This window comes from Actinoalloteichus sp. GBA129-24, from assembly GCF_001941645.1.
Lineage (GTDB): Bacteria > Actinomycetota > Actinomycetes > Mycobacteriales > Pseudonocardiaceae > Actinoalloteichus_A > Actinoalloteichus_A fjordicus.
Window position 1 is genome coordinate 1,721,829 of record NZ_CP016077.1, and the last position, 115,343, is coordinate 1,837,171.

The 115,343-nt window shown below is 70.1% G+C and carries 88 protein-coding genes, 3 tRNA genes and 1 pseudogene (1 of these 92 only partly in view); 63 read left to right on the forward strand and 29 right to left on the reverse strand.

Annotation, left to right across the window (positions count from 1 at the left end):
• A protein-coding gene (locus UA75_RS07885) for a cold-shock protein (RefSeq protein ID WP_075739692.1) crosses the window boundary here: on the reverse strand, window positions 1–200 show its 5' portion. It extends 4 nt beyond the left edge of the window; only the first 200 of its 204 coding nucleotides appear in the window; its start codon is at window positions 198–200; its stop codon lies beyond the left edge, outside the window.
• Between the two features lie 697 nt (window positions 201–897).
• On the opposite strand from UA75_RS07885, the gene UA75_RS35070 reads away from it, so the two are divergent.
• Both UA75_RS35070 and UA75_RS35075 read left to right on the forward strand, forming a co-directional pair.
• Window positions 898–1,056, forward strand: a complete 159-nt coding sequence (locus UA75_RS35070; protein WP_318533295.1) for a hypothetical protein — start codon at window positions 898–900, stop codon at window positions 1,054–1,056.
• A gap of 287 nt (window positions 1,057–1,343) precedes the next feature.
• Complete coding sequence (locus UA75_RS35075; protein WP_318533296.1) at window positions 1,344–1,814, forward strand: fatty acid desaturase family protein; 471 nt, start codon at window positions 1,344–1,346, stop codon at window positions 1,812–1,814.
• Between the two features lie 152 nt (window positions 1,815–1,966).
• Here UA75_RS35075 and UA75_RS07895 read toward each other — a convergent pair whose 3' ends face one another.
• Together UA75_RS07895 and UA75_RS07900 are read right to left on the reverse strand one after the other, a co-directional pair.
• Window positions 1,967–2,302 (reverse strand): MerR family transcriptional regulator, encoded by a 336-nt coding sequence (locus UA75_RS07895; RefSeq protein ID WP_075739693.1) that lies wholly within the window; start codon window positions 2,300–2,302, stop codon window positions 1,967–1,969.
• Between the two features lie 2,913 nt (window positions 2,303–5,215).
• Window positions 5,216–5,288 (reverse strand) — tRNA-Arg (locus UA75_RS07900).
• Window positions 5,289–5,669: 381 nt separating this feature from the next.
• On the opposite strand from UA75_RS07900, the gene UA75_RS07905 reads away from it, so the two are divergent.
• From UA75_RS07905 to UA75_RS07935, 7 genes are all read left to right on the forward strand, one after another.
• Complete coding sequence (locus UA75_RS07905) at window positions 5,670–7,706, forward strand: cytochrome c oxidase assembly protein (protein ID WP_075739694.1); 2,037 nt, start codon at window positions 5,670–5,672, stop codon at window positions 7,704–7,706.
• 179 nt (window positions 7,707–7,885) lie between these two features.
• Window positions 7,886–8,311, forward strand: a complete 426-nt coding sequence (ssb, locus tag UA75_RS07910) for a single-stranded DNA-binding protein (protein ID WP_075739695.1) — start codon at window positions 7,886–7,888, stop codon at window positions 8,309–8,311.
• A 205-nt stretch (window positions 8,312–8,516) separates the two neighbouring features.
• Entirely contained in the window at window positions 8,517–10,193 is a 1,677-nt protein-coding gene (gene ettA / locus UA75_RS07915) for an energy-dependent translational throttle protein EttA (protein ID WP_075739696.1), read from the forward strand.
• A gap of 49 nt (window positions 10,194–10,242) precedes the next feature.
• Window positions 10,243–15,561 carry a hypothetical protein gene (locus tag UA75_RS07920; protein WP_157442188.1) on the forward strand — a complete coding sequence of 1,773 codons (5,319 nt, stop codon included), beginning with the start codon at window positions 10,243–10,245 and terminating at the stop codon, window positions 15,559–15,561.
• A 291-nt stretch (window positions 15,562–15,852) separates the two neighbouring features.
• On the forward strand, window positions 15,853–20,838 hold the full coding sequence (locus UA75_RS07925; RefSeq protein WP_075739698.1) for an NAD-glutamate dehydrogenase: 4,986 nt from the start codon (window positions 15,853–15,855) through the stop codon (window positions 20,836–20,838).
• 121 nt (window positions 20,839–20,959) lie between these two features.
• Window positions 20,960–21,376, forward strand: a complete 417-nt coding sequence (locus UA75_RS07930) for an acyl-CoA thioesterase (protein ID WP_083683957.1) — start codon at window positions 20,960–20,962, stop codon at window positions 21,374–21,376.
• The gene (locus tag UA75_RS07935; RefSeq protein WP_075739699.1) at window positions 21,369–22,022 is read left to right on the forward strand and encodes a hypothetical protein; all 654 of its coding nucleotides are present in this window, start codon (window positions 21,369–21,371) and stop codon (window positions 22,020–22,022) included. Before UA75_RS07930 ends, UA75_RS07935 begins: the two co-directional genes overlap by 8 nt.
• Before the next feature lie 138 nt (window positions 22,023–22,160).
• Here the strand turns inward: UA75_RS07935 and UA75_RS07940 are convergent, their stop codons facing one another.
• From UA75_RS07940 to UA75_RS07975, 8 genes are all read right to left on the reverse strand, one after another.
• On the reverse strand, window positions 22,161–23,756 hold the full coding sequence (locus UA75_RS07940) for a glycoside hydrolase family 13 protein (RefSeq protein WP_075739700.1): 1,596 nt from the start codon (window positions 23,754–23,756) through the stop codon (window positions 22,161–22,163).
• Window positions 23,757–23,948: 192 nt separating this feature from the next.
• Window positions 23,949–24,350: a globin gene (locus UA75_RS07945; protein ID WP_404799966.1), complete on the reverse strand. Its 402-nt coding sequence runs from the start codon at window positions 24,348–24,350 to the stop codon at window positions 23,949–23,951.
• 39 nt (window positions 24,351–24,389) lie between these two features.
• The gene (locus UA75_RS07950; protein ID WP_083683014.1) at window positions 24,390–25,352 is read right to left on the reverse strand and encodes a mechanosensitive ion channel family protein; all 963 of its coding nucleotides are present in this window, start codon (window positions 25,350–25,352) and stop codon (window positions 24,390–24,392) included.
• A gap of 126 nt (window positions 25,353–25,478) precedes the next feature.
• Window positions 25,479–26,258, reverse strand: coding sequence for an ESX secretion-associated protein EspG (locus tag UA75_RS07955; protein WP_075739702.1), 780 nt, complete (start codon window positions 26,256–26,258; stop codon window positions 25,479–25,481).
• Window positions 26,259–26,376: 118 nt separating this feature from the next.
• The gene (locus UA75_RS33740) at window positions 26,377–27,720 is read right to left on the reverse strand and encodes a hypothetical protein (protein ID WP_075739703.1); all 1,344 of its coding nucleotides are present in this window, start codon (window positions 27,718–27,720) and stop codon (window positions 26,377–26,379) included.
• 1 nt (window position 27,721) lies between these two features.
• Complete coding sequence (locus UA75_RS07965; protein ID WP_075739704.1) at window positions 27,722–28,357, reverse strand: DUF3558 domain-containing protein; 636 nt, start codon at window positions 28,355–28,357, stop codon at window positions 27,722–27,724.
• Complete coding sequence (locus tag UA75_RS07970) at window positions 28,354–28,725, reverse strand: hypothetical protein (protein ID WP_075739705.1); 372 nt, start codon at window positions 28,723–28,725, stop codon at window positions 28,354–28,356. Before UA75_RS07970 ends, UA75_RS07965 begins: the two co-directional genes overlap by 4 nt.
• Window positions 28,726–29,018: 293 nt before the next feature.
• Window positions 29,019–31,139, reverse strand: coding sequence for a prolyl oligopeptidase family serine peptidase (locus UA75_RS07975; RefSeq protein ID WP_075739706.1), 2,121 nt, complete (start codon window positions 31,137–31,139; stop codon window positions 29,019–29,021).
• A 213-nt stretch (window positions 31,140–31,352) separates the two neighbouring features.
• On the opposite strand from UA75_RS07975, the gene UA75_RS07980 reads away from it, so the two are divergent.
• Window positions 31,353–32,024, forward strand: coding sequence for an HNH endonuclease (locus UA75_RS07980; protein ID WP_083683018.1), 672 nt, complete (start codon window positions 31,353–31,355; stop codon window positions 32,022–32,024).
• 28 nt (window positions 32,025–32,052) lie between these two features.
• Here the strand turns inward: UA75_RS07980 and UA75_RS34390 are convergent, their stop codons facing one another.
• On the reverse strand, window positions 32,053–32,457 hold the full coding sequence (locus UA75_RS34390; protein WP_232237671.1) for a hypothetical protein: 405 nt from the start codon (window positions 32,455–32,457) through the stop codon (window positions 32,053–32,055).
• A 696-nt stretch (window positions 32,458–33,153) separates the two neighbouring features.
• Between UA75_RS34390 and UA75_RS07990 the strand changes: the two genes are divergently transcribed.
• Window positions 33,154–33,435, forward strand: a complete 282-nt coding sequence (locus UA75_RS07990) for a hypothetical protein (RefSeq protein WP_075739709.1) — start codon at window positions 33,154–33,156, stop codon at window positions 33,433–33,435.
• The gene (locus UA75_RS07995; RefSeq protein ID WP_075743542.1) at window positions 33,422–33,916 is read left to right on the forward strand and encodes a DUF5130 family protein; all 495 of its coding nucleotides are present in this window, start codon (window positions 33,422–33,424) and stop codon (window positions 33,914–33,916) included. Before UA75_RS07990 ends, UA75_RS07995 begins: the two co-directional genes overlap by 14 nt.
• A 111-nt stretch (window positions 33,917–34,027) precedes the next feature.
• On the opposite strand, the gene pepN is transcribed toward UA75_RS07995, so the two are convergent.
• On the reverse strand, window positions 34,028–36,586 hold the full coding sequence (gene pepN / locus UA75_RS08000) for an aminopeptidase N (RefSeq protein WP_075739710.1): 2,559 nt from the start codon (window positions 36,584–36,586) through the stop codon (window positions 34,028–34,030).
• 178 nt (window positions 36,587–36,764) lie between these two features.
• Between pepN and UA75_RS08005 the strand changes: the two genes are divergently transcribed.
• Together UA75_RS08005 and UA75_RS08010 are read left to right on the forward strand one after the other, a co-directional pair.
• Window positions 36,765–37,394, forward strand: a complete 630-nt coding sequence (locus tag UA75_RS08005) for a DsbA family protein (protein WP_075739711.1) — start codon at window positions 36,765–36,767, stop codon at window positions 37,392–37,394.
• 169 nt (window positions 37,395–37,563) lie between these two features.
• Window positions 37,564–38,994: an aldehyde dehydrogenase family protein gene (locus tag UA75_RS08010; RefSeq protein ID WP_075739712.1), complete on the forward strand. Its 1,431-nt coding sequence runs from the start codon at window positions 37,564–37,566 to the stop codon at window positions 38,992–38,994.
• Window positions 38,995–39,012: 18 nt separating this feature from the next.
• On the opposite strand, the gene UA75_RS08015 is transcribed toward UA75_RS08010, so the two are convergent.
• The 3 genes from UA75_RS08015 to UA75_RS08025 all read right to left on the reverse strand — a co-directional run bounded on the left by UA75_RS08015 (window position 39,013) and on the right by UA75_RS08025 (window position 41,905).
• Window positions 39,013–40,044: a hypothetical protein gene (locus UA75_RS08015; RefSeq protein ID WP_157434056.1), complete on the reverse strand. Its 1,032-nt coding sequence runs from the start codon at window positions 40,042–40,044 to the stop codon at window positions 39,013–39,015.
• A 182-nt stretch (window positions 40,045–40,226) separates the two neighbouring features.
• Entirely contained in the window at window positions 40,227–41,051 is an 825-nt protein-coding gene (locus UA75_RS08020; RefSeq protein WP_075739714.1) for an MBL fold metallo-hydrolase, read from the reverse strand.
• A gap of 98 nt (window positions 41,052–41,149) precedes the next feature.
• Window positions 41,150–41,905, reverse strand: a complete 756-nt coding sequence (locus UA75_RS08025) for a 2-phosphosulfolactate phosphatase (protein ID WP_075743543.1) — start codon at window positions 41,903–41,905, stop codon at window positions 41,150–41,152.
• Between the two features lie 111 nt (window positions 41,906–42,016).
• Here UA75_RS08025 and UA75_RS08030 point away from each other — a divergent pair, with 111 nt between their 5' ends.
• Genes UA75_RS08030 through UA75_RS08040 form a run of 3 tightly spaced genes read left to right on the forward strand, consistent with a single transcriptional unit; the run spans window position 42,017 to window position 43,669 of the window.
• Window positions 42,017–42,490: a ribose-5-phosphate isomerase gene (locus tag UA75_RS08030; protein WP_075739715.1), complete on the forward strand. Its 474-nt coding sequence runs from the start codon at window positions 42,017–42,019 to the stop codon at window positions 42,488–42,490.
• A gap of 4 nt (window positions 42,491–42,494) precedes the next feature.
• Entirely contained in the window at window positions 42,495–42,860 is a 366-nt protein-coding gene (locus tag UA75_RS08035) for a hypothetical protein (protein WP_075739716.1), read from the forward strand.
• Window positions 42,860–43,669 carry an Fpg/Nei family DNA glycosylase gene (locus UA75_RS08040; RefSeq protein WP_075743544.1) on the forward strand — a complete coding sequence of 270 codons (810 nt, stop codon included), beginning with the start codon at window positions 42,860–42,862 and terminating at the stop codon, window positions 43,667–43,669. Before UA75_RS08035 ends, UA75_RS08040 begins: the two co-directional genes overlap by 1 nt.
• Window positions 43,670–44,163: 494 nt before the next feature.
• On the opposite strand, the gene UA75_RS08045 is transcribed toward UA75_RS08040, so the two are convergent.
• Together UA75_RS08045 and UA75_RS08050 are read right to left on the reverse strand one after the other, a co-directional pair.
• Window positions 44,164–44,928, reverse strand: coding sequence for a hypothetical protein (locus UA75_RS08045; protein ID WP_075739717.1), 765 nt, complete (start codon window positions 44,926–44,928; stop codon window positions 44,164–44,166).
• Between the two features lie 269 nt (window positions 44,929–45,197).
• Entirely contained in the window at window positions 45,198–46,418 is a 1,221-nt protein-coding gene (locus UA75_RS08050) for a GNAT family N-acetyltransferase (RefSeq protein WP_075739718.1), read from the reverse strand.
• A 268-nt stretch (window positions 46,419–46,686) separates the two neighbouring features.
• Here UA75_RS08050 and modA point away from each other — a divergent pair, with 268 nt between their 5' ends.
• The 3 genes from modA to UA75_RS08065 all read left to right on the forward strand — a co-directional run bounded on the left by modA (window position 46,687) and on the right by UA75_RS08065 (window position 49,378).
• The gene (gene modA / locus UA75_RS08055; protein ID WP_232237672.1) at window positions 46,687–47,496 is read left to right on the forward strand and encodes a molybdate ABC transporter substrate-binding protein; all 810 of its coding nucleotides are present in this window, start codon (window positions 46,687–46,689) and stop codon (window positions 47,494–47,496) included.
• A gap of 68 nt (window positions 47,497–47,564) precedes the next feature.
• Entirely contained in the window at window positions 47,565–48,329 is a 765-nt protein-coding gene (locus UA75_RS08060) for an ABC transporter permease (protein WP_198042964.1), read from the forward strand.
• Complete coding sequence (locus UA75_RS08065; RefSeq protein ID WP_075743545.1) at window positions 48,326–49,378, forward strand: ABC transporter ATP-binding protein; 1,053 nt, start codon at window positions 48,326–48,328, stop codon at window positions 49,376–49,378. The genes UA75_RS08060 and UA75_RS08065 overlap by 4 nt, the downstream gene beginning before the upstream one ends.
• A 242-nt stretch (window positions 49,379–49,620) precedes the next feature.
• Here the strand turns inward: UA75_RS08065 and UA75_RS08070 are convergent, their stop codons facing one another.
• The 3 genes from UA75_RS08070 to UA75_RS08080 form a co-directional block, all read right to left on the reverse strand.
• Window positions 49,621–50,001 carry a hypothetical protein gene (locus UA75_RS08070; RefSeq protein WP_075739721.1) on the reverse strand — a complete coding sequence of 127 codons (381 nt, stop codon included), beginning with the start codon at window positions 49,999–50,001 and terminating at the stop codon, window positions 49,621–49,623.
• Between the two features lie 225 nt (window positions 50,002–50,226).
• Window positions 50,227–52,626 (reverse strand): phosphoketolase, encoded by a 2,400-nt coding sequence (locus UA75_RS08075; protein ID WP_075739722.1) that lies wholly within the window; start codon window positions 52,624–52,626, stop codon window positions 50,227–50,229.
• Between the two features lie 460 nt (window positions 52,627–53,086).
• The gene (locus UA75_RS08080; protein WP_075739723.1) at window positions 53,087–53,269 is read right to left on the reverse strand and encodes a hypothetical protein; all 183 of its coding nucleotides are present in this window, start codon (window positions 53,267–53,269) and stop codon (window positions 53,087–53,089) included.
• Window positions 53,270–53,271: 2 nt separating this feature from the next.
• Here UA75_RS08080 and UA75_RS08085 point away from each other — a divergent pair, with 2 nt between their 5' ends.
• Complete coding sequence (locus tag UA75_RS08085) at window positions 53,272–54,069, forward strand: N-acetylmuramoyl-L-alanine amidase (RefSeq protein ID WP_075739724.1); 798 nt, start codon at window positions 53,272–53,274, stop codon at window positions 54,067–54,069.
• A gap of 474 nt (window positions 54,070–54,543) precedes the next feature.
• Here the strand turns inward: UA75_RS08085 and UA75_RS08090 are convergent, their stop codons facing one another.
• Window positions 54,544–55,167 carry a TetR/AcrR family transcriptional regulator gene (locus UA75_RS08090; RefSeq protein ID WP_075743546.1) on the reverse strand — a complete coding sequence of 208 codons (624 nt, stop codon included), beginning with the start codon at window positions 55,165–55,167 and terminating at the stop codon, window positions 54,544–54,546.
• 47 nt (window positions 55,168–55,214) lie between these two features.
• On the opposite strand from UA75_RS08090, the gene UA75_RS08095 reads away from it, so the two are divergent.
• The 3 genes and pseudogenes from UA75_RS08095 to UA75_RS08105 form a co-directional block, all read left to right on the forward strand.
• On the forward strand, window positions 55,215–56,219 hold the full coding sequence (locus UA75_RS08095; protein WP_075739725.1) for a hypothetical protein: 1,005 nt from the start codon (window positions 55,215–55,217) through the stop codon (window positions 56,217–56,219).
• Window positions 56,216–57,025, forward strand: a complete 810-nt coding sequence (locus UA75_RS08100; protein WP_157434057.1) for a hypothetical protein — start codon at window positions 56,216–56,218, stop codon at window positions 57,023–57,025. Before UA75_RS08095 ends, UA75_RS08100 begins: the two co-directional genes overlap by 4 nt.
• A gap of 870 nt (window positions 57,026–57,895) precedes the next feature.
• Window positions 57,896–58,315 (forward strand): annotated as a pseudogene (locus tag UA75_RS08105) (tyrosine-type recombinase/integrase); the annotation flags it as partial.
• On the opposite strand, the gene UA75_RS08110 reads toward UA75_RS08105, so the two are convergent.
• Window positions 58,287–58,357 (reverse strand) — tRNA-Gly (locus tag UA75_RS08110). The pseudogene UA75_RS08105 and the gene UA75_RS08110 overlap by 29 nt on opposite strands.
• A gap of 135 nt (window positions 58,358–58,492) precedes the next feature.
• Between UA75_RS08110 and UA75_RS08115 the strand changes: the two genes are divergently transcribed.
• From UA75_RS08115 to UA75_RS08145, 7 genes are all read left to right on the forward strand, one after another.
• Window positions 58,493–58,569 (forward strand) — tRNA-Pro (locus UA75_RS08115).
• Between the two features lie 427 nt (window positions 58,570–58,996).
• A complete protein-coding gene (tig, locus tag UA75_RS08120) occupies window positions 58,997–60,430 on the forward strand; it encodes a trigger factor (RefSeq protein ID WP_075739727.1) in 1,434 nt (477 codons plus the stop codon).
• A gap of 188 nt (window positions 60,431–60,618) precedes the next feature.
• Window positions 60,619–61,218 carry an ATP-dependent Clp protease proteolytic subunit gene (locus tag UA75_RS08125; RefSeq protein WP_075739728.1) on the forward strand — a complete coding sequence of 200 codons (600 nt, stop codon included), beginning with the start codon at window positions 60,619–60,621 and terminating at the stop codon, window positions 61,216–61,218.
• Between the two features lie 46 nt (window positions 61,219–61,264).
• On the forward strand, window positions 61,265–61,891 hold the full coding sequence (locus UA75_RS08130) for an ATP-dependent Clp protease proteolytic subunit (protein ID WP_075739729.1): 627 nt from the start codon (window positions 61,265–61,267) through the stop codon (window positions 61,889–61,891).
• Between the two features lie 157 nt (window positions 61,892–62,048).
• On the forward strand, window positions 62,049–63,329 hold the full coding sequence (gene clpX / locus UA75_RS08135; protein ID WP_075739730.1) for an ATP-dependent Clp protease ATP-binding subunit ClpX: 1,281 nt from the start codon (window positions 62,049–62,051) through the stop codon (window positions 63,327–63,329).
• 369 nt (window positions 63,330–63,698) lie between these two features.
• On the forward strand, window positions 63,699–64,985 hold the full coding sequence (locus UA75_RS08140; RefSeq protein WP_232251223.1) for an acyl-CoA thioesterase/bile acid-CoA:amino acid N-acyltransferase family protein: 1,287 nt from the start codon (window positions 63,699–63,701) through the stop codon (window positions 64,983–64,985).
• 378 nt (window positions 64,986–65,363) lie between these two features.
• Complete coding sequence (locus UA75_RS08145; RefSeq protein WP_075743547.1) at window positions 65,364–65,969, forward strand: RBBP9/YdeN family alpha/beta hydrolase; 606 nt, start codon at window positions 65,364–65,366, stop codon at window positions 65,967–65,969.
• Window positions 65,970–66,093: 124 nt separating this feature from the next.
• Here the strand turns inward: UA75_RS08145 and UA75_RS08150 are convergent, their stop codons facing one another.
• Together UA75_RS08150 and fdhD are read right to left on the reverse strand one after the other, a co-directional pair.
• The gene (locus UA75_RS08150; protein ID WP_075739732.1) at window positions 66,094–67,002 is read right to left on the reverse strand and encodes an alpha/beta hydrolase; all 909 of its coding nucleotides are present in this window, start codon (window positions 67,000–67,002) and stop codon (window positions 66,094–66,096) included.
• 112 nt (window positions 67,003–67,114) lie between these two features.
• Window positions 67,115–67,993: a formate dehydrogenase accessory sulfurtransferase FdhD gene (gene fdhD / locus UA75_RS08155; RefSeq protein WP_075739733.1), complete on the reverse strand. Its 879-nt coding sequence runs from the start codon at window positions 67,991–67,993 to the stop codon at window positions 67,115–67,117.
• A gap of 421 nt (window positions 67,994–68,414) precedes the next feature.
• On the opposite strand from fdhD, the gene UA75_RS08160 reads away from it, so the two are divergent.
• Window positions 68,415–69,836, forward strand: coding sequence for an OFA family MFS transporter (locus UA75_RS08160; protein WP_075739734.1), 1,422 nt, complete (start codon window positions 68,415–68,417; stop codon window positions 69,834–69,836).
• Window positions 69,833–69,979 (forward strand): MFS transporter small subunit, encoded by a 147-nt coding sequence (locus tag UA75_RS33750; RefSeq protein ID WP_198043200.1) that lies wholly within the window; start codon window positions 69,833–69,835, stop codon window positions 69,977–69,979. Before UA75_RS08160 ends, UA75_RS33750 begins: the two co-directional genes overlap by 4 nt.
• 68 nt (window positions 69,980–70,047) lie before the next feature.
• Here UA75_RS33750 and UA75_RS08165 read toward each other — a convergent pair whose 3' ends face one another.
• Both UA75_RS08165 and UA75_RS08170 read right to left on the reverse strand, forming a co-directional pair.
• A complete protein-coding gene (locus UA75_RS08165; RefSeq protein ID WP_075739735.1) occupies window positions 70,048–72,363 on the reverse strand; it encodes an FdhF/YdeP family oxidoreductase in 2,316 nt (771 codons plus the stop codon).
• Between the two features lie 183 nt (window positions 72,364–72,546).
• On the reverse strand, window positions 72,547–73,551 hold the full coding sequence (locus tag UA75_RS08170; protein ID WP_157434059.1) for a hypothetical protein: 1,005 nt from the start codon (window positions 73,549–73,551) through the stop codon (window positions 72,547–72,549).
• A 198-nt stretch (window positions 73,552–73,749) separates the two neighbouring features.
• On the opposite strand from UA75_RS08170, the gene UA75_RS08175 reads away from it, so the two are divergent.
• From UA75_RS08175 to idi, 9 genes are all read left to right on the forward strand, one after another.
• Entirely contained in the window at window positions 73,750–76,398 is a 2,649-nt protein-coding gene (locus tag UA75_RS08175; RefSeq protein WP_075739737.1) for a valine--tRNA ligase, read from the forward strand.
• Window positions 76,395–77,762, forward strand: a complete 1,368-nt coding sequence (gene folC, locus UA75_RS08180; RefSeq protein ID WP_075739738.1) for a bifunctional tetrahydrofolate synthase/dihydrofolate synthase — start codon at window positions 76,395–76,397, stop codon at window positions 77,760–77,762. Before UA75_RS08175 ends, folC begins: the two co-directional genes overlap by 4 nt.
• The gene (locus tag UA75_RS08185; protein ID WP_083683021.1) at window positions 77,759–78,247 is read left to right on the forward strand and encodes a DUF4233 domain-containing protein; all 489 of its coding nucleotides are present in this window, start codon (window positions 77,759–77,761) and stop codon (window positions 78,245–78,247) included. The genes folC and UA75_RS08185 overlap by 4 nt, the downstream gene beginning before the upstream one ends.
• Window positions 78,248–78,359: 112 nt before the next feature.
• Window positions 78,360–78,770: a nucleoside-diphosphate kinase gene (gene ndk, locus UA75_RS08190; protein WP_075739739.1), complete on the forward strand. Its 411-nt coding sequence runs from the start codon at window positions 78,360–78,362 to the stop codon at window positions 78,768–78,770.
• Between the two features lie 218 nt (window positions 78,771–78,988).
• Window positions 78,989–79,915 carry an ABC transporter ATP-binding protein gene (locus UA75_RS08195; RefSeq protein WP_075743549.1) on the forward strand — a complete coding sequence of 309 codons (927 nt, stop codon included), beginning with the start codon at window positions 78,989–78,991 and terminating at the stop codon, window positions 79,913–79,915.
• A 2-nt stretch (window positions 79,916–79,917) separates the two neighbouring features.
• Window positions 79,918–80,754, forward strand: coding sequence for an ABC transporter permease (locus UA75_RS08200; RefSeq protein ID WP_075739740.1), 837 nt, complete (start codon window positions 79,918–79,920; stop codon window positions 80,752–80,754).
• 2 nt (window positions 80,755–80,756) lie between these two features.
• On the forward strand, window positions 80,757–81,611 hold the full coding sequence (locus UA75_RS08205) for an ABC transporter permease (RefSeq protein ID WP_075739741.1): 855 nt from the start codon (window positions 80,757–80,759) through the stop codon (window positions 81,609–81,611).
• Window positions 81,612–81,814: 203 nt separating this feature from the next.
• Window positions 81,815–83,782, forward strand: a complete 1,968-nt coding sequence (locus tag UA75_RS08210) for a TIGR03960 family B12-binding radical SAM protein (RefSeq protein ID WP_075739742.1) — start codon at window positions 81,815–81,817, stop codon at window positions 83,780–83,782.
• A gap of 190 nt (window positions 83,783–83,972) precedes the next feature.
• Entirely contained in the window at window positions 83,973–84,542 is a 570-nt protein-coding gene (idi, locus tag UA75_RS08215) for an isopentenyl-diphosphate Delta-isomerase (protein WP_075739743.1), read from the forward strand.
• 219 nt (window positions 84,543–84,761) lie between these two features.
• Here idi and UA75_RS08220 read toward each other — a convergent pair whose 3' ends face one another.
• Complete coding sequence (locus UA75_RS08220; RefSeq protein WP_075739744.1) at window positions 84,762–86,201, reverse strand: S8 family peptidase; 1,440 nt, start codon at window positions 86,199–86,201, stop codon at window positions 84,762–84,764.
• Window positions 86,202–86,463: 262 nt separating this feature from the next.
• Here UA75_RS08220 and UA75_RS34395 point away from each other — a divergent pair, with 262 nt between their 5' ends.
• The 11 genes from UA75_RS34395 to UA75_RS08280 all read left to right on the forward strand — a co-directional run bounded on the left by UA75_RS34395 (window position 86,464) and on the right by UA75_RS08280 (window position 102,771).
• The gene (locus UA75_RS34395; protein WP_261340763.1) at window positions 86,464–87,600 is read left to right on the forward strand and encodes a TIGR03936 family radical SAM-associated protein; all 1,137 of its coding nucleotides are present in this window, start codon (window positions 86,464–86,466) and stop codon (window positions 87,598–87,600) included.
• A gap of 200 nt (window positions 87,601–87,800) precedes the next feature.
• Window positions 87,801–90,656: a translation initiation factor IF-2 N-terminal domain-containing protein gene (locus UA75_RS08235; protein WP_075739745.1), complete on the forward strand. Its 2,856-nt coding sequence runs from the start codon at window positions 87,801–87,803 to the stop codon at window positions 90,654–90,656.
• A 748-nt stretch (window positions 90,657–91,404) separates the two neighbouring features.
• Window positions 91,405–92,073 carry a hypothetical protein gene (locus UA75_RS08240; RefSeq protein ID WP_075739746.1) on the forward strand — a complete coding sequence of 223 codons (669 nt, stop codon included), beginning with the start codon at window positions 91,405–91,407 and terminating at the stop codon, window positions 92,071–92,073.
• Window positions 92,070–93,398, forward strand: coding sequence for an ABC transporter substrate-binding protein (locus UA75_RS08245; protein WP_075739747.1), 1,329 nt, complete (start codon window positions 92,070–92,072; stop codon window positions 93,396–93,398). The genes UA75_RS08240 and UA75_RS08245 overlap by 4 nt, the downstream gene beginning before the upstream one ends.
• Before the next feature lie 3 nt (window positions 93,399–93,401).
• A complete protein-coding gene (locus tag UA75_RS08250; protein WP_157434061.1) occupies window positions 93,402–95,846 on the forward strand; it encodes an ABC transporter permease subunit in 2,445 nt (814 codons plus the stop codon).
• Window positions 95,833–97,242 carry a hypothetical protein gene (locus UA75_RS08255; RefSeq protein ID WP_075739749.1) on the forward strand — a complete coding sequence of 470 codons (1,410 nt, stop codon included), beginning with the start codon at window positions 95,833–95,835 and terminating at the stop codon, window positions 97,240–97,242. Before UA75_RS08250 ends, UA75_RS08255 begins: the two co-directional genes overlap by 14 nt.
• 143 nt (window positions 97,243–97,385) lie before the next feature.
• Window positions 97,386–97,697 carry a 50S ribosomal protein L21 gene (gene rplU, locus UA75_RS08260; RefSeq protein ID WP_075739750.1) on the forward strand — a complete coding sequence of 104 codons (312 nt, stop codon included), beginning with the start codon at window positions 97,386–97,388 and terminating at the stop codon, window positions 97,695–97,697.
• 14 nt (window positions 97,698–97,711) lie between these two features.
• Window positions 97,712–97,969 (forward strand): 50S ribosomal protein L27, encoded by a 258-nt coding sequence (gene rpmA, locus UA75_RS08265; protein WP_075739751.1) that lies wholly within the window; start codon window positions 97,712–97,714, stop codon window positions 97,967–97,969.
• A 129-nt stretch (window positions 97,970–98,098) separates the two neighbouring features.
• A complete protein-coding gene (gene obgE, locus UA75_RS08270) occupies window positions 98,099–99,541 on the forward strand; it encodes a GTPase ObgE (protein ID WP_075739752.1) in 1,443 nt (480 codons plus the stop codon).
• On the forward strand, window positions 99,538–100,668 hold the full coding sequence (proB, locus tag UA75_RS08275) for a glutamate 5-kinase (RefSeq protein WP_198042965.1): 1,131 nt from the start codon (window positions 99,538–99,540) through the stop codon (window positions 100,666–100,668). Before obgE ends, proB begins: the two co-directional genes overlap by 4 nt.
• Window positions 100,669–101,052: 384 nt before the next feature.
• Complete coding sequence (locus tag UA75_RS08280) at window positions 101,053–102,771, forward strand: hypothetical protein (protein WP_075739753.1); 1,719 nt, start codon at window positions 101,053–101,055, stop codon at window positions 102,769–102,771.
• A gap of 165 nt (window positions 102,772–102,936) precedes the next feature.
• On the opposite strand, the gene UA75_RS08285 is transcribed toward UA75_RS08280, so the two are convergent.
• On the reverse strand, window positions 102,937–105,048 hold the full coding sequence (locus tag UA75_RS08285; protein WP_075743551.1) for a RecQ family ATP-dependent DNA helicase: 2,112 nt from the start codon (window positions 105,046–105,048) through the stop codon (window positions 102,937–102,939).
• A 93-nt stretch (window positions 105,049–105,141) separates the two neighbouring features.
• Between UA75_RS08285 and UA75_RS08290 the strand changes: the two genes are divergently transcribed.
• From UA75_RS08290 to UA75_RS08335, 10 genes are all read left to right on the forward strand, one after another.
• Window positions 105,142–106,581, forward strand: a complete 1,440-nt coding sequence (locus tag UA75_RS08290) for a glutamate-5-semialdehyde dehydrogenase (RefSeq protein WP_232237675.1) — start codon at window positions 105,142–105,144, stop codon at window positions 106,579–106,581.
• A 162-nt stretch (window positions 106,582–106,743) separates the two neighbouring features.
• Window positions 106,744–107,898, forward strand: coding sequence for a cytochrome P450 (locus tag UA75_RS08295; RefSeq protein ID WP_198042966.1), 1,155 nt, complete (start codon window positions 106,744–106,746; stop codon window positions 107,896–107,898).
• A 13-nt stretch (window positions 107,899–107,911) separates the two neighbouring features.
• Window positions 107,912–108,136, forward strand: coding sequence for a ferredoxin (locus UA75_RS08300; protein ID WP_075739754.1), 225 nt, complete (start codon window positions 107,912–107,914; stop codon window positions 108,134–108,136).
• 49 nt (window positions 108,137–108,185) lie between these two features.
• On the forward strand, window positions 108,186–108,809 hold the full coding sequence (gene nadD, locus UA75_RS08305; protein WP_257787503.1) for a nicotinate-nucleotide adenylyltransferase: 624 nt from the start codon (window positions 108,186–108,188) through the stop codon (window positions 108,807–108,809).
• 131 nt (window positions 108,810–108,940) lie between these two features.
• A complete protein-coding gene (gene rsfS / locus UA75_RS08310) occupies window positions 108,941–109,372 on the forward strand; it encodes a ribosome silencing factor (protein WP_075739755.1) in 432 nt (143 codons plus the stop codon).
• Window positions 109,369–109,983, forward strand: coding sequence for a histidine phosphatase family protein (locus tag UA75_RS08315; protein WP_075739756.1), 615 nt, complete (start codon window positions 109,369–109,371; stop codon window positions 109,981–109,983). Before rsfS ends, UA75_RS08315 begins: the two co-directional genes overlap by 4 nt.
• 5 nt (window positions 109,984–109,988) lie before the next feature.
• Window positions 109,989–110,816 (forward strand): diglucosylglycerate octanoyltransferase, encoded by an 828-nt coding sequence (gene octT, locus UA75_RS08320; protein WP_083683960.1) that lies wholly within the window; start codon window positions 109,989–109,991, stop codon window positions 110,814–110,816.
• A 3-nt stretch (window positions 110,817–110,819) separates the two neighbouring features.
• Entirely contained in the window at window positions 110,820–111,680 is an 861-nt protein-coding gene (locus UA75_RS08325; protein WP_075739758.1) for a DegV family protein, read from the forward strand.
• Between the two features lie 145 nt (window positions 111,681–111,825).
• A complete protein-coding gene (locus tag UA75_RS08330) occupies window positions 111,826–112,800 on the forward strand; it encodes a ComEA family DNA-binding protein (protein WP_083683023.1) in 975 nt (324 codons plus the stop codon).
• Entirely contained in the window at window positions 112,797–115,166 is a 2,370-nt protein-coding gene (locus tag UA75_RS08335) for a ComEC/Rec2 family competence protein (protein WP_075739759.1), read from the forward strand. Before UA75_RS08330 ends, UA75_RS08335 begins: the two co-directional genes overlap by 4 nt.
• Window positions 115,167–115,343 lie beyond the last annotated feature (177 nt).

Sequence of the window (115,343 nt, forward strand, 5' to 3'; positions counted from 1 at the left end):
AGGACCGACACCGCCGTGGCCTGCGGGCCGCGGTTGCCCTGGCCGACGTCGAACTGCACGCGGGCGTTCTCGTCGAGGCTGCGGAAACCGCTGCCGGTGATTTCTGAGTAGTGGACGAACACGTCGCTGCCGCCGTCGTCGGGGGCGATGAATCCGAAGCCCTTCTCGGAATTGAACCACTTCACAGTGCCTTGAGACATATACGTTTCCTTGTCGCGTCGAACATTGCGGCACAGCCTCGTGCGAGGCGGCCGGACTGCGAGCGTGAAACCAAGGAAAGCCTGAAAGGGCACCGAGGCGACGCTCGCCAAAAACCTCTGCGGCGTCGGGAACAACGAGCACAAAAATCTTCAACCACATGCAGTGGAGCACATGGGCGGGCGGGCCGTCAAGCGAGGTCCGCCCGCCCCGTGCTCGCGGTGGCCCGCCGATGCGCGTACCGTCAGAACCTGCCTGCTCGCGCCGTGCTTGTCGACCCTGGGTCACGAGGAGCCTTGACGACGCTGTCCGACCTGCGACCAAGCCTCTGCCCGACGACGGCGCACCGACCTGCTCGACGCTGCCGTCCGGTGCTCATGCGTCACCGCTGGCCGTGTTCACCTGCCCGGCCCCTTCCCAAGGAGTTTCTTTTGTCGCGCACACCCGTACGTTCCCGCAGCACCCGTGCCCCGGTCTCGCCGGTGCTGTTCAGCCACCCCGTCTCGCACGCCGCCGGACACACGCTCTCCGACGCCGATCAGCGCCGTACCCGTGGCGTTCGGTTTTCCTCCTCTGCCGCCGGAGCGCCTGCGACGCGGCGCCGGTGAACGACAGCGCGCAGGGTTCCTATCGCCATCTGCTCGCCGAGGTCCGCGAGGGTCGGGGCTGCTGCGCTGCCGCCACGGCTACTACGCAGCGGTGATCATCGCGAACATGGCGGTGTTCGCCGGAGCGTGGGTCGGGTTCGCGTTCCTGAGCGACACGTGGTGGCAGTTGCTGATCGCGGTCCTCCTAGCCGTGGTGTTCGCGCAACTGGCGTTCGTCGGCCACGATGCCGGGCACAAGCAGATTTCCTGACCAGGCGTCCCAACGACGCGGTCGGTGTCGTGCACGGCGGGCTGGTCGGGATGAGCTACCAGTAGTGGATCGACGGGCACAACCGTCACCACGCCAACCCGAACCATGAGGAACCCCCGACCTCGACATCCCAGCACTGGCCTTCACCAGCCGGCAAGCCCGCATGAACAGGGCTTTCGCCGCTGGATGGCCAAAAGCCAAGCGTTCCTCTTCCTCCCCTGCTCACCCTCGAAAAACTTAACCTGCACGTCTCCGGAATTCGGGCGGTGTGGCGCGGTGAGACGAAGATGCGCCGCCTGGAAGGCGCACTGCTGACCGCGCACGTCGCGAGTTACCTCACCGCAGTGTTTCTCGTGTTCTCACCCGGTCTCGCGGTCACATTCGTCGCGGTGCACCAAGCCCTCTGGGGTATCTACATGGGCTGTTCGTTCGCGCCGAACCACAAGGGAATGCCCACGATGACTGGGCAGCCGGTCGACTTCCTGCACCGGCAAGTGCTGACCGCACGCAAGGTCTGCGGCGGGAAGGCCATCGACTTCGTGCTCGGCGGGCTCAATTACCAGATCGAGCACCATCTCTTCCCGAACATGCCCCGCCCGCACCTGCGCCGCGCTCAGCCGATTGTGGACCGATTCTGCCGCCGCCACGAGATCCCTTACGCCGAAACCGGACTGCTGCACTCGTACCGGCAGGTCCTCGGCCACCTCCATCAGCTCGGCGCACCACTGCGTGCCGCAGACCATGCTCGCGGTCTCTGACCGGAAACCGGAAACGTTCAACGCGCGGAAGCCAGAGTCGGCGGACGTCCGGTCCGCGGTCTCGGAACTGGTGGGTTCACGCCGGCGAGATCAGACAAACTTTCCCTCAAGCTGTTATGGGTGTACCGCCGGAGGGCGGCACACCCACGGTGTCAGTCGGCGCGCTGGGGACTGGAATTTTGCTGCTGGGCTTCGTGCAGCTGATCTTCGAGGGACACGATCCGGCACGCCGCGTCGACGGCGGTGCCCTGGTCGACCAGTTCCCGCGCCCGTGCGGCGATACGCAACTGGCGGCGGGAGTAACGCCGGTGCCCGCCAGCGGAGCGTTGCGGCTGGATCAGACCGGCTTCGTCGAGGCTGCGCAAAAAGTTCTGACTTGCGCCGAGCATGTCTGCGGCGCGGCCCATGGTGTAGGCGGGGTAGTCCTCGTCGTCGAATTTGTCCGCCCCGCCATCCGGCACGGCCGGGTCGTGTTGGTCAGGGATCATTCCACCTCCACATCACAAGGGACCCCGGGTGCCGTACAGGCACCCGGGGTCCCAGGGGTTTGGGTTTCATCATTGCCAACCGGCATCCACGCCGGACTGTTGTACCCGCATCCAGCCGAAAAGCGAACTGTGCGGGGATCGCTGAATCGTAACCGAGAACCACCTTCCAATCCGATGGGACTGCGGTACCCGCGCGGCGCTACTGCACAGCCGCAGCGGGCGATCCAATGATGTGCCCTGTCCCTTCTTTTCTGTGTTTCTCTCTTACTCGGTACCGCTGCGGTCATCACCGGCCGGAACCCCTTACCAAGATCGGTCCCAGCACGCCTGATGTCGCTGGGGAATGCGGGGCTGGCCCGTGCGCTGCCTGGCCCGCATCCGCCCGTCTTCTTTACTGCATACTGCGAACTGACATCACTGCACGCGGACACTCGTGCTCATCCGCGTCTGCTGCACCAGGGCCGCCACTGCTTCGTCTTCACTACCCGGCCCCGGGGCCGCCACCAGCCGGAACCCCTTCCGTGATCGGCTCCGTCCCGCATGGCGGTCTCGCTTGTCCTTTCGCGGGCAGTTACGTCATCTCCCGCGCCATCTGACGCTGTCTCTCCCTGAACAAGGGGAACAGTACACCCTGCGGCAGTTGAATGTCTACCCCTGGCGACATAGATTTACTGGACGGCAGGTGAGGGAATGTCTGATCCAGCGCGCCGCAGGTCAGCGGCCATACCTCGCCTGGTGACCGGATTGAGCAGATGTCCGGCCTGCTCCGGGCCAGCCGACATCCGGACGACGAGAGGAACGCGTGAGCATGTGCGCGCCGATACCGCTCGAGACCTGGGTGACCGGACCGGTCCGCGCCACCATCGCGGCGATGAGAGTCGATCCCTGGGGATCAGCCGTGCTTGACACCACCAGGACGAGATACGCGCCGAACTCGCCGCGGCAGGCTCGGCACCAGGCCGCCCCACCCTCACCTCTACCTGCACGTGCTCGGCCGCGCCATGGACTACGTCGGCACGAACGTCCCCGGCGACACTCTGCCCCTCGCCCGCGTGCACGACACCGGGACGGACTAGTTCACCATCCGCATCGCTGCCGCGTGCCAGCTCGCCATCAGTGAAGGTCTCGCCGCCTGAACAGCGGTTCCTGCGCTGGGCCGACGACGACCCGGGTGCAGTTCATCGATTCCGCGCTCGATACACCGGTCGGGAACCGTAGCGGAACGCGCGGCACTGCCGGAGCTGGCGGCGCGGATCGCCAGGCTGATCATCCAGCATTGGGGCGACTGATGGGCCGGAACCCGTGGGAGACCGGCTGCACGACCCAGCCAGTCACATTGTCAACATTCGGAATCTGGCAGGTAACCCTGGACACGGTCACTCGATGGAGCGGGGAAGTGTGGAGCCAGCCGGCAAATGTGGCGTACGCGGTCAGTGCGATGCCACATTGCTTGCCGAGGCGGCAGGTTGACGATCGGCGGGTGGCGGGATCTCTCGTCCGAGGCCGCAGATGATCGCGTCGAAGAGCGGAGTCGGTTCACGAGGAAACGGCGATGTGCCGGGCGTTCCGTTCGGCTGTGCCTGCTGAGACTCCATTACTCATCCTCGCGAAGTGGTAACCAGGATATCGTGAAGGCGTCACTCTAACGGCGGTAGCCCGCGACAGCTATCCCTTGACCAGGTGACCGACGTGCTCCTGGCGGCCCCCATGCCCGCCAAAATTCGGCGTGCCCGGCCGCCACCGCGGACACTCGGCGAACCCTTGGACCCCTCCTCGCCAGCACCATCGACAACCCGACGGAGGCGCCGTGCGTCCGCGTGGACCACAAGACTCACCGAACCTGCTGGTCGGCGACTATCTCCAGTTCGCAACAGTCCGCCCTCCCGCCTACGGCTGTGCCGTCGACGAAGGCTTCGCCCGGGTGGCGCGAATTGAACGCGTTCCGGCTGAGGTCGCGTCACGAGTCCTCGACAGCGCCTACGTCGACGGGCTCTCGCTGGCGGTGATGTGGTGCCACGGCGCGCCGGGGCCGGTTGTGGTGAGCAGTGGCGACGTCTGTGTGCTTGATTGGGCCAGCGAGCACCGCGCACAACACGACCGGCAGCACCCCTGGTGGCCACCCGCGCTCAGCTTCTTGTTTCCCGGTGCTGTTCCCGCCGGGGTGAAGCCGCCACCGCGCCGACGCATTCCGGAACCGCTCCGGCAGCCCGTCGCGTGGGCAACGCCGACCATTACGCCGAAGGCGCCGGTGCGCGCGACCGGGTTCACCAAACCCGCCTCGGCTCTCCGTATTGGGGACTACCTGCGCGTTCACGCGGACCGCAGGCCGGTGAGCGATCAGGACATCGACAAGGGCTGGACGCAGGAGGGCCCCAACGGCCGACGACACCACCTTCGTCGACCCGGAGATCATTCACGGCGACGCCGACGTGGACCCGGTGCTGCTGCACGATGCGGGGACTACCCCGAGGCGACGGCGGGTGGCGCGAGCTGGCCGCGTCTTTGTCCACCCCGGAACCGGGCTACGACCTGCGAGAAGGCGGAGCGGCTGTCGCGCGATCCGTTTGGTGTCCTGGATCGCGAACGCTTCGCCGCGCAGCACTGCGTCCCGATCGCCTACGCGACCGAGCCCTGGAACCCCGTCCTGGAAATGCTGCCGCAGGCGCGTGCACTCACCACGCGTCCTGAACTCCAGCTACTTCAGGATCGAAAACCGGTACATGATCGGACAAGGGGGTGTGAGCGTTGGCTCGGGAACACGAGCGCCGCGACGACGCCACCCGGCCGTCTGGCTCCTGACGAACCACCGGAACTGGCCGTTCGACCGAGAGCAGCGACTCAACCAGCGCAAACAGGACAACGAGAACGAGGAGGGTGCCATGGCTAGCACCGCTCCCGTTCTCATCCTTGGAGTGCCCCCGGCAGGACTCGAACCTGCGACCAAGAGATTAGAAGTCTCTCGCTCTATCCGCTGAGCTACGGAGGCGTTCTGTGCTCGACGCGCGGCCAGGGTAACCCGCGTGAAGTCCTTGTTCAGCCTTGGCGCGCGTCTGTTGCCGAGCCGGTATCCAACTGATTCGGCATCGCTGTACGGTGAGAAGTCGACCGTGCACGCGGCATTCTGGACAGCGGTTTTCCCTTCTCGGCGTGAGCAGTGCCCTGAGCCGGTCGCATGGTGCCCACCTGCTGCGCTCGGTCCAGGCCTGGTGACAAGTATCCACCCTCGGCTCGCTCGGGCGTCGAGATGGTCCGCGTGCCGCTCACGCCTATTGCCTACGTCACAGTCGAGGGACGTGCCTGCCTGTGCGCGTGCTCCGGTGGCGACGCCGGGGCCAGGGCGCGCAGGCCGGATGCCTAGTCTCGTGAGGTGCCTCCCGAGACGTCCTCGACCAGCGAGCTGCCGAAGTCCGACCCGACGGGGTCGCGTCGGCGCCGGGCCACCGCGCTGGTCAGCCTGTTGCTGCCGGGCGCGATGTTCGCCGTGCTGATCGCCGCCCTGCTGACCGCGTTGTTCGCCGACGACCTCTACGCCTCGCTCGGACTGCCCGATCCCGGTGTTCTGGTCCAGCTCGGACTGCCTGCGGTCCGGGTGATCGCCGAGCTCGGTGCGATCGTCTGCATCGGCTCGCTGCTGTCTGCCGCGTTCCTGGTGCCGCCGCAGCCGTCCGGCATGCTCGCCGCAGACGGCTATGCCGCCGTGCGGACTGCGGGCTGGGCGGCGGTCGTGTGGGCGGTCGGCTCCGCCCTGGTGGTCCCGTTGTTCGTGGCGGAGGCCGTCGGACGTCCGCTCGACGAGGTGCTCGAACCGCAGATCCTGGGTTCCCTCATCCCCAGGCTGGAGCAGACCGGGGCGTGGCTGCTGACCGGGGGCATCGCCCTGGCGGTGGCGATCGCCTGTCGCTTCATCCTCACCTGGCGGTGGGCGCTGGCGGCGTTCGCCGTCGCGCTGGCCGGGATGCTGCCGGTGGTCGTCACGGGGCACTCGGCGACCGGCGGCGCCCACGACGTCGCGACGAACAGCCTGCTCATGCACCTCTACGCCGCCTCCCTATGGGTGGGCGGCCTGATCGCGCTGCTCGCCCACGGACTCCGGCGGGGATCACATCTCGCGCTGGCGACGACCCGGTTCTCGCGCATCGCCCTCGTCTGCTGGATCGTCATGGCCGTCTCGGGAACGATCAACGGGCTCGTCCGGGTGAGCATCGGCGAGCTGTTCACGACGGTCTACGGGCGGCTACTGCTGATCAAGATCGCGGCGCTGATCCTGCTGGGCGTCGTCGGATACTTCCAACGCAGGCGCAGTGTGGCGGATGTCGTGGCCGCAGGCTCCGGCCGCACGCTGATCCGACTCGCCTCGGTCGAGGTGCTCATCATGCTCGGCACGGTGGGCGTGTCTGTGGCCTTGGGACAGACGCCTCCGCCGAGCGAGTTCGACCCGGTCGGGCCCTCCAGTACCGAGGTGGCGCTCGGCTATGACCTGGACGGGCCGCCCACCCTGACGGCCCTCCTGCTGGACTGGCGGTTCGACCTCATCTTCGGGACCGTCGCCCTGGTGCTCGCGGGGCTCTATCTGTACGGGGTCCGAAGGCTCGCCAAGCGCGGCGACGGCTGGCAGCTCGGCCGCACGATCGCCTGGCTGGCGGGCTGCGCGACGCTGCTGATCGCGACGTCCTCCGGCATCGGTCGCTACGCCCCCGCGATGTTCAGCGTGCACATGGGCGCCCACATGCTGCTGGCGATGCTGGTGCCGATCCTGCTCGTGCTGGGCGGCCCGGTCACCCTCGCGCTACGGGCCCTGCCCGCCGCCGGGCGCGATGCCCCGCCCGGCCCCCGCGAGTGGCTGCTCGCCGCGCTGCATTCGCGAGCCACCATGGTGATCACCCATCCGGCGATCGTGTTCACCCTGTTCGTCGGGTCGTTCTACATCCTGTACTTCTCGGGACTCTTCGACGTCGCGCTGCAAGAGCACTGGGCGCATCTGGCGATGAACGCCCACTTCCTCGTCACCGGCTACCTCTTCTACTGGCTGGTCATCGGGGTCGACCCGGCTCCGAGAAATCTGCCGCCGCTGGGCAGGCTCGGCCTGCTGTTCGCGTCGATGCCATTCCACGCCTTCTTCGGCATCGCGCTGATGAGTTCCAGCACCGTGATCGGCGACACGTTCTATCGCAGCCTCGCACTGCCCTGGGCGACGGACCTGCTGGAGGATCAGCGACTGGGCGGCGGACTGTCCTGGGCGGCCGGGGAGATTCCGGTGGTGGTGGTGCTGATCGCGCTGCTGGTGCAGTGGGCTCGGACCGACGGGCGGGCCGCACGGCGGGACGACCGCCGCGCTGACGGCGACGGCGACGCCGATCGCGCGGCCTACAACGAGATGCTCAAGAACCTGTCTGAACGGCCCTGAATACCACAACACCTCGTTCGCAACGCCCGACTACCGGTCTCGTGTCGGCGTGTCGTCCACATGTCTTCGGTTGTCCACAGGCAGGCGGGGTCTTCGTTGCGGTCGTCACGTGTCCCGGTGATCCTGATCTCAGCACTTGCCCGGCAGGCAGGGAGATCACACCCGGAAAGGGCGCACCGATGAACGAGACGACCATCACGATCATGGGCAACCTGATCAGCGGAGTGCGATTCCGCCGGAGCCCCGAGGGAGTGGCGGCGGCCAGCTTCCGGTTGAGCAGCACCGAACGCCGGTACGACCGCGACCGAGGGCACTGGGTCAACGGCGACCGGCTGTTCGTGACGGTTCGTTGCTGGCGGACGCTCGCCGAGCACACGATCGCCGTGCTGGAGAAAGGTGATCCGGTGATCGTGCACGGCAGGCTGCAGACCCGTGAGTACGCGGTGGACGGGCAACGGCGGCACTGCACGGAGCTCACGGCCTCGGCCATCGGACCGGACCTCACCCGGTGCCGTGCTGCTCCGGAGCGGCATGGTGCCCGTGCTTCCGAACAACAGGCGGGCGGCGAGACGGCGGCCGAGCCCGTCTTGGCGGTCGCCACCTGATACGTCGGGCTGGGGGCGGCCCCCGACCCGCTCTCAGCCCGGCTTCTTCGGGGCTTCGCCGCCTCGAGTCGCCGTTCGTGGGATCAGGGACACGCGCCCTGGCCTGCCTGCGCGCGGGCGCTGTCGATCCGCCGATGCCCGGCGGGGGACTCGGAGAGGCCGTCCGAGGTGTCTCGCCTACGGGCATCGCTCTACGATCGCCGGCATGGCCGAGTTCATCTACACCATGAAAAAGGTCCGCAAGGCGCACGGGGACAAGGTCATCCTCGACGACGCGACCATTCAGTTCTACCCAGGCGCCAAGATCGGCGTGGTGGGGCCCAACGGCGCTGGAAAGTCCAGCGTCCTCAAGATCATGGCGGGACTCGACCAGCCCAACAACGGCGAGGCGTATCTGACGCCCGGATACACGGTCGGCATCCTTCAGCAGGAGCCGCCGCTCAACGAGGACAAGACTGTCCTGGGCAACGTCGAAGAGGGCGTCGGCGAGATCAAGGTGAAGCTCGACCGCTTCAACGACATCGCCGCCCAGCTCGCGACCGACTACACCGACGAGCTCATGGAGGAGATGGGCGCCCTCCAGGAGGAGCTCGACGACGCCAACGCCTGGGACCTCGACTCCCAGCTCGAGCAGGCGATGGATGCCCTGCGTTGCCCGCCGCCGGACGCCGACGTGAAGGTCCTCTCCGGTGGTGAGCGTCGCCGGGTCGCCCTCTGCAAGCTGCTGCTCTCCCAGCCCGACCTGCTCCTGCTGGACGAGCCGACTAACCACCTCGACGCGGAGAGCGTGCTCTGGCTGGAACAGCACCTGGCCAACTACACCGGTGCCGTACTGGCCGTCACGCACGATCGGTACTTCCTGGACAACGTCGCCGCCTGGATCCTGGAGCTCGACCGGGGACGGACGTACGTCTACGAGGGCAACTACTCGACCTACCTGGAACAGAAGGCGGAGCGGCTCGCCGTCGCGGGCAAGCGGGACCAGAAGCTGCAGAAGCGGCTGCGGGACGAGTTGGCCTGGGTCCGATCGAATGCCAAGGCCAGACAGACCAAGTCTCGCTCGCGGTTGGCCCGGTACGAGGAGATGGCCGCCGAGGCCGAGAAGACCAGGAAGCTCGACTTCGAGGAGATCCAGATCCCGCCGGGGCCGCGACTCGGCAGTGTCGTCGTCGAGGTCGACAAGCTGAAGAAGGGCTTCGACGAGCGGGTGCTCATCGACGGGCTCTCCTTCGACCTGCCCCGCAACGGGATCGTCGGCGTCGTAGGACCGAACGGGGTCGGGAAGACGACCTTGTTCAAGACCATCGTCGGGCTGGAGCAGGCGGACAGCGGTGCCGTCCGGATCGGCGAGACGGTGAAGCTGTCCTACGTTGATCAGAACAGGGGCGGTATCGACCCCAAGAAGAACGTGTGGGAGGTGGTCTCCGACGGACTCGACTACATGCACGTGGGCAACGTCGAGATGCCCTCCCGTGCCTACATCGGTGCCTTCGGGTTCAAGGGACCCGACCAGCAGAAGCCTGCGGGCGTGCTCTCCGGCGGCGAACGCAACCGGCTGAATCTCGCTCTCACCCTCAAACAGGGCGGGAACCTGATCCTGCTGGACGAGCCGACGAACGACCTCGACGTCGAGACCCTCGGCTCGTTGGAGAACGCCTTGGAGCAGTTCCCCGGCTGCGCCGTGGTGATCTCGCACGATCGCTGGTTCCTGGACCGGGTGGCCACGCACATCCTCGCCTGGGAAGGCACCGAGGACGCCCCTGGAAGCTGGTACTGGTTCGAGGGCAACTTCGAGGGCTACGAGAAGAACAAGGTCGAGCGGCTCGGACCCGACGCGGCGCGCCCGCACCGCGTCACCCGACGCAAACTGACACGCGACTGAACGGAGCATGGTGGCGTCCGCCTGGGGTGCGACACCGGCGAATGGCGAGGTGGGTTCCGCTCTGGAGCTCGCCTGGCGACTCCGTTGGAGCGCACCGGAGGTGACCCTCCTCGCGGGCGAGCGAGCCCGCAGGCTCGCCACCGAGGAGGGCGATCACCGCAGCAGACTCTCCGCCGAGTTGATGGCGTTGTTCGCCCTCAATCGGCTCGGACGAGGTGTGGTGGTCGTCGAGCGCGGCATCGCAGCTCTCCGTGAGGTCGAGGTCGAGCGGTTCACCGAGCTGTCCGCGCCGCTGCGGGTCGAACTGGCCCACAGCGCGCGGATAGTCGGTGCCCCGTTGATTGCCTTCGGGCTGCTGCGGCCGGTGTTGGAGGACGACGGTCTGGCATCCGACGTGCGCGCCGCAGGTCTGTTGGAACTCGCGGAGTGTCTGCCCGGCGGAAGCCGGGACGAGGGATGGTCCCAGGCGCTGTCCGCAGCAGATCGGCTGTACGAGTCCGATGCCGCGCTGCACCCAGACGACGTATTGCTACGGCAGGCCATGATCCAGGCGCTGCGGGCGGGTTTTCACCGCAGGCGAGGCGAACCGGGACGGTCCGAGCAGTGCGTGCTCCACGGGCTCGACCTGCTGGACGGCGTCCGGGGCGCGGCGGCCGACAGCGGACAGGCGCATGCGCGGCTGATGCTCGAACGGGCCCACCTGTTGCTGGACGGCGGGCGGACCGACCTGGCCGTGGACGTCTGCCGCGCCACGCTGGACCGGCCCGTCCGAGCCGCGTCGGCCTCGGCCGTCGGCTGGCTTCGGGTGGTGCTGGCCACCAGACTGCACCTGCCTGCCGGCCGGCCGGAGACGGCACGTGAGCTGTTGTTGGAGGCGGCGGCCGGTGCTCGACGGCACGGGCTGGACCCCTTGCTCTCGGAGAGCCTGCAGGCCCTGTCGTATCTCTACGAGGCCGTCGACGAGTTGCCCGAGGCGCTGCGCTGCCTCCGCGCCGCGCACGCCGCCGAGCAGCGTAGGCAGCGAGCCGTCAGCGCGGCCCGGCTGCAGTTGGCTGCGGAGTTCTCGTCCAGCTTCGGCGACGCCGCAGCCTTGAAAGCCACCCTGACCGGCCTGTTGCGGCCGGACGCCGAGTCGGGGCCGGTGATCGACTCCTCGTACACCGCGACGTCGAGCCCGGTCCCGGGTTCGGCCGAGACTGCGGACGGCGCGGAGGCACAGCCCGGCGGGGCGTCGGTGGCGTGGCGCATCGACGACTCCGCTGGTGACGCCCGTGGTCAGGCCGTCGCACCCGGCGGCGAGCCGATCCGGGCGGCCTTCACCCTGCCGCCGGGAGTCGCAGTGCGGGATGCGGCAGACCAGGATCGGGCGGCGCTCTCGGCGCCACGCGGTCGGCACGGGGCGACCGACTCGCACACTGCGGCGACGCTGGGTGCGGGCGGCGAGCGCGACGCGGAGGACCTCCCACCGCCTGGCGGTCCAGCGCGCGAATCGGCCTCGCCGAGCCTGCCGGACTGGCGGGTGCGGGCCGACCAGGGGGACCCGGCCGTGGTCGACTCGATCGACGGCGGATCGGGGGTGACCGGCTGGGCAGCAGCCCCGCCGAGGACCAGCGACGAGCCCCGCACAGCTGCGGACGATTTCTCGTCGCGGCGCCCGGACGATGCGGGCGGGGAGTCCCACGCACAAGAATTCGTCGCTTCGATCCCTTCGGCGGAGCCCGCCGCCGCACAGCCGCAGGCAGCGGAGCCCGCCGATCGACACGTCCCGGCCCTGCCGTCGAACTGGCAGGTCGGCGCGCCTGCGGCGACGGAGCAGGCCTGGCATGTGACGGCCGAGAGCTTCGACGGTCCCGCGCCGTCGACACCGATGACCGAAGCCTCGGCCGGGCGGACGGCCGCTGTGCCCGCTGACGTGGGTCCGGCTGACGTGGGTCCTGCTGGCGAGGCGCCTGCCGACCAAAGGCCCGCTGACACGGTGTTCACCGGCTCGACGGAGGTGAGTGCGGGCCAGATGGACGCGCGCCGATCGGACGCCGATGCTCCCCCGCCGGGGACGTTCGTCGAGCCCGGCGCGGGGTCCGAGTCCGGCTCGTCGGCCCCCTCGGCGCCCCGCGATCAGGTGAGGAGTTCCGCCGACATCTCGCGCCGTGGCGACACCTCTGCGGAGACGTCCGACCGGGCCGCAGCAGCGTCGGCCCCTGCGGTTTCCGAGCTGGTCCACCCCGCGCCCCCCATCGGCTTCGAGGGGAATTCCGGCGTGGTCTCCGGCCGTGAACCAGTGGGCGAGGCCGTCGCTTCGGCAGGCGTGCAGTCCGAGCTCGCCGCAGCAGGCGGGACGGGTCCGGCCTTCGGGGTGGAGCGCGCAGCCGGGCAGGCGACGTCCGGGAGGCAGGCGGGCTTCGACCCGCCTGCGACGCCCTCAGTAGTGTCTCGGCGGTCGGACCGGCACGACGAGGAACAGACGTCCGGGCCGCTCGGCGCGACCTTCGCCGCGGAGCCGCTGCCGTCGCGGCGCGCGGCGGCGGGCGGCGGGGAACTGCCCGTCGCAGCCGATCACCGCTCCGAGTCCGCTCCGTCATGGGCTGCCGAACCCGCGCCTGCCGCAGGCGGACCGGTGTCCTGGGCGGCGAGGCCGGGAGAACAGCCGACCCCGCCGCAGGGGATGCCGGTGTCGGGTGCTCCTGCCGTATCGGGATTGCCCGACGATGCGGCACTGGCGAACGAGATCACCGCGCCCTTGCCGGTCATCCGCGACGACACACCGCCCACCAGCGGCGACACGCTGCCCAGCTTCAGCCTGAGCGAGCTGGCGGCGATGGGCGGGGAGATCGACCTCGCCCCGAGTTCGCTGGCGCTCTTCCGGGGCATCGGCACCACCGATCCGCTGCTCGCCTACGAACGGGCCGACGACGAGGATCAGGAGCCGGCGGACCCGGTGCCCCCCATGCCGTTCGGCATGTTCGGCGTCGGAGTGCCGATGCCGTCACCGCCTCGCCCGGAGCCCGCCGAACAGCCCGCCGCCACGCACCCCGCATCGGGGGACTCCGCGTCTCGAGAGCCCGAATATCAGGACCCGACGGCCCGGGCGCCCGCTGCGCAGCACCCGGCCGTCACCGGTCCTGTCGACGACCCGACCGACCACGCCCCCACCGCCCCGCCTGCGCCTGCTCCCGGCGCCGAAGCCGACGTCCACTCGGTTCAGGATCTGCCTCCACCGGTTCAGGAACGCGGTGGTGGTGCCGACCACGCCCGAGCCAAGGGAGCCGATGTCGGCGCGGCGAGCAGCTTCGGTGCAGAACCGTCGACGACTCCTCCGACCGAGACCTCACCCGGCTTCGAGTCGCCGGAACCCACGCGGCCGACCGGTGATCCGCTGGATGTCGCCGTCATGACGGACGGCCCGCGCACCGCTGCGGGCGGCGCCCCGCCGAGCCCGGCATCCCACCGAGCGCAGGCCGTCGAACCGGAGGGGGCGTCCCCTCCGTCGGGACCCGTCGACCCGGCCGTGTTCGATGCGGCGGCATCCGCGTCGCACGACGACGACGCCGACGGCCGGACACCCGAGACAGGGTCCGCAGGGACCGCCATCGGAACCTCCGGCGGAGCAGGGGACGCAGCAGCAGCAGCCGAATGGCGGTCGGGGGGCCGGTCGGCGAATTCCGGCCGTCGGGCACACGCTGCCGAGGCCACCGCAGCACCGGAGTGGGAACGGGCGTTGCCTCTCGACGTCGCCTCGGCCCGATCGGATCGCGGAGAGACCACCACGCCTGATCAGCCTGCGTTCCGCGGCGACCCTGCCTCGGCGCGGGCGGAGACGCTCGCCGCGAGCGAGTCCCCGACGCCGCCTGCGGGCATCCCGGTGCGTCCCGCCCGGGAACCGGGTGTAGGCCTGTCGCTCTCGTCCTCGCCCGCGACCTCGTTTCCGTGGGCCGTCGGCGGTCCGGCCGTGCCTCCTCGGAACGTCGGCTCCACCACTGCGGAACAGGAGGGCAGCCCGGCATCGGCGGGTGGCGATCGATCGGCGATCAGCTCCGACGTCGGCGGGGTGGACTCGTCCACGTCTGTTGGCGCTGTGCGTCCTGGGCCGTCCGATCCGGCTGCCGCAGCGACGGGGGCGGCGGACCCCGACCTCGGGGTGAGTCCGCCACCCCGAGTCACGCCCGACGCCGCCGATCTCTCCGCTGCTTCGACGCCGGGGGGTGCGTCAGGGAGCGATGCGGTGCCGGGCTTCGAATTGCGTGGCTCGAGGGATGCCGTGGCTCGGGACGACGTGCCCGCGACTGCGGCAGGCTCCGCGTCCGGGCCGCAGATACCGGGCCCCGCCGCCGAGTCGTCGCCTGCGGAAACCGACCGAGTGCCCGCAGGCTCGACGCCGACACCGTGGACGGGCGCGGACTTCTCGGATGCTCCCACCGAGCCGATCCCCCGGATCGCCGCCTCCGCGTCCGGGTATGAGTCCGTCGATCCCGGCGAGCCGAGGACCCCACCGCTCGGGATCGCGCTCGGCAGGCCGGGGCAGGGCACCGGGGCGCCTGCCGTCGAGTTCGAAGCGGGCCGCGCGACGCCCGACGGCGAGTCCCCGCAGGCTGCGAACTCCGGAGCAGTGTCTCCGCACGCAGTGCCGGTTCCGGAGCCGACGACTCCGGAGACATCCGTTCCGCGAGCAGAGTCTTCGCCCGCCGAGCCTTGGCAGGCAGTCGCCACTTCCGGAGCAGCAACTCCGCAGGAGGCACTTCCGCAGGAAGCACCGCCGCCTGCGCACTCGCCGTCGGTGTCGCACTCCGAGTCGACGCCGTCCGAGACACCGCCGCCCGTCCCGGACCAGGCGGAGTACGGCGACCTGCCTGCCGCAGGCACCCCGGAGCAGGCCACGTCCGTACCGGAGCCGATCGTGTCGCGCTCGGCAGCGGGCGACGATGTGACCAGCACCGGTCGACTGCGCCGAGTGCGTTCTCCACTACGCATCGGGGATCTCCTGGCTGACGCGATGATGGAGTACGAGTCGAGCCTGCGAGGGCTGGAGCTGCCCGTGCCGCCGCCCGCGCCGCGAGTGGGCGAGTCGGGGCAGCCGCCGCAGGCCGCACGCGATTCCGGCGGCGTTCCCGGTGAGTCGGGCACACCGCCCCGGCAGCGCAGCGGCGACGGGGTTCCGCCTGGGGCGAATCAGCTCGGGGCCGCCGCGTTCGTCGACAACGCCAGGCCTCAATCGGAGGTCGCAGGCCGGGAGACCGGCAGCCAGACCCCGTCCTCCGTCGCCTCGGAGCAGGCCGGTGGCGACTGGGCGGTCCTGCCGCCCCGACGAGGACCGGAGTCCGACGTCGTAGCCGACTCGGAGGACGATCAGGTCTGGACACCTCCGGGGGATTGAGGCGGGTGAAACACCCCCCGCCGCAGGCGATCTCCCGGCACCCTCGAAAGCAGCGCACGAGATGACGAACTCATCCGCTCGCCTGTGATCTCGTGCACAGGCGTCGCATGGTGACGTTGCGCCGGGCCATTCCGTGTCACCGTCGATGAGGACTGCCGTTATGGCCGATTGTTCCGCTTCGGTGGGCGGTGGTGCAGGCCCTCGCCTTGCGGAGAGGGATCAGAGTCAGGCACTAAGGTTGGCCCCGGCCTTGGTACAACCGAGGTACCCGTGATGTGGAGTCGTTTGACCATGACCTCGACAGGAGCACAGTCCGAGATGATCGCCACCGGCAACGACGCCGAGTCGGCACCGTCGCACCGCCAGGACAGGACGGCCGCGCTCGAGTGGACTCGCGATCTGCTGCTCGATCGAGCAGCCGAGTCCGAGCCCGCCATCGGCAGTCTGTTGCGACTGTACTTTCGATACGTCTCCGCCGAGGAGGTCGTCGCACACGATGCCGACCAACTCGTCGCAATGCTGTCCTCACACGTTGAGCTGGCACAGCATCGGGTGGCGGGCAGGCCCGCGATCCGTGTGTTCGCCCCGGAGGACGAGAAGGCGGGCGTGACCCGCGACGTCACCGTGATCCAGATCGTCACCGACGACATGCCTTACCTCGTCGAATCGGTCGTCGCGGGCCTGAGCAGGCAGAACGCCTCGGTGGCCCGCATCGTGCATCCCATCGTCGTGGTGCGACGCGATCTGACCGGCGAACTGCTTCAGGTGCTGGACGCGGCAGACCCCAGTGACCCGCCCACGGACTCGCTGGTCGAGTCCTGGATGCACCTGGAGATCGCGCCGATCGGCGACGAGGCGGCACGGGAGGCATTGGAGCGCAGCCTGCACTCGGTGCTCAACGACGTCCGCGAGGTCGTCGAGGACACCGACCGGATGGCCGATCGCGCTCGCTCCCTGTCGGCCGAGCTGGAGTCGGCGACCCTGCCGCTGCCGGTGACCGAGGTTCGCGACGGTGCGCGCCTGCTGCGTTGGCTGGCGGGTGGTCACTTCACCTTCCTGGGATACCGACACTACGAACTCGTCGACGAGCCGGGACACGACGAGCCGGTGCTGCGGACGGTCCTGGCCTCCGGCCTCGGCGTGCTCCGTCGGGACAGCCTCGACGCCAAGGACCTCGCCACCGCCCCGGACGGCATGGCGCACGCGTTGGCGCCCAACCTGCTGGTGCTGACGCAGGGCAGCGCACCGTCGACGGTGCACCGGCCGATGCACCCCTATTACGTCGGCGTCAAGACCTTCGACGAGAACGGTGCGGTCAGCGGCGAACACCGCTTCCTCGGCCTGTTCACCACCACCGCCCTGCATGAGGACGTCCTCGACATCCCCGTCGTCGCACGCAAGGTGCGAACGGTGATCCGTCGGGCGGGATTCCCGCTGGAGTCCTACTCCGGACAGCGAATGCTGGAGGAGTTCCAGAACTACCCTCGGGCCGAGCTGTTCTCGGCGGACCCCGAGACCCTGCAGGACACGATCGCGGGCGTGCTCTCCCTCGTGGAGCGCCGTCGGCTGCGCTTGTTCCTGCGGCGAGACGAGTTCCGCCGCTTCTTCTCCTGCCTGGTCTACCTGCCGAGGGATCGCTACACGACCACGTCGCGGTTGGCGATGCAGGAGGTGCTGCTCCGCGAGCTGCACGGCGTCGAGCTCGAGTACAGCGCGCGCATCGGCGAGTCGTTGCTGGCCAGGGTGCACTTCATGGTCCGAACCGATCCCGACGCCGACGTGACCGTCGACACCGGCATCCTTCAGGATCAGCTCACCGCGGCGGTGCGCACCTGGAGCGACCGGATGGTCGAGGAGGTCATCGCCTCCGACGGTCCCAGGACGACCGAGAACGCCGACGGCGACGATCTGCGGTCGGAACCCGCTGCGGAACGCGGCAGGCAGTACGCCTCGGCGTTCTCCGAGGCGTACAAGGAGGACTTCACCGCCGCCGAGGGCCTCGCCGACCTCCGCAGGCTCTTCGCGCTCTCGGGGCCGGGCGATGTGGACATCTCCTTCTACCGACCGGCCGTCGGCGAACCGGGCGAGCGGCGGTTCAAGCTCTACATGGTCGGGGAGCGCGTCACGCTCTCCCAGGTGCTGCCGATCCTGCAACGGATGGGCGTCGAGGTCGTCGACGAGCGCCCCTACGAGGTCAATCGACACGACGGCGTCCAGTGCTGGGTCTACGACTTCGGCCTCCGGCTCGACGTCGCGCTCCTGGACGACCAGACCCCGAACATGGCCGAGCTCCAGAGTCGTTTCCAGGACGCCTTCGTGGCCGCCTGGGAGGGCCGCTGCGAGGTCGACGGATTCAACTCGCTCGTCTTGCGCGCCGATCTCACCTGGCAGCAGGCCGTCCTGCTCCGCACCTACGCCAAGTACCTCCGGCAGGCGCGGATCGCCTACAGCCAGGACTACATCGAGGACACCCTGCGGGCGAACCCGGTCGTCACCAGGGCGCTGGTCAGGCTCTTCGAGTCGCGATTCGACCCCGCACTGGCCGAGGAGGCGCGGCGGTCGGGGACGGAGTCCGCGCTCGCCGAGATCGAGGCGCTGCTCGACGAGGTCACCAGCCTCGACGTCGACCGGATCCTGCAGTCTTACGTGACGTTGATCCGTGCGACGCTGCGTACGAACTACTTCGTCCGTGACGAGGCAGGCGAGCCCAGGCCCTACCTCGCCGTCAAGCTCAAGCCGAGCGAACTGCCCGACCTGCCCGAACCCCGGCCCGCCTACGAGATCTTCGTCTGCTCACCTCGGGTCGAGGGCGTGCACCTGCGCTTCGGCGCGGTCGCGCGGGGCGGGCTGCGCTGGTCCGACCGCCGGGAGGACTTCCGCACCGAGATCCTGGGGTTGGTCAAGGCCCAGGCGGTGAAGAACGCCGTGATCGTGCCGGTCGGTGCGAAGGGCGGATTCGTCGTGAAGCGTCCGCCCGCGCCCACCGGCGATGCGGGTCGGGACCGGGAGGCACACGCCGCCGAGGGGGTGGCCTGCTACCGGATGTTCATCTCCGGCCTGCTGGACCTCACCGACAATCTCGACGCCGGACAGGCCGTGCCCGCCCCCCAGGTCGTGCGCCACGACGGCGACGACACCTACCTGGTGGTGGCCGCGGACAAGGGCACGGCGCGGTTCTCCGACATCGCCAACGACGTGGCGAAGTCCTACGGCTTCTGGCTGGGCGACGCCTTCGCCTCCGGCGGATCGGCGGGCTACGACCACAAGCAGATGGGGATCACGGCCAGGGGCGGCTGGGAGAGCGTCCGTCGGCACTTCCGCGAGCTGGGCGTGGACACTCAGCAGGACGACTTCACGGTCGTCGGCGTCGGCGACATGTCCGGTGACGTCTTCGGCAATGGAATGCTGCTCTCCGAGCACATCCGGCTGATCGCCGCGTTCGACCACCGGCACATCTTCCTCGACCCCGAACCCGACGTCGCCGTCTCCTTCGCCGAGCGGCGCAGACTCTTCGCGCTGCCCCGGTCGAGCTGGGACGACTACGACCGAACGCGGATCAGCACGGGCGGCGGCGTCTGGCCGCGCAGCGTCAAGGCCATCCCGATCGCCCCCCAGGTCCGCGCCGCGCTCGGCCTGGCCGACTCGGTCACCCAGCTGTCGTCGCCGGAACTGGTCAAGGCCATCCTCCTGGCCCCGGTGGACCTGTTGTGGAACGGCGGGATCGGCACCTACGTCAAGGCCGCCGACGAGTCACACGCCGAGGTGGGCGACAAGGCCAACGACGTGCTGCGAGTCGACGGCCGTGACCTGCGCGTCAAGGTCGTCGGCGAAGGCGGCAACCTGGGGCTGACCCAGCGTGGCCGCATCGAGTTCGCCAGGGCGGGCGGCAAGGTCAACACCGATGCGCTGGACAACTCAGCAGGCGTGGACTGCTCCGACCACGAGGTGAACATCAAGGTCCTGCTGGACCGGGTCATCGCCTCGGGCGCGCTGGAGCCACAACGGCGCAACGAACTGCTCGGGGAGATGACCGACGAGGTCGCCGAGCTGGTCCTGGCCGACAACTACCGGCAGAACGCGGTCCTGGGAGTCTCCCGATCCCACGCCGCCCCGATGCTGTCGGTGCATGCGCGCCTGGTGGCGGGCCTGGAGGCGACCCATGGGCTCGACCGGGAGCTCGAGGTGCTGCCCACCGCCCAGCGGTTCAAGGCCATGGACAAGGCAGGGGAGGGGCTGACCTCGCCGGAGCTGGCCACACTGATGGCCCACGTCAAGCTTGCGCTCAAGGACGACGTGCTGGCAGGAAGTCTGCCGGAGGCCGAGATCTTCGCGGGCAGACTGCCGAGCTACTTCCCCACACCGTTGCGCGAGCGGTTCGGCGACGTCATCTCGCAGCATCCGCTTCGTCGCGAGATCATCACCACGATGCTGGTCAACGAGGTCGTCGACGGCGGCGGCATCTCCTACGCCTTCCGGCTGTCCGAGGAGATGAGCGTCACCACGACCGACGCCGTGCGTGCGTTCGCGGTGGTCACCGAGGTCTTCGACCTGCCAGCGCTCTGGCGGGCCGTCGACGAGCTGGACACGACGGTGCCCAGCGCCGTCGCCGACGACCTGGTCCTGCAGTCGCGGCGGCTGTTGGATCGCGCGGCGCGCTGGCTGTTGTCGAACCGTCCGCAGCCGCTGGCGGTCGGTGCCGAGATCTCGCGATTCAAGCCGGTGGTGCAGGCGCTGACCCCGCACGTCCCCGACCTGCTGCAGGGTCGGGAACGCGAGACCGCAGCGGGCCTGACGAAGAACCTGGTCGCCTCCGGGGTGCCCGAGGACACGGCGGACCGCATCGCCGCCCTCCTGCACACCTTCAGCCTGCTCGACATCACCGAGGTCGCCGAGCTGGCGGAGCGGGACGGCGGCGTCAGCCGGGAACGCAGCCCCGAGGAGGCAGCCGAGCTGTACTTCGCGGTGTCGGCGCACCTGGACATCGACCGGATTCTGAACTCGGTGAGCGATCTCGAACGCGGCAACCGCTGGCACGCGCTGGCACGGCTCGCCCTGCGCGACGACGTCTACACCTCATTGCGCAAGATCACCATCGACGTCCTGCGCAACAGCGACCAGGGGCAGACCGTGGCGGAGAAGATCGACCAGTGGGAGCAGGCCAACTCCTCCCGGCTCGAGCGGGCGGGAACCACCCTGGCCGCGATCAACGCCGTCACGAAGCTGGATCTGGCGACCCTGTCGGTGGCGGCCCGGCAGATCCGCAGCATGGTGCGGTGACCGTGTCTGCGGCTCCGGCGACCCCGATAGGGTGAGCGAGGAACGGTATGAGGTCGATCCGCAGGGAGGCATTCGTCCCTTGGGTGTGTATGTCGCGGACGTGACACCGAGGTGGTCTGACATGGACGCGTTCGGTCATGTCAATCACGCGAACACGGTCACGTTGTTGGAGGAGGCCCGTGTCGGGCTGTTGTTCGTCGAGGGCGGGCGACGCGGCGAAGTCGAGATGGCCGACGGCACCGTCGTCGCCCGGCTGCGGGTCGACTACCTGCGCCCGCTGGTCGTCGACGGTGCCTCGGTCCGGGTCGAGATCGCCGTCGACGAGCTGCGAGCGGCGTCGTTCACGCTCGTCTACGTGCTCCGGAGCGGGCGTTCTCCCGACGACCCGATCGCCGCGACCGCAGAGACGGTGATGGTGCCCTACGACCTCGCAGGCGGCAGGCCGCGCAGGCTCACCGACACGGAGCGGGACTTCCTGGCCGGGTGGCGGGCGAAGCTGCCCACCGGCAGACCGCAGGCGGTGAACTCCCGTGGCTGAGCTTCGCCTCGTCGACTCCTCGGCCAGGGATGATCTGGGCGCCTTCGTCGCGCGTGCCGTCCGGCTCGATCAGCAGGCCGTGGTGCGACTGCGCAACCGGCCCGGCATCGGCGAGGACGCGCCCCCGATGCTGGACGCCTGGGTGTCCACCCCCTTCGACGCGCTGGTCACCCGGTCCGTCGAGGGCGTGCTGGCGCCCGCCGACACGACCGTCTGGGCCAACGACCTCCTCACCACGCTCACCGTGGTGCGGGGCGATCGGCTGGACCCGGGCCTGCCGCAGGACCTTCTCTGGCGATCCGCACTGCCTCCCTCGGAGGGCTGGCGGCGGGTGGACGACGTTCCCGCAGGAACAATCGCCGAGCTCGCCGATCGCGGAGTGTCGGTGGCCAGGGAGAATCCCGGTCCGCACGGCACGCCCCCCGCGTCGCTGCTCGACCAGACGGTGCTCACCGTCAGCGGAGCCGGGTTGGACGTCAAGATTCCGCTGCGCTGCCTGTTCGCGCTGTCCGGGATGGGCTTCGTCGGTGGCGGGGAGGCCGAGGACCAGGTTCGCGTCGTCGCGACGGACTCCTGGCTGCGGCTGGACGCACGGTTCGGCTCGGTGGTCCGCCGTCGACACGCGATGCTGCCGCTGCTGATCTGACCGCACGACGACGTCATCGGTGCAGGCACCCCGCCCGGATGACTGCTCGACCGCCACGGGTCACGAGGACGCCCGAGAACGACGAAGGCGCCGGTGCGACTGGATCGCGACCGGCGCCTTTCGTCGTTCTCTGGCGGCTCAGTGCAGCCAGGCCGCAGTGTCCGGGGGCAGCTCGCCGACCCCGAGCGGACCGCTGGAGAGCAGCACCTCACCAGGGGGAAGCGGCACGGGGACCGACGAGGTGTTGAGCGCGCAGATGAGTCCACCGCCTTTACGCCGGAACGCGAAGCAGCCCTCGGGTGCGCCGTACCACTCGACCTCGCTGCCGGAGAATGCCGAGGTCGTCTTGCGCAGCTCCAGGGCCTGGCGGTACAAGGAGAGCATCGACTCGGGGTCCTCGAGCTGGCGCTCCGCGGTCAGCTCCGCCCAGTCCGGTGGGATCGGCAGCCAGGTGTCCGGCCGAGTGGAGAAGCCGAACGGCGGCGTCTCGCCTTCCCACGGCATGGGCACGCGACACCCGTCCCTGCCACGCTCGGTGTGCCGGGACCGCTCCCAGATCGGGTCTTGCAGTGCCCAGTCGGGCAGGTCGACGTTGGGCAGGCCGAGTTCCTCGCCGTTGTAGAGGAAGGCGACACCCGGCAACGCGAGTTCGACCATCACCATCGCGCGGGCGCGTCGGGCTCCCTGCGGGCCTCCGCCGTAGCGGGACACATGACGCACCACGTCATGGTTGGACAGCGTCCAGGTCGGGGGCGTGTCGGTGGCGGCGAGCGCGTTGACGGAGTGCTCGATCGCCTCGCGGATCACCTCCGCGTTGAAACCCGCCTCGACCAGACGGAAGTTGAACCCCAGATGCAGCTCGTCGGGCCGCAGATAGCGGGCGAACCGCTCGTCGTCCTTCACCCAGATCTCGCCGACCGCCATGCGGCCCGGATACTGGTCGAGGACCTTGCGCACCATGCGGTGGATGTCGTGAACGCCGTCGTTGTCGAACCGCGGGTCCAGCCGGTTGTCGTGCAGCACGGCCGAACCCTGGTCCGCCCTGGCGTCCATGTCCGGCAGCCCGTCCGGCTTGGCCATGCCGTGGGCGACGTCGATGCGGAAGCCGTCGACGCCCCGGTCGAGCCAGAAGCGCAGCGTCTGCTCCAGGTCGTTCCAGACATCGATGTTCGCCCAGTTCAGATCCGGCTGCTGCGGTGCGAACAGGTGAAGGAACCACTGTCCGTCCGGCAGTCGAGTCCACGCGGGGCCGCCGAAGATGCTGGTCCAGTTGTTCGGCGGCTGCGAGCCGTCGGGTCCTCGGCCGGGCCGGAAGACATACCGATCGCGTTCCGGGCTGCCGGGAGCCGCCCGCAGGGCCTGCTGGAACCAGGGGTGCTGGTCACTGCTGTGATTGGGTACCAGATCGATCGTGACTCTGATGCCGCAGGCGTGGGCCTCGGACACGAGTCGGTCGAATCCGGCCAGGTCGCCGAAACGGGGATCGACGTCACGGGGATCCGCCACGTCGTAGCCGTGGTCGGCCATCGGCGAACGGTAGAACGGCGTCAGCCAGAGGGCGTCGACACCGAGTAGCTCGAGGTAGCCGAGTCGGGCTCGGATTCCGTCGATGTCGCCGACACCATCACCGTCGGAGTCGGCGAAGGAGCGCACGTAGACCTGATAGAAGACTGCGTTTCGCCACCATGCGGAGTTCTCCGCAGTCTCGGTTTGAAGGTCGGCAGATCGTCGCACAGGGAGCCATCCTGCCATCTGTTTCGGGGGAAAGTTGCCTCAAACGGGTGATTGGGTAGCGCGATCTTGGGCACTGCGAGAGAGGGCGATGCGGCCGGATGCGGCGTGATCCAGACGGGTTGCACAGAGCGGAGACGGCCCCCGTGCCGGGGGCCGCTCATGATCAGACTCGTCCGTCTCGGCCTGCGGGGGTCAGTGCCAGGAGTTGACCAGCGTCTGCGCCGCCATCTCCATGTACGCCCACAGCCGGTCGCGATGCACCGGATCGAGGTCTGCCTCGTCGACGGCCACCCGCATGCACCGCAGCCATGCGACGCGCTCGGCCTCACCGATGGTGAATCCTGCGTGACGCATCCGCAGCCGGGGGTGCCCCCGCTGCTCGGAGTAGGTGTGCGGGCCGCCCCAGTACTGCGCCAGGAACAGGCGCAGGCGGTCTTCGGCGGGACCCAGGTCCTCTTCGGGGTACATCGGGCGCAGCAGTTCGTCGTGAGCCACCTCGACGTAGAACCGAGCGACGATCCGGCGGAAGGTCTGCTCGCCTCCGACTGCCTCGTAGAAGTTCTCCGGTACGCCCACGCGTCCATACTCGCTCACGTCCGCAACGCTCTTCTCCTCAGGGTGGCAACCACGGCATCATCCCTGGTAGAAGGATCGGCCGGTCGGATAGGGCGCGCTGATCTCGGCGCGGTCGAACGCCGCCTTGATCCGCGCCCGCAGTGCTCGTGCGACGGCCCACTGCCTGCCGGGACGCACCTTGACGGTCAGACGGATGGTGATCGTGTCCGAGGTGATCTGGTCCACGCCGAGCATCTCCGGCGGTTCCAGCACGCTCTCCGACAGCGGAGCCTGCGCCGCGGCGTCGGCCGCGGTCGCCTGCGCCAGCTCCAACGCCGCGTCGACGTCCGAGGAGTGCGCCAGCGGCAGATCGATCACCGCCACCGCGAACCCCTGGCTGAAGTTGCCGACGCGGAGCACCTCGCCGTTGCGGACGTACCAGACCGTGCCTCCGAGGTCACGCACCGTGGTGACCCGCAGTCCGACGGCCTCGACCGTGCCGATCGCGTCACCGAGGTCGACGATGTCGCCGACGCCGTACTGGTCCTCCAGCATCATGAAGATTCCGGACAGGAAGTCGCGTACCAGATTCTGCGCACCGAAACCGATGGCCACGCCAAGTACACCTGCGGAGGCGATGATCGGGGCCATCTGGATGCCCAGCTGGTCCAGCGACAGGATCAGGGCGAAGCCGTAGACGACGAAGGACGTGATCGACTTCAGCACCGAGCCGATGGTTCGAGCACGCTGGATGCGCCGCTCGGACAACAGCGGGCCGAGCGCGTCGGGCGCTCGGTCCCGCAGCGGCTTGAGCAGGGTGGGGACCTTCTGCTCCCCGGTCATTTTCGTGGCCCGGCCGATGGCCCGATGCAGGACGAACCTGATCACGAAGGCGGCCAGGAAGATCAGGAGGATCTGGACGGCGGTGATCAGCGCAGGGGAGACCTGCGCGACGACAGCATTGTCGGTGAGCTCGTAGACCCGATCGCACCAGGAGTCTTCTTCACGGGCGCAGTCGGGCGCCGCCGTGGGGATGAACACAGAGAGTCATGGTAATCGTGGTACACGGTCCACGTCACGAGTTCGTGATCAACTCATGCACGTGGCCGTGACAGAACCCACGACGATGCAGCCGGGGTCTCCGGACGGTCGAACGGTCGCCGTCGGTCAGGAGGCGAGACTCCCGGCCGTCTCGGCGAGTCGGGAGCCCAGCGCCCGCGCATTGGCAGGCGCGACGACCATCCAGTTCCGCCCGTCGGGACCGAGCGTCTGCTGTGCCATGTAGCGGCCCGGCGGCGGATCGAAGAAGCTGATCGCGTTCTCGACCCGGTGCCGCTTCCCGAACCGGTCCCGCCGTGCCACATAGAGCTGCCCAGCGCAGGACCTGGGCATGGCCAGGAGCTGCTTCAACGCCTTCATGTCCGGTCCGCCCGCACCGCCGGGTGCCGCCTCGAAACCGAATTCGCCCTCGCGCGACGGGTCGTTGCCGCCGTCACCGAACGCGTCCTTGGGGAAGTTGAACGAACGGCCGCGACCACCCTGGTTGGGCGGCAGCGCCGAGAGCAGGGCGTCGATCAGCCCGGTGGACCGGACCGGTTCGAGGCTGAGCTCGTCGTCGGCCATCCTGGCGAGCAGCGCCTGTTCGCCGCTGCCGAGGGCCAGCGCCGACCGCGTGTCCTTCTGGCCGTGACTGAACCACCCGTAGAACTCGACCTCCGGGCGCTTGATCAGCCGGAGGGCGTCGAGCAGGTCGGGATGTGCCTCGCGGCCCCTGGCCAGGCCGAGGCCGCCGAGCTCCTGCCAGGCCTGGTTCACCAGCTCACGGCGTTCGTCGAAGGTGCGTCCCGGCGAGCGGCTGTTCAACGCCAGGTGCTTCTCCTCGAGCCGTTCCTGTTCCCACAGCACGTCGTAGGCAAGGTTGGAGATGGTGATCTTGCTCCGCAACATCGTCGCTCCCGACTGCGATCGTTCCTCAGGCAGGTGGATGAGCCGCCCGATCCTCGAAAGACCAGCGTCACCCGCATCTCAGCGGGTGACGCCGACCCTTCGCGGAATGGGTCTCCAGTCAGCGGTAGTTCGAGGGCGGTGTCTCGCCGAGCACGGCGGGCGCCACTCGCTGGCCGTCACCGAACACATCGTCGGTCTCGACCAGGTAGTCGGCGCGCTTGTGCTCCTTGTCGTCCTCACCGTCCTGGGCCTGGCCGCCGCGGCCGCCGCCCGCCATTCCGCCGCCTGCCATACCGCCGCCCGCGCCACCGCCGCCGGGGCCGAACCCGCCGCCCGCCGGGCCGAAGCCGCCGCCACCGGGACCGAAGCCGCCGGGCATCCGGCCGCCCATGCCGCCGCCTGCGCCCCCGCCCGAGGGGCCGAAGCCGCCGCCGGGCCCACCGGGACCGCCGCCGAAGCCGCCGGGCATCCGGAATCCGCCTGGTCCACGTCCGCCGCCGCCGGGGCCGCCCGCGCTGCCGCCGGGTCCGCCCGCACCGCCGCCGGGCGGAACGAAGCCGTTCGGACCCGGACCGTTAGGGCCGTAAGGCCCGCCGGGGCTCGGCCCGTTGGGACCGATCGGACCGTTGGGGCCGGGGAAGTTCGGGCTGGGCGAGTTCGGGATGTTCGCGTCGGGGCTGATCGACGGTGGCTGGTTGGGTGTCGGACCTCCCGGCGGGACGTTGCCCGGCGGTGTGAAGCCGCCGCCCCCGCCGCCGCCCCCGCCGCCGCCGCCGCCGGTGGGTACTTCACCGGGCGGCGTCCAACCGCCGCCCCCGCCCCCGCCGCCGGAAGGAAGGGAGCCGAGCCCGCCCCCGGACCCGTTACCCCCGCCGCCATTACCACCGCCGCCGTTCCCACCCGGGTCGACCCCGAGGGTGTCGGCGCCCTTCATCGCGATCTGCACCTCGGCAGGCTGCTCGAAGACCGGCAGGTTGTTGACGTTCTCCGAGGTGTTCGCACCGTATTCGGTATACGCAGCGATGTTGGCGCTGCTCTGCTCCTGGTTCGCCTCTTTCTTCCGGTCGTAGTCGATCTCCCACGGGACCGGGCTGTACCAGGGCTCGTTCGGCACTTCCGGCGGCTTCTCGATGTTGCCCGCCGCTGTCCGGAAGGAGCCGCTCTGGGAGGCGACCTTGTAGGAGACGTCGGTACAGGTCTGTTCGGCGTTGACCGCGAATTCACTGAACGGTCGGATCGTGTTCCCCGCACCGTCCGCCGCCGCACCGGACCAGCCGACCTGAGCCGCCTCGACGGCCCGGTCGATGGTGGCTTGCACTTCGCGGTACTTTAGTCCGATCTCGTGCCAGGCCCGATAGTTCTCATCGGTGGTGCCTTCTGGGCCAGTCGCGTTCGTGTGGAACCAGGCGTAGATCTCGTCCCCGTCGACTGCGCGGCACTGGGGAAAGAAGATGTCACCCATCTCACAGCCCTCCTGTGAGGTTCTCGATCATCAGCCCAGCCACCTCGTCGACCCTGACGCATGGATCACTGTGGCTGGCGTCGTTCTCGGACAGGAAGACACCGACGACGAGAGTTTCTTCGGCGGTCAGGTCCACGTGTGCATTGCACTGACCCACAGGGTCGACGGTGATGTCCAGGTGCACGGCGGGTCGTCCTGCGATCTCGACGTCACCCTCAAAGAAGGGATAGGTCGCCGAGTCCTCGTGCATACCCTCGATTCCGCCAGAAGCGTCGTCGAGATGAACCAGAAGGTTGGTGACCGAAGAGCTGTCTCGACTGATCCACTGACACTGCTGGGTGTCCACGGCTGAGTTGCGAGGCGAGCCAGGCTCTGTGATTCCATACTCGGCGAGCTGGTCGGCGGTCAGCAGGGAACAGGGGTCCCCTGCTGGCAACGTGGTGTCCAAATCGTCGATGGTCCGGTCGGCCTCCGTGCCTGTTCCCGGTGCAGGGGTCGAAGCACCGGTGTCTTCGCTCCTTGGTGTTGTGGCCTCGTCGAGAGAGCTGCCATCTCCGTCGACCGGAGTCGAGCAGCCAGCAAGCGCCAGGAGCACCATCGTGGTAGCACAGAGAGTGCCGCGCAGGTTGCGGTTCATACGTCGATGCTCCCAATCTGCGAGTTCTCTTCTTCGATGCGCTGGTACTCGTTGAGGGTGGTGGTCAGGTTGTCGATGGTGGCTCGCAGGGCTTCACGGAAGGCCTTGTTAGCCGCACCGTGCGCGCCAGTCTCCTCGAGTGCCTTCTCGCTGATGATTCGCGCGGCTTCGGTGCTGTAGTCGTCTGCGCCGGGTGCCCGTAGCGTTCCGAGCTGGCTGACGGCGTCGAAGCTGATCGTCTCCAACTCGATGATCGCCTCCTCCAGCCCGTCGATCAACTTCTGGATGTTCTCCGGGTCGACCTCGAAGGATCCGCCGCTGACAGCCGGGCCGGGGCCCGGGTCGCTGGGGTAACCGCGGTCTTCCATGGGTGCTGCCTTCCGACTCGTTCGCGCCCTCGTCGCCGTTGAGACGCCCACCGGTGACCGGTGGTTCCCGTGGCTGCTCGACCCCCTGGCGCCACCGAGTCCGTCGGGACGGCGGCATGTCGAGCGCTGCCCTCAAGATTAATCCATCGCACCAACGGAAAACACGGCAATGCGGCCCTCGGCGGCGACTCGCCCGTGACCAGGCGGGCTGCCAGGATCGGGATCGGGACAGGCAGGTTGACGAGGCAGGGGACGGCGGCAGAAGATCGCGCGGGCGGCCGACCGGCCCGGCCTCAGTCCTGTCTCAGGTCGAGCCCGGTCTGCGCCGCCAGGAAGGCGAGCTGGTCGGCGGACAGCGCGACGGCCTGCGTGACCGAGCGTGCGCCGTGGCCGACCTCCGTCTCCCGACGCAGGAGCACCGGGCGCTTCTCGGGATCGCCCGTCGTGGCGTGCTGGAGCGCGGCGCACATCTTGCGGGCGTGGCAGGGATCGACCCTGCTGTCCGAGTCGAACACGGTGAACAGCACCGAGGGGTACTCCACCCCCGAGGTGACGCGGTGATAGGGCGAGTAGCCGAGCAGCCAGTCCAGTTGCTCGGGGTCGTCGGCCGTGCCGTACTCGTCGTTCCAGGTCCGGCCGAGGAGGAATCGCTCGTACCGCACCATGTCCAACAGCGGCGCCGAGCAGACGACGGCGCGGAACAGGTCGGGACGCTGCGTCAGCGCGGCGCCGACCAGGAGGCCGCCGTTGGAACCGCCCATGATCGCGAGCTGGTCGGGCGTGGTCCACTGTCGGGCGATCAGTTCATCGGCCGCGGAGTGGAAGTCGTCGAAGACGTTCTGCTTGCGGTCTCGCATGCCCGCCTGATGCCAGGCCTCGCCCTCCTCGCCACCGCCGCGCAGCGAGGCCGTCGCCCAGATCCCGCCCGCCTCCACCCAGGCGAGGGCGGCTGAGTTGTAGGCGGGGCGGCGGCTCACCGAGAAGCCGCCGTATCCGGTGAGGATCGCGGGCCTCGACGTTGCTACCGAGGAGTCCGGGCTGACGAGGAAGAGCCGGACGGGCGTGCCGTCCTTCGATCGATACACGATCTGCTCACTGCGCACCGACGGCGGCGTCACCGAGCCGGGAGCCGACTCGACCAGGTCTTCTCGGCCGGAACCCGCCCAGTAACCGCGCACGCCCGTCGGGGTCAGGAAGTCGGTCCAGCCGAACCAGAGCCGGTCGCCCCCGGTGTCGGTGCGGGGGTCGACGGTGGACAGTGAGGTGACGGTGCCAGGACCGGGCAGGGGGACCAGCGCGGTCTGTGCACCGGTCGTCGGATCGTGCAGTGCCAGCTCCGACACCGCATGTCGGGCCCGCAGGACGACGAGCTGCGCGGGCACCTGCTCGTCTCCCGGCAGCCACTCGACGCCGCTGAGCACGGAGTCGACGTCCTCGGAGATCAGCTCGGTCCAGTCCGCCCGGTCCGGCCTGGCGGGATCGGCGACGCAGAGTCGCCAGCGGGGTGCGTCGAGCGTCGTCAGCAGGTACAGCCTGCCGTCGCGATTCACCCAGGCGTGCAGCATCGCCTCGTTGCGTTCGTCACTGATCTGCCGCAACTCGCCCGTCGCCGCGAGATCGGCGAGCCAGGTCGAGTTCCTCGGGGCGGTGCCGGGACGCGCGTCGACGACGAGCCAGCGTCCGTCGGCGGACACCCGGACGCCGTAGTAGTTGGTCAGGTCCAGGCCTGCGCCGTGGACCTCCACGTCGGTCGCCGCGTCCTGGCCGACCCGGTGCAGCCAGACCCGTCGATGGAACTGCTCCTCGCCCTCGGGCACGTCCTCCGGCGGCAGCCTGCGCACGTAGTAGAACTCTCGACCGCCGGGCAGCCAGGCGACGGCCGAGTACCGGCATCGGTCGATCGGCCCGTCGACGACCTCGCCGGTCGCCACGTCCAGCACGTGCAGCAGCGAATGCTCGTCGCCGCCCACCGACAGCTGATAGGCCAGCAGGGTGCCCTCCCGGCTCGGCGACCAGGTGTCCAGGGTCGTTCGCCCGGTGGGGTCGAGCCGGTTCATGTCGAGCAGGGTCCGTTCGGAGGTCGTGCCGTCGGCCGCCGTCTCCCGGACGTACAGCACGGCGTGGTCCTCGTCGGGCAGCCTGCGGGTGAAGAAGGCACGACCCGCGCGCCAGACGGGTGCGGACACCGAACCGGCGCCTGCCAGCTCGGTCAGCCGGGCGGCCAGCCGCTCGCGACCGGGCAGCGCACCCAGCACCGCCGAGGCCAGCCCGTCCTGTGCCTCCTGCCAGGCCAGTGTGGCGGGGTCCGCTGGGTCTTCCAGCCTGCGATAGGGATCGGCCACGGCCCTGCCGTGCAGGTCCTCGATGAGATCTTCGCGCGCGGCGTCCGGATAGATCGGCGAGTCAGCGGGCACACCCGCACTCTAGAGAACGACCCACGGCGCGCTGGTGGCGCGGTTGTCCGGCCGCTCGCACGCTGCAGGCGGTCGGACCACGGTAGTTCGCGTCACATTCGCCGCCTCCGGTCGTGCGCGGGCGCAGGTGTTCACCGACCGGTCGGCGATTCAGGAGTGCGAGACCGGCCGAAAGTGTGGTCGACTGGTTCCTGTACCGGTGGAGGTGGTTGCGTGCCAGATCGACAACCCACTTCGATCGGCGCTCCTGCGGAGTGGGCGCCGACCGCTGTCGTGCGCCCGGCGAACGCCAGACTTTGTTCGCCGAGCATCGTCAGAGCCGATCCGACTCCGTCTGCGCAGGCGGTGCCCGCCGGGGAGACACCCTCGCCCTGGGCCAGGCGTCAGGTCCTGCTGCTCAATGCGACCTACGAGCCGCTGGCGGCGCTGCCGCTGCGTCGGGCGGTCGTCCTGGTGATCTGTGGCAAGGCTGAAGTGGTGCACGACGACCCGCAGGGGCTTGCGGTGCATTCGGTGAACGCCAGCCAGTCCGTTCCCTCCGTCATCCGGCTCAGCCGATTCGTGCGGGTGCCGTATCGCGGCCGGGTGCCGCTGACGCGGGCCGCGCTGATGCTGCGGGACCGCTACCGCTGCGCCTACTGCCGGGGTCGGGCGGAGACGGTCGACCACGTGGTGCCGAGGAGTCGGGGCGGCAGTCACTCCTGGGAGAACTGCGTCGCCTCCTGCGCGCGGTGTAATCACCGCAAGGCTGACCGGCTGCTCCGGGAACTCGGTTGGCGGCTGCTCACGATTCCTCGGGCGCCCTCCGGGCCTTACTGGCGGCTGCTGGCCGGCGGCGAGACCGACCCGCTGTGGCTGCCTTACCTGGGCGAACCCGCCGCCTGAGGAATTCGTGGTGTGGGCAGGCGGTAGGTCAACGCCCGCCGGGTGTGACGCGCACGCCTGCCTGGAGTCCGCGTCGGGTGACGCGTACGCCGCGACCGGACAGCTCGCGCACGGGGGTGTGGGTGACCCGGACTCCCTGTCTGGTCACTCGGACGCCCGCCTCGGGAGACCGGGTGACGCGGACCCCCGCCTCGGGAAGTGCTCGGGTGACGCGGACGCCTGCCTTCGGGAGTCGGGTGACGCGGACGCCTGCGTCGGGGAGACCTCGGGTGACGCGGACGCCTGACTCGGGAAGTCGTCGGGTGACGCGAACCCCGGCTTCGGGCAGGTGCCTGGTCACCCGGACGCCCGCCGTGCTCCTCGTGACCCGGACTCCGCAGTCCGGCGTGCGTCGGGTGACGCGAACCCCGGCCTCGGGCAGGTCGCGGGTCACGCGGACACCGTCCTGAGGCAGCATCCTGGTGACGCGGACCCCGAGCGTCAGGGACAGCCCGGACGGCGTCGAATCGGTGCGCGTGACGCGCACCCCTGCGGACGGCGTCGACCGAGTCACTCGGACCCCCGCTCTCGCGGCAGGCTCGTCAGTACGCAGAGTCGTTGTCGCACTGTGCGGTGCGGTAGGGCGGCTACCGTTGGGACGGGTGGTGTCCTTGCTCCATACGTGGATGTTGAAAAACATGATGTCATCTCCTTGACGTCGATCCGGACGGATCTTTCGCCTACTGGATGTGTGCAAGACCCGTACAGGTGAAAGTAGAAGCCTGGGCGGGCCTGGACAAGCCGCCAATGTGAGTGGCATTCACCCCCTTCTGGTCCGGGTCCGAACGGGGGAGCCTGCTGGTCCGACCGAGTGATCCCTGCCGGTGCGACTCCGTGCTGAAGGGTTACCCGTCGTAGCGGGCGTATAAGCACTCGCACACCTAGCGTGATGGACGATCGCGATGCGTGGTTGCCTCGGGCGGCGATTCCCGACGATCGGATGGTTCCGCGCCGCAGGCGCACCGGGCCCGCCCGCCCGCCGTCGCAGACCGATGGACCGGGGTGGCCGAGCCCGCCGTCGGCGAGTGATCTCGGGCGGCGTTGACACGCAGACACCCTGGTGGTCGACCCGTGGGCTACCGTACGAGGCGTGACCGTAGTGGAGACAATCCTCGTCTTCGTGCTGATCCCCCTGGTGGTCTACGGCGTGGTGATGATGCTGACCCTGCGGCAGAAGGCTGCTCGGGCTGCGCGCTACCGCCCCGGCCAGGAATGGGACTACCGACCGGTGTGGTGGACCGCGAACCCCGCGGGCCTGAGCGAGGCCCAGCGAGCCAGGGCAGCCGCAGCCGAGGAGCACGACGACCAGGCAGCGCAGACCGACGACCCGAACGTGTCGACGGCCAGGGGAGGTGCTCGTGGGAACTGGTGAGCTGACCCGCCGAGTGGAGGCCGCCGATGCCGATCTCGGCCTCGGCGCCGTGGTGACGTCCACCGGCCGAGTGTCCGTCGCTCGCAGGCTGACGCGTGACGAGGAGCCCGCGCTCCCGTTCACACCGTCGCAGTTGGCGCGGCTCGACGAGGCGCTGACGCTGGCAGGTCGGTCCACCGGGCTGGACTTCAGCATCTACCTCGGCGGCCTCGGCGAGGACAGCAGGGCACGGGCGGAGGAGCTGCACGCCTCCATCGGGTTCGCCGCGCGGGACGCCGTCCTGATCGCCGTGTCGCCTGCCGGGCGGGTGGTCGAGCTGGTGACGGGCTTCGAGGCCGCACGAAGGGTGCCCAACCGGGGCTGCAAGCTCGCCGTGATGAGCATGGTCGCCTCGTTCAAGGAGGGCGATCTCGTCGGCGGGCTGCTCAGCGGCCTGCGGATGCTCTCCGACCAGGCGGGCAACGAGCTGACGACCCGGTAGGAACCGCCTGTCGACGCGGCGGCAGTGGGCCCGGCCGTGTCCAGGCCGCCGTGATGAGACCGACCGCCGGGGGTGCGGCATGAACCGCACCCCCGTGGTCCGTCACCGGAATCAGTGGTCGTCGAAGGCCCGCGCGGCCAGTGCGCGGACGATCCCCGCTCGACCCTCGGACACCAGCCTCCGCAGCGCGGGCGGATGGTCTCCCGCCAGCCAGGCGTCAGCCGCCTCCACGGTGCTCGTCTCGACCGCCCAGGACGGGAAGAGCCCCACGACGGCAGGCTGAGCCCGTTCGATCGATCGCCGCCGCCACACGTCGTCCACCTCCGCGAAGTACCGCTGGACGTAGTCGGCCAGCAGCTTCTTCTGCGCCGGATGCGAGAAGCCGTGGATGATCGCCTCGTTCACGGCGTTGGGCAGCTCGTCGTCGTGCACGGCCCGTCGCCATGCCTCCTCCTTGGCCTCCGCCGTCGGCCGCAGTGCTCGCGCGCGCTCCGCATGCCTGCGTCCGGTCGCGGTCGGGTCGCGACACAGCTCCGCCTCGATCTCGGCGGTGTCGGCCGCACCATGGGCTACCAGCGCGAGCAGCAGACGCCAGCGCAGGTCCGTGTCCACCGTCAGGCCGGGCAGCGGGTCGGAGCCGTCCAGCCAGCCCCGGAGCACGTCGAGCTGCTCTGAGGTGAGCACCGATCCGGAGAGCGAGTTGACGAAGGCGAGCTGGTGGTCCGAGCCCGGCTCGGCGGCACGGGCGAGTTCGAGCACCCTGGTGGTCAGCCGTCGCCAGCCCTCCGGCGCCCAGTCGGGCGCGGCGTAGGAGGACAGTGCGGTCTGTGCCTGCATGAGCAGGCGCTGCGCCACCCCCACCTCTTCCTCGGCATGCACGCCGCCGAGCGCGAGCGCCACGAAGTCCCGAGCCTTGAGTTCGGCCTCCCGCGCCATCTCCCAGGCCGCCGACCAGCACAGGGTCCTGGGCAGCGACTCCTCGATGTCGGAGATCCGGTCGATCAGCGCGGCCAGCGAGTCGGGGTCGAGCCGCATCACGCAGTAGGTCAGGTCGTCGTCGTTGACCAGCACGATCTTTCCGCGCGGCACCCCGACCAGCTCGGCGACCTCGGTGCTCTGACCGGACACGTCCACCTCTGCCCGGTGGGTCCTGACGAGCCTGCCGCGCTCATCCTCGTCGTAGACGCCCACCGCGAGCCGGTGCGTGCGGAGCTCGCCCGCACCGGGGTGGGCGGGTCCCTGGACGACCTCGAACCGGGTGAAGCGACCCTCGTCGTCGAGTTCGAAGCGCGGCCGCAGGGAGTTCAGCCCCGTCGTCTCCAGCCACTGCGCGCTCCACCAGGACAGGTCTCGACCGGAGGCCTCCTCCAACGCGGCCAGCAGATCCGCGAGGGTGGCGTTGCCCCAGGCATGGCGGGCGAAGTAGACCCGCAGTCCGGCGAGGAAGTTGTCCAGCCCGACGTAGGCGACGAGCTGCTTGAGGACGCTGGCGCCCTTGGCGTAGGTGATGCCGTCGAAGTTGACCTCGACGGCGTGGGTGTCGGGGATGTCTGCCGCGACCGGATGCGTCGAGGGAAGCTGATCCTGACGGTAGGCCCAGGACTTCTCGATGTTGGCGAAGGTCGTCCAGGCCTGGGTGTACTCGGTGGCCTCGGACTGCGACAGGACGCTCGCCCAGGTCGCGAACGACTCGTTGAGCCACAGGTCGTTCCACCAGCGCATGGTCACGAGGTCGCCGAACCACATGTGGGCCATCTCGTGCAGCACGGTCTCGCAGCGGCGCTCGTAGGAGTACCGGGTGACCCGCGACCGGAAGACGTAGTCCTCCAGGAACGTCACGCAGCCCGCGTTCTCCATGGCGCCCGCGTTGAACTCCGGCACGAAGCACTGGTCGTACTTGCCGAACGGGTAGGGCACGCCGAAGGCCTTGTTGTAGAACGCGAAGCCCTGTCGGGTCTCGGTGAACAGGCGGTCGGCGTCCAGGTGCTCCGCGAGCGAGGCGCGGCAGTACAGCCCCAACGGGATGACGCCGTGCTCGTCCTCGTACTCGGCACGCCACTCGGCGTAGGGTCCTGCGACCAGAGCCACCAGGTAGGTCGACATCGGTCGGGTGGTCGCGAAGACATGTCGGGCGGCCGCGCCGACGGTCGTCGTCTCGCTGATCAGGTCGTTGGAGATCACCTTCCAGCTCGACGGAGCGGTGACCGTGAGCTGGTACACGGACTTCAGATCCGGCTGATCGAAACAGGCGAACATCAGCTTGGCGTCGGAGGTCTCGAACTGCGTGTACAGGTACACGCCGTCGTCGACCGGATCGACGAAGCGGTGCAGGCCCTCGCCGGTGTTCATGTAGCGGCAGTCGGCATGCACGACGAGCTCGTTCTCGGCTGCCAGCTCGGGCAGCGCGATGCCATCCTCCTCGCGGTAGCCGCCCAGGTCGAGCTCGACGCCGTTGAGGACGGCTCGGTCGACCTGCTCGGCGACCAGATCGATCCAGCTTCGGGCGCCGACCTCCGAGGAACGGAAGCGGACCGTGGTGACGGATCGGAAGGTCTTCTCGCCGGGACCGCCCTCGCCGTCGGTGAGGTCCAGGTCGATGGCGTAGGACGTCACGCTCAGCAGCTCGGCCCGCTCGCGGGCGGCTTCGCGGGTCAGGTTCGGGGCGGGCAACAGATCACCTCGGTCTGCAGTCTGGGCAGGTCGCTGGCATCCAATCACGTCCGGCGCGGCCGGGGCAGTCAACCGACTGGGTCAGCCCGATCGGGAATTCCTCGTCGATGTCGCATGGTTGTCGTTCATGGTGCACCCCGACGGGTGACAGGCCGACCGATTTCCGAGGAGACCCTGCATGGCACAGGACCCGAACACGAACGCGGCGAGGACCACGGTGGACTTCTGGTTCGACCCGGTCTGTCCCTTCGCCTGGATCACGTCGCGGTGGATCCTCGAGGTTCAGAAGGTGCGCGACATCGACCTCCGGTTCCGGGTGATGAGCCTGTCCGTCCTCAACGAGGGACGTGAGCTGTCCGAGGACTACCAGGCTCTGATGGACCGCTCCTGGGGTCCGGTCCGCGTGGCGATCGCCGTGGAGCATCAGCACGGGCCGGAGGCGCTGGCCGCCTACTACACGGCGATCGGCACGCTGATCCACGTCGAGGGGGTCCGGGATCGGCCGACGGCCATCTCGCAGGCGCTCGCGGAGGCCGAGCTGCCTGCCGAACTGATCGAGGCCGTCGAGTCCACCGCCTACGACGAGCGGCTGCGGGCGAGCCACCATGAGGGCATGGACCCGGTGGGGGAGGACGTGGGCACGCCGACGATCCACATCGACGGCACCGCCTTCTTCGGCCCGGTGTTGACGAAGATCCCCCGCGGCGAGGAGGCGGGCCGCATCTTCGACGGCGCGCGGCTGTTGGCCGACTATCCGTACTTCTTCGAGTTGAAGCGGACCCGTACCGGAGAGCTCGACTTCACCTGATCGGTCGGATCCCTTCCCGCCGGATGACCGGCGGGGAGGGATCCGCCTCCGCAGAGGGGGATGCGCCTCGCGGGGATGATGCGCCTCGGCGGGGAGGGATGCGCCTCGGCGGGCGGGTGTGCCACGCTCGGGGCCGACGCATCGACCGCGCACAACTCGGGGAGGACCCATGGCGGCTCCTGGCACCGCTCGCACCGGTCACCTGATCGGCGGACGGGCGGTGATCGGCGGCGATGAACGGATCGACGTCGTCAATCCCGCCACCGAGCAGGTCATCGCCTCGATTCCGGCGGGGACCGCCGACGACGTCGATGCGGCCGTTCGCGCCGCGGCCGCCGCCTGGCCCGGCTGGGCGGCCACCTCCGTCACGGAGCGAGCGGCCGCCGTGCGCAGGATCTCCGGCGGACTGGCCGCGCGAGGCGCCGATCTCGCCGCCACCATCTCGGCCGAGATGGGCTCACCGATCTCCTTCGCCACGAAGGTCCAGGCCGGGCTGCCGGTGGCGACCTCGGCGGCCGTGGCGGACCTGCTCGACTCGGGGTATTCCTTCACCGAGGAGATCGGCAACTCGCGGATCGTTCGGGAGCCGGTCGGGGTCGTCGGCTGCATCACCCCGTGGAACTATCCGCTGCACCAGCTCGTGGCGAAGGTCGCACCGGCCCTGGCCGCCGGGTGCACGGTAGTGATCAAACCGAGCGAGATCGCCCCGCTCTCCGCCGGGATCTTCGCCGAGATCGTCGCCGAGGCCGGTGTTCCGCCGGGCGTCGTCAACATCGTGCACGGCACCGGACCGATCGTGGGCGAGGCGCTCGCCACGCATCCGCTGGTCGACATGGTCTCCTTCACCGGCTCCGTCGCGGCAGGCAGCCGGGTCGCCGCGCTGGCGGCCGGGACCGTCAAGAAGGTGGCCCTCGAGCTGGGCGGCAAGTCCGCGAACATCATCCTCGACGACGCCGACCTGACCAAGGCGGTCAAGATCGGTCTGGCCAACTGCTTCATCAACGCGGGGCAGACCTGCACGGCGTGGTCGCGCATGCTGATCCCCGAATCGCTGCACGACCAGGCGGTGACGCTGGCGGAGTCGGCCGCCGCCCGATACACGCCGGGCGATCCCACCGACCCGGCCACCCGGATCGGGCCGCTGGCCTCGGCGACGCAGCGGGACCGGGTGCTCGACTTCCTCCGAAGCGGTATGGAGGCGGGCGCTCGGCTGGTCGTCGGCGGCACCGAGACGCCGACCGGCCTCGATCGCGGGTCCTATGTGCTGCCCACCGTGTTCGCCGAGGTCCGACCCGAGATGACCATCGCGCGCGAGGAGATCTTCGGCCCGGTGCTGGCGATCATGCCGTATCGCGACGAGGACGAGGCCGTCGAGATCGCCAACTCCACCGACTACGGGCTGTCCGGCGCGGTGTTCTCCGCAGATCAGGATCGTGCGCTCGCGGTGGCCGGCCGGATGCGCACCGGTCAGGTCGACGTCAACGGCGCGGCCTTCAATCCGATGGCGCCCTTCGGCGGGTATCGACGCTCCGGGGTGGGCAGGGAACTCGGGCGCTTCGGATTGGAGGAGTTCCTCGAGGTCAAGTCGATCCAGGTGTGAGCCCGGATCGCGGAGCCGTCAGTCCGCCCAGTCCCATCGCATGCCGTAGATCCCCGGTGCGACGTCCAGTTCGATGACGTGCGCGGTGTGCGAGGCGCCGATCGCGACCTCCCGCAGCCCCTGTTCCGGGGCGTCGGCGTTGGGCCGGTGGTAGCGCAGGCACCGGACGGGCAGCGCATCCGGCTGGAAGCCGACCTGGAGCACGTACTGCCGGGTGGGCATCACGAAGCGTCGATCGTGGAACAGGATGGGTTCGCCCGGCTGCCCCGCCACCTCGTACTCGAAGATGGTCGCCTCGCCCGCGTCGAGCACCCTGTCGAGCACGAGTTCGGCGACCATGAAGCCGCTCGGACCGTGGACGACCTCGCCGAGGGTGCAGTAACGGGTCGCGGTGATCGCGACGGAGCGCTCCGGCTCGGTGCGGTAGACCAGGAAGCTGCGAGACACGCCGTCCACCGCTGCCTCCACGACCATCCGGGTGCGTACCGCCTGTTCGTCACGCTGGGAGCCGACCAGCACGATGTCCTGGACGCTGAGCGGGCTGAGCTGATTCGGCGGCGGCACGTCGATGTGGGCCCGCAACTCCCGAACCGTGTCGGGGTCGGTCCAGAGCTGATCCAGGTCGACGGTGCCGTGGCTGCGAGCCACCCAGCGCCCACGGGGACGACGCGGGCCGAGCAGGCCGGTGAGCGACTCCTCCGGGAGGCCGAGCACCTCCTCCAGAATGCGCACTCCGCGCAGCGAGTCGGGCCGCTCCGGGCGACTGCGGCCGTGCCGCCAGTAGCTCAGGGTGGTGAGGCTGACGCGCACGCCCCGGTCGGCCAGTCGTCGTTGCAGCCGATCCAGGCTCAGGCCGCTCACCTCGATGGCGAGGCGCAGCGCGTTACTGAACGGGCCCTGCTCCAACGCCTCGGCGAGTTCCTCACGCCTGCCTGCGGGATGGGGCGCGTCGAGGCGGGGCTGTCGGGTCTGTCGAGAAGACGTCGGGGGCGTCGGAGGGCACGGCGGCTGCTGCGGCGGCGGTGCCTGCGGAGGTCGGTCGCCATGCATCGGGACCCCCTCGCGGTCGGGATGGGCAGAGGCTGTCGGTCCGGCACACCGCGCCGGGACCCGGCTGACAGGCGGGCGTACCGCCCGCCGATCGACCTGCTCACGATATCCGCCGTGCACTCCGCCGCATCGTTGCATCCTCAACTTGATCAGTCGGTGAGATGCGCCCGCGATCTGCCTGGTCAGCGCAGTCGGTCGGCTGCGGTGCGGACGACCGCTGCGCCGAACGGGTGAGTCGGCCCCTCCTCGGCTGCGTAGGAGACTGCGCCGAGCGCCGCAGCGTGCTCGACCAGAGTGCGTAGTTGCGCGGCCTGTGTTCGGACGAACGCGATGTCGACCGGTCGGCCGTGACCGGGGACGAAACGGGTGACCGCCGAACCGCGTTCGGCGAGTCCGGCCGCGAGTGCGGCCCAGTCTCGCGGGAACGAGTCCTCGAAGGCGGGCGGAGCACCCTGCTCGATCAGATCGCCGGTGAACACCACGTCGACGTCCGGCACGGTCACGATCAGATCGTGATCGGTGTGCCCCCTGCCGAGGTGTTCGAGCACCACGGTCCGTCCGCCGAGGTCGACTTCGACGTGATCGGTCACGGTGCGATCCGGCGGGACCGCCCGCGAGGCCGAGAGCGCGTCGGCCAGATCGGGCCTGCCCTCGTCGCGATAGTGCGTCGACCACTGGTCTCGTTGGGCCGATGCGGTGGCCCTCAGCACCGCAGGCAGCCGCTCGTGTGCCCAGACCGGACAGGGGAGGAAGGCCTCGGTGCCGAAGCAGTGGTCGAAATGGGCGTGGGTGTAGACGACGGCCCAGGGCAGCGACGTGCGTTCCCGGACGGCCGCCGCCAGGGCCGCTCCCTGTCGATGATCGCCGCCGGTGTCGATCACCAGGCAGGATCGCGTGCCGATGACCAGACCGGTCGAGAGGTCCAGTTCGCGATGTCGCCGCACCAGCACTCCGTCGGCGATCTCGCTCCACCACGCGGCGGGCGCGGGCTCTGGCGGCTCGGTCATGACTTCTGCTCCCGTGCTGTCGTCGGACGTGGTCCCTGCCGAGGTGCTGCGTCAGACTCGCAGCTGCTCGGCGCCGTGCCCCGGCCCGCCTCGGCGAATCAGCCGAGGCGGGCTCCATCGACCAGGATGCCGTCCGCCAGCTGCGGTGCCGCTCGGCTGACGTCGAGGAGACTCGCCAGCTCCACGTCGGCGGCGAAGCCCTCGTCGCGCAGCTCGCGGCCGGAGACGCAGCCCGCGATCACCTCCGCGATCCGGACGCGGCATCCCTGGAAGGACGCCTCGGCCAGTTCGGCCTCGGGGGAGAGGCCGCCGGTGGCCAGCCCCGCGATCACCGCTCCCGCGCCGAGGAGATCCTCCACTGCAGGCCGCAGCGGGCCTTCGTTCACTCCCCACCGCTCGCCCGCCGCGATCACCGCGATCGGCCCGCCTGCCGCGAGCGTCAGCGCCCGGCGAGCCGTCGCGCCCGCGTTGCGCAGACCGCCGACCAGCACGGCGGCCTGCCCTGCAGCGGCCGTGGCGCAGAGTGTGGCTCCGTTGGGGGAGGGCAGCGCGAGCAGCTGCCCGGCGGGGATATCCCGCAAGGAAGCGGGGCTCAGCGACCAGCCCGCACCGCGCCGAGGCCCGGCGAGCACGGCGCCTGCCCGCGTGGCCGCCTCGGCCGCTCGATCGTCGCGCCAGGGCAGCGGCAGGACCCGTGCCCCACGCCCGATCGCGACGTCGACGGCAGTGCTGAACGACAACACGTCGACGACGACCACCACCGCGCAGTCCTCGGCGAGGGCGGCGAGTCCCGCAGGCCCCCAGTCCAGCCGAATTCGGTGATCGGCCTGTCGAAACACGCGTGCATCAGCCATGTCGCCATCGAAGATCATCCAGGGGGGCCGAGTCGAGTCCATTGCCGCTCTCGACCGCCGGTGCGGTCTCGCTCGTCGCCTCCGCCGCCGCAACCTGGCAGACTGCCCGGCGTGCGTGTCTATCTCGGTGCCGACCATGCAGGCTTTCAATTCAAGAACGAGCTGGCCGACCATCTCCGCGGCCTCGGCCACGAGGTCGTCGACGTCGGACCTCATGCCTACGACGCCGAGGATGATTACCCGGCGTTCTGCATCGAGGCGGCGAGTCGGGTGGTCGCCGACCACGGCAGCGTCGGGGTCGTGATCGGCGGTTCCGGCAACGGCGAACAGATCGCGGCGAACAAGGTGCCCGGTGCCCGGGTTGCCCTGGCATGGAGTCCGGAGACCGCACGGCTGGCGCGAAACCACAACAACGCCCAGCTCATCGGCGTCGGCGCTCGGATGCACACCACGCAGGAGGCGATCGAGATCGTCACGACCTTCCTCGACGCGACCTTCTCCGACGAACAGCGGCACTCGCGGCGGATCGGGCTGATCGCGGAGTACGAGTCCACCGGCACTCCGCCGCCGCTGCCGACGGGCTGAGCCGATGGCGGTCCCGGACCGACCGGTGCACTGGTCGCTGGTCCCGCTGCTCGCGGCGCCTGCGACCGTGCTCGGCGTCGTCCTGCTCTACTTCGGCCAGTCGGCCCTCGTGCCCGCCGTCGCGGGCGGTGTCGAGGGCATCTGCGGATCTCCGGACTGCGGACTCGGCATCGGCGTGATGCTGTTTCTCGCCGGGGTGGCGTCCGTGCTGGTGGCACTGCTGTTGTCCGTCCTGCTGGGACGAGCCAGGGCGCGGGGCGGCCGCGAGCTCGGACTGCACCTCGCCCTCCGCGATGCCGGTGCGGTGACGGCCTGTGTGCTGCTGGGGTATGTCATCGTCTCCGTGCTGCTGTGGTGGATGATCGGCTGATGCCGGAAGGACACACCCTGCACCGACTGGCCCGGCTCCACCAGCGGCGCTTCGCGGGTGGGCCGGTGGCGGTGAGCAGTCCACAGGGTCGCTTCGCCACGGAGGCCGCCCGGCTGGACGGCGTGACGCTGTGCGAGGCGCAGGCGTACGGGAAGCACCTGCTGCATCACTACGAGAACGGCCTGACCGTGCACGTCCACCTCGGGCTGTACGGCACCTTCGTCGAACATCCCCTGCCGGTCGAAGAACCGGTCGGGCAGGTGCGGATGCGGATCGTCGGAGCGGATCACGTCACGGACCTGCGCGGCCCGACCGCATGTCGGATACTGCTCGCGCCGGAGGTCGCCGCGCTGCAGGCGAGGCTGGGCCCCGATCCGTTGCGGCCGGACGCCGATCCCACCGCGGCGTGGACTCGTGTCTCCCGTTCCCGCGCCTCGATCGCGGCGCTGCTGCTGGATCAGTCCGTCCTCGCGGGGGCGGGCAACGTCTACCGCGCCGAGGTCCTGTTCCGCCACGGCGTGCCGCCGATGCTTCCTGGATCGCGTCTGGGTCGGGAGACCTGGGATGCGATCTGGGCGGACCTGGTGCTGCTGATGGGCGAGGGGGTGCGCAGCGGGCGCATCGACACCGTGCGCCCGGAACACGATCCGAGCGTCACCGGCCGGGAGCCCAGGCGAGATCGACACGGTGGAGAGGTCTACGTCTATCGGCGCGCGGGGATGCCCTGTCTGGTCTGTGGCGAGACCGTGCTGATGCGCGATCTGCAGGGCCGCAAGCTGTACTGGTGTCCCGCATGTCAGGCAGGCTGATCGGCTCCCGACCGGCGGCCGAGGGCGGCAGCCCCGTCAGGGAGCACGTCGACGGACTCGCGGGTCGAGATCGGTTCTGACGATCCGGGCCCGTCGGCCGCCGTGTTCCGACCGATCTCCGTGCCGCGTCGGAGGCCTCGTCGGAACCGTCGGCCCTGCTTCTCGGCGGCCTGGCACCGGCTGCGACGTTCGTCGGTGGTCCGCCCATCGGATCGGATGCGGTCGGCAGGCTTCCGAAGCGATCCGCCACCGAGCCGATCGGATCGCCCCGCCCCTTCGGGCCGCCGATCGTGTGAAGCCGTGCGGCGGGTGCGAGCCGCTCCCGGGGAACAGGGCGGGCTCGTTCCCCGGCCGGAGCGGTGTGCCGGTGCCCGAGACGGCGGATGCCGTGTCACCCGCTGAGAACCAGGGTGACACGGCATCGTCTGTCGCGTCGTCGAGCGTGGCGGTGTCCGCCGCGCAGGCGCAGGCCTCGGTGGCCGACCGCAGCGGGCTCAGAAGTCGCCGAAGTCCATGTCGCCCCCGCCGAAGTCGTCCCCGCCGCCGAAGTCGTCGCCACCGGAGTCGGCCTCGGCCTCGGCGTCTTCCTCTGCCTGTGCCTGGCCTGCCTCGAAGCCGTCGTCGTAGCCGTCGCCGTAGACGTCGGTGGGCACCCCGGACATCCCGGAGAACATCGCGCTGAACAGCAGCGCCGAACCGAGACCCCAGGCGCCTGCGACCAGCGCCGGCTTCCACCACGGCTCGCTGTACCAGCCCTGCGGCACCGGCCTGCCCGCGACCTCACCACCGGGGTAGTAGTGCGAGGCATGCTGGTCCGGCTGCGGCGAGGCGATCATCTGCCTGCCCTCGAACTCGACCTCGCGCTGCTCGGTCACCTTGCCCGCCCGCGTCTGACCGAAGAGGTCGGGCAGCTCGGGTCCGGGGTCGATCCCCATGGCGGTACGCGCGGCCCGCACGTAGTACAGGCCCTCCATCGCGGTCTGGGTGACGAGATTGCACTGCTCTGCAGTGCGGGCCTGCTCCATCTGCGAGCCTGCGGCCGTGTAGCGCTCGGACGCGTCGGCCATGGCCTGCTTCGACGCGTCGTTCGTGCCGGTCAGGTTGATCACCTGACCGCCGAGGCGCTCGACCCAGCGGCGGGCGTCGGCCTTCGCGTCGTCCAGCTCTTGCTGTTGCGCTTTCGCGCGTCGTTGCGCGAACACCACCGCCCCACCGACGACCACGATCGCGAGGACGATCAGAACGATTGCGGTGCCCACGGAATCCTCCTGTTCTCGGTGCGGCTGTGCCGCGAAACCGACGATTCAGACGTTACCGGTTGTGCGTATCGCCTGAGTCAAGACCCCGACCGAGTCGATCTAGTCGGCATATCGGTGTAGGGACAGGGAATCGTCGTCCCACGCCCGGACGTCGCATCGTGAGCAGTCCACTGTGGAGATATGTGTGCAGCCCGTCCGGGGGCTCCGTCCGGACGGGCTCGGCGGCTGCCTGCGGCGGGTCGCTCCGGAGTTCCGAGAGTCCGTCGACGTCAGAAGTCGACCGCGCAGTAGGGCATCGGATCGGCCAGGAATGACCGGGAGGCGGCGGCGACGGCGCCCGCACGGTGCTCCTGCACGAGGCCACTCGCGGCAAGCGTGCTCAGCCGGGTGGCACCGAGGAAGGCGGCGCCGAGGTCGGCGACCCCGATGGTGAGATCCGCCCGCTCGGCGGCGGCCGTCACCGTGGCGGCTCCCTCGTCGTCGACACGCAGCCGCCACCGCCCCTGATTCCACGGGCAGCGTGGGTCGACGATCTCCAGCACGACGTCCAGCGGCGCGGAGTAGCGCCGGGCGATCAGCGCTCGATCGACGTCCACCAACCGCAGCCACAACGCGTCCACGTCACTGCGCTCCGCCTGTCGTCGGTCGGCGAGCAGGCTGGTGATCGGGTCGTCGGTCGCGCACTTCTCGTAGCGGACCTCGCTGATCCAGTCGACGTCCAGCAGGTATCGCCACACGGCGGCGTGCCCGACGGGGCTGGTCGAGCCCAGCTCGACGACGCTCATCTGATACCTCGGCGCCGAGATGCTGCCGCCTGGCCGCACCCGATAGACGGCGTAGCCCTCGGGGTGCAGTGCGAAGTGCAGTCTGCTCGCACCACCCGTCCGCATCGCCTGTGTGTCCACCAGGGTGAACTCCCAGTGAGCAGCCGATCGCGACATCCAGCCGGTATGTGCTGCGGACCGGTCGTACAGCGCGGTGATCAGTGGCAGCGCCTCGGCCCGAGGCACCTCACGGACTCGATCGCCGCCGAGATCCACCTCCGGCCGGAACGGCGCCTTGCCCGGCACCGTGGTCTTGGCCCACTCGGTGGACACGCCGTAGCCGAACCGACGGTAGATGCCCGCCTCGGAGGCGCCGAGACCGGCGATCGGCTCCGCCCCCGCCTCGTGCAGACCGTGGAGCTGGGCGGTCATCAGTCTGCTCAGGATGCCGCGTCTGCGGTGTCCGAGTGCCGTCCCGACCCAGGTGACCGCCGCGACGGGGCTCTGCCACCCGCCGGGCAACGTGAGGGATCGGGTCAGCGCGCCCGCCCCGCCGACCAGTTCGGTTCCGTCGAAGACCCCGTGCACGCGGTCGATCTCCAGGAATCGTCGGTTGATCTCCCACACCTCCGGGTCCTCGAGCAGGAACGCTCCGGACAACACCGCCTCGAGCTGCTCGAAGTCGGCATCGGTGAGGGTTCGGGTGTGCAGATCATCTCGGGTCATGGGCCTGTCCTACTCGGTGACACCGAGAGAACCAAGGGAATTGTCGGCGGCGGGCGTGGCGCCGGGCACGGGGTGCTCCCGCCGACGTCCGCACGGGCCTTCTCACAGGCAGGCAGGCTGGGAGACGACCGTCCAGGGACCGGCGATCGCTCAGCCGGTGGACATTCGTCGACACATCGCCGAAGATGCGGTTCGGCACGGCGGATGATTCCGCATCTCCGTCGTCATGGTGGCGATCGTCGACGATGTCTCGGAGAGGAGAGGAGGCGTGGTGGCACCTGTCCTGCGCGGAGCGGCCGTGGCGTTATGCGCTCTGCCGCTGCTCGGTTGCGGCGTCGCACCCGGATCGGTCGACGGCGGCTCGCCTGCTGCGACGGAGGAGTCCGATGCGGGAGAGACGCTCACGGGAGAGTTGACCGTCTTCGCCGCCGCGTCGCTCACCGACGGGTTCACCGAGCTGGCAGGCCGTTTCGAGGAGGCGAACCCGGGCGTCACGGTGCGACTGAGCTTCGCGGGCAGTGGCACCCTCGTGCAGCAGATCGAACACGGCGCACCGGCCGACGTGCTGGCCACCGCCGACATCCCGACCATGGACCGGGCGGTGGACGCGGGCCTGACCGCCTCGGACGCGGTCGTCTTCGCCTCGAACCGGCTGCAGATCGCCGTGCCGCCGGACGATCCGGCGAACGTCCAGGGCCTCGCCGACCTGGCGCAGCCTGCGAACACCATCGCGCTGTGCGCTGTCGAGGTGCCGTGTGGCGCGGCGGCCGAGGCGGTCTTCGATCTGGCCGGACTCGAGCCGGCTCCGGACACCAGAGAGCAGGACGTCAAGGCGGTGCTGACCAAGATCGTGCTGGGTGAGGCCGATGCCGGGCTGGTGTACCGCACCGACATCCGGGCGGCGGGTGAGACGGTGCGCGGCGTCGACTTCCCCGAGGCCGCTCAGGTCGTCAACGACTACCCCGTCGCCGTCGTCACGGAGGCGCCGCAGGCCCTGCTGGCCGAGGCGTTCATCGACTCCGTGCGTTCCGAGACAGGCGAAGAGGCGCTGACCGACCTCGGCTTCGATCTCCCGTGAGTCCCCGGTCCTCTCGGATGCCTGCCGGTCGGGCCCGCCGCCGATCGCGGGTCCTCGGCGTTCCACCGATGCTGATCCTGCCCGCGGGACTGGCCGCCGTCTTCCTGATCGGACCGCTGGTCGGCCTGCTGGCCGCCGCCCCGTGGGCCGAGCTGCCCGCGCGGTTGGCCACCCCGGAGGTGCGCTCGGCACTGCGACTCTCCCTGCTGTGCGCGACCTTGGCGACCGTGCTGTGTCTCCTGCTGGGCGTACCGCTGGCGTGGGTGCTGGCGCGAGCCGAATTCCCCGGCCGTCGGGTGCTGCGAGCGCTGATCACGCTGCCGCTGGTGCTGCCGCCCGTGGTCGGCGGCGTGGCACTGCTGTTGTTCCTGGGACGACGGGGCCTGGTCGGGGAGCAACTGCACACCTGGTTCGGGGTGTCGATCCCCTTCACCACCCTGGCCGTCGTACTCGCCGAGGCCTTCGTGGCGATGCCGTTCCTGGTTCTCTCGGTGGAGGGCGCCCTCCGCGGCGCCGATCGACGATTCGAGGAGGCGGCGGCCACCCTGGGGGCCTCGCGGTGGCTCGTCTTCCGCCGCGTCACCCTCCCCTCGGTCGCGCCGGGCGTGCTTGCGGGGGCGGTGCTCTGCTGGGCGCGGGCGCTCGGCGAATTCGGCGCCACCATCACCTTCGCGGGCAGCCTGCCCGGTGCGACCCAGACCATGCCCTCCGCCGTGTACGTCGCCCTGCAGACCAGTCCGGACGCCGCCGTGGTCCTGAGTCTGCTGCTGCTGACGGTCTGCGTGCTGGTGCTGGTGTCGTTGCGGGAACGGTGGACGGGCGGGCTGCGATGACTCTCGATGCTCGGCTGATCGTGCGCCGCGACACCGGATTCCGACTCGATCTCGCCCTGCGCGTCCGGCCGGGGGAGGTCGTGGCCCTGTTGGGGCCCAACGGCGCGGGCAAGACCACCGCATTGCGGGCGCTCGCGGGCCTGCTCCCCGTGGACGAGGGGCGGATCGAGCTGGCGGGCGAGGTTGTCGACGAGCCGGGCAGGCCGGATCGCTTCGTCCCGCCGGAGCGAAGGAACCTCGGTGTCGTCTTCCAGGATCACCGGCTGTTCGGGCATCTCAGCGCACTGGAGAACGTCGCCTTCGGTCCGAGGGCACGAGGCGTGCGGCGGCGAGTCGCCCGAGCGTCGGCGATGGAGTGGCTGGGCAGGCTGGGCCTCGCCGAGCTCGCCCGCAGGCTGCCCGCCCGGCTGTCCGGTGGTCAGGCACAGCGGGTCGCACTCGCCAGGGCATTGGCCGTCCGGCCCGGCCTGCTGTTGTTGGACGAGCCGACGGCGGCTCTGGACGCGGGCTCCCGGCTGGCGGTCCGTGCCGAACTGAGCAGGCAACTCGCCGACTTCGACGGCTGTGCGGTGCTGGTCACCCACGACCCCTTGGACGCGATGGCGCTGGCGACGCGGCTGGTCGTCCTGGAAGCGGGGTCCGTGGTCCAGGACGGCACCCCCGCCGAGGTCGCGACGCGACCCCGCACCGACTACGTCGCAGCCCTGGTCGGTCTGAACCTGTGCCGAGGGACGGTCGACGGCGCCGACGTCGAGATCGAGGGTTTCGGCAGGGTCGCCCAGGCCGGTGGGCGATCCGAGACCGGCTCGGTCCTCGTCGCCTTCCCGCCCGCTGCGGTGACCCTGCATCGCGAGGCGGTCCCCTGCAGCCGCCCGGTCACCGTCGCCGAGGTGGCCGCAGGGGGCATCGGCGTGCGCGTGCGGCTGGCCGATCCACCGGGGATCTCGGCCGACGTGACCCCGGCGGCGATGGCCGAACTCGGTCTCGCGGCGGGCGCGCGGCTGTGGGCGGCGGTGCGGCCCGACGAGGTGCGGTGCTATCCGCCGTGAACGAGCGGGGCGTTCGGCAGGCAGGCCCGCGCCCCGGATCGATCCGGGCGCCGTGCCGAGCAATGGCGGCGGCCTCGTCACCGGGTGGGATGCAGGCGGCCCGGACGAGGTCTCAGGGCGTCACGACCGGGGCAGGAGCAGGGACGAACCGCATCCTGGTGCTTCAGACAGGGGCGCGTCGGTGGCCTGCGCCTGTCGCCGGACGCCGGAGATCCGTTGCCGTGCCCCTCGCGGTCCCTCGATCACCGGGTCGTGCGAAAACTGATGTTCACCGCGACGATGGCCAGCCAGACGATCACCAGCGTCCCGGCGCCGACCGGCGCGAGGATCGTGATCGGGACGGCGAGGGCGAGCGAGATGATCGCCAGCGCGAGCGACTGGCTGTCCTTGCGCCTGCGGTCCGACCGATCCGACGCGGACGTGTCGGTGCGCGCGGCCAGCTCGGCCGCGACTCGCTCCTCGACCCGCCGGTCGATCGACTCCCCGGTGCGTTCGAGGAATGACGCGATCACCGCCTCCTCCGCGTCGGGACCGAGACTGCGACGTGCTGCGAGGCTGCCCGCGAGGTCGTCCGCGACAGCGGAGTGCGGGGGTGTGCTGCCTGCAGGTGGTTCGGCGGACATGATCCTCACTCTAGGCCGGGTGGCCGCGTCGCCTGCGGGAATTCACGCATTCGGCCGCCGGGTGACCAGGCGGAATCGCTGAGCGACCACCATCGTGTCGTCGTTCACGGTGAAGGCCGGATGTCGCCCCGACGCCCCGGTGGCTCGTCGGGCCGAGAGCGGCGGCGGACTACCAGCGACCGCAGCGGCGCGGCCTGCAGCCGGTCCGCCTACGGCACGCGGTGCTCAGGCCGTCCTGCTCCACGACGGCCACGACCAGTCGCGCACCTCGGGCAGGTCCTCGCCTCGGGTCGTCACATATCGCCGATGCCTGATGAGCGCGTCCTGGAACTCCTGACGCGCATACGCGGCCGTCGGGCCGAGCCGGGGCACCCGGTCGATCACGTCCATCGCGAGGTGGAAGCGGTCGATGCCGTTGAGCACGCACATGTCGAAGGGCGTCGTGGTGGTGCCCTCCTCGTTGTAGCCGCGCACGTGGAAGTTCTCGTGGTTGGCCCGTCGGTACGTCAGTCGATGGATCAACCACGGGTAGCCGTGGTAGGCGAAGATCACCGGCCGGTCGGTGGTGAAGAGCGAGTCGAAGTCGGCATCGGGCAGCCCGTGGGGATGCTGCCGTTCGTCCTGCAACCGCATCAGATCCACCACGTTGACGACGCGCAGCCGCAGCTCGGGCAGCCGGGTCCGCAGCAGGCTCACAGCCGCGAGGACCTCCTTGGTCGGCACGTCGCCCGCACAGCCGAGCACCGCGTCGACGTCGCCGTCCTCGTCGTTGCTCGCCCAGTCCCAGATGCCGATCCCCTTGATGCAGTGCGTCGCGGCCGACTCGACGTCCAGGTACTGCGCCTCCGGCTGCTTGCCTGCCACGATGACGTTGACGTAGTCCCTGCTGCGCAGGCAGTGATCGGCGATCGAGAGCAGCGTGTTCGCGTCCGGCGGCAGGTAGACGCGGACGACCTCGGCCTTCTTGTTCATGACGTGGTCGATGAATCCCGGGTCCTGGTGGGAGAAGCCGTTGTGGTCCTGCTGCCAGACGTGGGAGGTCAACAGGTAGTTGAGGGAGGCGATCGGCCTGCGCCACGTCAGCTCACGCGAGACCTTTAGCCACTTGGCGTGCTGATTGAACATCGAGTCCACGATGTGCACGAAGGCTTCGTAACAGGAGAACAGGCCGTGTCTTCCGGTGAGCAGATAACCCTCCAGCCAGCCCTGACAGGTGTGCTCGGAGAGCATCTCCATCAGCCTGCCGTCCGGGACCAGTGCCGCGTCGTCGTCCGGACGGGCCTCGGCGATCCAGGCGCGGCCGGTGGCCTCCAGCACCGCGCCGAGCCGGTTGGAGTTGTTCTCGTCCGGCGAGAACAGTCGGAAGGTGCCCTCGGCCTCGTTCGCCCGCAGCACGTCACGCAGGAACTCGCCGAGCACGCCGGTGGCGGAGGCCTTGGTGCCGCCGGGGCGGTCCACCCCCACCGCGTAGTCGCGGAAGTCGGGCAGTCGCAACGCCCGCAGCAGCAGGCCGCCGTTGGCGTGCGGGCTGGCGCTCATCCGGCGGGTGCCCGCCGGGTGCAGCTCCCGGATCTCGCGGATCGGAGCGCCGTCGGGCTGGAAGAGCGCGGCCGGGTCGTAGCCCCGCAGCCAGGCGTCGAGCAGCCGGAGCTGATCCGGGTCCTCCCTCGGCGCGGGCAGCGGTACCTGATGGGCGCGCCAGGAGCCCTCCACCCGCCTGCCGTGCAGGGTCGCCGGACCGGTCCAGCCCTTCGGGGTGCGCAGCACGATCATCGGCCAGCGCGGCCGTTCCATCGTGCCTCGACCGCGGGCCCGGTCCTGGATCGCGGCGATGTCGTCCAGACAGGCGTCGAGGGCGCCCGCGAAGGCATGGTGCATCGCCACCGGGTCGCGACCGCTGACGAACCACGGCTCGTGTCCGTAGCCGCGCAGCAGCGAGCGCAGCTCCTCTTCTGGGATGCGGGCCAGCACCGTGGGACCGGCGATCTTGAATCCGTTGAGGTGCAGGATCGGCAGCACGGCGCCGTCCCGAGCGGGGTCGACGAACTTGGTCGAGTGCCATGCGGTCGCCAGTGGTCCGGTCTCGGCCTCGCCGTCGCCGATCACACACGCCACCGTGAGCCCGGGGTTGTCGAACGCCGCGCCGTAGGCATGGGCCAGGGAGTAACCGAGTTCGCCGCCTTCGTTGATCGAGCCCGGCGTCTCCGGCGCCGCGTGACTGGGGATGCCGCCGGGAAACGAGAACTGGGTGAACAGTCGGCGCAGCCCGGGGAGATCCTGACCGACGTCCGGGTATATCTCGCCGTAGCTGCCCTCCAGCCAGGAGGCCGCGACCATGCCGGGACCGCCGTGGCCGGGACCGGTCACGTACATCATCTCCAGGTCACGCCGCATGATCGCGCGGTTCAGATGGGCGTAGACGAAGGTCAGGCCCGGTGTGGTCCCCCAGTGCCCGAGCAGCCTGGGCTTGATGTGCTCTGGGCGCAGTGGCTCCCGCAGCAGCGGGTTGTCCATGAGATAGATCTGCCCGACCGAGAGGTAGTTAGCCGCCTGCCACCACCGGTGGAGGTTCTGCAGTTCGGCGTCGGTGAGAGTTCCGCTCCGCGGATCGGTCCCGACCGTCATCCTCGCCTCCTCTACCCGCACGGCTCCTCGGCGTCTGCCCTGCTCAGCGTGCCCGGTGGGCAGCCAGTCGAAACGCGGACAAGCCGGCCGGGGCGGCTCCGCGGTCTGGGGAGGTCGCGTGCGTCGTACGACCGACACGAGTTTGTAGGTTATTCACAAACTTCGCCGCTGGGTCGGTGAACCGTTGATCGGTACAGCGCCTCGCGTTACGCTCCGTCTGCTCGATGCGTTGAAAAGCTACTCATCATGGTTCTGGGGGGAACTGAGAGTCGCCTCTCTCGCCGGTCTCGGAGTGGGCTGACATTCGGTTCCGCCAAGCTCGTATTGACATCACGGGCTTAGTGAAAACGATTCTCCAGACGGACCGAATCGTCGACGATTCCGTTCAGTCCATTCGAAGGCACCCCTCGGAGGATGTCGAGTGTTCGAACCAGATCGATCAAGACGTGGTTTCCTGGGATTAACCGGCGGCGTCCTTGCCGCCGGTGTGGCGATGACGGTGCTCGCGCCTGCCGCAGCGGCCGCCGCCGTCGGTCAGGGCGCGGCAGCCGGGCCCGGCTCCGCGGATCTCGTACGTGGCGCCGTGGACGAGTTCACCGGTGAGCCCCTGGACGCCGGGGTCGCTTGTCAGCAGGGAGGCCACCGATGACGACCTTCGTGAGCCGAGCGAGCTGGGGAGCCAGAGCGCCCAGGAACGTCTCGAACAACATCACGCCGCAGAACGGCGGGGTGACCGTGCATTACGTGGGCAGTGGCAACGTCGCCCGTCCCGATCATTCGCAGTGCGCGGCGCAGGTCCGGGGAATTCAGAACGGCCACATGGACGGCAACGGCTGGGCCGACATCGCCTACACGCATCTCGTCTGTGTCCACGATTACGTCTTCCACGGCCGAGGTCCGAACGTCCGGACGGCGGCCAATGGAACCAATCCCGGAAATCAGAACTGGTATGGGGTGTGCGCTCTCATCGGAGATGCGGACACCGTTCCCGCCGGGCTGACCGCGGGCATCAGATCGGCCATCGCCAACCTCCGCAGTGTGGGCAACGCCGCGAACGGCATCAACGGCCACCGTGACCACCTGGCCACCTCCTGTCCGGGCAGCAGGCTGTACGCGCTGGTCCAGGACGGCTCGCTGAATCCGGGTGGTGGCGGCGGCCCGTCGCCCGCGCCCGCCTGGCCCGGCGTCTACTTCCGCTATCCGCCGGTGACGACGCACAGCAGCGTGCGTACCTGGCAGCAGCAGATGCTCAATCGGGGCTGGTCGCTAGCCGTGGACGGCGCATACGGGGCCGGTTCGCGGGAGGTCTGTCTCGCCTTCCAGCGGGAGAAGGGCCTCGGCGCCGACGGCGTGGTGGGTCCCGCGACCTGGGCGGCCGCCTGGACCGCACCGCTCACCCGTGTCGAGGCTCTCACTCGGCAGACGCTCGCCGCGAGCAGCTAGGGCATCGCGCGGTCGAGGCACGACGTCGACGGTCGCCCTGCTCGGATTCGAACAGGGCGACCGTCGAGTGCGCAGATCTGTACTGCCTGCTGGAGCGGCGACGGGAATCGAACCCGCGTAGCCAGTTGGGAAGGCCTCGCCAGACTGGCGCACGTCGTCGCTGACCAGGGTGAACATCAGACACGCGGCACCACGACCGACCGTGATTGACCGCTCGTGATTCCACGCTAGTTCCACGGCCGGAGTTGCCGAGCCAGCCGGCCGGTTTTTTCGGCGTGAGACAACGAGTGCGCGTGGACGGGGCGTGGGAACATGCCGTTCAGCGTCGTTGTCGCGTCCGTGGACGACCAGCAGTGGCGGTGATGTGGGTGCGGTCGCCACGCAGTTCGTCTTTCGACCTCCATGCATGCTGCGTCTCGGTACACCGCTGTCAGCGACGGCTGAGGCGAGTCAGATTGCCCGGGTGCCGCCCGGTCAACGGGAACGAGGCCGCATGTCAGGTGCGAATGCGGCACCGTCGAGCAGCATCTCGACCTGCTTGATGAGCAAGGGCGTCTCCGCGACCGCGTCGAAGCCGCCGCCCGCCACCCGTGCGGCGAAGCCGTCGATCAACAGCATGATCCAGACAGCGAGCCGGTCCGCCGTGAGGTCGGTCCGGACGTCAGCCTGCCGCTGGGCCTCAGCCACGACACCCCTGAGCGAGGTCCGGATGGTGTCCTCCTCGACCTGCAGCGCTGCCGCGATCTCCGGGCGCATCGCCGCGGCACCGACGACGGGAATGAAGGCCGCGGCCCGTGGGTCGGTCAGGTCGGCGACGGCGTGTGTGACGTAGTCGAGCAGCGTCCGACGCGGGGCGACGTCGGACGCCCGCGTGGCGAAGAACGCGCGGGTCTCCTCAGCGCCGAGTTCCAGGATCGCCAGCAGAAGTGAGTCCTTGGTGGGGAAATGGTGAAAGAAGGTGCCCGACCCGATCCCCGCGATCCGGCAGATCTGGGCGGTGGTGGCTCCGACCCCGTGTTCGGCGAACGCCGTCAGGCCCGCGTCGATGATCTGGAGCCGACGGGCTCGCCGGAGCGCTGGATCGACAGGACGGGGCACGACCCCCACCCTAGTTAATGGAGTGGCCACTCGGTTAACGTGGCGGCATGTCGCTTCGCTGGGTCACGCTCGCCTCGGTGGCCGGGATCGCCGTCGGCGCACCCATCACGGCCGAGTACCTGCAGGCTTACCTGTCCTCCACCGGTGACCTGGCGGCCATGCTGATCGGACTGTTGATCTTCACCCCGCTCTACGGCGGTGCTGCATTGCTGATCCGGGAGATCGCGGTGCGTACTGGTCGGGGATGGACCGGGATCCTGCTGCTGGCCGCCGGGTTCGGTGTGGCGATGCCGGGCGTGGTCGACCTGGCGATGTTCGGGGCGGAACGGCCGGACATCCCCTACTGGGCCGAGCTGCGCGAACCAACGTTGATCGAGCCGCTGCAGCTGAGCGCATCGGCGACCCTGGGCTGGGTGATCGGCCACGTCGTGATGAGCATCGGTGCACCGTTGGCCGTCCACCAGGCGCTGGTTCCGTCCGTGCGTGGACGGCCACTGCTCGGCCGGTGGGGCATCGCCGTGACGCTGCTCCTGTGGCTGGGTGCGGCGGCACTCGTCCACGGCGACGGCCGTTCCACCTACGACTACGTTCCCTCGGCCGGTCAGGTGGTCGGCGTCCTCCTGGTCGTGGCCGTTCTCGTGGCGCTGGCCATGTCCCGTGTCGGCCAGCCGATCCGTGCGGCTCCTGACGGGCGTGCGGTCTCCGCAGCGTGGGTTCTCGGCGCGGGTGTCGTGGGCAAGGTCGCGTTCGATGTGTTGCCCTCGTCCTGGACCGGGTTCGCGATCGGTGTCGGACTCCTCGGTGCCGCCGTGGTCCTGCTCCGATGGTTCGCGGCGCGTCGACGCTGGAGCTCCCGCGAGATCGGGCTTCTCGGCACATCGATGATCATTGGCAGCGTGCTGATCGGGTTCGTCGCTCCGCTACCCGAGGGAGTGTCGTTCGCGGCCAAGCTCGGACAGGGAGCCGTCTTTCTCGTGCTGGCGATCGCGGTGACCGCGGCGGTGTACCGCACCACGTCAGAGGCGACTTCCGAGGAACGGATGAACGGGTGAAAACAACCGAACCTGTGCACTTCCGAGTGCGCATCTCGTCGGTACTTCTCGGCGTGATCCTGGCGATCGGACCGCCGGTGGGTGCCGCGCTGGGATTTCTCGTCGCGCCGGTCACCCATTGGCTGCTCGACGTGATTGACGGAGCCCCCGGCCCCCTTCGTCTTCTCGCGCTGATACCGACACCGTGGCTGGTCGGCGGTGGTGCCGTCGCCGGACTCCTCGTGGTGATGCTGCTCGTGCGGCAGATACTGCGGGAGACCACGGTTGTCGACGTCGGCGCCGACGCCGTCACCGTGCACCGCGACGAGACGTCCACTTATGTCGAGCGCGTGCGGATCGCCGCCGTGTTCGTCGACCCGCACGACCTAGTGTTGGTCGGCTCAGATGAACGTGAACTGTTGCGCCGGGACGCTGATATCGGGTCCCGCCGTCTCGCTGCCGCATTCCAGGCTGCGGGATACCCGTGGGCCGGGGACCGCGACCCGCAGGAGCACCGGTTCCGACCCTGGATCGACGGAACCCCCGACTTGCCCGCAGACATCCACGAAATACTGCGGCAACGCGGCCGGGAGCTGCGTGACAAGAACGGCGACAAGGCCGCCGACCTTCGGGAGCGACTACAGGACCTCGGCGTCATCGTCCGCGACCGCACCGCACGCAACGGTCAACAGTGGCGCTTCCTGACTGATCACGACACAACCCGTTTCAGTAAACTACCCAAACGCTCTACCGATCCGAAGGCGGGAAAGCATCCCAGCACGACGACGCCTCGTTCTGCCTGCAGCCCGCAGGCTGGTGACACCTGAGCTCAAGACCTCTTCGTCCCCAAGCAACCGGGACACCGGTTCGACGAGCGACGATGCCCAGGCCAGCGCGCTCGTTCAATCCGTGGACGTCTGCCGGGCCGCCGTCGTGATGGGCCCTTGTCAGGCAGTTGGTCAGGCAGGGCACGGCCCTGCTTCCCGCTTCTGGCGCCATCTCGTCGACCTGGAACAGCCCGATCACGTCGCGTACAGGGCAACCGCCCCACACGACTCGACACAGCCGGGCCGACGCCTCCACTGTCAGGCGTCTGCCTGGTCCCCGACCAGTATCCAGACGTGCCCGCCTGCGCGTTCAGACGGTTCGCACACTACCTCGCGCCGCGGTTTCGTCGTGTGAGGAGTCTGATCCGTGACGCGAAGCCGAGATGCCCGACCATCAGAAGCACAAGGAGATGATGCAGCATTCCGGAACTCTTGCGCTTCGAAGTCACTGCGGTCTGCCCCCATTCTATTGCTCCGACCTCTACATCGGCACGTCTAACGGGGAGTCAGGCATTGAATCTACTTTGCGCGCGTGCCGCCTGGGATCGACCGTTCGGCGCAACTCGCCACTCCGGCGACTCGACGAATTACGCAAGTGTGGGTTCGACCAAATTCTATCGCTGTAGTTCCCAGGCATCTTGCTTGGCTCGCGACTTGGTAATCCCACCACCAGATCGACAAGATCTCCTGGGAGACCAAGCAGGCTGCCTGAGCACAGGCTCTGGAACAGCGCTGACCAGCGGGAGATTTCTCCCGTCGGTCAGCGTCGTTTCTCGTTGTTGGCGGTCTCCCACGGCCCCACGGCGGCCCGGAGGCGACCCAGGAACGGCCCGTTGACCCCGCGAGCACAGCGCCGAGTACGCCGAAGACGGCACGGAGGGCCTGGTCTTCACCGGCGACCGGGACGGCCCGCTACGCCGGGGCAACTTCCACCGCGCCACCGCCTGGACCCGCACCGTGGTCGCCGCAGGCCTGCCGAGCGGCTTCCATTTCCACGACCTGCGCCACACCGGCAAACACCTCGCCGCCACGGCCGGAGCCCGCACCCGCGAGCTGATGCACCGGAAGGGCCACGGCTCCATGTGGGCCGTGCTGATCTACCAGCACGCCACGACCGAGCGGGGCCGCGCCATCGCCCAACGCCTCAACGACCTGGTCCGGCGCGACGACGACGGCCAATTGCACGTTAGTTGCACGGAACGACGACGGCGCCCCTCCCGAGACCGGGAGCAGGCGCCGTTTCCACCGGTAGAACCACTTGAGCGGGCGACGGGAATCGAACCCGCGTAGCCAGTTTGGAAGACTGGGGCTCTACCATTGAGCTACGCCCGCAAGTGCGCCTGACGGCGCTGCGATCGAAGTCTAGCGTGCCGCCGAGGGCCTTCGATGACGGGGTCGGATCTCGATCAGCGGCCGGGTGGATCACGCGGTCTCGGTCGCCTCGGCTGTGCGCTAGGATCTGCGCGACGGGCTGTAGCGCAGCTTGGTAGCGCATCCGCTTTGGGAGCGGAGGGTCGCAGGTTCAAATCCTGTCAGCCCGACCATGTGTGAGCAGGTGGGACCCGGAGGTCACGGGAACCGGCCGAGGCGGGGCCTCGTGATGTCCCACATTCTCGGTGTGGCCGGAGGAGTCGACGGCCCGGCCGCAGTCGTCGCACGCCTCCGTGACACCGGACGGGCGGCGCGGGTCATGAACGGTCTCGGCGTGGCGCCCGAACGCGAGGTGTGGCGCTCGCGAGCATCCCCATCGGTCGGGCCCTCGGCGACTTCGCCTAGAATCGCGCCGACAGGCGGCGCCCTGTGAGCCAGTCCGACCCCGTGTTCACCGGGGCACTCAACAGTCCACGGCTGGCTTCCCGGCGTTGACCAGCACTATGTGCAGGCCAGGGCGCTCCCGCGGTTCTTGTCCCCAGGAAGCCGGTGGCGGGCGACGTCAGGCCAGCCAAGATCGCAACGTCCCAAGGAGATCACGTGAAGAGCACCGTCGAGCAGCTCAGCCCGACGCGGGTACGGATCGACGTCGAGGTGCCGTTCGACGAGCTCAAGCCCGACTTCGACCGTGCCTACCGCAAGCTCGCCTCGCAGGTCCGTATTCCGGGCTTCCGGCCGGGCAAGGCCCCCTCCCGAGTGCTGGAGAGCAGGCTCGGACGAGGCGTCGTGCTCGACGAGGTCGTCAACGAGGCCATCCCCGCGAAGTACATGGAAGCCGTCAACAGCGGCGAGGTGCGCACCCTCGGCAGGCCGGAGATCGAGGTCACCAAGATCGACGATGGTGACGTGCTCGCCTTCAGCGCCGAGGTCGACGTCCGGCCGGACATCACCATCCCGGCCTTCGGCGAGCTCGCCGTCTCCGTCGACGACGTGGCCGTGGAGGACTCCGACATCGACACCCAGCTCGACGAGCTGCGTGCGCGCTTCGGCACCCTCACCGGCGTCGACCGGCCGATCGAGGCGGGCGACTTCGTGGTCGTCGACCTGTCGGCCACGGTCGACGGCGTCGAGGTCGAGGACGCCCGCACCGAGGGCCTCTCCTACGAGATCGGCTCCGGCCAGCTGGTGGAGGGCATCGACGACGCCCTGATCGGCGCCTCGCAGGACGAGACCAAGACGTTCACCACCACGCTCGTCGCCGGGGAACACGCGGGCCGCGAGGCCGAGGTCCAGGTCAAGCCCACCTCCGTGAAGGTGCGCGAGCTGCCGGAGGCCGACGACGAGTTCGCCCAGATGGCCAGCGAGTTCGACACCCTCGAGGAGCTGAAGGGCGACCTGCGCGAGCGCATCGGCCGCGTCAAGCGGATGCAGCAGGGCATGGAGGCCCGCGACAAGGTCCTCGAGGTGCTGCTGGAGACCACCGAGGTCCCGCTGCCGGAGAAGGTCGTCGAGGCGGAGATCGAGGTGCGCAAGCACGACGCGATCCACCCGTTCGACCACGACGAGGCGCGGTTCGCCGAGTGGCTGGAGCAGCAGGACAAGACCCTGGAGGGCTTCGACGCCGAGACGAAGGCCGAGGCGGAGAAGGCGGTGCGCACGCAGCTCGTGCTCGACACCATCGCCGACGCCGAGCAGGTCGCCGTCTCCGACAACGAGCTGACGCAGCGCATCGTCTACCAGGCGCAGCGCTTCGGCATCAGCCCCGACGAGTACGTGCAGCGGGCCCAGCAGTCCAACCAGCTCGGTGCCATCTACGCCGACGTGCGACGGGGCAAGGCCCTGGCGGGCGTCGTCCGGCAGGCCACGGTCACCGACGCCTCCGGCAACACCCTGGACCTCGACGAGCTGTTCGGCACCGCCGAGGAGCCGGAGGCCGCGCCCGGTGCGGTCATCGAGGGCGACGCGGTGGTGGAGAACGACGAAGCCGAGACGACGGGCAAGTCCGATGCAGCGGGTGCCGCTGCGGAGAAGTAGAACGCTCTGGGCGAACACGGGCGGTGCTGGGAAGGCAGCGCCGCCCGTGTTCGTTACTGTCGATTGAGTAATCCGGATGACCGACGGCGGAACATCGGTAGCGCTGCCGATGTGGACGAGAACCGCCCATCACTGGTTGGAGAAGGCAGGCAGACGTGACGCAGCACCCACCCATCCCCACCCCCGAGATGCGTTCGAGCAGCAGCGGTCTCAACTTGAACGACTCGGTCTACGAGCGCCTGCTTCGTGAACGGATCATCGTCCTGGGCTCTCAGGTCGAGGAGAACATCGCGAACCAGATCTGCGCCCAGCTCCTCCTGCTCGAGGCCGAGGACCCCGAGGCCGACATCAGGCTGTACATCAACTCACCGGGTGGCTCGGTCTTCGCGGGTATGGCCATCTTCGACACCATGCAGCTCATCGAGCCCGACGTGTCGACCGTGGCGATGGGCTTCGCCGCATCGATGGGGCAGTTCCTGTTGTCGGCGGGCGCACCCGGCAAGCGATACGCCCTCCCGCACGCCAGGGTGATGATGCACCAGCCGTCGTCCGGCATCGGCGGCACCGCCTCCGACATCGCCATCCAGGCCGAGGTGTGGATCAAGGACAAGAAGGAGATGGCCGAGCTCATCGCCGAGCACACCGGTCAGACGGTCGAGCGGATCACCGCCGACTCCGACCGCGACCGCTGGTTCACGGCCGAGGAGGCCAAGGAGTACGGCTTCGTCGATCATGTGGTCAGCCGTACCAACCAGCTGCCCAACCCCAAGGGCACGAGTCGGCGCTGATCCCGGCCGCCGTGTTGATCCAGGCCGATCTCTAGGAGTCACCACGATGAACGAGCTTCACCGTCCACAGTCTCGTTACGTACTGCCGTCCTTCATCGAGCGCACCAGCTACGGGGTCAAGGAGTCCAACCCCTACAGCAAGCTGTTCGAGGAGCGGATCATCTTCGTCGGCTCGCAGGTCGACGACGTCTCGGCGAACGACGTGATGGCACAGCTGCTGTGCCTGGAGTCGGACGACCCGGACCGCGAGATCACGATGTACATCAACTCGCCCGGCGGCTCCTTCACCTCGCTGATGGCGATCTATGACACGATGCAGTTCGTTCGGCCCGACATCAAGACGGCCTGCCTCGGCCAGGCGGCCTCGGCCGCCGCCGTGATCCTGGCGGCGGGCACCGCGGGCAAGCGTCTGATCCTGCCCAACGCGCGGGTGCTGATCCATCAGCCCGCGATCGAAGGCGTCTATGGTCAGGTGTCGGACCTGGAGATCCAAGCGAACGAGATCCAGCGGGTGCGGACCCAGATGGAGGCCACGCTCGCCCGGCACACGAACCGCTCGGCAGAGCAGGTCCGGGAAGACGTCGAGCGCGACAAGATCCTGACGGCTCAAGAGGCGTTGGAATATGGTCTTGTCGACGAGGTGATTCCGTACCGGAAGCTCTCGCAGAACTGACCCGACACGCCGAGTGTGTCGGACGTCCCGACACACTCGGCGGCGACGGGAGAGGCTTGCCCACCCGAAGACCGGGGGCAGGCAAGGTACCGTCGATGACGTACACGGCCAGGCACACCGAGTCCGGGTGAGCCAGAGGGGACAGAGGTCAGCGGTCATGGCACGTATCGGTGACGGCGGCGACCTGCTCAAGTGCTCGTTCTGTGGGAAGAGTCAGAAGCAGGTGAAGAAGCTCATCGCGGGCCCCGGTGTGTACATCTGCGATGAGTGCATCGACCTCTGCAACGAGATCATCGAGGAGGAGCTCGCCGAGGCGGGCGACGTCAAGCTCGACGAGCTGCCCAAGCCCGCCGAGATCCACGATTTCCTCGATCAGTACGTGATCGGTCAGGGCGGCGCCAAGCGGTCGCTCGCGGTGGCCGTCTACAACCACTACAAGCGCATCCAGGCGGGCGATCGAGCCAAGGACAGCCGCGAGGAGAACGTCGAACTCGCCAAGTCCAACATCTTGATGCTCGGGCCCACCGGCTGCGGCAAGACCTATCTCGCGCAGACCCTCGCCAAGCTCCTCAACGTCCCCTTCGCGATCGCGGACGCCACGGCGTTGACCGAGGCGGGGTACGTCGGCGAGGACGTCGAGAACATCCTGCTGAAGCTGATCCAGGCGGCGGACTACGACGTCAAGCGTGCCGAGACGGGCATCATCTACATCGACGAGGTCGACAAGATCGCTCGTAAGAGCGAGAACCCGTCGATCACCAGGGACGTCTCCGGCGAGGGTGTGCAGCAGGCCCTGTTGAAGATCCTCGAGGGCACCACTGCGAGCGTCCCGCCGCAGGGCGGACGCAAGCATCCGCACCAGGAGTTCATCCAGATCGACACGACGAACGTGCTGTTCATCGTGGCGGGCGCGTTCGCAGGCCTGGAGAAGATCATCCAGGACCGCGTCGGCAAGCGCGGGCTGGGCTTCGGCGCGGAGATCCGGTCGAAGGCCGAGATCGACGCGATGGACTTCTTCACCGACGTCATGCCGGAAGACCTGATCAAGTTCGGCCTCATCCCCGAGTTCATCGGTCGACTGCCGGTGGTCGCAGGCGTCACCAACCTGGACAAGGAATCACTGGTACAGATCCTGACCGAGCCGCGTAACGCGCTGGTCAAGCAGTATCAGAAGCTCTTCGACATCGACGGCGTCGAGTTGGAGTTCACCAAGAAGGCGATGGAGGCGATCGCGGACCAGGCGATCCTCCGAGGCACCGGCGCACGTGGTTTGCGGGCGATCATGGAGGAGGTGCTGCAGTCGGTGATGTACGACATCCCCAGCCGCAGCGACGTCGCCAAGGTCGTCATCACCGAGCAGACGGTGCGAGAGAACGTGAACCCCACCATCGTGGCCCGCCAGGCCTCTCGGCGGGAGCGCCGCGAGAAGTCGGCCTGACGTCGGCGGGCCTCGCCGCCAACGCACGTCGATCGCTGCCTCGAGGACGACGTCGATTCGCTCAATCCCGGCCCGTCGTGGTGAACCTGCCACGGCGGGCCGGGAGTCGGATCCGCGTCGTGCCGGTGTGCCGAGGCGGCCGAAGCCTGCGAGGCTCTCGGGTGAGGCGAGGCGCTGCCTCGGAGCTCGACTGAGGGAGCAGGGTCGCCTGCGTGGCTCCAGCCGACGAAGTGACTCTCGGTGCGGTTCGCCGTGCAGGTCCAGCCGCCGCGTGATCTTCGGCGCTGCTCGCCGGGTGCCGTCCGTCGCGCCGCAGGCCGCCGGGACGACGAGATCGATCCTGCGGGGCGAGGGAGGTCGGTGCAGTCGATGGAGTTGGAGATCGATCCGCTCGACGGCATGGCGGACCGGCCGCCTGTCGTCCGGGTGCGCGCTGCCTCACACGTCGGGGTCAAGCTGGAGCTGCGGATCACCGATGCGGCAGGCCATGCCTGGACCTCGCTCAACACTTATGGCGCCGATGTCTCCGGACTGGTCGACCTCGGTACGCACGAGCCGCTGACCGGCACGTATCAGGGCATCGACCCCGCAGGTCCGTGGTGGTCGATGCGCTTCGCCGCGCCGGGGCGGGCGCCCGTCGACTTCAGCGCCGCACCCGACTCGCTCACCTGCCGCGTGACCGCGCAGGCAGGCGCGGAGACCGCGGTCGCGACGGTGGTGCGGCGGTGGGCCGCCGCTGGGGTGGAACGGCAGGACCATGACGTGCCGGGCAGCACCATCAGCGTCTTCACTCCGGCGGGTTCCGGGCGCGGCCCAGGGGTGCTCATCGTGCCGGGGTTCACCGGCGGCGCGGCGATGCTGCCCAGAGCGGCCCTGCTCGCGTCGCGCGGCTATGTGGCGGTCGTCGTGGACTACCTGAGTGACGAGCGAACGCAGCCGGGGTTCACCGAGGTGCCGATCGAGACGATCACCGACGCTCTCGGCTGGTTGGCGGCCCATCCCAGGGTCGACGCCGATCGGATCGGCGTGTTCGCCTCCTCGGCGGGCTGTGTGGGTGCCCTCGCCGCGCTGGCCTATCTCGATCACCATCCGATTCGCGCCATCGCGCTGGTGTCCCCGAGTTCCGTCGTGTGGCAGGCCGCTGCCGCGGGCGGGCCGCCTGCCCGCACGTCCTCGTGGACTCATCGAGGCAGGCCGCTGCCGTGGGTGCGGGTCCGGGCAGGCAGGCTGCTTCCCGAACTGCTCGGGCAGGCCATCCGACATCGGGTCGCCCGCCATCCCCGCCCGACTGCGCTGCACCTGCGCTCGTCCTACGCCGCAGGGCTGCGCAATCTCGCGGAGGTGGACCGCGCGACCATCCCGGTGGAGCGGATCGACGCCCCGCTGCTCCTGCTCTGCGGAGAGGACGACCAGCTCTGGCCCGCCGATCAGATGGCTCGCGCGATGGTGGCTCGACGCGGCGTGCACGGCATCGCTCATCAGGACGAGACCCGGACCTTCCCCGACGCGGGGCACTTCCTGCGTCCGCCTCTGGTGCCGACCACCGCAGCATGGAGCGAGACCCTGATGGCGGGCGGCTCCGCCGAGGGGATCGCGCTCGCCCAGCAGGAGTCATGGGACGCGACCCTTTCCTTCCTCGCCCGGCGGCTGGCCTGATCGCGGCCAGGTGGGGGAGCGAGATCTCCTCGGGCACATCCGGGGGGAGAGCGCGTGCTCCGACGTCGGCTCGGCGTCTGCCTGCGGTCGGCGGCGTCGCCGCGTCGCCGCTGATCACTGCGGCGGGTGGGGGCACGATCTCGGCCGTGCACAGGCGGCCTTGGTGGTCTGGCCGGTCTGGCCGGAGCGTGCCGGTTCGCGGTTGCTCCGTCGAGCGGCGGCGTGGCCGGCCGGGAAGAGTCCAGTCGGGACCTCCTGGTGCCGCGACACGGAGGATCGGTGTCCTGCCTGCCTGCGAGCGGTGCGCCCGGCGGCAGGCCGACGGCGGCACGGTCGGTCGTGCGGGCAGTCCGGAGAGCTGTTGAGACGGAGGCGGAGATGTCGGATCGACAGGTGCTCCTGCTGCACGGCTGGCGTACGCCCACGCCGGATCACTGGCAGCTGTGGCTGGCGCCCCGTGCCTACAAGCATGGCTGGGACGTCGACTTCCCGCGCCTGCCTGCAGCGGACACGCCGATGCTGGCCGACTGGCTGCCCGTGGTGCAGGCGCGAGTCGCCCGCGTCCCCCGTGCCACCGAGCTCGTGGTGGTCGCGCACTGTTGCGGGGCCTTGACCTGGATGCATCATGCTGCCGTGCTCGGCGGGCGAGGCAGGCGGGCGGATCGCGTGCTGCTGGTGGCCCCGCCCGGTCGTCGCTGGCGTCACCCCGATCTGAGCGGGATGCCGTATCCACCGGTGGACGGGTGGAGCCTGCGCCGGGCGGCGGGAGTCACGCGCCTGGTCGCGGGCGTCGACGACCCGTGGGGCGGCGTCGCGGAGACCACCATCCTGGGCCGGACGCTGGGGGTGGAGGTCGACGTGGTGCCCGGCGGGCGGCATCTGGACCCTGAGTCCGGCTTCGGGCCGTGGCCGCAGGTGTTGGACTGGCTGATGGACCCGGGGGCGGCGGACCTGAACACCGCCCGCCGAGACCCGCCGCGCTGAGCCTCCGACGGCGACTCGACGACGAGATCCGGCGGGCGGCGAGTACTGCCCCTGACGTCGGTCGGTCCGATGCCTGCCCCGGCGGTGTGGCGGCCTGGGGCGTCTGCGGGTGCGGTGATGGAGGTCAGCGGAGTCGGCGCCCGACGAAGGCCAGCGCGGGTGGGACGGAGGAGTCGAAGAAGGCGCGAGTGTGGCCGCCGGGGCTCAGCTCCGCGACCTCGGGGCGGGCCTTCTCGATGAACTGCCGGGCTCCCTCGATGAAGCCGTCCTCGGTACCGCACCAGATGCCCACCGGGACGTTGCCGAGGGCAGGGATGTTGCGCAGCGGGTCCATGCTCGCCCAGTCCGCCTCGTCGTGGAAGGCGTTGCGCTGGCTCATCTCGTCCCAGCTGAGGATCAACGCCGGGGCGATCGCCCCGACCGCCCGCAGCGGCCTGCCCTGTTCCCGCCGCCTGCGCGCGTACAACAGGGCGCCGAAACCACCCATCGAGACGCCTACCGCCGCCTCCGGCATGCCGAGTCCCCGTGCCGCCGCCCAGACCGGCACCTCACGCAGCAGCATCCCCATCGAGTCGTCGCCCTTGGTGTGCTCATGCCAGTAGTCGTCGCCGCCGTCCACGGCCATCACGGCGAACGGGGTGCCGCCTGCCGAGATCGTGGCGTCGAGCGTGTCGGGCATCGGTGCGGCGGTGACCTCCTCGGAGTTGCCGGTCCTGCCGTGCAGCACCACACAGACCGGGAGTCGACGGGCGTACGACCCGGCGGGGATGAGGGTGACCAGACCGACGTTCCGGCCGCGTGCCTCCGACCACACCTGTTCGCGGCGGACCACCGCACGCGACATGCCGCCGCTGAGCAACTCCCCGAGGGACATGCCGCCCGCCATGCCGGTGGCCGGGTGCGCCGTGCCCTGTGTCAGCGCCCCGCCGGTGGCCACCGCGACCGCGCCGAGCCCGGACAGTCCCGCGATCATGGTCAGGAAACGGCGCCTGCCTGGATCGCGCGCCGAGTCGACAGTGGGGTCTGGTGCCATGGAAGGGCCTCCTCGACGTCAGGGTCTGGGAGCAGGTTCAGACCCACCGTCGTCGAGCCGTGCCGGGTCGGCCACCGCTGCTCACGTTTAGGCGAGTGACGTCGGAGTGAATTCACCTGGAGGAGGGCGTGGCGGGTGATTCCGCGCGGTCCGCGTCCGTGTCGTGGGCGGTGGTCACCCGTTCCCGACCGACGTAGACGTTCATCGAGTCCCCTCGGAGGAAGCCGATCAGGGTCATGCCCTGTTCCTCGGCGAGGTCGACCGCCAGTGACGACGGTGCGGACACGGCGGCCAGCACGGGAACCCCCGCCATCGCCGCCTTCTGCACGAGTTCGAACGACGCCCGCCCCGACACCATGAGCACGCAGCCCGTCAGCGGGACGCGGCCGTCCAACAGCGCCCAGCCGAGCACCTTGTCCACGGCGTTGTGCCTGCCGACGTCCTCGCGGGCGGCGAGCAGCCTGCCGTCCCCGGTGAACAGGCCTGCGGCGTGCAGGCCGCCGGTCGCGTCGAAGACCCGCTGTGCCTCGCGCAGGGCGACCGGCAGTCGCGTCAGAGTGTCGACGCTCACCCGCGCCTCGTCGGCGGCGGGGGAGAACCGGGTGCTCAGCCGGACCGCGTCGAGGGCGGCCTTACCGCAGACCCCGCAGGAGGACGTGGTGTAGAAATTCCGCTCGACGCCGGTCTCCGGCGGCGGGACTCCCTCGGCGAGCGCGATGTCCAGGACGTTGTAGGTGTTGCGTCCCTCGTCGTCGACACCGTCGCAGTACCGGGCGATCGAGACGTCCTCACGATGTGCGATGACGCCCTCGGTGAGCAGGAAGCCATGGGCGAGTTCGACGTCGCTGCCGGGTGTGCGCATCGTCACCGCGAGAGGGCGGCCGTTCACCCGAGTCTCGAGCGGTTCCTCGGCCGCCAGCGAGTCCGGACGGGTCCTGGCTCCCGTCGCCGTGACACGCAGCACCTGCCTGCGCACGGTCACTCGTCCCATCTGCGTGCCTCCGTCGGGTTCGGGACGGGGTCCCGAGTCGGGGCCCTGATCACCCGACGGTACCTGGCACGACCAACCGCCATCGTCGTTGCGGTACGTGGCCAAGCTGCGGTTGTGTCGCTTGTTCGAGTGGTCACTCGAAGGGATGAGCGGACGGTCGGCGGGCGGGGACTTTCCTCGGCCGCAGATCGTCCGCGTGTCGGATTCCTGGAGGTCTGCCGCCGTGCGTCGGGGTAGACGCAACCACGCTGTGGGCAAAAGTACTGGTAGTGGATCTGATGCACCGGAAGCATCTCGGCGGGTCCGACCGGTGTCCGTAGTGGGGCTGAGAATTCGATCGGCCGGATGGTCGAAAGATCGGGGTCACCCGAGGTAGCGTCCCTTCACCCGTTCCGGTGTTAGTCGCGTGCTTGGAGTGGCGATGTCTCAGGGTCTGCTCGATCGGTCGAGGATCGTCGCCGCGCCGGGGTGGAGTCGATGGCTCGTCCCGCCTGCGGCGTTGTCCGTGCACCTGGCCATCGGGCAGGCCTACGCGTGGAGCGTGTTCAAACCCCCGTTGGAGTCCGCGATGGACCTGTCGGGAACTCAGAGCGCGCTGCCCTTCCAACTCGGCATCGTCATGCTCGGGCTCTCGGCCGCATTCGGCGGCACCTTCGTCGAGCGCAACGGACCACGGTGGGCGATGTTCGTCTCACTGGTCTGCTTCTCCACCGGCTTCCTCGTCGCCGCGCTGGGCGTGGCCACCGGGCAGTTCTGGCTGGTGGTGCTCGGCTACGGCGGCATCGGCGGCGTCGGTCTCGGCATCGGCTACATCTCGCCGGTCTCGACGTTGATCAAATGGTTCCCAGACCGGCCTGGCATGGCCACCGGCATCGCCATCATGGGCTTCGGCGGCGGCGCGTTGATCGCCGCGCCCTGGTCGTCCTGGATGCTCGACAGCTTCGGCGCTGACTCTTCGGGCATCGCCACGACGCTCGTCGTCCACGGTCTCGCCTATGCCGCGTTCATGTCTCTCGGCGTGCTGTTGATCCGGGTTCCCGCAGCCGACTGGCGGCCACCTGGCCCGCCCCGCACGGCGGCCACGGCGCGACGGATGATCACTACCGCGAACGTGTCCGCCCGCAACGCCGTGCGCACCCCGCAGTTCTGGTGCCTCTGGGTGGTGTTGTGTCTCAACGTGACGGCGGGCATCGGCATTCTGGAGAAGGCCGCGCCGATGATCATCGACTTCTTCGCCGACACCGCGACGCCGGTGGCGGCGGGCGCGGCGGCAGGCTTCGTCGCGCTGCTGTCACTGACCAACATGGCGGGCCGCTTCATCTGGTCCTCGACCTCCGACGTGATCGGTCGCAAGAACGTCTATCGCGTCTACCTCGGGGCGGGCGCCCTGCTCTACCTGGTGATCGCCCTGGCAGGCAGCCTGTCCACGCCGGTCTTCGTGCTCGCCGCGATGGGCATCCTGTCCTTCTACGGCGGCGGGTTCGCCACCGTCCCGGCCTACCTCAAGGACCTGTTCGGGACCTACCAGGTCGGGGCGATCCACGGCAGGCTGCTGACGGCCTGGTCGGTGGCGGGCGTGCTGGGACCGTTGATCGTCAACGCCGTCGCCGACTCGCAGGAGGCGGCGGGCCGTACGGGCGCCGATCTCTACACCCTGTCCCTGTTCGTCATGATCGGGCTGCTCCTGATCGGCTTCGTCGCCAACGAGCTGATCCGCCCGGTGGACTCTCGACACCACGAGCCTGCCGAGGGCGATCCGGCCCCCGTCGAGAAGTCAGAGAAGGCCGAGAAGACGGCGAAGCCTGAGCAGACGGCGAAGTCCGAGAAGGGAGCCACCCGATGAGCGCCGAGGACGCGCTGCCCGAGGGAACCCCGGCCCGTCGCCGGATCGGGCTGATGACCTTCGCCTGGCTGTGGGTCGGGCTGCCCTTCGCCTACGGGCTTGCGGAGCTCGTCCGCACCGTGACCAGGCTCTTCGTCGGCTGACGCACCCGGACCGGCACTCGGCGTGCCGCCGAGGCCGGTCCGACGTCCGAGCAGGTCCGAATCGGGCGTCAGCCCGCCTGCTCCAACCGGACGACGATCGACTTCGACGTCGGAGTGTTGGACTCCTCCGCCACCGAGTCCAGCGGAACCAGCGGATTGGCCTCCGGGTAATAGGCCGCCGCGCAGCCGCGCGCGGTCGGATACGCCACCACCCGGAAGCCCGCCGCGCGGCGCTCCTCGACCCGATCACCCACCCGCCACTCGCTGATCACGTCGACCAGTTGGCCGTCCTGCACCCCGAGCTGCTCGCAGTCGGCCGGATTGACGAAGACGACCCGCCGGGCGTTCTTGACTCCGCGATAACGATCGTCGAGACCGTAGATCGTCGTGTTGTACTGATCGTGGCTGCGCAGCGTCTGAAGAAGCAGCCTGCCCGCCGGTACCCGCAGCACCTCCAGCCGGTTCGCGGTGAAGTTCGCCCGCCCCGTCGCCGTCGGGAACGATCGCGAGTCCCGAGGCGGATTCGGCAGGACGAAACCGTCGGGCCTGCGGACCTTCTCGTTGTAGTCCTCGCAGCCGGGAACCACCCGCGCGATTCGATCGCGGATCGCGTCGTAGTCCCGCTCGAAGTCCTCCCAGGGAATCGAGTGCTCCGCGCCGAGGACCGCTCGGGCCAGCCTGGCCACGATGGACACCTCGGAGTGCAGGGTCTCGCTCGCCGGCTCCAGCCTGCCTCGGGAGGCGTGCACCGCAGACATCGAGTCCTCGACGGTGACGAACTGCTCCCCGGTGTGCTGAACGTCGACCTCGGTCCGGCCCAGCGTCGGCAGGATCAGCGCCGTCCGCCCGTGCACCACGTGCGAGCGATTGAGCTTGGTGGACACCTGCACCGTCAGCGAGCACGACCGCAGCGCGGCCTCGGTGACCTCGGTGTCCGGGCTGGCGGAGACGAAGTTCCCGCCGAGCGCGAAGAACACCAGCCCGCGATCGTCCGCCGCCCTGCCCCGCATCGCCTGCAGCGCCGCGACCGTGTCGAAGCCGTGCTCGCGCGGCATCGGCAGCGCGAACTCGCGTTCCAGCGCGTCGAGGAAGGACTCGGGCGGCTTCTCCCAGATCCCCATGGTTCGGTCGCCCTGCACGTTGGAATGACCTCGGACGGGGCAGACGCCTGCGCCGGGGCGGCCGATCATGCCTCGCAGCAGCAGCACGTTGACCATCTCGCGGATCGTCGCGACCGAATGCCGGTGCTGGGTGATGCCCATCGCCCAGCAGACGATCGTCCGCTCGGAGGCGATCAGCATCCTGGCCACCGTCTCGATCTGACTTCTGGCGAGTCCGGTCGCCTCCTCCACCTGCGCCCAGTCCAGGGCGTGCACGTGGGCGGCGTACTCGGCGAAGCCGTGACTGTGCTCCCGGATGAAGTCGCCGTCCAGGACGGTGCCGGGCGACTCCTCCTCCGCAGCCAGCAGCAGGTGACCGAGGGCCTGGAACAGGGCGAGGTCTCCGCCGAGCCGGATCTGACAGAACTCGTCGGCGAGGTCGGTGCCCTTGCCGAGCACGCCCCGGATGTTCTGCGGGTTCTTGAACCGGAGCAGCCCCGCCTCCGGCAACGGGTTCACCGCCACGATCTTCGCGCCGTTGCGCTTGGCCTTCTCCAGCGCCGAGAGCATCCGAGGGTGGTTGGTGCCGGGGTTCTGCCCGACGATCAGCAGCAGGTCGGCGTGGTGGACGTCGTCGAGGCTGACCGATCCCTTGCCGATGCCGAGCGTCTGGTTCAACGCGGAACCGGAGGACTCGTGGCACATGTTCGAGCAGTCCGGGAGGTTGTTCGTGCCGAAGGACCGGACGAACAGCTGGTACAGGAAGGCGGCCTCGTTGCTGGTGCGACCGGAGGTGTAGAAGACGGCCTGGTCCGGGGAGTCCAGCTCGCCCAGCTCGGCCGCGATCAGCTCGAACGACTCCGCCCAGGAGATCGGCTCGTAGTGCGTCCCGCCGGGTCTCAGGACCATCGGGTGCGTCAGCCTGCCCTGGCTGCCCAGCCAGTAGTCGGTGCGCTCGGCCAGCTCGGCGACGGAGTGGGTGGCGAAGAACGCCTCGTCGACGCGCCTGCGGGTCGCCTCCTCGGCGACCGCCTTCGCTCCGTTCTCACAGAACTCGGCGAGACTGCGATGGCCCTGGCCCTCCGGCCAGGCACAGCCGGGGCAGTCGAAGCCCTTGCGTTGATTGAGCAGCCGCAGTGTGCTGACGGTGCGTCCCGCGCCCATCTGCTCCAAGCCTCGGCCGAGGGAGACCAGCACGCCGGGAATGCCCGCCGCCCACTCCTTCGGCTTGGAGACGGCCAGCTCCGATTCGTCGATGTCCTGCCGAGGCGCCTCGCGAGTCATTCTCACATCCTGCGACAAGCAGGGCGGGAGGACAAAGGGGTCTTGACGTCCTGTCTCGCCACGGCCTCGACACCGAACCCGCCGGGAGGGGGAGTCGGCGGGATCCGGTCGGTCAGGCCTGCCGTGGTCGGCGCGCAGGCGATGCGGCCGGCTACGGCATGGGCGGCGCGGGCGTGCCGTCGCTTAGCAGTTGCCCTCGGTGGGCATGGGCTGCGTGGCGTCGAACATGCCCTGGATCTCGGTCTCGTCGGGCATCGCGACGAGCTCCGGGCTCTCCTCGGCGAAGCCGGGGGCCAGGAAGCCGCGATCGGCGACGTCGCAGGCCATCCCGTAGCTGAAGCTCACCAGTTCCTCGGCCCACAGCCCGTGTGAGGTGTCCGCCCATTCCTGCCCGGTCACATAGGAGTAGTCCTGTTCGATGCGGTTGAAGACCACCAGGTCGGTGTTGGTGAGGCCCGAGGTCTCCGCGAGGTCGGCAGGCGGCTCGAAGGCATAGGCGAACAGATAGTTGGTGCGCACCAGGATCTCGCCGTCCTCGTCCAGTTCGACGGTCATCTCCCCGTCCACCCTGGGCGGCACCGGCAGCAACGGGTCCTCGCCGATCCGGGTGATCCACAGCCCCGCCTCGACGTCGTCCTCGGCGAAGGTCTCGCGCAGGCCGGTCTGGAGATCAGGCGCGAGCAGGGAGAGATAGCCCTCCGGATCGTGCTCGGTCAACGATCGGGGGTCCAGCCTGGCAGCGATCAGTGCTTCGCGGACCGCCTCGACGGCGGTCGCCACCTCGTCGGCGTCGTGATCGCCGACGGGCACGGCCTCCGCCCCCACGATGCCCGCCTCGCCCTCCGCCCAGCCGGCCGCGGCCGTGCGCTCATAGGGCCTGCTCAGATCGACCTGCTGGACCGGCGGGGTCGCGGGCGTCGGGACCGTCGAGGCCGTCGAGGAGACGTCCGCCTCCTCGGTCTGCTGCGCGGTGGCGGCGGTGGCGTCATCGAGCTCGTCGGCGGCCAGCATGGCGTCCAGCGCCGTCGGGCCGTAGAGCACGGCCCCCACCACGGCGGTCGTGACGGCCAGCAGGGTGACGACGATCTTCACGCCGCGTTTCGGCGGGCCGTGGTGCCCGCCCGCCGCCATCGGCGTCTCACCCCCCGACGGCTCGTCTGGCGCAGGCCTGCTCGGCTGTTCTGTCACGACGTCCCCCTCTGAAAAGATCAAGCGAATGTCCGCAAGATAACAGTCGAGACCGACGCTCTTGATCTTCAATGGCGGTGCCGGAATGGTGGCGACCGGGGGTTCGTCCCGACGCGCAGCGGCCCGAACGGCACGGCGTCGGCGCCGGCGTGGAGGACCGCCTCAACAGGCTCGACTGCGCTCCGTAGACTTTTTCGGGTGACACAGACCCATGCCCGCCCGGAGTCGACCCTGCCCGCGAAGTGGAACCCCGCCGAGGTGGAGCCTCGACTGTACGAGCAGTGGGTAGAGCGCGGTTACTTCACGGCGGACCCGCACAGCGACCGGCCGCCCTTCTCGATCGTGATCCCGCCGCCCAACGTGACCGGCAGTCTCCATCTCGGCCACGCCTTCGAGCACACCCTGATGGACGTCCTGACGCGCAGGCGCCGGATGCAGGGTCACGAGGCACTCTGGCTGCCCGGCATGGATCATGCCAGCATCGCCGTCCACGCCCTGGTCGAGAAGCAGCTCCTCGCCGAGGGCACCAGCCGGCGCGAGCTGGGTCGAGAGGCCTTCGTCGAGCGGGTCTGGCAGTGGAAGGAACGACACGGCGGCGCCATCCTGGGACAGATGCGCAGGCTCGGCGACGGGGTCGACTGGAGTCGCGAGCGGTTCACCATGGACGAGGGGCTCAGCCGCGCCGTCCAGACGATCTTCAAGCGCCTCCACGACGAGGGGCTCGTCTACCGGGCGGAACGCCTGGTCAACTGGTCTCCCGAGCTGCGGTCGGTGCTCTCCGACGTCGAGGTGGAGCACAAGGAGGTCGACGGAGAGCTCGTCTCCATGCGCTACGGCGACGGCGACGCCGCCATCGTGGTCGCCACGACCAGGGTCGAGACCATGCTGGGCGACACCGCCGTGGCCGTGCACCCCGACGACGAGCGGTACCGCCACCTCGTCGGCACCCTCATCACGCTGCCGATCACCGGCAGGCGCATCCCGGTCATCGCCGATGCGCACGTCGACCCCGAGTTCGGCACCGGCGCCGTGAAGGTCACCCCGGCGCACGACCCGAACGACTTCGAGATCGGCAGGCGTCACGACCTGCCGATGCTCTCCGTGATGGACGAGCAGGGCCGGATCACCGGGACGGACACCGAGTTCGACGGTCTGGACCGCTTCGTGGCCCGCAAGGCCGTCCGCGAGGCGCTGCGCGAGCAGGGCCGCATCGTGGCCGAGCAGCGGCCCTACCGGCACAGCGTCGGACACAGCTCGCGGTCCAAGGAGCCGATCGAGCCGAGGCTCTCGCTCCAGTGGTTCGTGAAGGTGGCGCCGCTGGCCGAGGCGGCAGGCGAGGCCGTCCGCTCCGGCGAGGTCGCCGTGCACCCGCCGGAGATGGCCAAGCGCTACTTCGACTGGGTCGACGACATGCACGACTGGTGCATCTCCCGGCAGCTCTGGTGGGGACACCGCATCCCCGTCTGGTACGGCCCCGACGGCGAGACCGTGTGCGTCGGCCCGGACGAGGAGCCGCCGAGCGGACCGGGCTGGCATCAGGACGAGGACGTCCTGGACACCTGGTTCTCCTCCGGCCTGTGGCCGTTCTCCACGATGGGCTGGCCGGAGAAGACCCCGGAGCTGGACCGTTTCTACCCGACGTCGGTCCTGGTCACCGGCTACGACATCCTCTTCTTCTGGGTCGTCCGGATGATGATGCTCGGCCTCTACGCGATGGACGGGACGCCCCCGTTTCGCACCATCGTGCTGCACGGCATGGTGCGTGACCAGCACGGCAAGAAGATGTCGAAGTCGGCGGGCAACACGGTGGACCCGCTGGACTGGCTCGAGCGGTTCGGCGCGGACGCCCTGCGCTTCACCCTCGCCAGGGGCGCGAATCCCGGCGTCGACGTCCCCGTCAGCGAGGAGTGGGTGGGCGCGTCCCGCAACTTCGGCACGAAGCTGTGGAACGCGACCCGGTACGCGCTGATCAACGGGGCCACGGTCGAGCGGCCGGTGCCGCCGCGCGAGGAGCTCACCGACGTCGACCGCTGGATCCTCGACTCGGTGGACCGACTCGTCGGCGAGGTGGACCAGCGGTTGGAGGACTTTCAGTTCGCCAAGTCCACCGAGGCGCTCTACCACTTCACCTGGGACGAGTTCTGCGACTGGTACGTCGAGTTGGCCAAGGTGCAGATCGCCGAGGGCGGCGAGCGTGCCGAGGCGACCAGAGCGGTCCTCGGCCACGTGCTCGACGTCCTGCTGCGGCTGCTGCACCCGGTGATGCCGTTCGTGACCGAGGTCCTGTGGCGGGAACTCACCGGCGGCGAGTCGCTGGTGGTCGCCGCCTGGCCGGTGCGCGCGGGCCACGAGCCCGACGACCGGGCCGCCCGCCGCGTCGACTCGCTGAAGCGGCTGGTCACCGAGATCCGTCGCTTCCGGGCCGATCAGGGGGTGAAGCCCAATCAGCCGGTGGTCGGCGCCGTGCGCGGCGCCTGCTGCGCGGACCTCTCCGATCACGTCCCGGCGATCCGCGCCCTGTCCCGGCTGGCCGAGCCCGGTGACGACTACTCGGTCACCGTGTCCTTCGAGGTCGGGCTGCCGACCGGTGAGGTGAAGATCGAGCTGGACACCTCCGGCACCGTCGACGTGGCCGCCGAACGCAGGCGGCTGGCCAAGGACCTGGCGGTGGCGGAGAAGGAACTGGCGGGCTGCGAGGGCAAGCTGGGCAATCCCGCGTTCATCGGCAAGGCGCCCGCCGAGGTGGTCGCCAAGATCACCGCGCGGCGGGACGCGGCGGTCGAGGAACGCGATCGGCTCACCGAGCGGCTCGCGGCCCTGCCCGCTGCGGTGGGGGAGCGAGCATGAGCAGCGCGGAGTCGGACGCCTTGCAGCCGTTGCGGGAGGTCGAGGAGGAACTCGACACCCGCTGGCAGGAGTCGACGGTCGCGCCGTCGCTGGATCGGATCGCCGTCCTCACCGACCTGCTCGGCTCTCCCCAGCACGCCTACCCCGTCGTGCACGTCGGCGGCACCAACGGCAAGACCTCCACGGTGCGGATGATCGACGCGCTGCTGGGGCGGATCGGGCTGCGCACCGGTCGCTTCACCAGCCCGCACCTTCAGTCGGTGACCGAGCGGATCGCCGTGGACGGCACGCCGATCTCCCCGGAACGCTATGTCGAGGTCTACCGCGACATCGAGCCCTACGTGTCGATGGTCGACGGCCGAGGCGACATCAGGATGACGAAGTTCGAGGTGCTCGCGGGCATGGCGTTCGCGGCCTTCGCCGACGCGCCCGTCGAGGCGGCCGTGATCGAGGTCGGCCTCGGCGGCGGCTGGGACGCCACCAACGTCGTCAACGGCAGGGTGAGCGTGGTGACCCCGATCGCGCTGGACCACGTCGAGTACCTCGGCAGCGACATCCTGGGCATCGCCAAGGAGAAGGCGGGCATCATCAAGCCCGACTCGACGGCGGTGCTGGCCGCGCAGGCCCCCGAGGTCACCCGAGTGCTGTTGGAGCACTGCATCGAGGTGGGCGCGACCGTCGCGAGGGAGGACGCGGAGTTCGGCGTCCTGGAGCGGTCCGTCGCCGTCGGCGGCCAGCTGCTGCGGCTGCAAGGCCTCGGCGGGGTGTATGAGGACGTCTTCCTCCCGCTGCACGGCGCCCACCAGGCGCGTAACGCGGCGATAGCCCTCGCCTCGGTGGAGGCGTTCTTCGGTGCGGGTCAGGATCGGATGCTCGACGTCGAGGTCATCCGGGAGGGGTTCGCCGAAGTGCACAGCCCCGGCAGGCTCGAACCGGTCCGGTCCGCGCCGACCGTCCTCGTCGACGCGGCGCACAATCCACACGGCGCCACGGCGCTGCGCGAGGCCATCGCCGCCGAGTTCGCCTTCGACCGGCTGGTGGGCGTGGTGAGCGTGCTCGGCGACAAGGACGCCGCCGGAATCCTCACCGAGCTGGGGCCGGTCGTCGATCACTTCGTCGTCACCCAGAACTCGTCCCCGAGGGCGCTGTCCGCCGAGGCACTGGGTGAGCTGGCGGTCAGCCTCTTCGGTGAGTCGCGGGTGACGGTGACCCCGGCGCTGGGGGAGGCCCTGGAGACGGCCCTGCGGATGTCCGCCGAGACCGACGACCCCGACGAACCAGCCGCGGGCCGGGGCGTGGTCGCCACCGGATCCGTCGTGACCGCAGGAGAGGCCCGTGCCTTCTTCGGGAGGAAGCCGGAATGAGCGATGACGTGACCGGTCCCGATGCGGTGCAGGCAGGCACAGCGCAGCGGGCCGCAGGCGCGGCCGGGACCACCGAAGGCGCCGCCGAGCAGCCCGGGGCAGTGCCGCCGCCCGCCGTGGACCCCTGGAAGGGGCTGCGCGGTGTGCTGGCGGGGGCGCTGGTGCTGGAGGCGATCGTCGTCGCCCTCGCGTTGCTGGTCGTCGGCCGCCTCGGCGACGGGGCGGGCAGCCTCGGCTGGACCTTCGTCCTGGTGCTCGTCGTGCTCCTGCTCCTCGCCTCGGGCGTCCAGGGCCGCAGCTGGGGACTGACGGCGGCGCTCAGCCTCCAGGGCCTGCTGCTGGCCGCCGGGCTGGTCGAGCCGTTCCTACTGATCCCCGGGGTGCTGTTCGCCCTGGTGTGGGCGGCGCTGGTGTGGTTCAAGCTCGACGTCGCCCGCCGGATGGACGAGGGCAGGCTGCCCAGCCAGCAGCCGCCGCCGGACTGATGATGATCACCCGTCGGTACGTGACTAGGCTTTCAGGCGAAACGGACGGCAGACCCGCCGTCACTCGACGCCGACCGTCCCGGTCGGCCGACGTCAAGGAGAGAGAGCGGCCGTGAGCGAGCGCACCCTGGTCCTGGTCAAGCCCGACGGCGTGGCACGGGGCCTCGTCGGCGAGGTCGTGTCCCGCATCGAGCGCAAGGGCCTGCGCCTTGCCGCGCTCGAACTGCGAGTGGTCACCCGTGACCTCGCCGAGCAGCACTACGCCGAGCACGACGGCAAGCCGTTCTTCGGATCGCTGCTCGACTTCATCACCTCCGGCCCCGTGGTGGCCCTGGTCGTCGAGGGCCCGAGGGCGATCCCGGCGTTCCGGCAGCTCGCGGGCGGCACCGACCCGGTCGAGAAGGCCACCCCCGGCACGCTGCGCGGCGACCTCGCGCTGGAGACGGAGTCGAATCTGGTCCACGGCTCCGACTCGCCGGAGTCGGCCGAGCGCGAGATCAAGCTCTGGTTCCCGAACATCTGATCTCCGGGTCGATCGGCCCTGACCTCGGGGCCGATCGACCGTTCGTCATCGATGCCGCTCCACAGGCGGGTCGAGGCCCGTCGGCCGGCAGACCCTCTTCCGCCGTCGATCTCCGTTCGACCGGTCGTTCGGCCGTCGCGTCTCCTTCGCACAGGCCGAGAACCGTCGAATTCGGTTTCTTCTGTCGGAGTCGAGGCATACCCTTCACTCTCGTGACGATGAACGGCTTCCTGGTGCATGCGGAGGGCCTGACCAAGCGGTTCGGCGATTTCGAGGCCGTCAGGGGGATCGACGTGGCCGTGCGAGCCGGGGAGGCCTTCGGCTTCCTCGGTCCCAACGGCGCGGGCAAGTCCTCGACGATGCGGATGATCGCCTGTGTCTCCCCGCGCACCGGTGGCGAGCTGCGGGTGCTCGGCATGGACCCCGCCGTCGACGGCCCGAAGATCCGGGCCAGGCTCGGCGTCGTTCCCCAACAGGACAACCTCGACCTCGAACTGTCGGTCCGGGAGAACCTCCAGGTCTACGGCCGGTACTTCGGGCTCTCCCGCGCGGCCGTGCGGGAGAAGGCCGTGGAGCTGCTCGACTTCGCCCAGCTTGCCGACCGCGCCGCCGACAAGGTCGAACCGCTGTCCGGCGGGATGAAGCGCAGGCTCACGATCGCACGGTCGCTGGTCAACGATCCCGAGGTCCTGTTGTTGGACGAGCCGACGACCGGGCTTGATCCGCAGGCCAGACACGTGCTGTGGGATCGACTGTTCCGGCTGAAGCAGGCCGGGGTCACGCTCATCATCACCACGCACTACATGGACGAGGCCGAACAGCTCTGCGACCGGCTGGTGGTGATGGACGGCGGCCGGATCGCCGCCGAGGGCTCACCACGTGAGCTGATCAGGGACTACTGCACCCGGGAGGTCCTGGAACTGCGGTTCCCGCCCGGCGAGGTGCAGCAGTACGCCCCCCTGGTGGCCGACACCGCCGATCGCATCGAGGTGCTGCCCGACCGGGTGCTGCTCTACACCGCCGACGGCGAGGCGTCGCTGGCCGCCGTGCACCGGCGCGACGTGGAGCCGCTGTCGAGTCTGGTCCGCAGAAGCACGCTGGAGGACGTCTTCCTCCGGCTGACCGGACGAACGCTGGTGGACTGACGATGACGACACGAACCTCGGACGCCGCACCGCCGACGGCCAGAGCCTCCACCGGCCGGGCATCGGGCTTCGTCCCCTCGGTCCTGCTGGTCCTGGAGGGCCAGTGGATCTGGTACCGGCTGAACTGGCGCGCGACGCTGATCTCCAGCGTGCTGCTGCCGGTGCTGTTCCTGGTGGCGATGGGCATGGGCATGGGTGCGCTCGTCGAGCCGAGCGAGGCCACCCGCGGCCTGGACTACCTGGTGTACCTGACGCCCGCGATGCTCGTGGTCGGCGCCGTGCAGACCGCGGCGGGCGAGGCCACCTATCCCGTCCTGTCCGGCTTCAAGTGGCAGAAGAACTTCTGGGCGGTGACCGCGACGCCGATCAGCCCGGAGCAGATCGCCTGCGGGAAGCTGCTGTGGATCATGCTGCGCCTCACCTTCTCCGGCGTGGCCTTCCTCGCCGTCGCGGCCCTGCTCGGTGCCGTGGCCGGCGTAGGCGTGCTGCTCTCCCTGGTGTTCGCGGTGCTCACCGGTATGGCGCTGGCCGCCCCGGTCGTGGCGGTCGCCGCGAGGATGCAGGGCGAGGGCGACGGCTTCAACGCACTCTTCCGATTCATCGTGCTGCCGATGATGCTGTTCGCGGGCACCTTCTACCCAATCAGCAGGCTGCCGGAGCCGCTGCAGCCGATCGCCTGGGTCGCTCCGCTCTGGCATGGCACGGAGTTGGCCCGGGGTGCGGCGTTCGGCACGCTGGCCCCGCTGCCCACACTGGGCCACCTGACCTACCTGATCGGACTGTTCCTCGTCGGCACGGTGTTGTCCTGCCGGATGTTCCGCAAGCGGCTGGTGGTGTGAGGATGAGCGTCGAGCCGACGACGATCGAGCAGAGCGCACCGCCGCCCCGGCACGTCGCGGGGCCGCTGCTGCGGATCTTCCCGCCCGGCCTGTACGCGGGTCGGGCGAGCAGGCTGGTCGAGCGGTCCATGCTCGCCGGGCGGGGCGCCTGGCTGGCCATCCTGTCCGGCTTCTTCGAGCCGCTGTTCTACCTGCTCTCGCTCGGCGTCGCCTTCGGCGGGATGGTCGGGCAGCTCAGCGCTCCCGGCGGCGCCCCGATCGACTACGCCGCCTTCATCGCGCCCGGCCTGCTGGCCGTCTCGGCGATGAACGGCGCGGTGTACGACGCCACCTTCAACATCTTCTTCAAGCTCAAGCATGCGAAGCTCTACGACGCGGTGCTGGCCACCCCGATGGGGCCGCTCGACGTCGCGATCGCCGAGATCACCTGGGCGGTGCTGCGTGGCGGCGTCTACTCGGCGGGCTTCCTGTGCGTGATGCTGGGCATGGGCCTGATCACCTCGCCGTGGGCGCTCCTCGCACTGCCCGCCGCCGTGCTGGTCTCCTTCGCCTTCGCCGCGGTGGGGATGGCGGCGACCACCTTCATCCGCTCGACGCAGGACTTCGACTTCGTCCAGCTCGCCATCCTGCCGATGGCATTGTTCTCCACCACTTTCTTTCCGCTGGAGGTCTACCCGAGGGCCGCGCAGCTGCTGGTGCAGTGTCTGCCCCTGTTCCATGGTGTGGAGCTCATGCGGGGCCTGTCCACGGGTGCGGTGAGCTGGGGCCTGCTCGGGCATGTCGGGTACTTCGTGGTCATGGCCGGGATCGGCGTCGTCATCGCCACGCGGCGGCTGGAGCGCCTGCTGCTGAAGTAGCGCGGTCGTCGCGTGGCGGGGGCGCCCCCGGCGGCCGCGCTCGCGACGGCCTTCGTCCTGACGCCGATGTCCGTCCGCCGGTGTCCGTTCCCGCCGAATCCCCTCGGCCTGCGTCCGCTCGCCTGCGCCGGGCGGCTCCGCGCAGGCAGGCCCGCCGACTGCGCCTCCCGGCCTGCGGGAGCACGGCCGTTACCCTGTTCGCCGTGAGCGTCGAGTCCGTCTTCCCCCGGTTGGAACCGCTGCTGCCCAGGGTGTCCAAGCCCGTCCAGTACGTCGGCGGTGAACTGAACGCGACCGTCAAGGACTGGGACACAACCACCGTCCGCTGGGCGCTGATGTACCCCGACGCCTATGAGGTCGGACTCCCCAACCAGGGCGTCATGATCCTCTACGAGATCCTCAACGAGCAGCCGGACGTGCTCGCCGAACGGACCTACGCGGTGTGGCCGGATCTCGAGGCGTTGATGCGTGAGCACGACGTCCCGCAGTTCACCGTCGACGGACACCGACCGGTCGGCGCCTTCGACGTGCTCGGGGTCAGCTTTGCCACGGAACTGGGCTACACGAACCTCCTGACCGCGCTGGACCTCGCAGGCGTCCCGCTGCACGCGGTCGACCGCACCGAGGACCACCCGATCGTCGTGGGCGGCGGCCACGCGGCCTTCAATCCGGAGCCGATCGCCGACTTCCTGGACGCGGCGATCCTCGGTGACGGCGAAGAGGCCGTGCTGGAGGTCACCGACCTGATCCGTCGATGGAAGGCCGACGGCAGACCCGGCGGCCGGCCTGAACTGCTGACCAGGCTGGCCGAGACCGGCCAGGTCTACGTGCCGCAGTTCTACGAGGTCGACTACCTCGCCGACGGTGCCATCGACGAGGCGCGCCCCGTCGGCGACCGGGTTCCGGCGCGGATCGCCAAGCGCACGACCATGGATCTCGACGCCTGGCCGTACCCCAAACAGCCGCTGGTCCCTCTCGCGGAGAGCGTGCATGAGCGGATGAGCGTCGAGATCTTCCGCGGCTGCACCCGAGGCTGCCGGTTCTGTCAGGCAGGCATGATCACCCGTCCGGTGCGGGAACGCTCGGCCGAGGGCATCGGGGCGATGGTGCAGCGGGGACTCGAGGCCACCGGCTTCGAGGAGGTCGGCCTGTTGTCGTTGTCGAGCGCCGACCATTCCGAGATCGCCGAGGTGACCAAGGGGCTGGCCGACCGGTACGAGGGCACTAACACCGGCCTGTCACTCCCGTCGACCAGGGTGGACGCCTTCAACGTCGACCTTGCCAACGAGCTGGCCCGCAACGGTAGACGCTCGGGCCTGACCTTCGCGCCGGAGGGCGGCAGCGAACGCATCCGGCGCGTGATCAACAAGATGGTGTCGGAGGAGGACCTGATCCGCACCGTCACCACGGCCTACGCCAACGGCTGGCGGCAGGTGAAGCTGTACTTCATGTGCGGGCTGCCCACCGAGACCGACGAGGACGTGCTGCAGATCGCGCGGATGGCCAAGGAGGTCATCCGGGCGGGCCGGGCCGCCTCGGGCAACAAGGACATCCGGTGCACGGTGTCCATCGGCGGGTTCGTGCCCAAGCCGCACACGCCGTTCCAGTGGGCCGCGCAGTTCGACCCCGACACGATCGACGCGCGACTCCGCCGCCTCCGTGCCGCGGTCAACGAGGACCGCAGCCTGGGCCGCAGCATCGGGATGCGCTACCACGACGGCAAGCCCTCCCTGATCGAAGGCCTGCTCTCCAGGGGCGACCGGCGGATCGGCCGGGTCATCGAGCGGGTGTGGCGCCAGGGCGGGCGTTTCGACGGCTGGACCGAGCACTTCTCCTATCAACGCTGGCTGGACGCCTGCGCCGCCGAACTGCCTGCGCTGGGCGTCGACATCGACTGGTTCACCACCCGCGAACGGACCGAACACGAGACGCTGCCCTGGGACCACCTCGACTCCGGGCTGGAGAAGGAGTGGCTGTGGGCGGACTGGCGTGACGCGCTCGACGAGCAGGAGCAGGAAGACTGCCGCTGGACGCCCTGCTTCGACTGCGGGGTGTGCCCGGCGATGGGCACCGACATCGAGATCGGGCCGACCGGACGCACGATGCTGCCGATCAGTCCCGTCGGCCAGGGCAGCCCGGTACGAAATCCCTCCTTGCCCGCAGGCGGCTGAGGTCTGATCCTGGAGGACACGGACGGCCTCGGCGCCATCACGTCGAGTCCTTCAGCGCGGTCTGTGGTCCGCCTCCCCTCGGGTGCGGAGGATGGAGCGGGCGAGCCGTGGCGGCGGAGTCGCCCACGGCGAGTCGCCTCGCTCGACGGGAGGACCGACGATCAGGCCCCGACCCCCAGGAGGACCTCGGATGACCGTCACGACGCAGGAGCAGCAGCGCATCCGTGAGGAGCGACTGGTCGAGCTGGTCGATCAGCAGGGCCGGACGCTGGGACGCTCCTCGGTTCATGCGGCGCACTCCGACGGCGGGCTGCTGCACCGTGCCTTCTCGGTGATGCTGGTAGACGGGCGGGATCGCGTGCTGCTACAGCAGCGCTCCTCGGCCAAGCTGAGATTCCCGACCAGATGGACCAACAGTTGCTGCGGACATCCGTGGCCCGGCGAGTCGGTCGTGGCCGCCGCACGGGTGCGGCTGCGCGAGGAGTTGGGCGTGGAGGTCGCCGACCTGAGCGAGGCAGGCGCCTTCGTCTACCGGGCTCCCGACACGGAACAGGGTTACGTCGAACACGAGTACGACCACGTCCTGATCGGGCGCTTCGAGGGCGAGCCCGGCGCGGTCGATCCGAGTGAGGTCCGCGCCCTGCGCTGGACCCCGTTGGCGGAGGTGCTCGCGACGCTGGACGGCGGCGGGCATGCGGACTTCACCCCGTGGTTTCCCCAGGTGGCAGGGGCGACCCGTGACTTCCTCGCGGCGCGCTGAGCCCGTCCTAGGGCACGTCGGCCGGTCCTTTTCGACAGGAACCTGATCCTGGGCCGGGCCGGTCGGCGGGCGCAGGGTCGCGGCTGGGGAAGTGCGCCTCCGGCAGGACGGTCGACGGCTCGTCTGCGGTCGTTGAAGCAGGGAACGGCGCCTGCGGAGCGGACGCCGGGGACGGGTGATCACGGCGACGGCTCGAGCCGTGGATCGCGGCGGCTGCCGTCAGTTCCGCACCGCACGAAGTGCGTCGACCAGGCCCGCGCCGTAGAAGCTGTTGTACGACTTGGCGCCGACACAGTCGGCATCCGGCGTCCCGTCCAGATTGAGGTCGTACTCTTCGGGACAGGACAGCGGGTTGGCCTGGTGGCGCAGGACCGAGCGAAGCTCGGCGGGCGAGGCGTCGGGGCGCTGGGAGACCAGCAGCGCGGCCACGCCCGCGACGTGTGGCGCCGCCATCGACGTGCCGCACCGGTCCTCGTAGCCGCCGGGGACCGTCGAGCGCACACACCGTCCCGGCCCGATGCCTGCCGGGTGCCGCCGGTCACCGCCCGGCGCCGCGAGATCCACCACGCCGAGGCCGTACGAGCTGTAGCGGGCCTTGGTCCCGTCGGCGGCCACCGCCGAGACGGTGACCACGTCGGAGAGGCCCGCGGGTAACGGGAGGCAGTCGCGCCCGCTCGATCCGGCCGACGGGCGGTCGGTCAGGGCCAGGAGGTCGACCGCGTCGTTTCCTGCCGCCGCCACGGCGAGCACGCCTGCATCGGTGGCGTGGCCCATCGCCCGCCGCACTGCCTCCGTCGCGACCTGGGCGCCGGGTTCCTGTTCGCAGTCGAGGTGCCACGGATCGATGATGTAGCTGTTGTTCGTGACGTCGACGCCCTGCTCGGCCGCCCACAGGTAACCGCAGACCGCGTACTCCGGGTAGATCAGGCCCGCCTCGTCGACGACGCGGACGGCGGCGAGTCGGACACCGGGCGCGACGCCGGTCATCCCCGCTCCGTTCGAGGAGATGATGCCTGCGACATGGGTGCCGTGCGCGGAGTTCGTCGGCGTCCATGCGGCCGTGGACACGTCGGGGGCACCGCTGAGACAGCCTGCCGAGGCTCCAGGGTCGACGGCGTCGGCCAGCGCGGGATGTCCGCCGTCGATCCCGGAGTCGAGGACGCCGATCAGGACGTCCGCACTGCCGAGGTCGAGTCGATGGGCGAGATCGCCCCGCACCTGGCGTAGCGACCAGCCCTCAGCGCGGACCTCAGGGTCCAGGGGGAGTGCATCCGGTCCAAGCTGCTCGGCCGCCTGCGAACCGCGCCGCGTACTCGGCGTGGACGTCGCACGCGTCGCTGTCGCCCGCTGCGCCGAGAAGGCCCGATCCGGCCCGAACCAGGTGTCGAATCGGTCGTCTGCCGAGACAGCGACCGCGACGCCGATCTCCGGATAGTTCACCGTCGTCGTTCCGCAGGCCGCCTCGATCTCGGCCTCGGCCGCGTCGTCGGGCGTGCCGGGTTCGAAGAGCACCAGATACCGATACGCCTCGCCGTCGTCGTGACACGACGGCTGCCGAAGATCCGCAGGCGGCGTCATCTTGAGCGGGGCCGCGAGCTGGCCTGCGGCTAACAGCGCGACGCCTGCCACGGCTGCTGCCGCCGGGCTGAGCAGAGGCACGAACTCGCTCCTGTCGCGTCGATCACATTCTCGGTGTCTGTCGCTCGCGGCGGATCGTCGCCGTGCGTCGCAGCCCCCGTTCCCGGCAGCATCGCCCGGAATCCCTGCCCTGCTCGCGGCCGGGCAGGCAGGAGCTCGTTGCGGGGGGACAGACCGGTCGAGCATCGTGTCCCCACGATGTGCGGACGGTAACGAGTCCTGCGTCGCCGAGACAAGCAACGGACGATCACAACGGCGCGGTACGGTCTTGCGCGACCCCCACATGCGGCGCCCAGGATGGTGTGAGCTGAGCGGCAGATCCGAACCGAACCCGTCCCCACCCTCGGTACAGCGACTCCGACTGAGGTTCGCCAAGCGCGACCGGCTCCGATTCACCTCACATCGTGATGTGGCGCGGTCCGTGGAACGGGCCCTGCGTCGAGCGGGCGTGCCGATGGCCTATTCGCAGGGCTTCAACCCGCATCCGAAGGTCTCCTGGGCCGGTGCCGCCCCGACGGGCGCTGCGAGTGAGGCCGAGTACGTCGAGTTCGCGCTGGCCGAGCGCGTCGATCCTCCGATACTCGGGCGTGAGCTGAACGCGGCCCTGCCGCCGGGACTCGACATCGTCGACGTGGTGGAGGCCGGTCCGGGTTCGCTGGCCGAGCGGTTGACGGCGAGCAGTTGGCGGATCGAGGTGCCGGGCGTCGATCCGGAGGTGCTGCGCGACGCCACCCGCCGGATGCTGGCCGAGGAGGTGGTGGAGGTCGAGCGGCTGACCAAGAACGGCCTCCGCACCATCGATGCGCGCGCCGCGATCGTCCGCGCGGAGGTCTACTCGTCGGCCGCGATGTGGTCGGACACCGCGTGCGCCGCGTGGTCGGATACCGCGACGTCGGCTGTCGCCGCCGACGGAGGGTCGGCGGCTGTTGCGGCGGCCACAGTGTCGTTGGACACGGTCTCGTCGGACGCGGCCTCGTCGACCGGCCTGACCGTCGCCGCGTTCTCGTCGACGTCCGTCGCCGCCGACGCGGCGCCCGTGCAGGGCGGGGACCTGCCCATCGTCGACGGCGGGCACGCGACGGCCACTCGGTCGTGGAACGGCATCGTCGCAGACCCGAGCCGTCCCCTCCCGACGGACGGACCTGCGGAGACCGCCACGCATCGTGACGCCGTGGTGGCTCGGCGCGCCGGGACGGCTGATCGGCGCAGTGTGGAAAGACCGTATGGGATACTCGTGGTGGTAGTGCGGCAGGTGACTCCGACCGTGCGACCGGACGACGTGCTGAGTGCGCTTCGCGTCGTCGCTGCTGTGGAGCCGCCGGTACCCGCGAAGGCGACCCGGATGGCGCAGGGGCGGCTCGACGATGATGGGCGTCTAGTCGATCCGTTGACCGCTGATCGAGCGGTTGCCCGAGACTAGGTCGGGTAATCCCTGTCACAGGGGATGAGGGGCAGGCCCACACGGCGTCGTAGGCATCCGCCTGCGCTGCTTTTCGAGCTCCGGCTCGGAAACGGCAGGCTTCAAACAGGATTCCCGTCGCTCGACGCGACGGAGACGAACAGGAAGGCCCCTGCGCGGCCGCGTCCGGCCAAGGACGCGCCCGGGGGCGGAGGAGCTGTATGTCGATGAAGAACGCGCCCGCTGACGAGCGCAGCGGGGTTGCCGATGCACGGGCAGGCGGGACGGAACTGCCCGCCAAGCTGCGAGTGCACGCCTTGGCGAAGCTGCTGGAGGTACGAAGCAAGGACGTGTTGACTGCGCTGGAGGCGTTGGGGGCCGAGGTTCGCAGCGCCCAGTCGAGCGTGTCCCGCGACCTGGCACTTCAGGTGATCGAGAAGCTGGCGCCCGCCGAGGAGGCCGCCGGGACCCCGAGCGCGGCCGCCGAGGAGTCTGCCGCCGCTGCCGAGCAGCCCGCCGAGGACTCCGGTCCGAGGGCTGCCGCCGCACCGGTCTTCGCGCCGCCGCAGCCGGTCTTCCTCCCGCCGCAGCCCGCGGCGGCGCCCGCCGCTCGCCAGGCACCCGCCAAGCAGGCCGCAGCGAAGCAGCCGCAGGCTGCCGAGCCGGTCGAACAGGCCGTAGTCTCCCCCTCGGCGCCCGAGGACGTCGACGAGGACGAAGACGCAGGCAGCAGGCGTCGCCGCCGACGCGGACGCCGGGGACGGGGCCGAGGACGAGGCGGCCAGGACGCGGAGGGCGGCGAGGAGCCCGGCGACGACGAGGACGGCACGCCCGCCGAGACCGCCGCTGACGTCGTGCCCGAGGCCCCTGCGGAGGAGCAGGCGGCCGCCGAGCAGGACGGAGAGGACACCGAGGGCGAGCAGTCGGAGGGCAGCAGGCGCCGTCGACGTCGCAGGCGGCGGAAGGGCACTGCCGAGGACGACGCGGCCTCGCGGTCCGACGACCCGCCGAACACGGTGGTGCACGTCAGGGAGAGCAAGCCCGCGCAGGTCAAGGCCGAGCCAGTCGTCGAGGACGAGGTCCGTTCGGTACGCGGCTCCACCCGTCTGGAGGCCAAGCGCCAGCGACGGCGCGACGGCCGGGAGGCGGGCCGCAGGCGCGTGCCGGTGCTGTCGGAGGCCGAGTTCCTGGCTCGTCGTGAGTCGGTGGAACGTCGGATGGTCGTGCGTGAGCGCGGCGACCGCACGCAGATCGCGGTGCTGGAGGACGGCGTCCTCGTCGAGCACTTCGTGACGTCGTCGGGCACCGGATCGATCGTGGGCAACGTCTACCTCGGCCGAGTCCAGAACGTGCTGCCGAGCATGGAGGCCGCGTTCGTCGACATCGGCCGCGGCCGTAACGCCGTGCTCTACGCGGGCGAGGTCGACTGGGACGCCGCAGGCCTGGAGGGCAAGGCCCGCAAGATCGAGCAGGCGCTGTCCACCGGGGACAGCGTGCTGGTCCAGGTCACCAAGGAGCCGGTCGGGCACAAGGGCGCCCGCCTGACCACCCAGATCAGCCTCCCCGGGCGATTCCTGGTCTACGTGCCCGGCGGCGGTGCCACCGGCATCAGCCGGAAGCTCCCCGACGTCGAGCGCAAGCGGTTGAAGGAGATCCTCAAGCGGATCGTCCCCGACGAGGCAGGTGTGATCATCCGCACCGCGTCGGAGGGCACCAGCGAGGAGTCCCTGGATCGGGACGTCCGCAGGCTGCGTGCCCAGTGGGAGATCATCAAGGAGCGGGCCGCCATTCCGCGCGCCCAGGCGCCGCAACTGCTGTACGAGGAGCCGGACCTGCTCATCAAGGTCGTCCGTGACCTCTTCACCGAGGACTTCTCCGGCCTGGTCGTCCAGGGCGACACCGCGTGGGACACCATCGAGTCGTACGTGAACCACGTGGCGCCGGATCTGGTGGGCAGGCTCCGCAGGCACGTCGGCCTGAAGGACGCCTTCACCGAGCACCGGGTGGACGAGCAGCTGGCCAAGGCACTGGATCGGAAGGTTTGGCTGCCCTCCGGCGGTTACCTGGTGATCGACCGCACCGAGGCGATGACGGTCGTCGACGTCAACACCGGCAAGTTCACCGGCTCCGGCGGAAACCTGGAGGAGACGGTCACCAGGAACAACCTGGAGTCGGTGGAGGAGATCGTCCGGCAGCTCCGGCTGCGGGACATCGGCGGCATCATCGTCATCGACTTCATCGACATGGTCCTGGAGTCCAACCGTGACCTCGTGCTGCGCAGGCTGACCGAGTGCCTCGGCCGGGATCGCACTCGGCACCAGGTCGCCGAGGTGACCTCCCTGGGGCTGGTGCAGATGACGCGTAAGCGCGTCGGCACCGGGTTGCTCGAGGCCTACAGCACCACCTGTGAACACTGCCGGGGTCGCGGGGTGATCGTCTCGACCGAGCCGGTCGGCGCGGTGACGGGCAACGGCGCGTCGGGGACGGCCGGGGCGGCCGCAGGCAACGGCACGGCGAGCCACCAGCATCAGCATGCGGCGCAGGCCGGAGCCCAGGCCAACGGCGCGGGCGGTTCGGACAAGCAGAACGGCAGCGCTCCTGCTCAGTCGCGGCGGTCGCGGCCCAGGGGCAAGGGCAACGTCGCGCTCGACACCGTCGCCGAGACGGCGGCCCAGGCGATGGAGCAGGTCGCCGAGGCTCAGGCGCCGGTCGAGAACAGCCGGGAGAACGGCGACGCACCCCGTCAGGGGCGTCGGCAGACCAAGGCCGAGGCTCGGGCCGAGGCCAAGGCCGCCCGTGAGGCCGACGCAGCTCGCGCGGCGGAGGAGGCGCGTGCGGCCGAGCCTGCAGGCGAGCCGCCCGCCGCCGAGGTGGTCGAGAAGCCCGCCGCCGAGCCCGCTCGGCGCAACGGGCACGCGGTGCGGACTCCAGCGGCGGCGCAGGAGACGGTCGTCGAGCCTGTCGCTCCGGCGGAGCCCGCCGCGACCCCTGCGGCGGCGCCTGCTCGCAGGCAGCGCAGGCGTGCCGCAGCGCGGCCGGCGGGCCCGCCGAAGGGGAGCCAGACCGACAACGCGTGACCGAGACGGCGGGGCCTGGATTCATCGGGCCCCGCCGTTCTCGTCCCGAGGGGATATCACGGGACCGGCGCGGTGGGCCGGGTGCGTACGGCGGCTGAGTACCGGCCGGGACGTGCACGACACGGCCACGCCGCGTCGGCGACCGGGCTCCTCCCCACCCCCGACGTGCTCATCGGTGAACTCTCACAGGCAGCCGGGACGACGCCGAATCGTCAGCCGTCGAGGGCGGCCGCAGGAGAATCACGTTCGGACGCGGTTTGCGTAATCCGTCATCGAATGCCGGCCCACTTCGTCGCGAATCGCCGTCGACTTCTGGTCGCCGACCCCTCGATCGGCAGAACCGGGCTTCGTGAATGGCGATTCGCAGGCCGGTGCGTCGATCTGCGGATAGGTCGCGGTCGCGGTCGGCTGTCCGGGTGAATGGTTGCCGCCGGACAGCAGACGCCGGTCTCCCCAACGCCCCGCAGGCGTCCACCGGAACCGATCGTCGCCAGCCCCGTCGCCTCTCGAGGCGGGTCACGGCGGTCGGATCGTCGATTCGACCGTATTCGCCGAGATTCGATGTACCCGACGGCCTGCTCGGCGGGCGAATAGTCGCCGCCGCCGCGAATTCCCGGCCGAGCACTCTCTTGTCTCTCGGGCCGCCGTCGCAGCGATATCGCGCCGATATTCCGATCGCAATTCTGTCGGGTCGCCCCGCCGCTATGCTAGGTGTGATGCAGGGCACTGCGTCGTGCGGGGGTTTCAGATGGGGGCAGGTCTGGTTCTCGACGCCGTTCGGGCCGACGGGATGGCTCGGTCGGTGAGCCTTGCCGTGCCGGTCGGTGGCATCGCCGGTGTCGTCCTGCCGGACTCGGCGACGTTATGCCGATTCTCGGACGCGGTGATCGGCACGGGCGACGGCTGGACCGGCCTGGTCACCGTCGGCGGACGACCACGAGCCCGACCGGACACCGCAAGCCTCGACGGGGCGCAGCCGTTGATCGGCCTCGTCACGGCTGACGGCGGGCTGCTCCCACACCTGAGCCTCCGCGAGAACATCGTCTTCGGCAGGCTGAGCGCCGGTGGCGGGGCGAGCCCGCGACTGGCAGACGAGGCCGACAAGGCCGCCGAACGGGCAGGCCTGCTGATGAGTCTGGACCGCCATCCGCATCGAGCCACGCCAGGCCAACGACAGCAGGCAGGCTTCGCCAGGGTGCTGTTCCGTCGGCGCCCGGCCGTCGTCGTTGAGGATCGGACGGGATTCCCGCGCTGGGCGGGCAGACTCGACGCGGCTGCCGCCCGGACCGGCGTCGCCCTGCTGGTCGTCACCGATGACCGACGTCGGCTCGACGGATTCGTGCCCGCTGCCGACGTCGTCGATCTGACGCTGCCCGAGGGTGTCTCCTCGTCGACCGTTCCACCGGATCCGGGATGACCGCGCGGGGTTCGTCAAGGGCACGCAACGGCGTCTCCCGACGCGCCGTTCTCGGGGCGCTGGCCCTTCCGCTCGGTGCCGTGGTCGGCATGGGCCCGATCGCAGGCTGCTCGGCCGTCACCGGGTCGCTGCGCGTCGCGGTGACCTGGAGCGGGCGGGAGCTGGCGTCCTTCCGGCGGGTCCTCGACGTCTTCTCCGCTCAGCACGGTGTCGGCACGGAGATCGTGCCGATGGGCGATGACATCGCCGCGGCACTCGGCGACCGGCCGGTGGGCTCGCCGGACGTGATCATGCTGCCGCGCCCGGGGCTCCTGCGTTCCGGTGTCGCCTCGGGCGGGCTGGTTCCGCTGGAACTCGACGACGACGCGGCCCCGGCAGGCTGGCGGTCGGTCATGTCGGTGGACGGTCGTCGATACGGGTTGCCCTTCAAGATCGTGCACAAGTCCTGTGTCTGGTACCGACCGCAGGCACTGGCCGATCTCGGCGAGGACGTCCCCACCACCTGGGAGGAGTGGACGTCGCTCAACGCCAGGCTCGCCGCCGCGGGCCGTACTCCGCTGGCGTTGGGGGCCGCCGACGGCTGGGTGCTCACCGACTTCTTCGAGAACGTGCTGCTCAGCATCGACCCCGGTGCCTACCGGACACTGGCCGAGACCGGCATCGGCTGGCGCGGGGACGGCGTGCAGGAGGCGCTGCGCCGGGTCGGGGGGATGTGGGGCGCCCCGTACGCGCTGGCGGGCGGGGCGGTGTCGGCGCTGGCCACCCAACTCGACGAAGCGGTGCTCGACGTCTTCGCCAGGGACAGGGCCGTGATGACGACCGGCTCGGACTTCGTCTACTCGGTGATCGCCGAGCACAGCCCGGCCGATCAGGACGGGCGCTGGCAGTGGGATCTCTTCCGGTTCCCCCGTGCCGAGGACGGCGGCGTTGCGCCGCTGGTGATCGGCGGCGACGTCGCCGTGGTGACGGCCCAGGCGCCGTCGACGGCGACGGACCTGGTCGAGTGGTTGGCCGGGGCGGACGCGGCCACGATCTGGGCGGGCGAGGGCGGGTTCCTCTCGCTGCGGGCCGACCTCCTCGACAACCGGTATCGCCATGCCCGGCTCGCCCGGCTGGCCAAGGAGGTCCGCGATCCGCCGGGCGGACTGTCCTTCGACCTCTCTGACCAGCTCGGTGCGCGAGGGGGCAGGCTGTGGGCCGAGTTGCAGCGATTCCTCCGGGAGGTCGAGGGCGCCGACGAGCAGCGCATCGCCCGGCTCGCCTTCCAGCTCGGCGAGCGGATGGACCGGCCGGTCCACGGCGGCGCCAGGGTCCCGGTGGGCTGACCCGTGGACGAACCGACCCGCGACGGCGGGGACCCTCCTGAGCGCCCGGCAGCAGTCCGCCCGGCGCGCAGCCCTCGATCCCGTGCCGCCGACGGTTCCGAGTCCGCCCCGGGGGAGGCGCCGAGCCCCGCGTCCTCCCCAGGGCCGGAGCCTGCGCCGGAACCGGAGCCTGTTCGCGACTACGTGGAGCTGGAGACGGTCGGACGCGATGTGACCGGGCCGTCGGTGCACGGCGTGGCGGCTCGACCACAGCGCGCGCACTTCCTGTCCGTCGTCAGCCTCCGCGTCGTGGCGAACGTCTTCGCGGTGCTCCTGGCCGCGCTGCTCGTCACCTCGATCCTGGCGACCATCTGGCGCAGCATCCGGCTGGACGGACCGACCGGCGGCCTCGGCATGTCGCACTACGTCGCGGTGCTGTCCGACCAGACGATGCGCGCTGCGCTGCTGCGCAGCGGACTCTGGGCGGCGGTGGCCGTCGGCGTGGCCCTGCTCGGACTGATCGTGGCCGCGCTCGGGCGATTCGTCGGCGACGCCTCGCGGTTGCTCACCCTGCCCCTGCTCATCCCGCTGGCCGCCTCGATGCTGGTGACCGGCGCGGCCTTCCGCCTGCTCGTCGACCCCGACCCCGACCGAGGGATGATCAGCGCCGTCGCCGTCGCAGGCTACGAGGCCCTGGCCGACCCTGCCCCTGCCGGCGGGGCACGACCCGACGAGACGGCACCGGAGGAATCGCGCCTGTACGACCAGGGCGACCTGGTCACCACGTTCAACTACCGGGCGGGATGTCACGTCGACCTGCGGGTGGTGACCCCTCGCGAGGCTCCCGAGCCCCGTCCCGGCTCGCCTGAGTCGTCGGACGAGACGTCCGACCGAGATCCCGTGTCCTGCGTCGACCCCGATTCGCAGCCGCCGAACCGGATCACCGGCACCCTGCATGACCAGTCAGGGGCACTGCCCGGGGTCACGGTGCGAGCCGACGCCTTCGGCATCGACCCGGTGGAGACGGTGACCGACGACCGTGGTCGTTTCGCCGTGGAACTCGGGCCTGCCGGGGCGACCGAGTCCGTCGATCACCGACTGATCATCCCGGAGCGGTCGACCACGCCCCCCTGGCCCGGACCGCAGCCGTATCGAGCCGAGGTGATCTGGATTCCCTTGGTGCTGGCCTTCACCTGGGCCTGGCTGGGCTTCGCCGTCTCACTGTTCCGGACGAGGCTCAACGTCATCCCGCCGGACCTGGTGCGGGTCGCGAAGGCCGAGGGCCTGCGCCCCCTGCACCGGCTCACGCGCGTGATCGTGCCGCTGCTGAGACCGGTGATCACCGTCGTGCTGTTGACCTTGATGGTCGCCGCGGTTCGGCTGTTCGACCTGATGCTGGTCATGGTCCCCGGCCCGCTCCAGGCCGACGTCGAGGTCGGCGCGCTGCTCTGGTGGCGCTCGCCCGAGGCGACGCCGGGGGAGCGGGCGGCCATGGCCACGCTGCTGTTCGGCATGGTCGCGGTGGTCGCGCTCGGCGCGGTGTGGGGCGTTCGACAGGCGCGCGGCGTGACCAGCGTGATCCTGCCGGTGCCCGCACCCGCCGAGCGAGTCCCGCTCATCGGCCCGCCGATGCGACAACGGACTCTCCTGCGTCGATCGATCGCGGTCCTGCTCGGGCTGCTGGGGCTGATCTGGCTGTCGCCCCTCATCGTGCTCGTCGGGACCTCCCTGCGGTCGCCTGCCGACGCCGCGCTGACGGGATTCTGGAACGGCGGCATCGACGGTCTCGGGCTCGCCTCGTTTCGCGCGGCGCTGGACAACGGCCTGATCGGCGCGCTCGGGGCGAGTCTGTTCATGGCGGGCACCACGGCGCTGCTGGTGGCGGTGATCGCAGGCTCGGTCGGCCACGCACTGGCCTGGAGCGTCGCAGGCCCACGCCTGGTCAGCGCCGTCGTGATCGTGTTGGCGCTGCTCGCCGTGGCGCCTGTGCAGCTTTACGCCGCGCCGATGGCCGAGTGGTTCGCCGCCACCAATCTGACCGGGACCTCCCTCAACCTCGCGTTGATCCTCGCGCACACGGCGGCTGGCCTGCCGTTCGCGATCCTGCTGATGCGCGGCGCATTCCTCACCACCTCCTCCCCGCTGGACCAGACGTTGACGGGCGAGATCGACCGCCAGGCCGAGGGCCTCGGGCTCATCCGGCGACACTGGGACGCCGTCGTCGCCGTCGCGGTGCTCGAGTTCGTCCTGGTCTGGAACGACCTGGTGATGGGGCTGCTGCTCGGCGGGACGCCCGCCTCGCCGCTGACGCTGCTGCTGTGGGGCGAGCTTCGTTGGTTCCACACCTCGGCGGGCCCGATCGCGGCGGCGGCGGTCTTCTCGCTGATCGTGCCGTTGATCGTGCTCGGACTGGGATGGCGAACGGCCGTCCGAGGGCTGACGGGGGTGCGTCGCCGTGCAGGCCGATGACGAGCGTCGAGGCGACGGCGAGGTGCGGGAGCGGGTCGTCAAGATCCTGGCCTGGCTGCCTCTCGGACTGCTCTCGGCCGCGTTCGCGGAGGCCGTCCTCGCGCGGCCGGACAGCCGGATCTCGCTGGCGATCATCGTGTCCGCCGGTGCCTGCACGGCTGCGCTGGCGTGGATCGGCGTCGCGGCCGTGCGTTCCTGGCGTCGGCGCAGGCCCGCCGACGTGGAGCGCCCCGCGCCCGCGCGCCCCGGCCGCCGACGCGCTGCGGCCGGGACGATCCGCTTCTATGCCCGCCGTGCCGAGTTCCATGCGGCCGACCTGGCCGTCCCCACCCGTCGCACCGGGGCCGAGAAATGGTTCGCCGAGGAGGAGGACCGGATGGTCGCGCTCCTGTGGAGCGGCGACGTCCGACTGAACGAGCTGCGTCGACTTCGGGTCATCGCGAGTGCCCTGGAGGTCTGGTTCTCGCGGCAGCGCCGCTACGTCGACCTGCGGGGACTCGCCGATGCGATCGAGGCGGCGTGCGAGCAGGCCGCCCGGCGACGGGTCGACGACCTCCGACGTCGGTTGCGGCGATCACCGGGTCGGGTGACGCGGCAACCGGATGCAGAGGTACGCAACCTCGCGCGGATCACCCGCGCCACCGCGCTCCGACTCGAGGGACAGGCCGAGCTGGCCGAGAAGGAACTCGGCTCGATCACCATGACGGACTCGGGCGCGCTCTCGGGTCGGGAGAACAACGCGTGGGCCGTGCTTCGCCTGCTCGAGGCGGAACACGGCAGGCTCACCGGGACGCTGTCCGCCCATCAGGAGGACGACGCCCTGCAAGAGGCGGAGAGCTGTCTTCGGGACGCCGCCGAGCGGCTGCCCTCCTCCGATCTGCACGCCTGGATCGGCGTTCGGATCAACCTGGGCGTCCTGCGGCTGCGTCGAGGGGAGCCGCAGCACGCCCTCCACCACCTCAATGAGGCGGAATGGCTGGCCAGACAGGTCGAGGACCACTCGGCCGAGGCCCACGCGGTGGAGCTGTGCGGAGTGGCCGAGTGGCGGCTCGGCGATCGGGCGCACGCGTGTCGGCGGTGGCGCGCGGCCGAGGAGGTCTTCAGGGATCTCGGCGATGACGCGGGCCTGGCGCGCTGTCTGCTGCACGGTGGCACCGCACTGCTCGTCCAGCCGGACCTCGGTAAGGCGCTGTCCGACGATACGGAGTCGTGGACGGTGGAGCATGCGGCGGCCGTCGCGCTGGACCGCCTCGACCGCAGTATCGAGCTTCGAGGCGGGGAACCCGCCGACTCACCGGGACTCGTGCTCGCTCATCGGTATCGTGACCAGGCAGAACGCCTCCTGAGGGGGAGTGGGCGGCCGGGGGCCTCCGCAGCGGACGCCACCCCGGTTTGACCCTCTGCCCGCCGGGCACGTAACCTGAGCGCCGGTCGCCCGTCCGGGCTGACCCAGCCGTGCGAGGTCTCACAGAATCCGCTTCATCGATCTGTGTTCGCACGCCGTCCATCATCGTCGAGTAGCAGGAGACTTCCGTCCTGATGTACGCGATCGTCAAGACCGGCGGCAAACAGTACAAGGTGGCTGTCGGCGACGTCGTCGAGGTCGAGAAGCTTGAGGGCGAGCCGGGCACCGCGGTCAACTTCCCGGCGCTGCTCGTCGTCGATGGCAACGACATCACGCACGACGCGTCCGCCCTGGAGAAGTTCTCGGTGACCGGCAAGGTCGTCGAGCAGTCCAAGGGCCCCAAGATTCGCATCCACAAGTTCAAGAACAAGACCGGCTACCACAAGCGGCAGGGTCACCGGCAGAAGCTGACCCGCGTCGAGGTCACCGGCATCTCCGACAAGTGAGGACCTGAGCAGCCATGGCACACAAGAAGGGCGCATCCAGCTCCCGGAACGGCCGCGATTCCAATGCCCAGCGGCTCGGTGTGAAGCGCTTCGGCGGTCAGGTCGTCAGCGCGGGTGAGATCCTGGTGCGTCAGCGCGGCACCAAGTTCCACCCTGGCGTGAACGTCGGCCGAGGCAACGACGACACGCTGTTCGCACTGTCCGCAGGCGCGGTCGAGTTCGGCAGCAAGCGTGGTCGTAAGACCGTCAACATCGTCCCGGCGCAGGGCTGAGCCCCGCCGCCGACGACGTCAACGACCCCGGCGAGGGGCGGGCCCGGAGAGTTCCGGCCCGCCCCTCGCCTTGTGTCGTTCCGGCCCGGTGATCCGCCGGCCCGGACAGTCAGGGGAAGGAGTACCGCCGTGTCCCGTTTCGTCGACCGCGTGGTGATCCATGTGGCCGCAGGCAACGGCGGCAATGGCTGCGCCTCCGTGCACCGTGAGAAGTTCAAGCCGTTGGGCGGCCCGGACGGCGGAAACGGCGGGCGCGGCGGAGACGTCGTCCTCGTCGTCGACTCCAACGTGCACACGCTGTTGGACTTCCACTACCGACCGAACGCCCGCGCCACCAACGGCAGGCAGGGCCAGGGCAACAACCGCGACGGAGCGACCGGTGTTGACCTGGAGCTGAAGGTCCCCGACGGCACGGTGATCACGGACGCCGACGGCAACATCCTGGCCGACCTCACCGGCCACGGAACCCGGCTCGTCGCAGCTCAAGGCGGCCGAGGCGGGCTGGGCAACGCCTCGCTGGCGTCCAAGGCCCGTAAGGCTCCCGGCTTCGCGCTGCTCGGTGAGCCAGGCGAGGAGCGCGAGCTCGTCCTGGAGCTCAAGTCCGTGGCCGACGTCGGCCTGCTCGGCTTCCCGTCGGCGGGCAAGTCCTCCCTGATCGCCGTGCTCTCCGCCGCCCGCCCCAAGATCGCCGACTATCCGTTCACGACCCTGGTGCCGAATCTGGGCGTGATCACGGCGGGCGAGACCGTGTTCACCATGGCCGACGTGCCGGGACTCATTCCGGGCGCCAGCGAGGGCAAGGGCCTCGGACTCGACTTCCTGCGGCACATCGAGCGTTGTGCGCTGCTGGTCCACGTCCTGGACTGCGCGACGGAGGAACCCGGCCGCGACCCCGTCTCCGACCTGGAGGCGCTGGAGGAGGAGCTGGCCCGCTACACGCCCTCACTCGGCGGGGACCTGGCCGACCGCCCCCGGATCGTCGTGCTCAACAAGATCGACATCATGGAGGCGCGCGAACTGGCCGACATGGTCCGGCCCGACCTGGAGGAACGTGGACTCCAGGTGTTCCCGGTCTCCACCGCGACCAGGGAGGGCCTCCGCGAGCTGACCTTCGCCCTCGGCAAGGTCGTGGCCGAGTACCGGGCCGCACAGCCTGCCCCGGAGGCGACGCGCCTCGTGCTGCGCCCCACCGCCGTCGACGACAGCGGGTTCACCGTGACCCCGAATCCCGCCGAGCCGGGCGCGTTCGTGGTGCGTGGCGACCGTCCGGAGCGATGGGTGCTGCAGACCGACTTCAACAACGACGAGGCGGTGGGCTATCTCGCCGACCGGCTCGCCCGCCTCGGGGTCGAGGACAAGCTCGCGGCCCTGGGCGCCGAGCCCGGTGCGTCGGTGACCATCGGCGGCCTCACGTTCGACTGGGAGCCCACCACCCCCGCAGGCGTGGCGATGTCGATGACCGGCCGGGGAACCGACCGGCGACTGGAACGCAACGACCGGGTGCCCGCGAAGGACCGCAAGGCGGCCTCCCGGATCCGGCGCGGCATCGACGTGGAGGACACGACGGGATGAGCGGTGGCGCGGCGGTGCTGTCGGAGACGCGACGGCGGGTCGGCGCGGCGCGCAGACTCGTCGTCAAGGTCGGCTCCTCGTCGCTGACCACCGCCTCGGGCGGGCTGGACACGGCGAGGCTGGACGCGCTGGTGGACGCCGTCGCGGGGCGATGCGCGCGCGGCGGTCAGCTCGTACTGGTCTCGTCCGGCGCGATCGCCGCCGGGCTGGCGCCGCTGGCGTTGGCCCGCCGTCCTCGTGACCTGGCGACGCAGCAGGCCGCCGCAGGCGTGGGTCAGCTCGCGCTGGCACACGCCTACGCCACGTCCTTCGGTCGTCATCAGCGGGTGGTCGGCCAGGTGTTGTTGACCGCCGACGACGTCGTCCGCCGGGCGCACTACCGCAACGCCCAGCGCACCTTCGAACGGCTGCTCGCGCTCGGGGTGGTGCCGGTCGTCAACGAGAACGACACCGTCGCCACCGATGAGATCCGCTTCGGTGACAACGATCGACTGGCCGCCCTGGCGGCGCACCTCGTCGGCGCCGACGCACTGGTCCTGCTCTCCGACGTGGACGCGTTGTACGACGGCGATCCTCGGCACGGCGGGGCCCGGCGGATCACCGAGGTCGAGGGCGCGGGCGACCTGGCCGAGGTCCGGGCGGGAGACGGGCGGGCCGACGGGCTGGGCACCGGCGGGATGGCCTCTAAACTCGCCGCAGCGCGCATGGCGTCCTCGGCGGGCATCCCGGTCCTGCTCGCGGGCGCCGACGACGCGGTGCGGGCTCTGGGCCCCGCCGACGTGGGTACCGCCTTCGGCGTCACGGGCGCCCGGCTGTCCGCCCGCCGGTTTTGGCTCGGTCACGCCGCGAGCGCGACCGGCCGGATCAGACTGGACGACGGCGCGGTCCAGGCCGTCACGCAGCGCAGGCGGTCGCTGCTGGCTGCGGGGATCACCGGGACGACGAGCGACTTCCACGCCGGCGACGTCGTGGAGCTGGTCGACGGCACGGAGCGCGTCGTGGCCAGAGGGGTCGTCGCCTACGACGCAGCCGAACTGCCGGAGCTGATCGGCCGGTCCTCCCATGAGCTCCCCGCCGAGTTCCGCCGCGAGGTCGTGCATGCCGACGATCTCGTCGTCGTGAGCTGATCCGGCGCGTTCGCAGGCTTCAGTGCCCGGACCGGGCCGCGCGGGCTGTGCGGCGGTGCACTGGGTGATCCCGGCGGGAAGTCGATCGCACGGTACGGCCAGAATGGGTGTCGTCCGGTGACTGAGCGTGTCGGCGGACGACACGTCGATCGACTCGCGTGGGGGTTCGCGGGGCAGACCGGCGCTCGATGATCGAGCGGACGAGGGGTACCGGTGAACGTGTGTGACGGTTGTGGGCGCACCCTTTCGAGCGGGAGTCGCTGTGCCGACTGCGGTGCGGCACGCCACGGCGGGCTGATCCCGCCGGTAGCGGGAGGTCCACTACGCGGCGACGCGCCGCCGGGCTTCGCGTCCGGTGGTCACGTCCGGTCTGCCGCGCCACCCATGCCCTATCCGCGCATTCCGGTGTCGGACCGGGTCCGGGACGGCGTCGCACTGGTGCTCATCCTCGTGTCGCTGGCCCTGCCGTGGGACGGTCATGGCCTGGCTGCCGACCGGATCGACGTGGTGCTGACCTCGATCCTCGCGCTGCTCTGTCTGACCGTGCCGTACATCCTCCGATCCGGGGCGCTGTCCGGGCGGGCCGACCTGTTGCGGGCCTGGCTGCTGCGGGCGTCCTTCGTCCTGCCGTATGTGGCCGTCGTCATCACGACGCTGGTCCTCGACATCGTGATGGGCGAGACCCCGGAGACGCTCGCCTCGGTGGAGGGACTGGTCCTCGGCGTCGACACGGCAGGCGGCTTCGGCTCCGGCCTGGGCATCGGCCTGGCAGGCGTGCTGCTCGCCGCCGCCCCTCGCGTCGCGGAGCTGCCCAGGGTCCCGCGTGGTCTGGACGAGGCCTGGCGGATCGCCTCGGTCGGCGTCGCGACGCTGACCGTCCTGTGCCTGCTGTTGAGCACCGTCCTGGGGCTGATCGACGTGGCGAGCGGCGTGCCGACGACGGCGTTGACCGGCCTCGCGTCGCTGCTGCTGACCATGATCGTGTTCACCGTGCCTCCGTTCGTCGGGCTGGTGATGGGCGATCTCGGCTGGCGGCGCATCGTGTTGTGGCTCGGTGCGGCGGTGACGGCGGTGATGGTGTTCGCCCCGGCCGTCGAGTCGATCTACCGTCCGTTGAGCGGCCTGGTCTTCTGGCCTGCCGCCGCCGCGCTGGCCGCTGCACCAGGGGTGGTCCGCACGATGAACCAGTCGCCGCGCAACGTGCAGCGGGTGGGTGCGGTCGTGCGAGCGCTGGAGCTGATCGCGGTCACCAGCGTGGCCGGTTTCATCTACGGGCTCATCATGTTCCTCAACGTCGCGACGCAGCGCGGCGCACAGGTGATGACCTTGATCCTGGCGGTGGCACTGGTCGTCGGGTCGCTGACCGCCCATGCCGTCCTGCGACGCGATCCTCGACGTGGCAGGCGCACCGCCCTGATCGCCGCGACGGTGTTCCTGCTGTTCGGGCTGGTCGACCTCGTCGTGTGGTCCACCGTCCTCGGCGAGCCTGCCACCGACCCGATGTCGTTCGCGGTGAGCTTCGCACTGCCGTCGGTCGTGATCGCCTCGCTCGTTCCCACCTGGTCGCTACGGTGGCGGCTCGGCACGCTTCCGGCCGCAGGCCCGCCCGTGGCGCCCCATGAGCAGGTCACCCCGGCCGCCGAGGGACCGGCCGCACCGCAGACCGGGCCGATCCAGGTGTTCGGCCGCCCGCTGACGGGCAGCCGGCCTGCGGGTGCGCAGGCTCCCCGACCCCCGTACCTCATCGGTGCCGACGACTCGTCGCCGCAGGGCGTGCCTGCGGAGCTCGTCCGTCACGTCGACGTGGCGTCTCGGCCCGCCTCTGCGGTGTCGAGTCCGACTGGCGGACCGCAGTCGGTGTCCGGCGCTGATCAGGCACTCGGCCCGACGACCGGCCCTTCCGAGGCGTCGCAGGACGCGCCGGTGCGTGCTGAGCAGGCCGAGGACGAGCCGTCTCCGGTCGTCCTGTCCCGGGTAGCACACGCTCAGCCGGAGTCGCCTCGGGTCGAGTCGCCGATTCCTGCCGCGGAGGTGCCGCCTGCCGACTCCGGCTCGCCGGGCGGGGACGCCGGCCCTGGGACGGCGTCCGCCGACCCTGGCTGATGCGGGCTCGCTCGGTCGGGCGAGCCGTCACGCGACCCTCGCCGGGCTGATCGGGAGCGCTGCTCTTCTGTGCGCCGCGCCGCCCGAGCCGAAGTCGGGTCGGGCGGTCTCGGTCCGCGCCGCGTGCGTCGACGCGGACGGCCACCCGTGGCGAGACGGTCGGTGTCAGCTGGTGACGGCGAGGGCGAAGGGCAGGACGGCCGGCACGCCCGCCTGGCGGAGCAGCCTCGCGGTGATCGTCATGGTCCAGCCGGTGTCCACCCGGTCGTCGATCAGCAGCACCGGTCCGTCGATCTCGGCGAGTCTGCTCACCAGCGGCTCCCGCACGGCGAAGGACTCCCACAGCCCGGCGACCCGCTGCGCACTGTTCGCTCGGCGCGGCGCCTCACCGACCACGGCGATCTCGCCGAGGACGGGAAGCCTGCCCAGCGCACCGATGCGCTCGGCGAGGCTGCGGATCAGTCGGGTCCGCGTCCGGGAGCCCACGGCGACGATTCCGACCGGGCGCCGTGCCCAGTCCCAGGCCGCCAGCACCGAGACACAGGCCGTGACGACGTCCGCAGGCACCGGTTGATCGTCACGGGCGTCGGGGGCCAGCAGCTCGCGCAGCCTGCCGCCCCACCCGATGTCGGTGAGCCTGCCCAGCGCTCTTCCCTCCGCCGCCGACTCGCCCGCGTCGATCCGGCCGGTCGCCTCGATTCCCAATGACGCCATTCCGGTGGGCCACTGTCTGCGCGTGCCGATCTCCACACCGGGCCTGCGCAGTCGCTCACCGGCCGCGGCCTGCTCGGCGGCGGACACCTCGTCGGACCAGCGTCGGCCGGTGCAGTTGTCGCACCGCCCGCAGGACGCCGCAGCCGGGTCGTCGAGCTGGGTGCGGAGGAACTCCATCCGGCAGCCGGTCGAGTCGAGGTAGGCGAGCATGGCGTGCTGCTCGGACTGCCTGGCCTGCTCGATCCGCTGATACCGCGTGGCGTCGTAGGTCCACGTCTCCCCGGTGCCCTCCCAGCCGCCGCGCACCCGACGCACCGCGCCGTCGACGTCGAGGACCTTGAGCACGACCTCCAGCCGATTCCTGGACAGTTCGACCCTGGGCTCCAGCGCCGAGGTCGACAACGGTCGGTCCGAGGCGTTCAGCACGGCGAGCACCTGTGTGACGACCGCCTCCGGGGGGAAGGCCAGGGAGGCGAAGTACCGCCAGATCTCGGCGTCCTCCCGACCCGGCAGCAACAGCACGTCCGCGCGGGCCACGCCACGCCCGGCCCGACCGATCTGCTGGTAGTAGGAGATGGGGGAGGCGGGCGCGCCCAGGTGCAGGACGAACCCGAGATCGGACTTGTCGAAGCCCATGCCCAGCGCGGAGGTGGCGATCACCGCCTTGACCCGGTTGGCCAGCAGGTCCGCCTCGATCTGCTCCCGCTCCGCCGGTTCGGTGCGACCGGTGTAGGCGACGACCTCGTGCCCGCGTTCCCGTAGGTAGGCGGCCACTTCGCCCGCGGTGGCGACGGTCAGCGTGTAGACGATGCCCGAGCCGGTGAGCCGCGGCAGGTTCTCGGCGAGCCAGGCGAGCCGGGCCTCGGCGGTCGGCAGCCGCAGCACCCCGAGGTGCAGGCTCTCGCGGTCCAGCGGTCCGCGCAGCACCAGGGTCTGCGCCTCGGCCTGCCCGAGTCCGAGCTGCTCGGTGACGTCGTGAACGACCCGGTCGTTGGCCGTCGCCGTCGTGGCCAGCACCGGAACCCCCTCCGGGAGTTCCGTGAGCAGGGTTCGCAGCCTGCGGTAGTCGGGTCGGAAGTCGTGTCCCCAGTCGGAGACGCAGTGGGCCTCGTCGACCACCAGCAGCCCGGCGCTCTCGGTCAGGGCGGGCAGCACGGTGTCTCGGAAGTCGGGGTTGTTCAGCCGTTCCGGGCTGACCAGCAGCACGTCGACCTCGCCTGCGGCCACCGAGTCCTGCACCGCCTCCCACTCGGTGACGTTGGCCGAGTTGATCGTCGCCGCGTGCACGCCCGCACGGGCCGCCGCCTCCACCTGGTTGCGCATCAGCGCCAGCAGTGGCGAGACGATGATCGTGGGGCCTTCGCCCAGTTCACGGAGCAGCGCCGTCGCCACGAAGTAGACGGCCGACTTGCCCCAGCCGGTCCGTTGCACGACGAGCGCCCGTCGGCGGTCCACCACCAGGGCACTGATCGCGGCCCACTGGTCTTCTCGCAAACGTGCCTGCGGGCCCGCCAACGCGCGCAACCGCTCCTCGGCCAGTTCTCGCAAACCCTGCTCGTCCACGGTGTCAGGCATACCGCAGAGCGCGGCCGGGCCCTCCACCGGGCGTCGAGAAGTCGCTCGATGCCCGTGCCGACGAGGCTCTACGCTGGGCAGATGACCAGCACGACGATGGGTGAGGCAGAGCGGTTCTCCGAGAAGGACGCTGTCGACGCTGCTGCGGCTGCCGCCGAGGACACCACCGCGAACGCCGGTGCCGAGGCCGCCTCCGCCGCAGGGCAGCCGGGGACCAGTCCTGCGGAGGCCCCGCCCGCCTCGCCTGCCGACGCCGATGCGGCCCTTCGTGCCGAGGTCCTCGACGCGGCCCGCCGGGCCAGGGCGGCCGCCGCCGACACGGGGCTTGTGACGAGTGCCGAGAAGGACGCGGCCCTCGTGGCGATGGCGCAGGCCTTGCTGGATCGGACCCCGGAGATCCTCGCCGCGAACGAGGCCGATCGGACGGCCGCCCGCGAGAACGACATGCCCGCGAACCTCGTGGACCGGCTGACCCTGACCGAAGAGCGCGTGGCGGCGGTCGCACAGGGGCTGCGGGACATCGCCGAGCTGCCCGACCCGGTGGGCGAGGTGGTGCGCGGCAGTGTGCTGCCCAACGGGCTGGAGCTGCGTCAGCTGCGGGTTCCGCTCGGCGTGTTGGGCATGGTCTACGAGGGCAGGCCGAACGTGACGGTCGACGCCGCCGGGCTGTCCCTGAAATCGGGCAACGCGGTCCTGCTGCGCGGGTCCTCCTCGGCGGAGCGATCCAACACCGCGCTCGTCGCGATCCTGCGTGACGTGCTGGTCGCCGCCGGGCTGCCTGCGGACGCCGTCCAGCTCCTGCCGTGCCACGACCGGGCCTCCGTCCGCCACCTGATCACCGCGCGGGGCCTGGTCGACCTGGTCATCCCGAGGGGCGGAGCGGGCCTCATCGCCGCAGTGGTCGAGCAGGCCACCGTGCCCACCGTCGAGACCGGGATCGGCAACTGCCACGTCTACGTGGACTCCTCCGCCGAACTCGACCAGGCCGTTCGCATCGTGCTGAACTCCAAGACCCGGCGTCCCAGCGTCTGCAACGCGGCCGAGACACTGCTGGTGCACCGGGCCGTCGCCGAGGACTTCCTGCCGATGATGGGGTCGAAACTGCGTGCTGCCGAGGTCGTGGTGCACGCCGACGAGTCCTCGGCCGCACTGCTCTCGGAGTCGGTGCCCGCCACGGAGGAGGACTGGGACACCGAGTACCTCTCGATGGATCTCGCGGTGAAGGTGGTCGACTCGCTGGACGAGGCGGTCGAGCACATCGCGCGGCACGGGTCGGGTCATACCGAGGCCATCGTCACCAGTGACCTTCGCGCGGCCCGTCGATTCGTCGCCAGGGTCGACGCCGCCGCCGTCGTGGTGAATGCCTCCACCGGGTTCACCGACGGCGCGGAGCTGGGCATGGGAGCCGAGATCGGCATCTCCACGCAGAAGCTGCACGCCAGGGGCCCGATGGGGCTTCCAGAGCTGACGTCGACGAAATGGGTCGTCTGGGGGGACGGGCAGGTCCGACCCAGGTCGTGACGGCCGCCGCCGGGCAGGCGGGCGCGGGGCCTCACGAAAGGGTGTATTGACCCAAGGTAGTCACCTGCTTACTTTCGGTGCTGTCATGTGGTTGGCAGACACCGTGAGTGAGGAAAGCAGCGAGTGACGATCCCCCACGAGGTCAGGTCTTACCCCTTCGAGATGAGTGAACGACTGATGCTCGACCCGCTCTACTCGGAGCTGCGCGCGACCGAGTCCGTGTGCCGAGTGAGCCTGCCCTTCGGCGAGGACGGCTGGTTGGTGACCCGGTTCGAGTACGCGAGGGTGGTGCTGGCCGATCCCCGGTTCAGCCGCGCCGCGTCGGTGGACCGTGACGAGCCGAGGCTCGGCAGGCATCAGCACAACGTCGGCATCACGACGATGGATCCGCCGCACCACACCCGCCTGCGCGGTCTGGCGGCCAAGGCGCTCACCGCCAGGCGGGTGGAGGAGTTGCGCCTGAAGACACGGGAGACGGCGCAGCGGCTCGTCGAGGATCTGGTGCGACACGATCCGCCGGTCGATCTGGTCGAGCACTTCGCCCTGCCGTTCCCGATCGCCGTGATCTGCGAGTTGATGGGCGTGCCGCCGGAGGACCGGGGTCGGCTGCGGTCCTGGGCCGAGGTGATCCTGTCCACGACAGGGGCGTCCCCCGAGGAGGTCGGGCGGCAGCGGCTCGCCATGCACGACTATCTGACCGAGCTGGTCGCGCGTCGTCGTCGCGAGCCGACCGACGACCTGCTCGGCGCGATGGTGCTGGCCAGGGACGGGGAGGACCGACTCACCGACGACGAGATGGTGCTGCTGGCTGGCGCCATCCTCACCGCAGGCCATGAGACGATCGCCACTCAGATCCCCAATTTCGTCTACGTGCTGCTCACGACGCCCAGGCTGATCGATCGAGTGCGTGCCGCCCCGGATCTCCTCGAATCCACGGTGGAGGAGCTGATGCGATCCGTACCGTTGACCACCGTCCTCGCCGCACGCTACGCACTGGAGGACGTCCGCCTCGGCGATGTCGTGATCCGCGCGGGCGATCCCGTCGTGGTGTCGCTGGCCTCGGCGAACATGGACGAGGAGGTCTTCTGCGGGGCGAGTGAGATCGATCCTGGCCGTAAGCACAACCCTCATCTGGGATTCGGGCACGGGAGTCATCACTGCATCGGTGCGCAGTTGGCGAGAATGGAGCTTCAGGTCGCGTTGGAGACGTTGCTCCGGAGGCTTCCGGGACTGCGACTCGGCGTCGAGGAGGATGCTCTCGAATGGAAGAGCGGGATGCTGGTCCGGGGGCTTCGCAGCCTGCCGGTCGGTTGGTAGGGAGGATCACGTCATGGGTCGCTGGAAGATCGACGTCAATCAGGGTGCGTGCGTCGGTTCGGGGATGTGCACGGGCACCGCGCCGGACCACTTCCGGCTCGACGGTGCTGCGGCCAGTGCCGTCGCCGAGGAGATCGACGCCCACGACGAGGTGATCGACGCGGCGGAGAGCTGCCCCGTCGAGGCGATCCTCGTGCGTGAGGCGGTGGGCGGGAAGGTCCTCGCACCGACGGACTGAGTCTCGGGTCGGCCGCCGCCTGTCAGACCGACGGGTAAGCTGCCCGCTCGTGGCCGAAACGACGGCGGTGAGCTCGGCAGCACGTCCTGCGCGTCGACGCGTCGGTGTGATGGGCGGCACCTTCGACCCGATCCACCACGGTCACCTCGTGGTCGCCAGCGAGGTGCAGGCTCGTTTCGAGCTGGACGAGGTGGTGTTCGTTCCCACCGGCAGGCCGTGGCAGAAGGACGACCAGACGATCAGCGCCGCCGAGGACCGCTATCTGATGACGGTCATCGCGACCGCCTCGAATCCTCGTTTCTCGGTCAGCCGCGTCGACATCGATCGCAGCGGCCCGACCTTCACCGTGGACACGCTCAAGGACCTCCAGCGAGCCCTCCCGGACGCCGATCTCTTCTTCATCACCGGTGCCGACGCCCTGGAGCAGATCCTGTCGTGGCGTCGGGTCGAGGAGCTGTTCGCCCTCGCTCACTTCGTCGGCGTCACCAGACCCGGCTACCAGCTGGTGGACCACCACCTGCCTGCGGGCTCGGTCACCCTGATCGAGGTTCCCGCGATGGCGATCTCCTCCACCGACTGCCGCACACGGGTGGCCGGGGGGATGCCGGTCTGGTACCTGGTGCCCGACGGAGTCGTCCAGTACATCTCCAAACGGAGCCTGTACCAGGGCTGAGACCGCCGTCGCGCGTCGTGGACGGCCGGGCCGTGTCGTCCGTGTTTCTCGGCGCGTCGACGTGCCGTGCCGCACCGGTACGCTCAGGCATTCGAGCGGGCGACGAGTGTGCCCGCCACGGAGGGAGAACTGTGGTTGCGACCGACGAGGCGCGGGAGACGGCGCTCGTCGCCGCCCGTGCGGCGGCGGACAAGAAGGCCCACGAGATCGTGGTGCTGGACGTGTCCGATCAGCTTGTCATCACCGATTGTTTCGTGATCGCCTCGGCCCCCAACGAGCGCCAGGTGTCGGCCATCGTCGACGGCATCGAGGAGAAGCTGCGGGCCGTAGGCGTCAAGCCGGTGCGCCGGGAGGGCGCCCGCGAGGGACGCTGGGTGCTGCTGGACTTCATCGACGTCGTCGTGCACGTCCAGCACGCCGAGGAACGTGCCTTCTACGGGCTGGAGCGGTTGTGGAAGGACTGTCCTCGGGTGCCGTTCGACGGCGGTGATCCGGGTGACACGGCCGGCTCGGGGGCTCAGGACGCCGATGCGGCGGCCAGCGTCGGGGACGACCAGGCGTGAGCCTGTCGCGACTAGTGCTCTGGCGGCACGGCGAGACGGACCACAACGCCACGGGCAGGCTGCAGGGACAGCTCGACACGCACCTCACCGAGAAGGGGCGTGCCCAGGCGCGGCGGGCGGCGCCCGCCCTGGTCCGTTTCGAGCCGGGCGTCGTGGTGACCTCCGATCTGCGGCGCGCCTCGGACACGGCTGCGGCGTTCCACGCCATCACCGGGATCGACACTCGGGTCGACACCCGGCTGCGGGAGACGCACATCGGTGACTGGGAGGGCCTGAGCGGCATCGAGGTCGAGGAGGGCTGGCCCGGCGGTCTGACGCGGTGGCGGGAGGACCCGCAGTGGGGCCCACCCGGCGGCGAGAGCCGGGTTCAGGTTGCGGAACGGTCGGAAGCGGTGGTCGCCGAGCTCGACGCGGAACGCACGGGGACCGCGATGCTGTGTGCGCACGGCGGGCTGATCGTCGCGCTCACCGGCAGGCTGCTCGGCCTGAGTCCGGCGCAGTGGCCGCAGCTCATCGGCATCGGCAACTGCCACTGGACGGTGTTGGAACGGCGGGCGGACGACGGTCTGCGGTGGCGACTGCGTCAGTACAACGCAGGCGTCGTCGAGTGAGTCCGGTGGACTCGGCGAGGGGAACGCTGCTGGTGCTGGGCGACTCCCTCACTTTCCACGGTCCCCGAGGCCCGCACCCGGCCGACGAGCCGGGGTTGTGGCCCAACGTCGCCTCGGCGCGGCTGGGAACGCGCGCCGAACTGGTCGCGGGCCTCGGCTGGACGGCACGGGATGCCTGGTGGGCGTTGACCCGTGACCCGAGGTGTTGGGCCGCGCTGCCGCATGCGCGGGCGGTGGTCCTGGCGGTGGGCAGTATGGACACGCTGCCCTCTCCGCTGCCGACCGTGCTGCGGGAGGGCATGCGCTATCTGCGTCCCGACGGTCTGCGACGTCGCGTCCGCGCGGGTTATCGCCGTCTGCAGCCGGGACTGGCCAGGATGCTCGGCGGGAGGCCGGTGGCGCTGCCGCCCAGGCTGACGGTCCGCTACCTGGAGGACTGCCGAGCCGCGGTCACAGCCCTCCGCCCGGACGTCACCGTGATCGGGATGCTTCCCTCGGTGCATCGGGCCGCCGAGTACGCCGGGGTCCACACCGGTCACGCCCCGGCCGTCGCTGCGGTTCGGACCTGGGGCTCGCGTACCGACACTCCGCTGCTCGACCTGCCCGCGCTGGTGACGGCGCACCTCGCCGCGGGTCTGGGCAATCCCGACGGGATGCACTGGGGCTGGCAGGCCCATCAGGACGTCGGCGTCGCCGTGGCGGAACTGCTGCTCGCGGGCGCTGCCTGCGACTCTGCCGACGGGCCCGCCGCGGAGCAGGCCGCCGACGAGGCGACCGGTGTCGATCCGGATCATGACGACCGGCAGATGCCTGCCACTCGGGTCACCAGGTAAACCGTGACCGTGGCCGTGGTGACCGACTCCACCGCCTACCTTCCGGAGGGGTTCGCGGAGCGGAGGCGTGTGCGGGTGGTGCCCCTGCACGTGCTGGTGGACGGGCGGTCGCTGCGGGACGGCGTCGACATGGGCGCAGCGGAACTGGCCGACGACCTGCGGGCGCACCGTCAGGTCACGACCTCCCGCGCGACCCCGGTCGAGTTCGCCGCCGTCTATCGCGAGCTGCTGCGCGACGGTGCGGAGGAGATCGTCTCGGTGCATCTGTCCTCGGATCTCTCCGGCACCTGGGACGCCGCCTGGTTCGCGGCCGAGGAGATCGGCTCCGATCGGGTCCATGTGATCGACTCCCGCTCCACCGGGATGGGACTCGGCTTCGCGGTCCTGGTGGCGGCCGACGCCGCGGGCGCGGGCGCGACGGGCGACGAGGTGGCGCGGGTCGCCGGGCAGACGGCCGCCCGCACCAGGACGTTCTTCTGCCTGGACACCCTCGAGTACCTGCGGCGTGGTGGTCGCATCGGCACGGCGGCGGCGTTCCTTGGCACGGCGTTGGCGGTGCGGCCCCTGCTGCACGTCGACGACGGGCGCATCGTGCCGCTGGAGAAGGTTCGCACCTCGGCGCGGGCGCTGACCAGGCTGGTCGACCACGTCGCCGAGGCGGCCGGTTCGGGGGAGACCGGTGTCGCCGTGCATCATCTCGACGCGCCGGAGCGCGCCGTGGAGCTGGCCGCGAGGATCGAGGAGCGGGTGCCCGGCTGCCGCGCCTGCCTGATCTCGGAGCTCGGCGCGGTGGTGGGCGCGCACACCGGCCCCGGCGTGCTCGGGGCCGTCGTGCTTCCCGGCGGACCCGACGGTGCAAGCTGACCCCGACCCACCGACGTTACGCCCCACGTCCGTCGCCTCGTCCTTTTCGCGTGTCGCTCCCGGCGAGTTGTCCACAGCGCTCCAGCCATCCACATCTTGATCTTGCAACCCCGCCCCGCCACCGCATCCTGCATACGGTGCCGTCATGGCTGTTTCGACGACGGCACGCAGGCCGACCTGCGCCGACCCACGACGACGGCTCGACGTCATCGTCACGGGGGACGACTGCGCGAACACTCCGGCCGTCGGCGGGAGTGCTCCCGCGCGAGGTCCCACCGGACCCGGCGCCGTAGGACGTCGTCCGGTCTCCGACGCCCCACTGGTCGCGGCGGGCGGCGGCAGACACCGCAGCGACCCCGGTCCGACCCGCATGGGACGGGCCGGGCCGCCTGCCGCGCCACGGCGGCTGGGCAGACTCGTTCGACGCTGGGTCCCGGCAGGCATCGGATCGGCCAGGCTGGACCCGGGCCGATCCGGCGCGCTCGCGGTGGGTGGTGTCGCCGTGATCGCCGTGGCCGTCGTCCTGATCGGGCTGCTCTGGCGGCCCGCTCCGACGGAGGAGCGGCTTCCCGCGCTGCCTCTCGCGGCGTCCGGTGTGTCGGCCGCGGACGGATCACCGGGGCAGTCGGCGGTGGTGTCGACGAGCGCCACGCCTGCGCCTGCGGCGGAGCTCGTGGTCAGCGTGGTCGGGCGGGTCCACGTCCCGGGCCTGGTCACCCTGACTGCTCCTGCTCGGGTGGCTGATGCGGTCGCGGCGGCGGGTGGTGCGCACCCCGATGCCGATCTCGACACGGTGAATCTCGCTCGAGCCTTGGCGGACGGCGAGCAGATCCACGTCGACGCGCCTGCTCCGCCGGGGGCCGAGGTCGATGGTGGGGTGATCGGCGGCGGGGTGGGCGGTGGAGCCGCTCAGGCATCGGCGGGGTCCGCACCGATCGATCTGAACACCGCGTCCGCCGCCCAGCTCGACGCGCTTCCCGGCGTCGGTCCGGTCACCGCGCAGGCGATCGTCGACTGGCGGGCCGCTCACGGCCGTTTCACCTCGGTCGAGGATCTGCGGGAGGTCGACGGGATCGGTCCGACGCGCTATGAACGGCTGAAAGACCTGGTGACGTCATGATGAGGCCGACGGCACGACGGGATCTCCGGCTGGTGCCCTCCGCCCTGTCAGTGTGGGCGGTGACCCTGGTCGGCATCCACGCGGGCCACCTCGCCGCAGCGTGCTTCGGCGCCCTGGCCTGTCTGGTGATGCTCGGATGCGGTCTCTGTGCCCGTCACGGGGTGCGGGTCGCACGACGCATGACGGCGGGCGTGCTGGCGGCGGGCCTGCTGACTGCTGCGGCGGCCGTCGGGGTAGGAGTCCGGGAACGCCATGCGAGTGCCCACCCGCTGCGGGAGGCCGCGGAACGAGGCGACGAGGCGCGGGTGCGGATGCAGCTCACCGACGACCCGGCTCGACTGATGACGGCGGGCTACGCGGGCGATCCAGGTGATGGGCGGCTGCTGGTTCGTGCCCGGCTGGCCGCGATGGAGCTCGACGGACAGCGTCGCGACACGCGTGGGCGACTGATCGTTCTCGCGGACGACCCCGGCTGGTCGGCGCTGCTGCCGGGCCAACAGGTGACCGCCGAGGGAGCGTTGCTGCCGCCTCGTCCCGGTGATCTGACGGTGGCGGTGCTTCGGGTACGCGGCCCGCCGCTCGACATCGGGCCGGTCTCGTGGTGGCAGAGCGCCGCAGACACGGTGCGCGGCGGTCTGCGCACGGCGGCGGAGGTGCTGCACCCTGATCCGGCGGGTCTGCTGCCCGCCTTGGTCGTCGGTGACACCGGGGGACAGTCTCCGCAGGTGGAGGAGGAGTTCCAAGCGGCAGGCCTGACTCACCTGACGGCAGTGTCCGGGGCGAACCTCGCGATCCTGTGCGGGGCGGTGCTGCTGCTCTGCCGGGCGGTGAGTCTGGGGCCGGTCCCGTCCACAGTGGCCGCAGCCGTGGCGCTGGTCGGTTTCGTCATCCTGGCTCGACCGGAGCCGAGCGTGCTTCGGGCGGCGGCGATGGGCTCGGTGACCCTGCTTGCGTTGGTGTTGGGCAGGCGGCGTTGCGCGCTGCCCGCGCTGGCAGGCACGGTGATCGCCTTGCTGTTGGTGTTGCCTGAACTGTCGACGCATCCGGGTTTCGCCTTGTCGGTGGCGGCGACAGCCGGCCTGGTGCTGTTGGCGCCCGGTTGGGCCGGGGCGTTGCGGGATCGGGGAGTGCCGATCGGTGTCGCCGAGGCCCTTGCGGTCGCGGTGGCGGCGCAGGTCGCGACGGCGCCGTTGATCGCGGGGCTGTCCGGTGAGGTGAGTCTGATCTCGATCCTGGCGAACCTCCTGGCCGCTCCCGTGGTCGCGCCCGCGACGCTGCTCGGGGTGTTGGCGGCGCTGGTCTCGCCGTTTCATCTGGGCACCGCCGAGCTGCTCGTGTATCTGGCGGGGCCGGAGGTGTGGTGGCTGATCCTGGTCGGGAGGCACGCCGCTGCCGTCCCGGCAGCCCGGATCGACTGGCCTTCAGGCGTGACGGGCGGGGTGCTGCTCACGGTGCTGGCGCTGATCCTGGTGCTGATCGTGCGCTTCCGGCGGGTCCGTGTCCTCCTGGTGGCGATGCTGTTGGTGACGGTCCTGTTCCTGTTGCCTGCCAGGCTTGTCTCGCCGGGCTGGCCGCCGAAGGACTGGGCGGTGGTGGCGTGTGACGTCGCGCAGGGCGACGCGGTCGTGCTGGCCACCGGAGAGCCGGGTCGCGTGGTCCTGGTGGACGTCGGACCGGACACCGGGGCGGTGCACGCCTGCCTCCGCGATCTGGGGGTGCGGTCGATCGCCTTGATCGTCCTGAGCCATCTTCACGCCGATCACGTCGGGGGACTCACCTCTGCGTTGACCGGCCGGGAGGTCGGGGCGATCGCTCTCGGCCCGGTACGCGTTCCCGACTGGGCGCACACCAGGGTCCGGGAATCAGCGGCAGCGGCCGACGTACCGGTGGTCGAGCTGCAGGCCGGGCGTCGACTGGCGTGGAGCGATCTCCTCCTGGAGGTGCTGGGGCCGGTGGACCCCTCATCGAGGGTCGACGCGGAATCGGGAACGGAGGTGAACGACAACTCGCTGGTGCTTCGGGCGACCACGCCGGCGGGCCGGGTGCTGTTGACCGGCGACATCGAACTCGCCGGACAGTCCGAGCTGTTGCGGTCGGGGGCAGATGTCGGCGCTGAGATCCTCAAGGTGCCGCACCACGGTTCGCGCTACACCTCACCGAGGTTTCTCGCGGCGGTCCGGCCCCGGACAGCTCTGATCAGCGTGGGAGGTGACAACCGTTACGGGCATCCGAGCGCCACGGTGGTCGAGGAGCTGTCGGCTCTAGGGGCCGTGGTGTTGCGCACCGATCGCGGCGGTGACGTGGCCGTGGTGGTTCGAGACGGTGACCAGGCCGTCGTCAGGAGAGCGGTGGAGAGCACTCCGTAGCTTGTGCCCGGCTCGGGCCGGACCCGGCAGCGTGCATCCTCTGCAGGCTGCTCCGAGGCAGTCTGCCCTGCCCACCTGCGTGAGAGAAGGGACGCCGCGTCGCTCGGCGGGTGGCTGGAAGGCAGGCGCCGCCGGAGAACAGGACGACAACGACTGGGCCTGCCCTGACGTCGTGGG

Bases quoted from the DNA above. Each gene is read 5' to 3' on its own strand.
- UA75_RS35075 (WP_318533296.1), top strand. From the start codon at position 1,344: ATGCGCCGCCTGGAAGGCGCACTGCTGACCGCGCACGTCGCGAGTTAC.
- UA75_RS07895 (WP_075739693.1), bottom strand. From the start codon at position 2,302: ATGATCCCTGACCAACACGACCCGGCCGTGCCGGATGGCGGGGCGGAC.
- ssb (WP_075739695.1), top strand. From the start codon at position 7,886: ATGAACGAGACGACCATCACGATCATGGGCAACCTGATCAGCGGAGTG.
- ettA (WP_075739696.1), top strand. From the start codon at position 8,517: ATGGCCGAGTTCATCTACACCATGAAAAAGGTCCGCAAGGCGCACGGG.
- UA75_RS07925 (WP_075739698.1), top strand. From the start codon at position 15,853: ATGACCTCGACAGGAGCACAGTCCGAGATGATCGCCACCGGCAACGAC.
- UA75_RS07930 (WP_083683957.1), top strand. From the start codon at position 20,960: ATGGACGCGTTCGGTCATGTCAATCACGCGAACACGGTCACGTTGTTG.
- UA75_RS07955 (WP_075739702.1), bottom strand. From the start codon at position 26,258: ATGTTGCGGAGCAAGATCACCATCTCCAACCTTGCCTACGACGTGCTG.
- UA75_RS33740 (WP_075739703.1), bottom strand. From the start codon at position 27,720: ATGGGTGACATCTTCTTTCCCCAGTGCCGCGCAGTCGACGGGGACGAG.
- UA75_RS07965 (WP_075739704.1), bottom strand. From the start codon at position 28,357: ATGAACCGCAACCTGCGCGGCACTCTCTGTGCTACCACGATGGTGCTC.
- UA75_RS07970 (WP_075739705.1), bottom strand. From the start codon at position 28,725: ATGGAAGACCGCGGTTACCCCAGCGACCCGGGCCCCGGCCCGGCTGTC.
- UA75_RS08005 (WP_075739711.1), top strand. From the start codon at position 36,765: ATGGCACAGGACCCGAACACGAACGCGGCGAGGACCACGGTGGACTTC.
- UA75_RS08010 (WP_075739712.1), top strand. From the start codon at position 37,564: ATGGCGGCTCCTGGCACCGCTCGCACCGGTCACCTGATCGGCGGACGG.
- UA75_RS08015 (WP_157434056.1), bottom strand. From the start codon at position 40,044: ATGCATGGCGACCGACCTCCGCAGGCACCGCCGCCGCAGCAGCCGCCG.
- UA75_RS08020 (WP_075739714.1), bottom strand. From the start codon at position 41,051: ATGACCGAGCCGCCAGAGCCCGCGCCCGCCGCGTGGTGGAGCGAGATC.
- UA75_RS08025 (WP_075743543.1), bottom strand. From the start codon at position 41,905: ATGGCTGATGCACGCGTGTTTCGACAGGCCGATCACCGAATTCGGCTG.
- UA75_RS08035 (WP_075739716.1), top strand. From the start codon at position 42,495: ATGGCGGTCCCGGACCGACCGGTGCACTGGTCGCTGGTCCCGCTGCTC.
- UA75_RS08040 (WP_075743544.1), top strand. From the start codon at position 42,860: ATGCCGGAAGGACACACCCTGCACCGACTGGCCCGGCTCCACCAGCGG.
- UA75_RS08050 (WP_075739718.1), bottom strand. From the start codon at position 46,418: ATGACCCGAGATGATCTGCACACCCGAACCCTCACCGATGCCGACTTC.
- UA75_RS08060 (WP_198042964.1), top strand. From the start codon at position 47,565: ATGCTGATCCTGCCCGCGGGACTGGCCGCCGTCTTCCTGATCGGACCG.
- UA75_RS08065 (WP_075743545.1), top strand. From the start codon at position 48,326: ATGACTCTCGATGCTCGGCTGATCGTGCGCCGCGACACCGGATTCCGA.
- UA75_RS08070 (WP_075739721.1), bottom strand. From the start codon at position 50,001: ATGTCCGCCGAACCACCTGCAGGCAGCACACCCCCGCACTCCGCTGTC.
- UA75_RS08075 (WP_075739722.1), bottom strand. From the start codon at position 52,626: ATGACGGTCGGGACCGATCCGCGGAGCGGAACTCTCACCGACGCCGAA.
- UA75_RS08085 (WP_075739724.1), top strand. From the start codon at position 53,272: ATGACGACCTTCGTGAGCCGAGCGAGCTGGGGAGCCAGAGCGCCCAGG.
- UA75_RS08095 (WP_075739725.1), top strand. From the start codon at position 55,215: ATGTCGCTTCGCTGGGTCACGCTCGCCTCGGTGGCCGGGATCGCCGTC.
- UA75_RS08125 (WP_075739728.1), top strand. From the start codon at position 60,619: ATGCGTTCGAGCAGCAGCGGTCTCAACTTGAACGACTCGGTCTACGAG.
- UA75_RS08130 (WP_075739729.1), top strand. From the start codon at position 61,265: ATGAACGAGCTTCACCGTCCACAGTCTCGTTACGTACTGCCGTCCTTC.
- clpX (WP_075739730.1), top strand. From the start codon at position 62,049: ATGGCACGTATCGGTGACGGCGGCGACCTGCTCAAGTGCTCGTTCTGT.
- UA75_RS08140 (WP_232251223.1), top strand. From the start codon at position 63,699: ATGGAGTTGGAGATCGATCCGCTCGACGGCATGGCGGACCGGCCGCCT.
- UA75_RS08145 (WP_075743547.1), top strand. From the start codon at position 65,364: ATGTCGGATCGACAGGTGCTCCTGCTGCACGGCTGGCGTACGCCCACG.
- UA75_RS08150 (WP_075739732.1), bottom strand. From the start codon at position 67,002: ATGGCACCAGACCCCACTGTCGACTCGGCGCGCGATCCAGGCAGGCGC.
- fdhD (WP_075739733.1), bottom strand. From the start codon at position 67,993: ATGGGACGAGTGACCGTGCGCAGGCAGGTGCTGCGTGTCACGGCGACG.
- UA75_RS08160 (WP_075739734.1), top strand. From the start codon at position 68,415: ATGTCTCAGGGTCTGCTCGATCGGTCGAGGATCGTCGCCGCGCCGGGG.
- UA75_RS33750 (WP_198043200.1), top strand. From the start codon at position 69,833: ATGAGCGCCGAGGACGCGCTGCCCGAGGGAACCCCGGCCCGTCGCCGG.
- UA75_RS08165 (WP_075739735.1), bottom strand. From the start codon at position 72,363: ATGACTCGCGAGGCGCCTCGGCAGGACATCGACGAATCGGAGCTGGCC.
- folC (WP_075739738.1), top strand. From the start codon at position 76,395: ATGAGCAGCGCGGAGTCGGACGCCTTGCAGCCGTTGCGGGAGGTCGAG.
- UA75_RS08185 (WP_083683021.1), top strand. From the start codon at position 77,759: ATGAGCGATGACGTGACCGGTCCCGATGCGGTGCAGGCAGGCACAGCG.
- UA75_RS08195 (WP_075743549.1), top strand. From the start codon at position 78,989: ATGAACGGCTTCCTGGTGCATGCGGAGGGCCTGACCAAGCGGTTCGGC.
- UA75_RS08200 (WP_075739740.1), top strand. From the start codon at position 79,918: ATGACGACACGAACCTCGGACGCCGCACCGCCGACGGCCAGAGCCTCC.
- UA75_RS08205 (WP_075739741.1), top strand. From the start codon at position 80,757: ATGAGCGTCGAGCCGACGACGATCGAGCAGAGCGCACCGCCGCCCCGG.
- idi (WP_075739743.1), top strand. From the start codon at position 83,973: ATGACCGTCACGACGCAGGAGCAGCAGCGCATCCGTGAGGAGCGACTG.
- UA75_RS34395 (WP_261340763.1), top strand. From the start codon at position 86,464: ATGCGGCGCCCAGGATGGTGTGAGCTGAGCGGCAGATCCGAACCGAAC.
- UA75_RS08235 (WP_075739745.1), top strand. From the start codon at position 87,801: ATGTCGATGAAGAACGCGCCCGCTGACGAGCGCAGCGGGGTTGCCGAT.
- UA75_RS08240 (WP_075739746.1), top strand. From the start codon at position 91,405: ATGGGGGCAGGTCTGGTTCTCGACGCCGTTCGGGCCGACGGGATGGCT.
- UA75_RS08245 (WP_075739747.1), top strand. From the start codon at position 92,070: ATGACCGCGCGGGGTTCGTCAAGGGCACGCAACGGCGTCTCCCGACGC.
- rplU (WP_075739750.1), top strand. From the start codon at position 97,386: ATGTACGCGATCGTCAAGACCGGCGGCAAACAGTACAAGGTGGCTGTC.
- rpmA (WP_075739751.1), top strand. From the start codon at position 97,712: ATGGCACACAAGAAGGGCGCATCCAGCTCCCGGAACGGCCGCGATTCC.
- proB (WP_198042965.1), top strand. From the start codon at position 99,538: ATGAGCGGTGGCGCGGCGGTGCTGTCGGAGACGCGACGGCGGGTCGGC.
- UA75_RS08280 (WP_075739753.1), top strand. From the start codon at position 101,053: ATGCCCTATCCGCGCATTCCGGTGTCGGACCGGGTCCGGGACGGCGTC.
- UA75_RS08290 (WP_232237675.1), top strand. From the start codon at position 105,142: ATGACCAGCACGACGATGGGTGAGGCAGAGCGGTTCTCCGAGAAGGAC.
- UA75_RS08295 (WP_198042966.1), top strand. From the start codon at position 106,744: ATGAGTGAACGACTGATGCTCGACCCGCTCTACTCGGAGCTGCGCGCG.
- UA75_RS08300 (WP_075739754.1), top strand. From the start codon at position 107,912: ATGGGTCGCTGGAAGATCGACGTCAATCAGGGTGCGTGCGTCGGTTCG.
- UA75_RS08330 (WP_083683023.1), top strand. From the start codon at position 111,826: ATGGCTGTTTCGACGACGGCACGCAGGCCGACCTGCGCCGACCCACGA.
- UA75_RS08335 (WP_075739759.1), top strand. From the start codon at position 112,797: ATGATGAGGCCGACGGCACGACGGGATCTCCGGCTGGTGCCCTCCGCC.